Source organism: Tropicimonas sp. S265A, from assembly GCF_049800835.1.
Classification (GTDB): Bacteria; Pseudomonadota; Alphaproteobacteria; order Rhodobacterales; family Rhodobacteraceae; genus Dinoroseobacter.
In genome coordinates, this window is sequence record NZ_JBNAFU010000001.1 from 787,577 (window position 1) to 900,847 (window position 113,271).

Here is a 113,271-nt window from a genome sequence, read left to right on the forward strand (position 1 = left end):
GGTTCGTGCTCCGCGGCGGGCCAGCGGCAATCTCTGGTCGGTTGCGCAATACGTTGAAAGCCGCAAGTTTCGCGCGACTCTCAACAAAATCATCAACGACGCATTCGACGCCGAAACCAAAGCGCCGAACCCGATCCATGACTGGCTAGCGCGCGTGCGACCGCCGATGGTAGTTGACAGCTGGTATGACGACGGCCTCCTGAACGCCTTCGAGGGCACGGACTGGGGGCTGGTTCAGGGCGTCAGCCGCAATGGGGAATGGATCGACATCTTCACCCGCACCTATGACAGCGCGGGGCAAGAGATCGATCAGCCCGATCCTGCCTGGAAAACGCTGCTGTACAAACCCCATGGCTTGGGCAAATCAGGGTCGTCCTTTCTTATGTCCGACAGCGACTATGTGGAGGTGCTCACCGAGATCGACATCCAGCGTCCAATCCCGGAGGAAGTTCAGGAGCGCCGCACAAATCGCCCGTTCCTGTTTCTTGGTTGCCGGTTTGACGACCAGATGCTCCGTACCTTCGCGCGCCAGATCGCCAAACGCTCCGCAGATGGACATATCGCCGTGATGCCGGGGACGCTGACCCGTATGGAGCATCGCTTCCTCGATGAACTGAATATGCAACGCCTCGATTTGCCGCTTTCTGCCGTCGATACCGCGCTTTCGGTACCCGAAGGCTGAGGCGCGCAGGGTTTCACACGTCCATGACTGCCGGCCCCCGTCAAGTGCTGGGGCCGCTTTGCATTTGCCAGCGAACGAAAACGCAACGCAAAGGCGGCAAGGCGGCCCGTGTTCGGGTCAGCCAAGCTCAAGACTGGTGACCGCATAGATCGGATGATGCGCTGCCACCGGTGTTCCGCGGTACATCCGCGCTGTCTTGAACCCTGCGTCCAGACCAAGCTGCGTGCACAGGTCAAACAATGCCGTGGCACTTTCTGGCACGTCCAGTGTGACGGGGCCTTCGAACAAGGTTGCGGCGTGCATGACAAGCCCTTGCGCGGTTGCCTCGTCAGCAGCGACAAGGGGGCCGATTTTTGCGCCAACCCGGCAGGCCCGCACCGTGCAGAAGCCCGTGATCGTGCCCGCGTGCTCGAAGACCACCGTGCGTCTGGTCGCAGCCCCCGCAACCCAGCCAGCAAGGTAGCTGGATTTCGCCACACCCGAAGCCGCGGCCTCCATCCCGATCAGGGTTGGGATATCGTCTGAGTGCAGATCACGAACGCCTTTCGCGCGCCCGCCATTCAACGTACCTGTGAAACGGGTGGTTCCGCCGGCGTAGGTAAATCCGCTGGCGCGGTAATTGTCCTGCTGGGCCTCAACGCCGTCCAATCCGATTGTGCGGTCGCCCGCGTGCCGAAGCGCGTGGGCCCACAGGCCGACCCCGATGCCATGCCCCCGGTAGGCGGCCCGGACGATGTAAAGACCGAGGAAGGCAAAGTCGGGCGTATGGTTGACGACAGAGATTGCCGCAATCGGCTCGCCGCTCTTGTCAACGGCGACAAAGAACCCGTCCGGATCCGTGGCGAAAAACGCCCCGGCATCATCAAGACCGGGGTTCCACCCCTCTTGCGCGGCCCAATCCAAGATCTGCGCCACTTCGGACAGGGTTGCAGTGCGAAATTCGATCATTGACGAAGCGCCTCCCTGAGAGAGGTCATGCCTTCCGCGCGCTCCTTCAGATCAAGCTGTGAAAAGATGTCGAGCAAGTGCCCTTTCATAAGCTCTTGGGCATTGTCGCCGTCTGCGTTGCGCACGGCATCGACCAGGGCGTGGTGCGCGTTGCTTTCGCACAGTGCGTTGCGACGACGCCAGTAAAGGGCGATCACGAGCGATGACCGGGATATCAGCTGTCTCAAGAACTGCTCGATGGTCTGCTGATCGGCCATGCGGGCGAGTTCGAGGTGAAAGTCACCGGACAACTTCAACGCAAGACCAGCCTCGTCACGATCGAGGGCCGCGTGTTCATCCTCGATGTGGCGTTCGAGTCTTTTGATATCGTTTGCGTTTGCGCGCTCCGCAGCCGCCCGGGCCGTACTTGGCTCCAGAAGCGCGCGGGCCTGAAAGACCTCTCTCGCCTCCTTCAGCGTCGGCTTTGACACGAAGGCGCCCCTGTTCTTCTCGATCGTCAGCAGCCCTTCGAACTCCATGACACGCAGCGCCTGACGGACGATGGTCCGGCTGACACCGAAGATCTCGCAGATCTCATCCTCCCGAAGTTTTGCTCCGGGATGCAGACGGTGTTCGTGCACCGCCTCGGTCAGTTGGGAAACGATTCCCTCAACGTTTGCTGGTTTCAGATCAGTCGCTGTTGGCATAATGCAGGTCCTTGCCAAAAGCGTGCACACCGCGCACGGGCCACTCAATCCTTCACACGAAATCAGGGCAGATCGTATACAATCTGTGCTGAAATTTTATACAAATTTCGCCTGAATTGGTCGAATTCGAGCAGTTGTTCATCTCGGCACCCGGCAGGACACGGGTTCTGCTTGGCCAGCGAAAGAAGCATCGCACAGAGTTGGCCCACACACGTGGAGGCGCGATGACCCCGAACCTGGACCTGGAACTGGTCGGCCTGACCAAGCGTTACGGCGCGACCGTTGCTGTCGATGCCATCAGCTATCACTTCAGCGCGGGGACCTATGCCTGTCTTTTGGGACCGTCGGGGTGCGGAAAGTCATCGACGCTGCGGATGATTGCCGGTCATGAATCCGTCTCCGATGGCGCGATCACGCTCGGTGGCCGCGATATTTCGCACTTGCCACCTGCGAAGCGCGGAACGGCAATGATGTTCCAGAACTACGCGCTCTTTCCGCATCTGAGTGTGCGCGAGAATGTTGCATTCAGTTTGAAAATGCAGGGCGTGGACGCTGCAACACGCGCAGCCCGTGCGGACGAGATGCTGGAACTCGTGGCCATGACCGCGCTGGCGGACCGCCTTCCGGCCCAGTTGTCGGGCGGCCAGCAACAACGCGCCGCGCTCGCGCGCGCGCTGATCACGAAACCAGATGTTCTTCTGCTGGATGAACCGCTGTCGGCGCTGGACCCTTTTTTGCGGGTTCGCATGCGTGCAGAGCTGAAAAAACTCCAACGCGAGCTCGGCATCACGTTTGTGCACGTCACCCACGGGCAAGATGAAGCCCTGGCGCTGGCCGATGAGATTGTCGTGATGAACAACGCGATCATCGAACAGGCCGGACAAACCCGCGCCGTCTTCGACGCCCCGAAAACCGCATTCGTCGCGCGCTTCCTTGGCTCCCACAACGTGGTATCGATGCCCGAAGGCACGCTGGCCATTCGCTCGGATGCCATGAAGGTCACGGCGTCGCAAAGCGCCAGACTGCCGGGCACAATCACCAACATCGAATACCAAGGCACGCATGTAACGCTCACCGCCGCCGTTCCCGGCGAGCAGGAAGTCACAGCACTGCTTTCAGATCGGGATTTCTTCGACAATCCGAAGGATTTGGGAGAGGCAATCGGCCTCGACTGGGAGGCAGGGGCAGCACACGCCCTGGCCGGTTAAAGACATGTTCAACAGAAGAGGACGAAACATGACGACCATTTCAAAGATACGCTATTCCCGTAGGTCAATGCTGAAAGCGGGCAGCGCGGCGGTGGCGGCCGCCGCGCTTCCGGCTCCAATGGTGTGGGGGCAAGAGACAAAAGACATCACCTTGCGCCAGTTTGGCACCGGGGTCTCGAACCTCAATGATGTGGCGCAGAAGGTCAAGGAAGACCTCGGCTTCACGTTGGAAATGACGGCTCTGGATTCCGACAGCGTAACCCAGCGCGCCGCTACTCAGCCCGACAGTTTCGACATCGCAGACATCGAATACTGGATCTGCAAGAAAGTCTGGCCGACCGGCAACCTGCAGGCGATGGATACCTCGAAAATCGCCAACTACGACAAGATCGTAGGCATCTTCCGAGACGGCAAACTGACGCCGGAAAGTACGATTGCCCAAGGTACCGCCCCCCATAGCGTGGGCTTTGTCGAAGGCCCGGGAGGCACGTCCTTCGTAGACAACGAATCCGGCTGGATGACCCTGATCCCCACGATCTACAACGCCGACACCCTCGGCATCCGCCCCGACCTGATCGGCCGCCCGATCAACAACTGGTCCGAGTTGCTGAACCCCGAGTTCAAGGGCAAGGCGTCGATCCTCGACATCTCGTCGATTGGAATCATGGACATGGCGATGGTCGTCGAATCGATGGGCGAATACACCTACCCCGACAAGGGCAACATGACCCGCGAAGAGATCGACATGACCATCGGCATCTTCACCGAGGCCAAGAAGAACGGCCAGTTCCGCGCCTTCTGGAAGTCCTTCGATGAAAGCGTGAACCTGATGGCCAGTGGTGAGGTCGTGATCCAGTCCATGTGGTCACCCGCCATCACAGCTGTCAAATCGCGCGGCATTCCGTGTGTCTACCAGCCGCTGGAAGAAGGTTATCGGTCCTGGGGTGGCGGCATAGGGTTGTCGTCGTCCCTGTCCGGCATGGAACTGGACGCAGCCTACGAGTACATCAACTGGTACCTCTCGGGTTGGGTCGGCGGATACCTGATGCGTCAGGGCTACTATTCGGCGGTGCCGGAAACATCGAAGGCGTTCATGACCGAGAACGAGTGGGGCTACTGGTTCGAAGGCAAGGAAGCCACCGACATCATCACCTCACCCACGGGCGATACGCTGGCGCAAGCCGGTGAGGTCCGCGATGGCGGTTCGTTCTTTGACCGCATGGGTGCGGTGGCGTGCTGGAACGCGGTCATGGACGAAAACCAGTACATGGTCCGTAAGTGGAACGAATTCATCGCAGCATAAGCGATGCCCGCCGGAGGGTTTCGGCCCTCCGGCTCTTTCCAGAGACAACAAGAACTTCAGAGGCGGTTTTGCGGAACAATTCGGTCGTTGGCTGGCTCTTGGCAGCCCCACTTTCCCTCGTGCTGCTTGTCTTTCTGGTCGCGCCGATTGCGATGATCATCGTCGTCAGCTTCTGGGGGGCGACGGAGTGGTCAATCTATCCGGCATTCCAGTTCGACAATTACGCGTTCCTGCTCACGTCGGACGTGACCTACAGGGTCTTCATCAACACGTTCAAATATGCCGCGATCACATGGGCTTGCACGCTTCTGATCGGTTTTACCGTCGCCTACTACCTTGCATTTCACATCCGAAGCCTGACCTGGCAAATCGCACTCTTTCTGCTCTGCACGATCCCGTTTCTGACCTCGAACATCATCCGCATGATTTCATGGATCCCGTTTCTCGGGCGCAACGGGATCGCAAACTCGACGCTCATCTCCATGGGGGTCATCGACGAACCATTGGAGTGGCTGTTGTTCAGCGATTTCAGCGTGATCCTCGCATTCGTTCATCTCTACACGCTGTTCATGGTGGTCCCGATCTTCAACACGATGATGCGGATCGACAAATCACTGATAGAGGCTGCTGCGGATGCCGGCGCCACAGGCTGGCAGACGCTTTGGCATGTGATCATTCCGCTGACCAAACCGGGGATCATGATCGGCACCATTTTCGTCGTGGCCCTTGTGATGGGGGATTTCATCACGGTGCGTTTCATGTCCGGATCCCAGTCCGCCAATGTCGGGCGGATGATCCAGAATGATATTGGACTGCTGCAATACCCGTCAGCATCTGCGACCGCAGTCATCCTGCTCGTCACGGTCCTTTTGCTGATCGGAACGCTCCTGCGCTTCGTCGACATCCGAAAGGAGCTCTGAAGATGGAACCGCGTCCCAAATCCTTCTACGCCCTGACTGTGTTTTTCATCCTGTTCATTGCATTCCTGTACGGTCCCACAGTGACCATCGGCATCCTGTCGTTTCAGGGGCCGCAGGGCGGATTGACCTTTCCGATGCGGGGCGTTTCGTTGCACTGGTTCCGCGACCTGTTCGAGCAGCAGGCCGTGGGCGATATCTGGGGCGCCTTTTCCCGGTCGCTTGTTCTGGGCCTGATGGTGATGGTGACGACTGTCATCGTGTCCGTGATGGGCGGCCTTGCGTTCCGCAAACGCTTTGCAGGCTCCTCCCTTGTCTTCTACCTGATCATCACATCGCTGGTCATCCCTTCGATCCTGATCTCACTCGGGGTCGGGCTGATCTGGTCCCAGTCAGGACTGCCGGTGCACTGGTCAAGCTCGGGTTTCGGGGCGCAGCTTACATGGACCTTGCCTTTCGGCCTGCTGATCGTGTTCGCCGTCTTCAACCGGTTCGATCCCTCTTTTGAAGAAGCAGCGCGCGACCTCGGCGCTAGCCCTTGGCAGGTCATTCGCCACGTTGTGCTTCCGATCATCGCGCCGTCATTGATCGGTGTCGCCCTCTTTGGGTTCACGCTCAGCTATGATGAATTTGCGCGCACCCTGCTGACCGCCGGCAGCTACAATACCCTCCCGCTCGAAATTTTCGGCATGACAACAAACGTGACAACGCCCGTTTTGTTCGCCCTGGGCACGTTGACGACCGTCTTTTCACTGTTGGTGATCTGCGTGTTCCTGTTGGTGGTGTGGATCATGAATCGCCACCGCTCACGGCAGGGATCGGATGCAGGCCAAGGCATGATCTGATGACTGTTATCGTCATCAACCCCAACAGCACCGTGTCGATGACACAGGCCATGCTGGAGCAGGCGCGCCGATCGGCTCCCGGATTGCGCTTCGAAGGATGGACATCGCACGATGGGCCGCCCGCGATTCAAGGCGCCGGCGACGGCAAGGCTGCCGCTGCGCCGCTTCTCAAACTTGTATCGAAGGCCTCTGACGCCAACGCGGATGGCATAATCATCGGATGCTTTGATGATACGGCACTTGAAGAGGCTGCCAATCTGGCAGACTGCCCGGTAATCGGGATCGGCCAAGCCGCCTATCACTATGCGGCACTCCGGAATTGGAGGTTCAGCGTTGTAACGACACTGTCAGCGTCGGTGCCTGTGATCGAGGCAAATATCGAACGTCAGGGGATGCTGCCGTTTGCCGCCAAGGTGCGCGCATCCGGGGTGCCGGTTCTGGCTTTGGAACAGGAGCCGACACACGCGGCTCTGGCCATCAAGGAAGAGGCACTTCTTGCCCAGCAAGGTGATGACATCGATGCAGTGATCCTGGGGTGTGCCGGAATGGTGCAAGTCGTCGAGATGGTGCGTGAATCGCTGGCCATCGAAACCATAGACCCGGTCGCCTGCGCCGCAAAATGCCTGAAGTGGATGGTCTGAAGGCCCTTCAAAGACCAAAGATCGAAACCCGCAAGATGATCCGGGCGAGACGCAGGCAAAGAAACGCTTGCAGCGTGTTGCACACGTCCCGGGCGTCCAAGGCCGTCGCACAACGGCGCTGCCTCTTGCCCAAGAGGAAGCCCGACAGCTTTCTAGTCGAGTATCTCCAGAAAACTTCTGGTGATCCTCAAGCCGTATTTGTGTTTCGGGATGACGATGGCGGTCGAGTAGTTCTGCTGCAAGTCCTCGATCTCCACCTCCCGAAGTCGTTCTTCCGCGACGGAGCTGTTCTGCAAGAAAATACCAACCCCAACGCCTTGAAGGATCGCCTCCTTCATGACCGGAAACGTGGTCATGGTGACAATGCGATGCGGGACTAGATTTGCGTTTTCAAGGGCTTGCGTTACAACACGCTGTGTAAGCGACCCCTTTTCGGGAAGAACCAGAGTATGCGCCGCGACGTCTTGGAGCCGCACGCGCTCGCGCGCAGCCAACGGATGATCGATCCGCGCGTAGAGCACGTATTTCGCTTCGACAATCGGGATTACGACCAGATCGGGCTGCGGCGCAGGTGCCGTGATAAGCGCGATATCGACCCGTTTTGACTTCACGCGATCCATGGCGGAGGCCCAGTCAAAAAGTGCGAAGTCCACCGAGATGTTGTCGTACCGCGAGGTGTAGCGCTCGATCAACGACAAGGCGGGTTGTGGCGCATTGGCGATGATCTTCAGATGTCCCCGGTCCAGCTGCGCATGACCGCGCAAGCGTTCGGTGATCTGCTGGTCGAGCGCGGCAAACTCATCGGCCAGTTCAAAGAGCTCCTGACCGGTCGCGGTCAGAGTGATGCCGTCCCTGCCCCGCACCAGAAGCTGCGCGCCAACCTCCGTTTCAAGTTTGGAGATATGCTGGGAGACGGCCGATTGAGACAGCCCCATGCGCCGCGCCGCCGCGGAGAAGCTGCCCTCCCGCACCGCATGCGCGAGGGCTTTGACGCGTTGCGCGTTGGGCATCCGCTTCCACTCTTGATGTTCCTGACGTGCCCACTGTTGCAGGTATTAGTCGCACTAATATGACGTCACGGAATCGAGACCAAGCATTGCCATGCTGACCTTCGTAGCGACCATCGGAGGCGGCCTTGGCGCAAATCTCTTTGCAGAAGATCGAGAAGTCTTTCGGCAGTACATCTGTCCTGAAAGGCGTATCTCTCGATATCGCAGAAGGTGAGTTCGTCACCCTGGTCGGGCCATCGGGCTGTGGAAAATCGACGCTTTTGCGGATTCTGTCGGGCCTTGAACACGCTGACGGTGGACGGGTGGAGATCAACGGGACAGATGTCACCAATATTCGCCCCGCGGACCGCGACCTGGCCATGGTTTTCCAGAGCTACGCGCTTTATCCGCATTTGAGTGTTGCGGACAATATGATGACACCGCTCAGGATGCGGGAACTCGGGGCCGTGGCAAGACTTCCGATCATCGGGCCCCTCGTTGCGCGCAAGACCTACCGGTCGCTCCGCAGCAAGGTCGAAGGCGTCGCGAAAACCCTCGAAATCTCGGCTCTTCTGGACCGAAGACCCGGACAACTCTCAGGCGGACAGCGCCAGCGCGTGGCGCTGGGGCGCGCCATGGTCCGCGAACCTGTGGCATTCCTAATGGACGAGCCGCTATCAAACCTCGACGCGGCCCTGCGGGTCCACATGCGGGCTGAGCTTTCGGAATTGCACCGCAGGCTCAAAACGACATTCGTTTACGTCACCCACGATCAGGCCGAAGCGCTGACCATGTCCGACCGCATGGCCGTCATGATGAAGGGGCGCATCTTGCAGCTTGGGCCCCCGGACAAGATTTACACCGACCCGGAAACCATTGAAGTGGCACGGTTTATCGGATCACCGGCCATCAACATCCTTGCTGGGGATGTGCACGCAGATGGGCGCCTCGACCTCTGGGGAGAGACGCTCGGTGTTCTCCCGAAACAGGTCGCACAACCGGTCAGCTTCGGGCTGCGCCCCGAACATGGGTTCCTGTCTGAAAGCGGAAGGTTTCGCGGGATCGTAAAGCATCGCGAAAACCTTGGTGCAGACATTTTTCTTCATATCGGCGTCCACGGGCAAGACAAGGTCATCGTGCTCAGATCGGAGCCTGCGCGCGCTCAGGACATGGGGATCGGTGCGAATATCCAGTTTGATTTCGACCGCACGCAGATGTTGATTTTTTCGGCTGACGGAAACCGCCTCCGCCCCCCCGTTGCCACCAGGGAAGTGGCTTAGCGCCATGACATCCAGAGCCCATCTTTGGTTTGTTGGTCCGGCGCTTTTTCTGATGGTCGTGATCCTTCTGCTGCCGATCCTGATCGCGGGCGGGCTCAGCCTGACGGACTACTCCCTTGGCAACACCGGCGCGAACTACGTGGGCCTTGAGAACTATGAGCGCATCTTTACCCGCACGACCTACGAGAAGATGTTCGGCGCGACCTTCCGCTACGTGTTTGTCGTTGTGCCGTTGACCGTGGGCCTTGGTCTGGGTGCTGCTTTGCTCATCCACTCGCTCACCCGGTTCGGAGATGTCTACAAGACAATCTACTTTCTGCCCGTCATGGCCGCTCTGATCGCCATGGCAATCGTCTGGGAATTTGCCTTTCACCCCACCATCGGGATCGTAAACGCAACCCTCGAACGTGGGTGCGGCACCTTCCTCGAAACCTGGACCTGGTACGCAAACGGCTGTGCCCGCAGCTTTCCGCTTTGGCTCACGGACCGCGACTACGCTATCTGGACGGTTTGCTTTATCGGGGTCTGGCAGGGTTTCGGCTTTAACATGGTCCTCTACCTTGCCGGTTTGTCGTCGATCCCGCCGTCGCTTTATGACGCGGCGGAGATGGATGGGACGACCTCCGGGTGGGAGCGGTTCCGCCTTGTCACATGGCCGCTTCTTGGGCCGACGACCGTGTTTGTTGTGACAATCAGTTTCATCCGATCCTTTCAGGTCTTCGACATGGTGGAGGCCTTCTACCCGCAGGGCGGAGGACCCTCGAAGTCTGTCTACGTGATGATGTTTGCCATCTACGAGAAGGGCATTCAGCAAAACCTCATGGGGATCGGTGCGGCGATTACGGTCGTATTCCTCGGCTTCGTGATGGCCCTGACCCTGATCCAGCGCTGGCTGGTTGAGCGGAGGACGCATTATGTCTGACATGACAAGCGCCCAGCTGGCCCGCAGCTCAGCGTTCTCGACGAACGAGACGATCAAACATGCGGTTCTGATCCTCGGCGCGCTGATCGTACTGCTGCCATTCTACACGATGGCCAGCCTGTCACTCAAATCGCCTGCCGAGATCATGCAGCAAACCGGTGGGTTCCTTGGCACGCAAGAGCCGTTTCGCGATGATTTCTGCGTCAAGCTCGGCAACGCGGTCGAAGACTGCATGGTCAATCCGATCGTCTACAACTACACAACCGCCTTCGAAAAAGCGCCGCTTCTGCGGTACCTTCTGAACGGCGTGATCGTAACGGTCTCGATCTTTCTTATTCAGGTGATCGTTGCCCTGCCCTGCGCCTATGCGCTGGCCAAGCTACGGTTTTGGGGGCGCGAGGCTGTGTTCGGTCTTGTGCTGTTCTGTCTGCTGATCCCGGTCCACGCCATCGCACTGCCGCTTTACATCATGCTGGCCAAATTGGGCCTGACGAACTCGTACGCTGCGCTGATCATTCCCTGGACGATTTCCGTCTTCGGCATCTTCCTGATGCGGCAATTCTTCATGACCGTGCCGGATGATCTGATCGATGCCGCCCGAATGGACGGGATGAGCGAGTACGGGATTATCTGGCAGGTCATGTTGCCCACGGCGATCCCGGCGCTCATGGCCTTTGGCATCTTCTCGGTCGTGGCCCACTGGAACGACTATTTCTGGCCGCGAATTGTCATCACCGGCAATCGAGAACTGTTCACGCCGCCCCTTGGTCTGCGCGAATTCAAAGGCGACGCGGACGGGGACAATTTCGGACCGATGATGGCCACGGCCTGCATCATCGTGACCCCGCTGATCGTCTGTTTCCTGCTGGCACAGCGCCGCTTCATCGAAGGGATCACGTTATCCGGCATGAAATGAGGCGACGCACGCGCCGCCCCATCAACCATTCCCACGTCAGGGAAGTTCACCCAGGGCTCTGTCAATCGCCAAACCTCCAGAGCCCGAGTTATCAGGAGAAAGTAATGAAAAAACTCAGCACTGCAATGGCGCTTGTCCTGCTCGCAGGCCCGGCGCTGGCGGAAGACAAGATCGTCATCGAGTTCGCCTATCCCTACAGCCACCTGTTCGATGTGACCTACGAGCGGATCCTGCCGAAGTTCTACGAGGCGTATCCGAACATCGAAGTGAAGATGCGCGCGACCTACGAAAGCTACGAGGATGGAACCAATACCATCCTGCGCGAAGCCGTGGCCGGAACACTGCCGGATGTGACCATGCAGGGCCTGAATCGCCAGGCAATTCTTGTTGAGAAGGGCATTGCCAAATCCCTTGAGCCGTTCATCGCGGACGAAGACGATTTCGCGAAGGATGGCTATCACAAGGCCATGCTCGATCTGGGCACCTTTGATGGGGATGTCTACGGTCTGCCGTTCTCCATCTCGCTTCCGGTTGGCTACTACAACATGGAAACGATGGCGAAGGCTGGCTACGACGAGACCAACTTGCCGACAACCTGGGAAGAGGTCGTGCAGGCCTGCGTGCGCCTGCGCGAAGCCGGTGTCGAAAACCCGATGTTCTGGGGATGGAACATCACCGGTAACTGGTTCCTGCAAGCCCTTATGTGGAGCCAGGACAAACCCACGGTTGAGGGCGCGGATTTTCAACTGGATACCCCCGAAGGCCTGACCGCGCTGAACACGATGCGGACGATTTTTCGGGGATGTGAAATGCAGAACCTCGAATGGAAAGCGGCTCTTGCGTCCTTCTCCGCCGGTGATATCGGCATGATGTACTGGTCCACCTCCGCTGTCGGCGCGGTGGAGCGCGCGATGGGCGAGTTCACGCTTGTGACAAGCGAGTTTCCCGGGCTGAGCGCCGATGGCCCCATGGGCCTGCCCGCTGGCGGAAACTCCGCGATGCTGGTGTCGACCTCCGAAGATCCGGCAGAGCTCGACGCAGCATGGAAATGGCTGAAGTTCATCACGTCTGGCGAAGGGGCCGCCGATGTGGCGCGGACGACCGGCTACATGCCACCCAACCAGGCAGCCAACGAGATCATCCTCAAGGATTTCTATGAGGAAAACCCGGCGAAGGCGACAGCCGTGCGCCAACTGCCGCTCTTGCGCGAATGGCAGGCTTATCCGGGTGACAATGGCCTTGCAGCGACCCAAGTCATCTATGACGGGCTCGAAGGCATCGTGACAGGTGAATTCGATGACATGGCGGAGCTGCAGGAAGAGCTGACCGAAGAAGTTCAGGACCTCATCCAGTAAACACTTCGGATGTCGACACCCCGGGCGGTTCACCTGCCCGGGGACAGTTCCAGGAATACGACATGAAACTGCTGCACCTCACCGATATTCATCTGACAAGGCCCGGCAACACGATCGGCGGCCGCGATCCCAACGCCAACTTCGAAAAGGCGCTACAAGATGCCCTGCACAAGCACCGGGATGCAGAAGCGCTCTTTATCACCGGAGATCTCTCCGACTGGGGTGATGCCGAGGACTATGCACGGCTCAGAAAGCGCATTGCGAATACGACGGTTCCGATCCATCTCCTGATCGGAAACCATGACGAAAGACCGACCTTCCTTAAGGAGTTTCCGGAGCTTGCAAATGCGGATGGACATGTTCAATACACGGTCCCCCTCTCGCTCGGGACAGCAATCTGCCTCGACACGTGGGGACCCGAGACCCATGCCGGGCATTTCTGCGAAACGCGCGCACGCTGGCTCACCAAACAGCTCGAACAGGTAGAAGGCCCGGTCTGGATTTTCATGCACCACAACCCGGTGCCTGTCCGCGTCGCGCCCATGGACAAGATCATGCTGCTTGATGCCGATCTGTTCGGCGAGACAATCCGACCTTTCGCCCGGAAAATCCGCCATATCTTCCACGGCCATTGCCATTTGCCATTGTGCGGCTCTCTCCACGGTGTGCCGTTTTCCGCCCCACGCGGTACGAACCATGCGGGCTGGGCTGATTTTGCAGCGACCCGACTGTTGTCCTCGGCGGACCTGCCAGAGGCCTACGCGGTCGCCTTTGCAACGCAAGCCTCGACCCTCCTGCATATGGTCGAGTTCGGCTATGACGGCGACATCAAGGGGGAAGGCTCGCCCGAGTACGCCGACTGGGACAGGATGACAATGGTCCGGTAGCGCTCAGGTAATTGATTTTCCGACCCAAGTCGGCTTGCGGAACGGTCACGAGATATCTGCGCGCAGTGTTGATCGGCATCAGAGGTGGTTTCGGGACCAAAACAAGCGCGCAGCCTCCTGCGGAACGGCGCGATCTGAGGCAGGCGAAGGCATTTGGGGTCTCGCAAAGACGGAACGCACCTTCGGGCATCTCGGTGTCGCGCCAAAAGTAGGTTTCAAAGTTGCAAAGACTTCGGCGCAGGCGTTGCGACCTGACCGTCGTGCCTGTGTTCCGTCGGAGCCTCTGCCGTCCGCCGAAGGACGCACCCCCAAAAAATCCGCCGCGTTCGTTCGCACCGTCGGTCGGAACCGTTGATAAAAATGTGCGTCCGCGTTGGCAAACCGGTCTTCCCCAGACCTCATGTGAACCATAGCGGCCGTGCCCGGTTCCAGCCAAGTCTAGCGGTCACATCAATCTCTGAGATGCGCGCAGGCGGTGCAAGACAGACCGGGTCACGGACAGCGCCACGAATGCGCGGGAACAGATCCCAACCTTCCCGCCATCGCGCGATCGGTCCTTTCCCGGATCGCGAGTGGAACGCTGCGCGAAAAGGCGGCCAGCATCGCGGGGCCCGTTCGGAAAACGTGTAGCAAGGTCATGCCGCGGGTTCGCAGCCCCCGCAAACAGCAGCATGCTCGATGCCCTCCACTTTCGTGGATCTATTCTTCCCGGAACGCGCGGTTGAAGTAGTCCGTGAAGGGCTGGACCAGGTACGCCAGCGGCGTTCGGCTCTCGGTTTGAATGAAGCTTTCAACCGGCATTCCGGGCACAAGGCGGCGCCCGTCGAGGGCTTCGATCTCCGCATCGGAAACACTCAGATACGCCGAATAATACTGTGCGCCGGTGGTGTCATCCACGAGGACGTCCGGAGAGATGCGGTCGAGTGTGCCGGACACTTCCGGCGTGGTGCGGGCCGCGAAAGCCGAGAAGCGCAAGACCGCGTCCTGACCGGGATAGATCGCATCCACATCGGTCGCGTTGATACGCGCGGCGATGACAAGGCGCGTATCTTGCGGAACGACGAACAGGACCGGCTCGTCCGGTCGGATCACCGAGTTCCGGGACGTCACGGCGAGGCTGTGCACGATGCCGGAGATCGGAGAGGTCAGCGCCAGCCGGTCGCGTTGAACCTGCAATGCGCGCTTGCGTTCGTTCAGTTCGGCGAGCGACACCGACAGGTCCCGAAACGCGCTCAGGGTTTCCTCTCGCCGTTCTGCTGTGATGCGCAGCAACTCGGTATCGATCTGGACAATGCGCCCCTTGTTGCGGGCAATGGCGGCGTGCAACTCGCCCTGCGCGCCAACCAGCTGCGCTTGTTCCCGCCGGACCTCGAGGACCTGAGACCGCATGGTCAGGCCGCGCTCAAGCAAATCATCGAGACCGGCCAGTTCCTCCTCCACGAGTGTCAGCTGTTCACGAAACGACGCATCCTGTGCGCGTTGGCCGTCGATCTCGTTGCGGATCTGCGCCTGCTGATCGAGCAGCGACTCCACCGTTCTGTCAAAGGTTTCACTGCGCGCCGCGAACAGGCGCACCTGCCCCTCGAATACCTCGGCAAGATCGGCCTCCTGCCTGAGGCGCGCGGCAAATGCGGGACTGGTGGTGATCCGGTCAGCCCCGTCCAGTTCCGCACGCAGCCTGAGCGCTCTTGCCTCCGCTTCGTTGAGTTGCCCCTGGATGATACCGAGTTCCGCGTTCAGGTCGGACCCATCCAGCTGCAGGACAATGTCGCCCGCCGCCACAAGGTCGCCTTCCTCGACGAGAACATCCCGGACGATGCCACCATCGGGATGCTCGATCACCTGGCTGCGGCCTTCGACCTCGATCAGGCCCGGTGCGATCACGGCGCCGGCCAGTTGCGCCTGGGTACCCCAGGCTCCAAGGCCGCCCACCAACAGCATGATCGTTGTCGCGCCGATGAGATGAAGACCCTTCGAGTTCCATGTTTTCATGACTGAGATGCGCCCCTTCTATTGCCGTGTGGAGCCCTGGAGGGAGTAGACGACTTCCGCGCCACGCGCAGGCGGAGGTGCGGCGGGATCCGGGGCGCTGTCCTGCCTGCGAAGCACTTCCCTCAGCACATCGTCCTTGGGGCCGAATGCGGCGATCTTGCCATCCCTGATCATCATGATCTGCGTACACTCGGCGATGGCGGCCGGGCGGTGCGCCATCACGATCACGATCCGCCCGTTTTCCTTCATCTCTCGAATGGCCCGGTTCACGGCCGCGGAGCCAGCGGCGTCCAGATTGGAATTGGGTTCATCGAGAACGAGGATCACCGGATCACCAAACATCGCCCGGGCCAGACCGATGCGCTGTTTCTGCCCGCCCGACAGCTTGATGCCGCCGTCGCCAACGCGACTGTCATACCCGTCGGGAAGACCGAGAATCATGTCATGTGCCCCCGCACGCTCGGCAGCGGCGATGATGGCCTTGGGGTCCGGGTTTTCAGCAAGGCGCGAGATGTTCTCGGCAACGGTGCCATCGAACAGGACGATCTCCTGCGGAAGATAGCCAACATACTCTGCGAGCCCTGTCCGGCCGAACTGATCTAGACTGGCACCATCCAGACGAATTGAGCCTGTTGCCGGCTGCCAAAGCCCGGTCAGAACCCGCGCGAGGGTCGATTTTCCGGATGCGCTTTCTCCGATGACACCGACAGCGCTGCCGGGTTCGAGCTTGAAGTTGATGTTCGAGAGCAAGGGCTTAGTGCGTCCGGGCGCGTAGACACTGACTGACGCGGCCTCCAGGTTAGCCGCGGGCGGATTGAGTCTGGTGCGCTTTGGCGGCTTCGGAACGGCCTCTGCCAAACGCCGTAAAGAGGCCCAACCCGCGCGTGCACGCGTCACGAGCGCCCACCCCCCGATGATCTGCTCCACGGGGGCGAGGGCCCGTCCGAGCAGAATTGATCCGGCGATCATGGCGCCGGGCGTCAACTGGTCCTGTAAGACCAACCATGCACCGAGCGCCAGCATCGCGGACTGCAAGAACAGGCGGATCGCCTTGGAGATCGACCCGAAGCCGCCATTGAGGTCGGACACGGTCATGTCCGTTTCCAGTGCGGTACTGCGTTTTTCCCTCCATCGGTTCGATGCCGTTTCCGTCATGCCCAGTGCACGCACCGTGTCCGGCTCCATCCGCAGTGTTTCGCCGTATCGGGTTGCAGAAGCGGCGGTTTGCGCCGCACGCTTTGCCGGACTTGCAGAGAGTGCCTGGTTCAACAGCGAAAGCGTGATCATCGTCAGCGCACCGCCAACGGCCAACCAGCCCAGCAAGGGGTGAAACAGGAAGATCGCGGCAATGAAAAGCGGCGTGAACGGGACATCGAACAGGGCCCCGAAAACAGGTGCGGAAAAGAACCGGCGCACGGCCTCCACATCACCCAACGCGGTCATACTCTCCTTGCGCATCTCCGGTGGGGCACTCAGCGACCCGCGAAACGCATCCAGATCGTGGCGCGCCTGAAAATCCGCGCCGATGCGTGCACCGATACGTCCGCGCACAAAGTCGAGGACACCCATCGCGAGATACAGAAACGCGACAAGCACAAACAACGCAACCAGCGTCGCCTCCGACCGGGAGGACAGCACGCGGTCATATACCTGCAGCATGAACAGAGGACCGGTCAGCATCAGGAGGTTGATGAACAGGCTGAATACAGCAATGAAAACCAATCGGGCCCGCACTCAAACCTCCATCAAAACTGGCACCTGAAGGCACCACAAAGCTCTGTTCCTGACGCAACGGATGCCCACAAACGACATCCGCCCCATCCTTCAACCGGTTGGATGTGTCACCCGGATGACGTCACGCCCAAAAAACACGGGCCGGGTTTCAACAGAGTTAAAAGCTCGGAAACCACGCAATGCTTGGGGCCAAGCATCACGCGGCAACGGATTTGTTTGAAACATCATTGGATAAACGGGTGCTTGGGATTGCCCGATAGAAACGGCGAATGTCGTTTTCGATGACATTGAATCAACCACGACAAAAAATGCGGCCCCGTTATGCGATCAATTTTACATACCCGTTATCCAACCAATACAAACCCGTGATGTTGGCGGCCTAGCTCCTGTTTCCGGGGGGCGTCCGCGTGGGCGTTCGGGGCTTGATCGAGGCGCGTCGCTTCTTACCACGTCCCGAGATCTGTTTGATCTGTTCCTCCCGATTTTGATCGTCGAGCTGAACATCAGCGCTCAGGAGTTTGCCGAATGCCTTTCACACTACAGATTTTGCACGCCTCGGATTTGGAAGGCGGACTTGATGCGATTGAAAACGCACCGAATTTCACTGCGATTGTGAACGCACTGGAGACCGACGCATCGAACCAGGGTATCGCGTCGATCCTTCTGTCCGCAGGTGACAACTACATCCCGGGTCCGTTCTTCAATGCCGGTGGCGACTTCTCACTTTCGGCGACATACGAGGGCTTCTACAACGCGTTCTTCGGGCTGATCGACACGTCGGTTCTGAACGCGTCTGCGGACACGAACGGCGATGGTTTCTTCGATAATTCCGAGATCGCAGACCAGATTACCGCCGGGACGGTTACGTTTGACGAGGTTTACACCACGGACATCAACAGTGACGGGTTCAAAGACTATTTCGAGGAGATCGACACCAATAGCGGTCGCCTTGATGTTGCGATCCTGAACGCGCTGGGGGTGGACGCATCCGCCATCGGCAACCACGAGTTCGACGCGGGTACCGATGTTTTCGAGAACATCATCAACTACGACAGCGAAGAGGGGAATTCGCTGTCGTCGGGGCGGTTCGGTACGCCCAACTACCTGCAGGAGGTCGACACCCCGGGTGTTCAGTTCCCGTATCTGAGCGCGAATCTCGACTTTTCTCAGGATTTTGATGTCGGGCCGCTCTTCACAGACGAAATTCTGCCCAACACGGACTTTCAGTCGGACTTGCTAAGCGCGCGCGACGACCCCAATGACCCGGAATTCCGGGGGTCGGACTCCAACGACGACAAGATCGCCCAAGCCACAGTGATTGACGCCGGTGGCGAGCAGGTTGGCGTCGTCGGTGCCACGACGCAGTTGGTCGCGTCCATCTCGTCCCCTGGCACGATAAACGACGTGTCCAGCAATGGTACAAACGATATGGCGGCCCTTGCTGCTACACTACAGCCGGTGATCGACGATCTGATCGACGGGGCGGACGACACGCTTGGCACCGGGGACGATGTCAACAAGGTCGTGCTGGTCAGCCACTTGCAGCAATTCGCGCTCGAGCAGGAACTCGCGTCCCTGCTGCGCGGTGTGGATGTGATCATCGCGGGCGGGTCGGACACCATCAACGCCGACAGTCAGGATCGCTTGCGCCCGGGAGACACCGCTGATCAGCCTTATCCGGCGATCGTTTCGGATGCCGACGGCAACCCGACGGCAGTCGTCTCGACCGATGGGGAGTATTCCTATGTCGGGCGTCTGGTGGTCGAGTTTGACGACAATGGCATCCTGAACCCGGCCTCGATCGATGAAAACATCTCCGGGGCCTTTGCCACCGACGAACAGGGGGTCATCGACGTAACCGGCGCCGCAACGCTCGAGGACGCCATCGCCGCGTCGCAGGCGGCGACGGACGTGCAGAACCTGACGAACACAGTGACCCAGATCGTAACGGCGCTCGACGGGGATATCGCGGGCGAGGTGTCGGTGTTCCTGAACGGGGAACGCGCTTCGGTCAGAACTGAGGAAACCAACTTCGGCAACCTGACTGCGGACGCGAACCTTGTCGCAGCACAGGAAGTCGACGAGGACGTATTGGTCTCGATCAAGAACGGGGGCGGCATCCGCGCCCCCATTGGCCAGTTGGTGGATAACGGCGATGGCACAAGTTCGCTGCTGCCCACCGCCGCCAACCCGCTGTCGGGCAAAGAGGCGGGTGAGGTGTCTGAGCTCGACATCGACAATGCCTTGCGCTTCAACAACGGCCTTGCGACCGTGGAACTGACCCCCGAAGAGCTGAAGATCGTGCTTGAGCACGGCGTCGCGGCAACCGCCGAAGGGGCGACCCCCGGTCAGTTCCCGCAGGTCGGCGGTATCCGATTCTCGTTTGACCCAGACGGCACGGCGCAGGTGCTGGACGATGATGGCAGCGTGCTGACCGAAGGCACACGCATCAAGAACGTCGCTCTGATCGACGAGACGGGTAAGGTCACTGAAATCATCGTCCGCGATGGCGAGGTGACGAACAGTGCGCCTGCGTCGATCAAGGTGGTGACGCTGGACTTCCTTGCCGGCGGCGGTGACGGATACCCGTTCTCGGCCTTCTCGGATGTCACCGACCTCGGCATCGGCGAGCAGGAGGCGCTTTCGGATTTCCTGAAGGCGAACTTCCCCAAGGATGGACCTGAGTCTTTCGACGCCGCCGATACCGATGCGGCCTCTGACACGCGTATTCAGAACCTGTCGGTGCGCACCGATACGGTGGATGTGCCGGTCGCCAGCGAAGAGCTGCGGTTCGAAGTGGTTGCGGAGTTCGAAGGGGACGGCGGCAATGGTGCCTCCGAAGTTGTGGTGCACGAAGACGGCAAGCTCTACGTCACCAACGGCGAACTGGGGCGCATCGATATTTTCGAACTGCCGCAGACCGATACACCAAACAGCTTCATCGACCTGACCACACTGAGTGGCTTCGACGGACTGCAATCCGCCGCCGTGAAAAACGGCGTGGTCGCCGCAGCCATTTCGACCGCAAATGTTGAGCGGTCGATCTTCGGGACAGAGGTGGAATTCTCTCAGCCCGGCTTTGTCGCGCTCTTTGATGCAGATAGCGGCGCTCTTCTGTCGAGGATCGGTGTCGGCAACCTGCCCGACATGCTCACCTTCAACGCCGACGGCACGCAGTTGCTGGTCGCGGGCGAAGGTGAGAAGAACGATGACAGCGACAATGACGACAATCCAATGGGCACGGTCGCAATCATCGACACCACCGATCCCGAGAACCCGGATCTGGACCTGATCAACTTCGGCATGTTCAACGGGCTCGAAGACTTGGCCCGTGATGCCGGGATCCGCGTTCAGGACGGCGTCAGCATCGGCGAGGATCTGGAGCCCGAGTACATCGCGATCAGTCCTGACGGCACGACGGCCTTCGTCTCGCTCCAGGAGAACAACGCCATTGCCAAGATCGACCTCGAGACAGGCGATGTCATTGACATCTTCTCCCTCGGAACGGTCGATTTCAGCAGCGAAAGCAAGCTCGACCCGAACGATGACGGGGTGATCGACATTGCGAACTTCGACAATCTGGTCGGGTTCCGCATGGCAGACTCGATCGTCAGCTTTGAAAGCAACGGCACAACCTACTTTGCGACAGCAAATGAAGGCGACAGCCGCGGTTTCGACGAAGACCGTGTGGGCGATTTGGCAGATGCCGGTCTGATCGATGAAAGCGTCGATATAAACGGGCTTGAGCGTCTGGAAGTGTCCACAATTGACGGCGACACGGATGGCGACGGCGATATCGATGTGCTGCACACGTTTTCTTCGCGGTCCTTTTCGATTTTCGACGAGGACGGAAACCTCGTGTTCGACTCCGGTCCGGAGTTTGAACAGATCATCGCAAACCTCGCGCCTGAACGGTTCAACGATGACGACGGCGACACGGATGGGGACGAGGACCGGTCCGACGCCAAGGGCCCGGAACCCGAGGCTATTGCCGTCGGCGATGTGGATGCCATGACCTATGCCTTCATCGGGCTGGAGCGTGACAGCGGGATCATGATCTACGACATAACGGACCCTGCGAACTCAAGCTTCGTGAACTATATCCCGCCGAAATTCGTGGGCACGACCCCTGATGATGAAGTGGCCCGACACGGCCCCGAGACCATTGCGTTCATCTCGGCCGAAGACAGCACCACCGGCAACGCCCAGATCGCGGTGGCCTATGAGATTTCCGGGTCGACAGTGGTTTACGATCTGACGCCAGCCACGCCGTTCAAGACCATTCCCGAAATTCAGGGGGCCGGTCATGTCTCTGCCTTTGACGGACAGGAAGTCCGCACCAGCGGGATCGTCACAGCCGTCGACCGGATTGGGTTCTACGTGCAGGATCCCGATGGCGATGGCGATGATGCCACGTCGGATGCGATCTTCGTGTTCACTGGAAACGGCGCGCCGGACCTCGTGTCTGTGGGCGATGCGGTCAATCTGCGCGGCGTCGTCAGCGAGTCCATCCCGGGCGGCGCAGACACGGGCAACCTGTCGACCACACAGTTGTCCAACGCCGACATCGAGATCACCAGCAGCGGCAACGCGTTGCCCGAAGCCACGGTCCTTGGTGCCGGGGGCCGCACGCCGCCGACAGAAACGGTAATCTCGGTAGACGAGTTGCCGGTCAACCTTCAGGACGACCCGGGCACGTTCAATCCTGAAACCGATGGCATCGATTTCTACGAAAGCCTAGAAGGAATGCGCGTCACGGTCGACAACCCGGTCGCGATCTCTGCGACCAATCGCTTTGGCGAAACATGGGTTGTTGCGGACGACGGTGCGAATGTGACCTCGCCCACGGGTGGTCTGAATGATCGGGGCGGACTGACGATCAATGCAGACCCTGACGGGTTTGGTGATCTCAACCCCGAGCGCATCCAGATCCAGTACGACAGCGATCTGCTGCCCGACGGGTTCGACCGTCCAGAGATCAACGTCGGTGACGATCTGTCCAATGTGACCGGTGTTGTCGACTACGCTTTCGGGAATTTCGAGATCAAGGTGACGGAGGCTTTCGCGGTCGAGGCGCCGACATCGAATGACAAGGAGGTGACGGAAGTACTTGGCGACGCAGACCGCTTGTCGGTGGCGACGTACAACATCCTCAATGTCACTGCCGCAGAAGCCGATGGCGATGCGGATCAGATCGACCTGCTCGCCAACCAGATCGTCAACAACCTTGGCACCCCGGACATCCTTGCCCTGCAGGAGGTTCAGGATGACAGCGGCGTTGCCAATGATGGTACGCTCAGTGCAGACCAGACCCTTCAGGCGATAGTCGACGCGATCGAGGCGGCCGGAGGTCCGACCTATGCATTCGTCAGCGCCATCGTGGACGAAGATGGCGAAAACGGCGGCGTCCCCGGCGGCAACATCCGGAACGCGTTCCTCTACAACGAGGATCGCGTCGAGGCCAAAGAGTTCGTGACCCTTGAGTCGGATGTGCTTGCAGATCTGGGCGTTGCCAACTCGGATGCCTTCGATGGGACCCGTGATCCGTTGCTCGGCGTGTTCGAGTTCAACGGTCAGGAGGTAACGCTGATCAACAACCACATGTCGTCCCGGTTCGGCTCAACCCCGATCTTTGGCGGGCCACAGCCGTTCGAGCAAGCTGCCGAAGATGCCCGCGAAGCGCAGGCCCTTGCCTTGAACGAGGTGGTCGACATTCTGTTGGCGGATGATCCGGATGCCCGCATTTCCGTTCTGGGTGATCTCAACACCTTCGAATTCACCGACGAACTGGCCGAAGACCTGCCCGGTGTCGGAGAGGAGAAGGTGCTCACAAACTTGATCGAAAAGATGGAGGGTGACGAGGCCTACACGTTCAACTTCCAGGGCAACAGCCAGGCACTTGACCATATCTTCGTCACCGACGAGCTGCTCGAAGGGGTCGAGGTGGACGTTGTGCACCTGAACGTGGACTTCGCCCAGTTCGCATCGGACCACGAGCCTATCGTGGCCAGCTTCCTGATCGAAGATCCCAACGCACCCGGCGAGGTGCTGGTCGGAACGAACGGGCGCAACACCCTCGAAGGCACCGGCAGGAGTGATACGATCCTTGGCCTTGGGGGCCGGGACACGATCTTCGGGAACGCGGGGGATGACCTGATCCTCGGTGATGGTGGTCGTGACACGGTGTTCGGCGGTGACGGGGACGACACCATCTTCGGCGGGCGTGGACGCGACACCTTGAATGGCGACGGTGGCAGTGACTTCATCTTCGGGGACGGTGGCCGCGACCTGATCAATGGCGGAGCAGGCGATGACCTGCTGGTCGGAGGGCTTGGTCGTGACACATTCGAGTTCAACGAGATGTTCGGCAATGACACCATTCAGGACTTCAACGTGAACCAGGATGAACTGGCGTTCCTCGGCACTGTCTCTCTTGAAGTGACCGAGAGCGCACGCGGAACGCTCATCACGGCAGAGGGCGATGCACAGGGCACGGTTACCCTGCTGGGTGTGTTCGATTTCGGCGACGAGCTGCAATTCGTCTGATCTGCCATCGCACCTCGACCAAGACAGGAGCCGGCGCAAGATTGCGTCGGCTCTTTGCGTGTTTCAGACTTTGGTGCCTGATAAGGATATCCCGTTTCATATCGCCGGGACATCTCAGCGGACGTCCCTGCCCCGCGGCATGTATCCGGCATCATAGTGCGATGCTGCGCGAACAGCCCTCAGGGCCGACATGAACAACCGGTGCGACACACGGAAAACGTCGAACGGATTGCCTGCGTGTCGATCGGTCATCCGTTCATGGGGGACAGGACGGCTCTCAGAATACCCCTGCCACCTCATACATGACCGGCTCGAAACGTGTGGCAAGCCCGGCAATCTCGCGGTTGCGCTCTCGCATCTCTTCGCTACGGAGCATCGCCTGAAAGTCCTCACGTTTCGCCCATTGCGAATAGTTTGCTATCCGGGTCTGCGCGTCGTTGACGTGCAACCCCGCGGAGATGAAGCCGGGCTGTTGGGAGATGAAATCGCGATACGCTCCCTGCAGCTTGTCGAGTAGATCAGCGCAGGTGCCGGGAGAGCATTCGAACGTGGTGATGACGGTCTGGCATGCCGCAGTTGTATCAATCTTGAGCATCGGGTCCTCCTCCCTTTTTACTTTAGCAGGTATCGCATCTTCTTGCGCGGGTGCATGTTTGCCAAGGCTCGCCCTGACGGCTTCGAGATAGTGAAAACATACAAAACCTCGATGCAATCGGGTTTCTTTCGAGCCTTCAAGCAAACGAAGCTTCTTGATCGCGCCCTCCCGGTGTCAAAGGCACTCTCGGCCCGTTTCTGCCTTTCGCCGTTGTCGCTCGCGCTGAACGCAGCTTCCGCTTGGCAGGCGTGGATCAGCGGTCCTGTTATGTAGAAGCACGCAAAATCGTACGCGGTCCGTGGCTTTCAAGACGCGCTAGGCGTGCGCTGCGCTGCCACGCCGCGTCAGTTTGATGATCTCCGGCACAACCACGAGCGGGAGCGCGGCAAGTGCGATCCAGCTCCAGTGTTCCAAACTCAATGGCACAGTTCTGAGCAACGTTTGCAATGGAGCCCAATAGACGGCGGCGACCTGAGCCAACAGGCTTGCCGAGAACGCAAGAATCAAGAAGCGGTTTGAGAACCATCCAATAGCTGAGCAAGGCATGTGGAGGGAGCGGAACGCGAAGACGCTGACCTTCTCGAACACAACCATGCCGGTGAAGGCCGCTGTCCGTGCGACATCGACACCGGACGGCAAGAACACGTAGAAGAGGAATAGACTTGCAGCGCCGGTATAGGTGCCGAAGGCAAGCAGTGTGAGCAAACCCGGTCGTCCGAGGATCGCGGCATCGGGGGACCTCGGCGGTCGTTGCATCTGGCTCTTTTCCGAAGGCTCCAAACCCAGCGCAACGGCGGTCAGGCTGTCTGTGATCAGGTTCATCCAAAGGATCTGTGTCGCAAGAAAAACAAGCGGTCCGCCGATTAGCAGATTTACCAGAATGGCAATCACTTCACCGGCGTTGGAGGACAGCAGATAGCGAACAAACTTCCTCAGGTTGTCAAACTGGCGTCGTCCCTCCTGCACTGCGGAAACGATTGACGCAAAGTTGTCGTCCAACAGGATAAGGTCTGCGGCACCTTTCGATACGTCCGTTCCACGTATACCCATCGCAACGCCTATATCAGCGCGCTTTAGCGCGGGCGCGTCATTCACCCCGTCGCCTGTCATGGCAACAATCTGCTGTTCCGCCTGCAAAGCCGCAACGATACGCATTTTATGTTCCGGGCGGGTACGCGCAAAATGGACCGGTTTTTTCAAGCGAAGCTGCAGTTCAGCGTCTGAAAGTGCGTCAATCTCAGGACCTTCGAGGAAATCGCCTGGGTCCAGACCTATGTCTTTGGCAATCGCACTGGCCGTCATTGACGCATCGCCAGTGACCATCAGAATGCGAATACCGGCTGCCTTGGCATGTCTGATGGCAGCAGAGACCTCTTTGCGCGGCGGATCCACCAGCCCGGCCAGGCCGAGGAAAACCAGGTTCTCCTCCTCTGTGTTGTTGAGTGATGCATCGCGAGACGCCAGAGCCAGGACGCGCTGACCGCGCGATGCCATTCGTTCATAGGCCGCATTGATCTTTGTGCGGTGCTCACCCGTAAGTTGCACTGGTCCTGATTTCGTTAGAACCTTTGTGCAGCGCTCCACGATGGCTTCGGGCGCGCCCTTCACATGGAGCTTTTGGGCAGACCCCGCCTGCAGCAGGACACTCATGCGCTTTCGGTCACTCGAGAACGGGTTTTCTGCCAGTCTCGCATCGGGCGGGATATCAGGCGCCCATCCCTTGAACGCGAGGGTAACCAACGCACCTTCGGTCGGCATGCCGATCATGTTCCAGCCGGAGTCCGAATGCTGTAGCGTCGCGTGGTTGCAGGCGAGCGCCGTTTCAAGAAACTGATCGAGTGTCGGATCGTTGTCTGCGCGCACTTTCTGACCATCACAGGAAATGTGGCCGGCCGGGTCGTAGCCTGTTCCGGTGACTTCATAGTTGCGATCTGCTGTCCAGATCTTCGTAACCGTCATCTGGTTTTCGGTGAGCGTTCCGGTTTTGTCAGTGCAGATGACGGATGCCGCGCCAATTGTCTCGATGGCCTGAAGCTGACGAACCAAAGCGTTTCGACGGGCCATCGCTGATGCGCCGAGGGCGAGCGTGACCGTGACAACCGCAGGAAGCCCTTCGGGCACAATCGCGACTGCGAGCGACAAGCCTGTCATGAACATTTCGACCGGTGGGCGCCCCATGAGCACCCCCAAAGCGATAACCAAACCGGCCACCAACAGGGCAGCGGTTCCGATATCGCGAGCCAGTTTTCCGAGACGTTGCTGCAGGTTTGTAGGTTTTTCTTCAATGCGCGCGGTCAGGTCGGCAACTTTTCCAAATCGCGTGGCAGTTCCAGTCGCCGAAACGATCCCTTCTGCCCGGCCCGCGAGTACGGATGTACCGGCGAAGAGCAATCCTGCGTCGCCGTCATCGCCAGTGCATTTCGAGACAGGCACCGACTCGCCGGTGAGCGCGCTTTCATCTATCGAGATCTCCGTGTTGTCTGAAATAGCGATGTCCGCAGGGATTGTGTCTCCAGTTTCAATAAGGACGAGGTCGCCGGGCACAATTTCGCGCGACGGGATCATGATCTCCTGACCGTCTCGCACCACCACGGCACTAGGTTGCAGAATGGCCCGCAATGCTTCGAGTGCGGTTTCCGCGCGCCACTCCTGAACGAAGCCGAGAAGTGCGTTCAGCAGTAGCACCATACCAATTGCAAGCGCGTCGATGTGTTCGCCGAGCACGAGAGCGATCCCGGCAGCGAGAGCAAGGATCAGGATCAACAGCCCTTTGAATTGCCGAATGAAAATTCCTGCGACCGATGGTGGCGCGCCGCGCGGCAATTCGTTCGGTCCATGCTTTTCGAGCAATTGCGCAGCCTGCTCCGTGGTAAGACCGGAGGTCGCTGACATGGGGGGATGGGTCACGGTGCGCCTTGATCTGAACAAATTCTCTCATGCCACTCTAGGGCAGGCCTCCGCCAAGAGATTTGCGCCGGATCAAACTTGTTTGGGCTTTAAATCCGGGGTTCTGGCAGCACGGGCCTTCGCTATGCCCGGAGTGCAAATGCCAGAAGTACGCCCAGCATCACGAAAACCGCAATGACCACCGCTCTGAAAATCCGCGCATCCTGTGGAACCTTGCGAAAACGGCTAATCATATTGAAACCTCTCAACCAGGATGCGCCGAGGCGTGACGCCACAATCGAGTAGCGCAATGTGCAGCGCCGTGAGCATCTTGGGGGGGCCACACAGTACAAACAGCCATGTTTCAAACTGGTCTTTTTTGAAGTGACGCTCCATCAACTCGCGCGTTATCACCCCCGTTTCGCCGGACCAACCGGGTTTTGGCTCTGAGACCACGGTCACGACTTCGGCGATGCCTGTATTTGCCAAATCCTCCAGTTCATCGGCAAACAGGATCTGATCCTCCGTCCTGTTTGCGTAGATGAGCTTTGCCTTGCGAAGATCGTGAGTGACCTGCATCTCGCGAAGAATGCCAAGAATGGGGGCAATCCCTATTCCGCCTGCAAGCAGCGCGATGCCGGGTTCAGCGCGTTTGTCGACCGTCAGCGTTCCATGAGGCCCGTCGATGTGGGCAACAGTCCCTTTCGCGATTTGGCCGACACCTGAGGTGAAATCACCCAGCTCTTTTATCAGGAACTCCAACGCGGGGCCTTTGGAGGGGGCCGAACTGATTGAGAACGGGTTCTCATGAAGCGAAAACGTGCTGTGCCCAATGTTGAGCCAGGCAAACTGCCCCGCCTTGAAGCGGATACCGCGATGCCCGTCTGGCTCAATACATACTCGCCAGACCCTGTTGCAAAGCTGCTCAACCGCGCTAACCCGCCATGGGGACCACAACTGGTTAAGCGGCTTGAGCAGGTACACATATACAAGCGAAAATGCGGCAATCGCTGTCATCACGGTCCAGTACCAGTAAACCACCGGTGCTTCCGCATAGCGCCCGGCTGTGACGGCGTGGTGCCAAAGGAAACCTGCAATGAGCAGTGCACCAACTCCGTGGAAGAAGCGCCAGTTTTCGTACTTGTACCCGAGTTTGTCATGGCGCATCGACGCTGCAACGAAACCGGGCAAAAGAACAAAGGCAGCGATACCCCCAGCCAGTGCATCCAAATCAGAAGTAATGGTCAGTTCCCGTGTTGGATCCCAAGGTCGAGGCGGACCGGGCAGAAACTGATAGAAAAACGGGTGGATCAGAGCAAAGACCAGAGCCACACGCGCGATCAGTTGATGAAACCGAAGCGTGATATCGAGACCGATCCCGCGCGAAATACTACGAAACCTGCCGGACAGCAGGAACTCGGTTAGCAAAATAGCATAGGCGAGCATCCCAAACCCGGAGGCCAGTTCCTGACGGAAAGCGCGTGGCGGCATATTCTGCAACCACGAGAGGCCAAGCGGCAGGAGGAGTATCAGCAAGTACACTCCCAGCAAAACACCAGCTCGTCTCATGAAGGCAGCGCCCGACAAGAGACGGAATACGAAAGGTGGTCAGTAGCAGCTTGGAACTTGTACATGGCACAGCATGCTAAGCACGACCGCGCAGTTTGTTCTTGAGACGGATCAAGTACCACCGAACGGCACCGTAAGCAGCGCTGCCGCTGATGACCTGAGTCAATGCGGTCACGCCGGTTTTCCTCGATACTTGGAGGCATCTGCCGAGCAGGCCTTTTGAGGCGTTTTAGGATGGGTGTTCCAAAGAGATCGAAGGTGTCCGAACAACAGGAAGAACAAGGCGCATCCCCGATTGTCGGAAAGGATACTAACGCCGCCCCGCGATACCAGTTTTTGGACCGTGCAGTGCATGCAAGCCTTGCACGCCTGACAGGTGGCGTTTCACCCTATTCAATTTTCGCGGCATGGAATGATTGGGCCCTGCATTTATCGCGATCACCCGCTCGGCAGCTGGAGCTTCTTGAACGCGCCCAGCAAAATGCGATGCGATTGGTAGACTACGCGACGACCAAGGATCAGCGGCCCCCGTTCGAGGCCAAAGCGCATGATCACCGGTTCGACTACCCTGCTTGGGACCATGCACCCTTCAATCTCTGGAAGCAGTGCTTCCTCGCCATGCATGATTGGTGGGATGTCGCCACGAACCCGATCGCTGGTCTGCGCGCGCGTGACGCCGACCGGATGCGGTTTCAGGTTCGTCAGGTGCTCGACTTGGTCGCCCCTTCCAATTTTCCTTTCTTGAACCCTGAGATCATTCATAAGACTCACGAAGAGAATGGAGCAAACCTGCTTGAAGGAGCGCAGCACTTCTCAGAAGACCTTGTTCAAACGCTGAGTCAAACCCACAAACCCGAGCCAGACGGATGCAGGATTGGAACCGATCTGGCTTGCACGCCAGGTGAGGTAGTCTTCAGAAACGAGTTTTTTGAGCTGCTGCAGTATTCGCCGCAGACCGATCAGGTGCATCCCGAGCCGGTATTGTTCGTGCCAGCTTGGATCATGAAATACTACATCCTCGATCTGTCGCCGCAGAACTCAATGGTAAAGTACCTCGTAGATCAGGGGTTTACCGTATTCATGATATCCTGGCGCAACCCTAGGGAAGAACATGCGAACTGGTCATTGGAAGACTACCGCAAGCATGGCCTGATGACCGCGTTGGACACAGTCAACAAGATCGCTCCGGGCAGAAAGGTGCATGTAAACGGCTACTGCCTTGGTGGAACGCTCTTGGCCATCGCTGCATCCGTGATGGCACGCGACGGCGACGACCGTTTCGCATCGATCACACTGATGGCGGCTCAGGTCGATTTCGCAGAAGCAGGGGAGCTGCTGCTTTTCGTGGATGAAAGCCAGGTTGCCTTTGTGGAAGACCTCATGTGGGCGCAGGGCTATCTTGACCGACCGCAGATGACCCGAACCTTTGCAACCATTCGGGCCGAGGACTTGATTTATACTCGCGCGGTCAACCGCTACTTCCTCGGGCAAGAAGACTTGCCTTCGGACATTCTGGTTTGGAACGGCGACACCACGCGGATGCCTGCACGCATGCATTCGGAATACCTTCGCGGCCTGTTTCTGGAGAACCGCCTCAGCGCTGGCCGATTTGCCGTGGACGGCCGCGTCATAGCATTGAAGGATATCTCAGCACCGATTTTCTTGGTTGGTACCGAAACCGACCACATCGCGCCTTGGCGCTCGGTTTATAAAACGAGGCTCTTTACTGACTGTGATCTCTGCTTCGTGTTGACCAAGGGTGGACATAACGGTGGGATCTTGAGTGAACCCGGTCACCCAAATCGCCATTACCGCGTCGGCTTCAGGCAAGCCGGAGACCTCTACACTGGCCCGGATGATTGGTTGGCACGACACGATCCGATTGCAGGGTCTTGGTGGCCTGAGATGGCGACTTGGCTGAAGGATCATTCATCGACACCCATGTCTTCCAGTGAAGCCCTTGTCCAATACGACACCAACAAAACAAGAGAGCCCGCCCCGGGCAGTTACGTGTTTGAAACATAATTCGACGACCACTTCTGAACCCGTTCTATCCAGGTCGGTGGTTCGTCCCCTGAACGAATGAGGCAAGCTCCGGAACGTCGGAAAAGATGCCCAGCACAGCACTCGTTTCGACACCTGCGTGCCAGAGATTGTTGTCGTCGGCAATGTCAATGGGCTCGTATGATGGAAAAGGTATCGGGTTCATGAGGATGGTAAGCGCAATGCGGAAAAAACTGAGGTGATCTGGGGATGAAAGCGTCTCTTTTCTGGATATCTTCGGCGCTTTTGCTCGCCTGTATGAGCGGCCTTGGAAAAAGCGAGATCCAGTGTCTGCCGGAAGCAACCGGTCCCGCCGGTACGGCATTGCGCGAAATCCAAGCCGAGTTGCAGGCCTGCGCGCTCTGTGCTCCAGCCTACTTTACCAGCATGACGGCGCGTCCTCCGGACTTGTGTATTGACGATAGTGCTCTTGCACCGCGCGGCGCATACGAACCAGAGGCCCATCGCATTGTTTTGAGCCTGCATTTGAGCCGTGGAGAACAGCTATTGGTTGCGCTTCACGAGATCCGACATCTTGATCAGGTGGCGCTGGGGCTCTGTCCGTCACCGCAGATGGCCCAAGAAGCCTATGTTACCGCAAAACTCGCTCTGGAAGCCGATGCTATGGCGAATACCGTGGGGCTGGCATGGAGCATGCGTCACACAAACACCGGCACATGGCGGGCAGCTCAGTCGATAAGTCAGTACGATGACATTACCCGTATTTTTTCTGACAGAATAGACGAGGGCGCAACAATGCCCGAGGCGGTGGGCAGTGCCTTCGCCCAATGGTACAAGTCTGGCTGGCGTGTGGAAAACTACCGTCTGGCCGCCTGTATGTCGCAACTAGACCAGCGGGACGCACAACATCTCCTACCGCTCTACGCACCACTGCCTGAAGCTTTCTTTGAGGTTCTGTGCAAGTTGCCGGACGGACGACCATACCCCTGCGAGGTGCCTGACCAAACCCCGGAGTCCGACTGATTTGGTGTCGCCAAACATCATTGGCGCAACAGCTTTCATGCGTCTTGCCAATTTCGCGCGGCAAAAGATCAATCCAGACCAGTCGCCGATTTTTCATTTTCCGCTCCAAGCGGTCATCTGGCGATTTCCGCCCATGCCTGCCGTTCGCTCATAGGCTGCATCGCTGCGGTGCGGACCGTCGCACCGGCCATTCGCTCCGTCAGCGACATCCTACCGAAGTCGCACTCACATCCTGCGGATATAGCAGTCAGGCGCAGAACAACCGTCCGCGCGAACCAAGTGTCGTCGTGACCAAAAACACCAAAAAGACCTGAAGGCAGGCAAGGACAACGATGCTTGCCATCACAAGTGTAGCTTCATGCGGAAACCGGCCGCAAACCACGTCCGACAAGGCGTGAGTTTACAACGTATCCGAGAAGAACCGAGGGCGTATAACGCGTAACGTGATTGCGCCGATCCCGGTCAGGGCAAGTGCCAGCACGAAAATCCATCCCAAGAACGGGATAAGCCCGATAACCCCCGCCGAGAGTGCGCCGATGCCCGCAGCAAGCGCGCGTTCACCAAGGCTGTCCGGCTCCGGTTTACCGAATGCGAGGCGAAGTCCAACACCAAAGGCGTAGGCGGCTACAACATACCCGGCCAAACCGCCAGCGAGCGCCAGCACTAGCACTGCTGGCGCAAGCAAGAGCCCTATGACGGTGATCGCCAGCAAGAACCCCGTCCCGATAACCGTCGATTGCGTCAGAAAACCCAGCCACAAGGTGTGGAAGGGCCGTGCCAGGATCTGGCGTCGCATTTCGGCAAGGCGATCCGGCACAAGCGCGGCGACAAGCGCTGCAATGCCCGCGACAACAACCACGCCGGCCAGGAAACTGGCTAGGGCCCCGAGTACACTGGGTCGCTCAGGCCCCTCCCACTCCTCCAGTTCGCGCCGTGTGATCCGCTCTGCGGGCGCAAGGGCCTCGGGAACCTCCAAGCTGCCGGGCTCGTCCTCGTAAAGTGTCAGTTGCCCGGAAATCGAAGCTGTATCCCCCCAGACCAATTCCTCAGCCGCGATGCTTACGTCGCCGCTCACCCGGGCATTGAATGTGACCTTTTCGCCGGCGATCAGGGCGTAGCCTCCGACATCTCCGTTCAAGTCGAGCTCAGAGCCAGCGACCCGCAAGTCGCCGCCAATGTTTCCAACCGAGACAGCGCGCCCGACCAGGGTCGCGTCGCCAAGGATATCAGTTTGAAACGTGATCTCTTCGCCAGCCGCGTAGACATCGCCTTGCACGACACCCTCCATAACGATCTCGCGCCCGGCAAAATGCGCGGTCCCCGTTATATCGGAAAGCCCCAAAACGGTTTCACCTGCCATGAAGAGGTCATCGACGCCGCCGTTCTGATGAACAACAGATCGTCCTGCATGAAATGCATCTCCGCCAAAGAATAGGCTGGAGGTGTCGTCCTGTGCCGACACCTGTGTTGCAAAGAAAGTTGTGAAAACAATCAAAAGAATACGCATCATGGCTCGTCCCCCCTGCACCAATGCGCAAGACGGTATCAAGCGGAAGGGAACAATACCTTGCTCCAAGTCAATCTGCTGCACCACCGATCGGCGGAAGAGCACAAGGCTAACGCTCAGAAAGGTGGCGCGGGGCGAGCGTCCGTTGGTGTGCTCGCTGCCAGCTGGGTGGGATCGACCTCGGTCTCTGGGCTGATATCGGCGCTCTGGATCAGGAGCGGATGATCTGCGTCCTCGACACTGTAGACGGTATGCCCGCTGGCCCGCTCATTCCATGAGCCGCCGGGTGCGCGCCGGTGGTCAGAGTGGAGTGGCCGACCATGGTTTCGGTTTTGGCGCACGCGTGGTGGGCGTTGTCGTACTGGACGCCCTGCTCCATCAGCTGGCGGAAACCGCACGGGCCGAATTGATCAGACTGTCGCTGCAGCAGGTCGCCGCGCAGTTTGTCGCCGGTGATCTGGAGGATGCGGCGTGGCCTGTCCTCGGCTATTGCAGCGTTCGCCAAGGCAAACGCCAGAAAGACAGCGCAATTCGCTGTTTGCAAGAATGCTCATACCGGCATCAACGGCTTCTCGATCTCATGGGTCGGCCCGCACGTTGCGCGGGCCGTGGGGCCATCAGTCCACGGGCAAAAGATCCGGAAAGGTCCATGTGCCGTCGAGAATCTCGGCGCGCGGTTCATAAAGCCGGACGGTATAGTTCCAGCCCGGCGTGACGGGGATGCAGTTGATCCGGCCGTCCTCGCAGGCCCCGAAATGGATGGTGTAGGAGCCGTCTTCGTTCGGAGTGGCCGAGGTGTTGTTGTAACTGTTCCGGCCGAGGTCGTTGGGCGCGAGATAGCCTTCGGCGTCGTAGATGGTGATCGACCAGAAAGCGTCCACCGGCACGTCGCGCAGCGTCACGGCATGGGGGGTCTCGCCGTCGTTCATCTCGACGGCGTCGACGAAGGCGGCGGCCGTCGTGGCCGGCTGGCCTGCCCAGCCCGCCATCCCGATCAGGTGGCCGAGCGGGTCAACCTCGTCGCGTCGGCCAAAGGCGATGCCGGCATCGAGGCCGACGGCTGCGGCAAGGTCGCTGACCGCCTGCCGCGCTTCGGCAAGGGCCTCGAGATCCCAGTCCGGCGCCTCGAATGGGCCGCTTTCGCCGCCTTCAAGGACAATCCCGTCCTGCACGGCATGGGCGCGGGCGGCATCGTCGGGATCGCCCGCGTCGATGAAGGTGCGGAACAGGAGCATCGCGAAGCGCGTCCCGACCTCCTCCTCGGTCAGTTCGTAGGATCCGGGCTCTGCGTAAGCGAAGTTGTAGTGGTCCTGGCTGATGATCAGCACGGACTGGAACCGCCCGTCGCCCTCGGGCAGCGTCACCGTCACCGGCTCGGACAGGTCGATGATGGCGGAAGAATACAAGGTGTCCTGATTGGGCCGGATGATCGGCTGCGGCCCGTCGGCGGAGACGACCTGCCGCTCATGGGCGATCTCGCCGATGCCCATGCCGCTGGTCTGCATCGTCATCCGGAACATCGTATCGCTCTCGGCGCGCATGAGATTCTGTATCGTGATATCCTCGGCGAGGGCCGAAACAGGCGCGCAGAGTGCAAGGGCAAGAAGAAGGTGTCGCATGTTCGATGTCCTTTCCGTCAGCTTGTTGGCTGGACCTCGGGGAAGGTCCACGGTCCGTCGGGGACCTCTGGCGCCGCCCCGTAGAGTGTCTCCCGGTTCGCGCTGATGGTCGTCTGATTGTCGACGGGCATCATTTCGCGGAAGTGGTAGAACCTGTTCACTCCTCCGGCGAGGGCAACATATTTGCCGAACTCGATGTTTGTCGCGGCACGGATCAAGTTGTCGACGGTGACCGGTATTTCCCGACTGTCGGCAAGGTGGTCCACCGTGGTGTCGAAGTTCTGGGCGTGAGTGGGACCAGAGGCGATCGCGGCGATGAATGTCAGAAACACGCATGCGGGGTTTGCCAATTGTTTCCCGATCATGAGGCAGCTCCGAAGTTTTCGTCCTAGGCGTTTTATCATAGTCACGCCGGTCATTTTGCGACAAAGGAACGCCATGAGACAAAAGCTGGTCAACATCATGGAACTGGCGCACGTCGTGGACATTCTCGACCGCTTCGCCCGGAAACGCACAGTCGACAGTGCGCTCCGATCGGCTGGTCTCGACCGTAAGATGCTGTCAGAAGGAACCGGGTTTGTTTCGTATGCCGCTGAGGCCGCCATTCTGGAGGCCGTGGCCCGCGCGATAGGCGATCGCCATCTGGGTGCCCGGGTTGGCCAAGCCTTCGACTACTTGGCCTACGGAGCCTATGCGAACTACGTGCTGGGCGCACTCGACCTGAGATCTGCGCTCGATCGCGGCCGCCGCGCGTTGTCGCTGACGCATCCCGGCTCTGAAATCGACATCCGACAGACCGACACGCACGTGGTCGTCGGACGAGACTCAAAGGGCATGTCGGTTGTCGGCCACCGGCATCTCGACGAAGGGGCGCTGTTCGTCATTTCAAAAGTGGTCAGGTATTTCCTGGGGTCAGACTGGCGGCCCGATTGGTTCGAACTTCCCGATGTGCGTTGCGATGACAAATCGAAGCTGGCAGACCTGTTCGGCGCACCTGTGAGGACGGGAGCCCAATCACCGTCCGTCGCGCTTCGGCGTGGCGACCTTGACACGCGAAACCCGCACCCCATGCAGTCTCGGAAGACCATTGCATTGGGGGACCTGGCCGCGCTCATGGGGGTTGAGCCGGTTCAGTCGATCGAAGGCGCGGCTCTGCAAATCATGCGCGCTCATCTTCCGACAGGTGTGCCTTCCGAGAGCAAAGTTGCGGCCCATCTTGCGATCGGCCCAAGGTCACTTCAGAGAGCCCTTAGGGCGGAAGGGACGTCATACAGGACAATCCGCTCCATGCTCATCGAGGAACAGGCGCGCGAAATGCTTCAGCACTCTGATCTTCCGGTCGAACGGATCGCCGAAATGCTGGGATACAAAGAGCCAAAAAGCTTTCGCCGTGCGTTCAGGGCGTGGACCGGCTCTTCGCCAAAGAGCTTCCGGGCCACCCGAGACGCGAATACTTGAGCCGTTGCCGCTGATCACATTGGCAAAACAAGTACATAACCTGGAAACCCAGGGCGTCCCGACATCCACCAAACAAGCTGAACTTCCAAACTTTCTGGACCTCAGCTCCGTCAGCTCTGCCGACCTTTTGCCGCTCTTGAGATCGCGCGACTACCACGACTCGTAGTCCCGGCCATACCGCACGACAGAGCATGCAAACAGGAGAAAAATCCGGAAAGGGCGAGAACCGCGAGTTGCCCGGGTTCGGATAAATGTCTTTTGGGTCCGCACAGCGGTCACTCACGCCTTCGCTCACAAGGGAGTCCAAATTGTTCAAGTGTCCATTTTCCGGGTGTTGGATCTGGATAAATGGACGAAGAGGACACCGGATCGAAAGCGTAAGGCTTATTGGCGATGCCTTCTTCGGCACGTAGATCTTGTTGAGTATGTTTTTGTACAACCCTGCCTCTTGTCGCCTCCGACCGCATTCGGGGCGACTTCACCGCGCTGCGCTGCGCTTAAAGCTCAACAGACATGAACACGCACGGGTTGCAATGAATGAGACGGAACACCATATCCTGACAACACTTGCACCTCAGGCACAAAATATATGGCTTCCTATTCTGGCTTTCTGCGCAAATCGCCAAGCGGACGACTAAAGGCATTCTTCGACAAACACGGGTTGGATTATCCACAGGACTTTGTCTGGAGTAGCGCAGGACGGGGTACGGCATTCGTCGCTGAGATCAACAAACTGATAGACGAGTTGCCCGCACTAAAACAGGATGCCGTAAAGGCCGAACTGGATCACCTTGCCAGCCTTGCCAACAACGCGGTTTTGGTGAGCGCGGAACAGGTGTGCCCAACAATGGGCATTGACCTAGAAGGCCTGGAGGGCGTGCAAGACGTGCTCTTGATGCTTGCGTTGGATTACCCGCAAGCTTTTGAGCGTGTGGCCGTCCAAGCATCTTTGAACAGGCGCACAGGCGGCAAGAATTGGTCGGCCTTCCAGTTCGACGACGATGGCAAGGCATGGGCTTTGGATGATGAGGCAGCGCGGGCGGCGTTTGTGGCTGATGCGATAGAAATTTTGAACCTGCCCGTGCACCGCAAGCGCGAGGCGGATTGGTATCGTGCTGTGCGGGTTCACGCAATTACTGGGGAGGAAACCGAGCTCGTCCAGGCAACAATCTACGTGGAAGACCGCGCGGCAAGCGAGTTGACATTCGGGGCGTCCGAAGGCCTGGAGCGGCAAGTGTTCCAACGTGTCTTGGAGGTCGGCATCGCTTGCAATCCTGCTGAGCGTGTTGTCGAGATTTGCGCTGCCGGTGGAAAGAAAGTTCGTGATGAGTACGCGCAGGCGTTCTCAAAGCATTTCGCACCGGGATCTGAACCGCCGGTGGAAGCTCCGCGCCGTGAGGTTTTATTGAACACATTGCGATCACAACCTGATTTCTCAGTCGAACCGGCAGATGGGGTCGAGCGTGTTGAGGTTTCGTCCCTTGATTTTTTCTCAACAGGTGGCGGCTTCGCACGCTTCGAGAAGCGCGGTGACGGCGAAACGATTTATCAGTTTCTGGACCGACGTTTGGCGCAAGTCTCGCCGATAAAGGCCGGCGGATGGCAGATCGTCTCTGCCACGCTGCGGATTGTTATGGCCCCACAAGATAGCAAGCGCCGCCGCACGTTGACTGTAACCTTGCGCGCGCCCAACACCACAACGATCCCGAACAAGACGGAAGTGGACCGCCAACTGGTGTTGCAGCTGTTAGAGCGATGGAACCTGATTGCGCCCCCCGCGCCCGAACCTGACGTGATCGAGGACGGTTGATTGACTCCGATTTCGTTACTCTGCGAGATCATCGGACAGACCGGGAAGGTGGCGGCTCAGGCTTATCGCGACGACGCGCGATATGGCGCGTTGCTAGATGCAGGCCTGATCCAGCGCAACGGCGTGGTGCAATCGGTACTTTGTGAGAACTGCCATGCTCCGCACGACGCCGAAATTGTCTTCGAGGGCGGTTCATATGGACACTATTGTCCCGAAATTGGCTTTGTTCCTGTCGAGCGCGCGGAAATCGTCGCTGTCCACCCCAACCTTGAAGCGCTAGTGGAACAACTTCATGCAGCATTGGACTGCGGGTCGGGGGGCATATCCCAACTCGGGCCGCAGACATGGCGTGTCGGGCTGGTGGATACACCCGGCGGGCGGGCGGCGGTCTACTTTCACCCTAACCTATCAAGCGGGCACGATTTGGTGGACCTCGAAACCGCCCTGCGTTGTGAAGTCCGGCGCGACTATTGCCTCGTCGTCAGCGCCACTGGAGAGTTGCAGTATCGCGGCGCCGCAACCGTCAATATGACTCAAATGGTAAGTATGGACCTTGGCACAACGCGCCTGAACAGCCTCGTGACAGCAGCTGAAGCGGTAAGAGCGCCACGACGCCAAACAGGCGGGCGACCCAATCTTCATCGTGAGCGCTTGCACGCAATGCTTGCAGAACGTGTAGCGAAGGGATTGGCCGAGAACGGTCGCAACGAAGAGGCCAAGGCGGTTTTGGCGGCCTATGTCGCGAGCTACCCGAGTGTAACCGCGCCCAAACTGTCGACCGTGAAGGCTTATGTCTCGGAGTTTCGGAGTGGATGATAACTGGATGAAAACCCAAGCCCTGTTTTAATCCACCCAGCGTCCGCGACGGTTCACTCACCTTCTCACGGTGGAGTTTGAACCATGACAGACCTGAACGAACCGAACCAAGCACACGCCCCCATTGCGGTTTCCCCAGACGAAGCCGCGCGGCTTGCGGGCATTGGGCGCACGACGCTCTATGCGGCGCTGGCCAAGGGCGATTTGCCGAGCATCAAGATCGGAACACGGCGGTTGATCCGGGTGGATGCTATCCGCGAATGGCTGGCACGGCACGAGGGGTAAGTCCCGATGCCCAAGTCAGCCAAACTCAGCGGGATCAAGTCGCTTTACTGCTACACGATCTCAGAGGCGGCGGGTGTTACCGGCGTCTCTGAGCGCACCGTCCGCGAATGGATCAAGCAAGGCCTGAAAGCCATGACGGATGAGCGACCGACCTTGGTACGCGGCGATGCACTGATCGCCTTTATTCAGGGTCAACGGCAGGTCCGAAAATCCCAGCTATCGCCGGATCAGTTCTATTGCTTGAAATGCCGTGGTGCACGCAAAGCGGCGGGTAGACTTGTCGATTGCGAGACGGATGGCACACGCGCGAAACTCACCGCGATGTGCGAGGCCTGCGACACGATCATGCACAAACCCATCACGCATGAGTGCATCGCCAGCCTTTCTGAGTTCTTCGATGCGACGATGCGCAGTGAGCCGCCCCAACCACCACAGGCCGGTCCCGAAACAAGCGCCCGGAAGCAACATTAAAGAGGCGCACAGACGCCCCCCTGATCTTCCACTTCCAGCCTGCTGCGAGTGGCAGCGTTCCTGACAGACAGAACTTGAACAATTCGGAGGCTTCCATGACCAAGCAACTCAATGAGAAAAACGAGCGGATCAAGCGCGAGTTTCTGATCTTTCGCAAGCACTCCAAGCAGGTCTCAGACAAGACCCTGGATCGAGAGATTGCCCACCTTGAGCGCTTTGATCGCTGGAACAACCGCAAGGACTTCGCCAAGTTCCATATTGATTGGGCCGTTGGGTTCCGCGCGCATTTGGATCATGCCAAGAGCGCGACCGGAAAGCCTCTGGCCAAATCCACCACCCGTGCAATCATGGCGACGCTGCGCGAGTTTACCCTTTGGCTGTCTCAGCAAGAAGGGTTCCGGCGCAGGATCAAGGCCGCCGATGCAAGCTATTTCCAGCTTTCCCGGCGAGATGAAGCCGAAGCGCGCGCCGCACCTGAGCGTCCAGCGCCCAGCCTTCACCAAGCGAAACGCGCTTTGTCGATGATGCTGAGCGAGACGCCGCTTCAGATGCGCAATAAGGCGATCTTCGCCTTGCTATGTCTCACGGGCATCCGCGTCGAAGCACTCACCTCACTCAAGATCAAGCATGTGGACCTGGACGAAAAGTCTGTGAGCCAAAACCCACGCGAGGTAGCCACCAAGTTCGGCAAGCGCATCGATACATTCTTCGCCAAAGACTTCGTCGAGGCCGAAGCCCCGCTGCGCCAATGGATGACTTATCTTGACGAGGTAGCGCTCTACAGCCCCGATGACCCACTGTTTCCCGCTACAGGATTGAAGGCCCGGTCAAACAAGGGGTTCACAGCCTGCGGGTTCACTCGCGCGCATTGGAAAACCACCGAACCTGTGCGCAAGGTCGTCAACACCGCCTTCGAGACGGCTGGTTTGCCTCCCTACGGCCCACACTCCTTCCGGCACATGCTGGCCCGACATGCGGCGAAGAACAGCAAAACAGTAGCCGAGTTCGTCGCTAACGCTCAAAATCTTGGTCATACGGACCCGCTGACTACTCTGCGCAGCTATGGCCAAATCAGCCGAGACGACCAGCGACGCCTGATCACAGGCGAAAAAGAGTAATGTGTTGAGGGGATCGGGCCGATCAAACACCGGCTCAATGTGGGAACAAATGTGGGAACGATCCTAGAGCCATTTAATTTTTTAAATTAAAATCAATGAAATATCGGGTGTAAATGGCGGACAGGAAGGGATTCGAACCCTCGAGACGGTCTCCCGCCTACGCACTTTCCAGGCGCGCGCCTTCGACCACTCGGCCACCTGTCCGCCGACGGGTTTATCCCAAGCGGCGGGCCGGGTGCAAGGGGCCATCGGTGCATAAAGTGAACTGTTCATGCATTATGGCTACGCGTCCAGCAACAGGTTCACGCGTCTGTTCTGGCGGCCTTTTTTCTCGATCTTGCCCAAGGCGATCCGACCGATCTCTGCCGTTCGGGCCACGTGCGTTCCGCCGCAGGGTTGCAGGTCGATCTGCGTATCGCCAGTACCGATCCGGATCAGCCGGACACGGCCTGCGCCCATCGGAGGTTTCACGGACATGGTCTTCACAAGACCCGGGTTCGCCTCGAGCTGCGCCTCGGTGATCCACTCTTCGGTCACGATATGATCTTCCTCGATCAAGGCTGTCAGCTTTTCGTCGAGCGCGTCGCGATCTTCGGGCGCGTCAGGCATGTCGAAGTCCAAGCGCCCCTTTTGTGCTGAGATCGCCCCCCCTGTCACAGGCAAGGGGATCACGACGGACAGAAGGTGTAACGCGGTGTGCACGCGCATATGGCGATATCGCCTGTCCCAGTCGAGGCGCAGTTCGACCTGTGCGCCAACCTTGGGCAGGGGCGCGGGCCCTGCAGGCACATGGGCGATGCGGTTGCCGGGCACCTTGACGGCGGTGGCGATCTCAAGCTGGCCGCCGTCCCAAACCAGCCTGCCGGCGTCCCCGGGCTGCCCGCCGCCGGTGGCATAGAACACCGTCTGATCGACGACCACGCCGCCCTCTGGCGTGATCTCGACCACAGTCGCGGCACAGTCTTTTTGGTACGGGTCGGCGCGGAACAACAGCTCCGTCATAGGTCAATCCTCGAACACCGTGGGCATGATCATACCGCTGTCCTCAAGCCACGCAGGCATCGGCAGGTCCTTGGATCGCAAGAAGTCCGGGTTGAAGAGCTTCGACTGATACCGCGTGCCGTAGTCGCACAAGATCGTCACGACCGTGTGACCCGGGCCGAGGTCGCGCGCCATGTGCATCGCGCCGGCGATATTGATGCCCGAGGAGCCGCCAAGGCACAGCCCTTCCTCTGCCAGAAGATCAAAGACGATCGGCAGCGCCTCGTGGTCCGATATCTGATAGGACATGTCGGGTGCGAACCCTTCGAGGTTCGCGGTGATCCGCCCCTGCCCGATCCCTTCGGAGATGGAGTTGCCATCTAGCTTGTCGGCCTCAGGGTTCAGCAGGCCAAAGATGCCGGACCCCAGCGGATCCGCCAGCCCGACTTTGACGCCCTTTGGCTGCAACGCTTCCGCGACGCCTGCGACGGTCCCGCCAGAGCCGACCGCGCAGATGAACCCGTCGACCTTTCCATCCGTCTGTTTCCAGATCTCGGGGCCTGTCGTTTCGACATGCGCGCGGCGGTTTGCGGTGTTGTCGAACTGATTGGCCCAGATCGCCCCATTTGGTTCGGTTTGTGCAAGGCGCGCGGCCAGACGCCCGGAATACCGCACGTAATTGTTGGGATTTTTATAGGGCACAGCTGGCACCTGAACGAGCTCTGCGCCGGCGAGACGCAGCATGTCCTTCTTTTCCTCGGACTGCGTTTCGGGGATGACGATCACCGTCTTGAACCCCATGGATGCCCCGACCAGCGCAAGGCCGATGCCGGTGTTTCCAGCAGTCCCCTCGACGATCGTGCCTCCGGGTTTCAGATCCCCCCGCGCGACGGCGTCCCGAATGATGTAGAGCGCAGCGCGATCCTTGACCGACTGGCCCGGGTTCATGAACTCCGCCTTGCCGAGGATTTCGCAGCCCGTCGCCTCGCTGGCCTTTCGCAGGCGGATCAGGGGCGTGTTGCCGATGGCGGAGGCAAGGTCGCTGTGGATCTGCATGGGCTGTCCTCTTGGAAGTGCGTTCGTATTGCTAAGCGCCGCGTAGCTTGGGCGCAAGACCTGCTGCAAGCCGCTCAACCCTGTCGCAACCGGGGACGGTTGGCCGCCAGCCAATAGGCGGACAGGAGCAACGGTCCGGTCTGGACGCGCCCGTCGGCGCACATCTCCATCAGGGTGTCGAAGCTGACCAGATACGTGCGAATATCCTCAGCCTCCGACGCCACCCCGAACAGGCCCGCCTGCCCGTCAGGCAAATCGCACAGGCCAACGTATGAAATCAGGTACTCGGTAAGCGCACCGGGTGATGGATAGTACCTTCCGATGAATTCGAGTGCGGTCAGTAAGACCCCCGCCTCCTCCTGCGCTTCGCGATGTGCTGTCTGCTCCCACGTCTCTCCGCCGTCCACCCGTCCGGCGACCGGTTCCAGCATCCATGGCTGTGTGTCACCGCGTGCATAGGCCCCGGTGCGAAACTGGTCGACCAGCAGAACGCGGTCGCGCACAGGATCATAGGGCAGCACCGTGACGGCATCGACCGAGACAAAGGCCACACGGCTGACCGTTTTGCTGACACCTCCGGCAAAGTTCGGGAACCTGATGTGATGGTCCTCGACCCTGAAAAATGCGTCAACCGGAACATCGACCCTTTCCACCTCAAGCTTAGAGAGGTCCGGCAGCCCCTCGCGCCTCGTGGCCGGGCGATGCCTTGCGTTCAGGCGTGTCTGCGCCCGCGCTGCCCAGACCGGCCAGCGGGCCGGGACATCTTCGGGTGGGATCGCCCCGGCAAGCGCCATCGCTTCGCGGGCCACCTCGCGGGTCAGTGCGCCGTGATCGCGTTGCCAGACCGCCAAAGACCAGCCCTCGCCCGAGGAACGCAGGGCAGGACCCAAAGGGACGTAAACCTGTGCGCGGACCGTGGCGCCTGCCACAGAAATGCCATGTTCCGCACGCGTGTACCCGAATCCGCACTCATAGAAATCCAGACGGGAAAACGTGTCTGCATCAAGTCCCCGGATCAAAAGCCCCTCCGCCCGCTTGCCGGGGCTGGGCACGCAGATCGGAAACTCCGCACCTTGCACTCGAAAGACCGCGTGATCTTGCAGATGGGCGCGGTCTGTCTTGACCGAGCGCCCGAGTACCAGCGCCAGCAATTCGGGATCACGCAGCGTGCCGAACACGAACAGAGAGGTCATCGGCACCTTGCCCCCAAGCGTGCGGTTGCCATGCGGAGATTTATTCCCAGACGCGACCAGCCCAGCTGACGAAAACCGCGCCCACGATCACGCCAAGACCCATAACGGTCAACACCGCAGGCTGAACAGCCATTTCTCCGAAGAAAATCATGAGGTTGGCAATATCCGTCACAGCCTCTACCGGACCATCATAGCGCAGTTTGATCGACCTTTGATAGGCCTCTTCCCCGGCGATGAAGAACATGGTCGAGATGAACATCAGCACCATGGTGCGGAACGACAGGACAAGCGACTTGCGCAACGTCGAGGTGTCATGCGCCCCTGCGAGGGTCCACCCGAAGTAAGCCCCGGACAAGGTTGCGATCGGGATGAGCAGACCGGCCTGACGTCCATCCGGCAGACCTGGAATTCCGATCCAGGCGGCCAGAGCGCCGGTCAATGCGAAAAGAATGGCCCCGAGGAGTTTTGCGCCCGTCGGCATAGCGTGTCCTGTTCTACCCTCAACGGGGCAGTGACTACCCCGGTTTCGTTACCGTGATCTGAGTGACATCACAGTTTCCGTAGTGGAAGGTAGCGGCACAAGATGTCAGATAAAAGTTCCACATGCGGCGAAATCTGTCATCGAAACCAAGCGCCGAGACCTCCTCCCAGCGGGCGTTGAACGTGTCGTGCCAGCGACGCAGGGTTTGGCTATAGCTCTCACCGAATTCGACCGAGCGTTTGACTTCAAGCCCGGCGTTTCGAACCTGCTCCCGCAGGATGCTTGGCCCCGGCAACATGCCCCCGGGGAAGATGTACTTCTGGATGAAATCGACACCGTTGCGGTAAATTTCGAAGCGACGATCCTGCACGGTGATGATCTGAAGCGTGGCATTGGCGCCCGGTTTCAGGCGGTCGCGCAGCGTGTCGAAATAGACCGGCCAGTATTTTTCCCCCACCGCTTCGAACATCTCGATCGACGCGATACCATCGTAGAGGCCCCGCTCGTCGCGATAGTCCTGCAGCTTGATCTCGACCTGGTCCGACAAACCTGCCTTCGCGATGCGGCCCACCGCGTAATCATACTGTTCCTTGCTGATCGTCAGGCAGGTCACCTTCAACCCCCTCTGCTGCGCGGCGTACTCGGCAAACCCGCCCCACCCGCAGCCGATCTCCAGCACATGATCGCCGGGCTGCGCACCCATTTCATCCACCATGGAGGCGTATTTCTTCTCCTGCGCTGCCTCCAGGCTTTCCTGACCCGTTTCGAATAGTGCCGACGAATACGTCATCGTCTCGTCCAGCCAGAGCCCATAGAATGCGTTACCCAGATCATAATGGTGCGAGATGTTCTTCTTCGCTTGCCGCTTGGAATTGGACCTGAGCCAATGGCGTGCCTTCTCGAACGCACGCACCAGACCCATGCCGGGAAACCCATCGTAAATCTCGTCATTATCGGCATGCACGAGGTCCATGAACGCCTGAAGGTCCGGTGTGGACCACCATCCCTCCAGATACGCATCGCAAAACCCCAGATCGCCTTCGCGGATCAGCCGGGCAAAGATATCCGGGTTGTGAATGTGCAGTTCCGCAACCGGGCCCGGGGCCGCCCCTTCGGCCCGGAACCGACGACCGTCCGGCAGCACGAAGTCAAGCCGCCCGTGACCCATCTTTTGCGATTGTTCAAGCACCGCTCCGAAGTAGCGTGGCAAATCGCGCTGGCCCTTTACGGTCGTCAGCAGCGGCTCTCCGCTGCCTTTCGTACTTGCAAGCATATGCATCATCGTCCTCGTTTCGTCAGCGGCGCGCGCACCGGTCACACGCGCGGCGGCAATCTTGTAAATGTAGATTTACAGGCGTTTTGTCAAACCTACGCCGCCCTGTGCGCCTGATACGCGGCAAGCGCCTGTTCGCGGCCTTCGCTCAAGCCGACAACGGGGTCGGGATAGGGGTCGTCCGGCGACAGATCCCAAGCGCGCGGGATCGCGTCGAAGTAGCTCAAGGCCGTCTCACTGGGCTCGTCATAGAGTTCCGCCAGCCAGGCTTTCTGATACGCCCCGTCGCGGTCGAACTTGTTCAGTTGGGTATCAGGATTGAAGACCCGGAAATAGGGCGCGGCATCCGGGCCCGATCCCGCTGCCCATTGCCAACCCATGGCGTTGGCCGCCGGGTCCCAGTCGATCAGACAGTCTTCGAACCAGCGCAATCCGATGCGCCAGTCAGTCATCAGGTGCTTTGTCAGATAGGACGCCACGATCATGCGCCCGCGATTGTGCATCCGGCCGGTCACATACATCTCACGCATCGCGGCGTCGACGAACCGGACCCCCGTGCGCCCCTGCCGCCACGCCTCGGCGTCCGCGTTGTCCTTCCGCCACGGAAAGGTATCCCATTCCTCGCGCCAGTTTCCGGTGGCGATCCGCGGCGTGTGGTAGATCAGGTGATAGGAGAACTCGCGCCAGACCAGTTCCTTCAGAAATGTCTCTGCCCCAGCCTTACCATCCGAAAGCGCGCGCTGCCCGGCGGCCCAGACCGTGCGCGGGCCAATCTCGCCGTAGGTCAGGTTCTCGCTCAGGCCGGATGTACCGTCGATTCCGGGAATGTCCCGTGCGCGGTCATATGCATCGACCCGGTGGGCCAGAAACGCGCCGAGCCGGCCGCGCGCCGCCTCCTCGCCCACGGTGACGTGCGGGCGCACAACGGCCGCGCCACGATGCATCCCCGCACCAAGTTCCCAGTCCGCAAGCGCATCGCTCTCGGGCCATGCCGCCGGGCTCCCGAGGGACGGCGTGGCCGAAAGCGGCGCGCCGGGATCACGATCCCGGACCGATTTCCAGAACGGTGTGTAGACCTTGTAGAACCCACCCGTCCCGGTCTCGACCGTCCAGGGCTCAAACAACAGATGCCCGGCGTGACTTTCAACCGACAAGCCTGTCTCGGCGAGCGCTTTCTTGACCTTGCGATCACGGTCGATCTGTTGTGGATCATATTGCCGGGTCCAATGCACCGCGGACGCTCCGGTCTCGGCCACAAGGGCCGAAAGCACGTCGAATGCCTTGCCCTGACGCAGGATCAGTCGACTGCCCGCGGCCTCCAAGGCAGCTGCAAACGCCTCCAGAGCGAGCCCCAGCCGCCACTTCGGCGCAGCCCCGAGCCCGTCGACCAGGTCATCGCAAATGAACACCGGGATCACGGGTGCGCCAGAGGCGACCGCCGCGTGCAGGGCCGGGTTGTCGCTCAACCGCAAATCCCGACGTACCCACCATAAAACCGGAGCCTGCCCCATCGTCGCCCTTTCCTCTGCGCCGCTTGGCCGACACATGGCGCACCGTAGGGATCGGTCAAGACGCTGCTGCCCATTCAAATCGCGAAATACCGGGCTGGAGGCGCAACTGGGGGTGGTTCAACAGCCGCCTTTGAAAAAGATCAAGTGCCTGGCAGTTGGGCGGCGCTCATTCTCCCAGCATCCACGCGCCATCCGGCCAGAACGCGTGAAAGGCAAAGGCAAACATGACATCGTGCGCCACATCGTTCCCCGCCGCATCGCGCACCCTGATGGCCCCCACATCGCGGCCATCCGCGATCCGCGCGGTATCAAGGGCAGAGGCCTTGCCGGACGTCCAAGAAAGGGTCACTCCCGCCTCGGTCAACTGCTCGACCTCCGCCAACCGCGTCAGGGGCCAGGCTTGGTCCCCGACGCGCACCACGCGGGCAAGCGCTGGAATACCGTGCGGTGGCACCTCGCCGGAATACAGAAACGGCATGCGCGAACTGTCGTAGTTCACATAAGGGTTGCGCCCGTAGTCGCGGCGCAAGGGTGGCTGTGCCATCACCAGACCGTCAGGATTGCGCATCCGAAAGGCCGCATGACTTTCCATCCAGGTCGGCAACTGGTCGAGAACCCGGCCAGTATGGACCCCGACAATCGCCTCGCCGATGGCCTGCTGCCACCAGGATTCTGTCTCGCGATCAAACATCACCATGTCGGATTTGCGCAGCTTTCCTGTCACTCCCAGCGTCAGAACCCGCCCGTCCAAGCGGCGGTCGAAGGTAATCGCCGAGTTGCACAGGGGACAGAACGTCACTGCAATGGGTCGTCCCGCGACCGTGTCGTTCACGATCTCATGCCACATCAGATACCGGATCGGGTATGCCCGCGCGCGCGCACCTTCCAACTCCACCGTGATCACCGGCTCGCGGTCTTCGATCCCCACCTTCTCGGTGACGGGGACAAACGCGGGATCCTCCAAAGCCGGAATGCCGTCCCGCCCCGGCCCACCCGAGATGATCTCCTCCAGCGGCACCGCATGGATAGAGAATTCGGTCCGCGGCCATTCATCTTGCCACGCAAGAGGGTCGGCAAAGGCAAGCGGCACGCTTACCGCTATGGTCAAAGCGCCCATAGCCAGGCGAAGATAGTGCTGAAATCGGATCATGCGGGGCCCCTGCGTCTTGTCCACCCACCGCAGAGTGGGCTGGACCATGCCCCAAATCCAGCCCGTCACACACAGGCGTGACGGGCCGTGTACGATAGTGTACCGTCAGGCCGCTTTGCGACGGGCCCGCAAAGACAAGGCGCCGACACCGGCCAGCAACAGCCACCCAGTGGCGGGAAGCGGAACGACGGGTGGCGCACCGAACGCAGCCAATTCGGCCAGGCTGAAGCTCTCATCGGCCTCCCCGCCAGAGAAAACGAATGTCTCGAAACTGCTCAGCGACAGCATCAGGCTATCGGTAGCCGTTCCGAGCGTCAGCGTCACATCCACCCCTGCAACCACTACGTCGAAGATGCTGCCGGACGCGTATGCGTCGAAAACGACCGTGTCGTCATCCGCACCACCGGCATAGGTATTGCCCGCCGCAAGACCGGCATAGGTCATGCCCGTGAATGTCAGCGTATCCAGCCCCGCCCCGAGCAGGATATCTCCGATAACAATCGAACTTTCGGCGAGCTCGACCGCGTCCGCGCCCATGCCAAGGTTCAGCGCGGTGCCCGATGTCCCTTCGAGCGTTCCGCTGTTCTTGACCGTTTGGGCGGCTGTGTCCGCACTGTCGACGGTGACGGCTTCGGTTCCCTTGATGACACCCGCGTTCTCGATCAGCGACCCGTTGGCACCGGGGTCGAAATCAATCGCCGCGTTCGTTGTCGAGATGATCTTTCCCGTGCTCGTGTTTACGACCGTCCCGGAATCGATATCGATCGCGTCCTGAGCCTCGACCGATCCGACGATATCAGCAGCCACTTGGGTGTTCTGGATCGTGCCCGAATTGGTGATCAGCGCGTTCTCACCGACCTGAATGGCATCGTCGAAGGCTGACACCGTGCCGTCATTGGTGATTGTCGCCCCGTCACCCGTCTCGATCCCCTCATTCAGGACGGAGGTGATGCTGGCCCCCAGGCTGTTGATCACCACGACCCCATCCCCGTTGGCGTCGATGGCTTTTTCGACAGCCGTCACGGTGCCGGAGTTCTCCACCCGCAGCCGATCGCCGCCCTGGATGCCCTCATCCCCGGCGTTGATCGTGCCATCGTTGTCGACAATGCTGTCTTCGCTGTTGCCGAGGTTGATCGCGCGGTCGCCGCTCGCTGTTGTGTCGATCTCGGCACCCGAAAGCACGTTGATTGTCAGATTGTCGCTGCCGTCATCGATGCCCCGGGTCTCGGTCGCATCCGGGCCGTCAAGGATCGACACGCCGTCGCAGGTGATTGTGGTGCCGCTGGGAACGCCGCCGACGGCGGTACAGTCCGCATGAGCGACCGTGCCGATCGCACCGGTCGCAAGAACTGCGATCAAGGAAACAAAACGCATAGAATACCCCTCAAAAACGTTAACGCCCCCGACGCTACGGGGGCGGTGTAACGATTTTGTAAGGGATGCGCCTACTCGGTGACGGTAACTGTCACCATTCGGTCGGGTTGACCCAGCACGGCGCCGTTGGGCCCGTCGCCCAGCTTGATCTGGTCGACGACCTCCATGCCCTCGGTCACGCGCCCCACAACAGTGTACTGACCATTCAGAAATGGTCCGGGGGCAAACATGATGAAGAACTGGCTGTTGGCTGAATTCGGGTTCTGGGCGCGTGCCATGCCTACGACGCCGCGATCGTATGGCACGTCGGAAAACTCCGCCGCGAGGTCATCGCGGTCCGAGCCCCCGGTTCCGGCACGGCGCATATCCGCGCCCATCTTGCCGTACTGCACGTCGCCCGTTTGCGCCATGAACCCGGCGATTACGCGATGAAAGACCACGTCATCATACGCACCCTCGGCCGCGAGGCCCGCAATCTGTTTGACATGGGCGGGGGCGACCTCTTCGAGCAGATCGATGACGACGGTGCCGTTGGCGCCCTCGCCTGCGATCTCGATCTCAAGGCCGATGGCGCCGGCCTGCGGTGCCGCAGACCAAGCCAATGCCACGCCGCCAAGTGCTGACAGGGCCCATTTACGCATCGGCAGCCACCTTCACGGAAATCATGCGGTCGGGGTTCATCGGCGGTTCGCCCCGCACGATCTTGTCGACATGCTCCATCCCGTCAATGACGCGACCGTAGACGGTGTATTGCCCGTTCAGGAAGTGGTTGTCGGAAAAGTTGATGAAAAACTGCGAGTTGGCACTGTCAGGGTTCTGGCTGCGGGCCGCGCCCAAGGTGCCGCGATCATGGGGCAGCTTGGAAAACTCGGCCGGCACGTTCGGCAAATCCGACGCGCCGGTGCCCGCCATCCGAATGTTGAAGTTCTTTTCCGCATTGCCGTTGGCCACATCACCGGTCTGGGCCATGAAGCCGTCGATCACGCGGTGAAAGACCACGTTGTCATAGGCGCCTGCGCGCGCCAGTTCCTTCATCCGGGCGCTGTGCTGGGGGGCCACATCGGGCAACAGCTCAATCGTGACCGTGCCATCCTTGAGTTCCACCAGTATCGTGTTTTCGGGATCCTTGATCTCGGCCATCGGGCCCTCCTGTCCGCTAGAATTGGCGCGACCCTATTGTGGTTGACCACGAAGGGAAAGAGGGCGTTGCACGCGTCGGCGGATGCACGGTTGACCTGCGCGCCCGATCTGGCCCAAACCACACGAGACAGACCAAACCCGAGAGCGTTCGCATGAGCTGGAAAACCCTTGATGACGTGGCCCTTGCGGGCAAAACCGTCCTGACCCGCGTCGATATCAACGTGCCCGTCGAAGACGGCAAGGTGACCGATGCCACGCGGATCGAGCGGATCGTGCCGACCGTGCAGGACATCCTGACGGCAGGCGGGCGTGTCGTGTTGCTCGCGCATTTCGGACGGCCCAAGGGCAAGGTCGTGCCGGAGATGTCGCTGCGCGTGGTGCAGCCTGCACTTGAAGCAGCCCTCGGGCGCAATGTCGAATTCATGGAGCGGCCCGACCCAGCGACCATCGCCGCGATGCCTCAGGACGCCGTTGTTTTGGTCGAAAACACGCGCTTTGCGGAAGGCGAGGAAAAGAACGACCCGGCAATGGCGGATTTTCTGGCCAGTCTGGGCGATGTCTATTGCAACGATGCTTTCTCAGCCGCGCACCGCGCGCATGCCTCTACCGAGGGGATCGCGCGCCGCCTTCCCTCCTGTGCCGGTCGGTTGATGCAGGCGGAGTTGCAGGCGCTGGAGGCCGCGCTGAGCACTCCCAAGCGCCCGGTTGTCGCTGTGGTCGGCGGAGCGAAAGTGTCCAGCAAGCTCGAACTCCTTGGGAACCTCGTTCAAAAAGTTGATCATCTGGTGATTGGTGGCGGGATGGCCAACACGTTCCTGATCGCGCAAGGGTTCGAGATCGGCACATCCCTGGCCGAACGGGACATGGCCGAAACGGCCCGAGGCATACTCGAAAAAGCCAAGACCGCCGGGTGCACCATCCACCTGCCGCGGGACATCGTCGTGGCGCGTGAGTTCAAGGAAGGCGCCGCGCACGAGGTTCTGCCCGTGGATGCCTGCCCGGCGGATGCGATGATCCTGGATGCCGGCCCGGAAACGGTGGAGGCTTTGCGCGACGTATTTGCCCAAGCCAGGACGCTGATCTGGAATGGCCCACTCGGCGCGTTCGAGATTTCCCCCTTCGATGCAGCGACCAACGCCGCAGCACGGGCCGCCGCAGACGCGACGAGCGCTGGCACCTTGATCACCGTGGCAGGCGGCGGGGACACGGTCGCCGCGTTGAACCGCGCAGGGGCGGCCGCGGATTTCACCTATATCTCCACCGCCGGAGGTGCGTTTCTGGAGTGGATGGAAGGCAAAACGCTGCCCGGTGTGGCCGCATTGTCCACCTGAGCGCAACTGTTAGCGCGACCACAATTGCGGGCCGCGCGCCCCTTCGCTAAGCCCGTCTCAGAACGCATTTCAGAACGAACGGAGAGACCCCATGTCGATGGCAGACAAGATCCGCGGCGGCCAAGGCTTTATCGCAGCCCTCGACCAATCAGGGGGCTCTACCCCGAAAGCGCTCCGCCTCTATGGCATCGAAGAGGACGCTTACAGTTCGGACGCGGACATGTTCGACCTGATCCACAAGATGCGGGCCCGCATCGTGGCCGCCCCGGCCTTCACCGGGGACAAGGTGATCGGTGCGATCCTGTTCGAAATGACGATGGACCGCGAATTTGCGGGCAAGCCCGCGCCCGCCTACCTTTGGGAGGACAAGGGCGTCGTGCCGTTTCTGAAGATCGACAAGGGTCTTGAGGCTGAAGAGAACGGCGTTCAATTGATGAAGCCAATCCCCGGCCTCGACGATCTGCTCGAACGCGCAAAGGCAAAGGGCATCTTCGGCACGAAGGAGCGGTCCGTGATCTCAGCCGCCAATCCGGCGGGCATCAAGGCCATCGTTGCGCAGCAATTCGAGTTGGGTGCACAGGTGCTGTCGCATGGCCTGGTGCCGATTATCGAGCCCGAAGTGACCATCTCTATCGCCGACAAGGCGGAGGCGGAAGAAATTCTGCTGGCCGAGATCACTGCGCATCTGGACGGGATTCCGGAGGGGCAAGAGGTGATGCTGAAGCTGACGCTGCCCGAGACCGCAAATCTTTATGCGCCGCTGATCGCGCACCCCAAGGTGATGAAGGTCGTGGCGCTGTCCGGAGGGTATTCGCGCGAGGACGCCAATGCCAAACTTGCACAGAACACCGGCATGATCGCCTCCTTCTCGCGCGCGCTGACCGAAGGGCTCTCGGACAAGCAAACCGACGCGGAGTTCAACGCGATGATTGCAGGGTCGATTGACAGCATCCACGCCGCGTCTGTCGCGGGCTGACAGTACCGGCAAACATCTAAGGCGCAGCGCCATTACTGTGCGCCTCCTGATTGAAGTATGTCAGACACCTGCAGGCACGCTTCGGTGTCGGACAGCAGCATCACGTCGATAACTGCGCTGACCATGCCAGCGAGCAACCACAGCACAAAGCCAGAGGCACAAAAAAGCAGGAAAACAGGTGTTCCAACCGGCGCGAGGCGCCGGAGCACCTGCACGAACACGACGCTGTAGAAGATGAACACCCCCGACAGGGCGAAAAACGCGATCGCATACAACGCAAGGGCGGCAATGCCGAGCCAGCCTGCCTCCAATGCGCCTGAGGTCACAGCGCCGAACAGATCCAGGGTCGCTGCGATATCGGCGCATCCGTTCAGGATGTTGGCCGTGATCACAAACGCCTCGGGGCTCAGAAACTGAATCGCTGCAAACATCAGGATGACCAGAACGACCTGGAATGGCATGACAGCGCCGATGCAATAGGCTGCGGCAGTGATGACCTGGGGCAATTGCAATTGCGCTGAGGCCGCGCGCCAGAGCGCCCAAAACGCCAGCGCGGTCAACAGCAGGTGCAAGCCATCCGTCAGGAACGCCGCGGCCACGAAGGCAAAGGGATCGGCCTTGCGCTCGAAAACCAGAAACCGCGTCACGATGAAAAATACGTAGGACGCGGCCCAGAAGGTCGTTGCCTCCCACGCGGAAAACCCGGACCGGGCCCGGGCTTCGACCCATGCGCGTGGCTGGGTCAAAAGCGCCCAAAGCGCGCGCCCGTACTGCGGAAGGAAGCCTGCAAGCTGCTTGCTGATGGCGCTTATCATTCAAAAAATCCTGAAACAGAAACCAGCTATGCCCCCACCCTCCGAAGAAGACGGAAACCGTTCGAAAACTCGCGAAACCAGCGGCACTCTTACCACAACGCCATATCCCGATACCAAACGAACACCGGTGCAAGATTGGGGATTCACATTGGCGAATCACTATGACAGTATGCACCGAGCGCCCGTTAGAGGCGCGTGAGGCAGCACGTGACACACCGCCAGAGATCTTCCGCCCTGCATGGGGCGCTTGTGATGCTCGGAGCGCTCCTTCTCGGGGCGTATTTCGTGATGCATGCTGTGCAGGGGGATTATGGGCTGTTCAATCGTATTCAGATCGAAGCCGAAGAGCGCAAACTGATCAAAGACCTTGACGCGCTCGAGGCCGAACTGGCCGCATTGCAGAACAAGACCCGGCGCATGTCGGACAGTTACCTTGACCTCGACCTTCTGGACCAGCAGGCGCGCGACATCCTGGGTTACGCGCGGTCCGACGAGATTCTCATTCAATAGGCCGTTGCGCCTTGATTGACCCTGCCCCGAGAGTCGCTTAGTTTAACATTAAACTATTACGTCACCAGCGGGAGGAGGACCCATGGCCGCGCGTAGAGCAACCAAGAAACCCAATGTCTCGAAAGACGAGCTGCTCGAATACTATCGGGAGATGCTGCTGATCCGGCGGTTCGAGGAGAAGGCTGGCCAACTCTACGGCATGGGACTGATCGGCGGGTTTTGCCATCTCTATATCGGACAGGAAGCGGTCGTCGTCGGGCTCGAAGCCGCGGCGAGCGAGGGCGACAAGCGCGTCACCTCGTACCGGGATCACGGGCATATGCTGGCCTGCGGCATGGATCCCAAGGGGGTGATGGCAGAACTCACCGGGCGCGAGGGGGGCTACTCCAAGGGCAAGGGTGGCTCCATGCACATGTTTTCGAAAGAGAAGCATTTTTACGGCGGCCACGGGATCGTCGGGGCGCAAGTGCCGATTGGCGCAGGGCTTGCATTTTCCGACAAGTACAAAGGAAACGACCGCGTCACCTTCGCTTATTTCGGCGATGGAGCGGCAAATCAGGGCCAGGTGTACGAGACCTACAACATGGCCGAGCTTTGGGGTCTGCCGGTTATTTTTGTCATTGAAAACAATCAGTACGCGATGGGTACGTCAGTTGCGCGGTCGACGAAATCCCCAAGCATGTGGGAACGTGGTGCGGCCTACGGCATTCCGGGCGAAGAAGTGGACGGTATGGATGTTCTTGCGGTGAAGGCCGCCGGGGAAAAGGCCGTCGCGCACTGTCGCTCCGGCAAGGGACCCTACATCCTTGAAGTCAAAACCTACCGCTACCGGGGTCATTCGATGTCGGATCCCGCAAAGTACCGAACCCGCGAAGAGGTTCAGAAGGTGCGCGAACAACGCGATGCGATCGAGCATGTGCGCGAGATGCTCCTGTCCGGAAAGCACGCTTCCGAAGACGATCTGAAAACCATCGACAAGGAGATCAAGGGCATCGTCAACGACGCGGCCGAGTTCTCCAAGGACAGCCCGGAACCCGCTTTGTCCGAGCTTTACACCGATATCTACGCAGAAGCCTGAGGAGGGAGACGTACCATGGCAACGGAAATTCTCATGCCTGCCCTGTCTCCGACGATGGAGGAAGGCACGCTGGCAAAATGGCTGGTCAAGGAAGGCGACGTGGTCAGCAGCGGCGACATCATCGCTGAAATCGAAACCGACAAGGCGACGATGGAGTTCGAAGCCATCGATGAAGGTATCGTCGGCAAAATCCTGATCGCCGCCGGGACCGACAACGTGAAGGTCAATGCGCCGATAGCAGTCCTTCTGGAGGATGGTGAGGATCTGTCGGACGCCACAGGAGCCGAAACTCCTATCGAAACTCCGACGAATGCGCCCGCGACAACTGCCGTGGCTGTGACACCCGCCAAGATCGTGATCCCGGACGAACCCGACCTGCCCACCGGGACGGAGATGAAGACCCAGACCGTCCGCGAGGCTTTGCGCGATGCAATGGCCGAGGAAATGCGGGCCAACGACAACGTGTTTCTGATGGGCGAGGAAGTTGCCGAGTATCAGGGCGCCTACAAGATCAGTCAGGGCTTGCTGGATGAATTTGGCTCAAAGCGCGTTATCGACACGCCAATCACCGAGCACGGGTTTGCCGGTCTCGCGGTCGGTGCGGCCTTTGGAGGCCTGAACCCGATCGTGGAGTTCATGACCTTCAATTTCGCGATGCAGGCGATTGACCAGATCATCAATTCTGCTGCGAAAACGCTGTACATGTCAGGTGGTCAGATGGGGTGCCCGATCGTGTTCCGTGGCCCGAACGGGGCCGCTGCACGGGTCGCCGCCCAGCACAGTCAGGATTATGCCGCATGGTATGCACACGTCCCTGGGCTAAAGGTCGCGATGCCCTACTCGGCAGCGGATGCAAAGGGCTTGTTGAAATCCGCGATCCGTGACCCGAACCCGGTCATCTTCCTTGAAAACGAGATACTGTACGGGCGCTCCTTCGACGTGCCGGTACTTGATGATTACACGGTGCCGTTCGGCAAGGCCCGTGTCTGGCGCGAAGGCTCAGATGTGACCATCGTCAGCTTCGGGATCGGTATGACGTATGCTCTGGATGCCGCAGACCGTCTGGCCAAGGACGGGATCAGTGCGGAAGTGATCGACCTGCGAACGCTCCGCCCGCTGGACACTGAAACAGTCATCGCATCGGTCCAGAAAACCAATCGCTGCGTGACTGTGGAGGAGGGATTTCCGGTTGCATCCATAGGCAACCACATCTCTGCCGTGTTGATGCAGGAAGCCTTCGACTACCTCGATGCACCCGTGATCAACCTGACCGGCAAGGACGTCCCGATGCCCTATGCGGCCAACCTCGAAAAGCTCGCGCTGGTGACAACCGACGAGGTTATCGAGGCCGTAAAGACCGTGACCTATCGATAAGGAGGAGAGACCATGGCAACCGAAATTCTCATGCCTGCGCTTTCTCCAACGATGGAGGAGGGCACACTGGCGAAATGGTTGGTAAAGGAAGGGGATAGCGTTTCGTCTGGCGATCTTCTGGCCGAAATCGAAACCGACAAAGCGACCATGGAGTTCGAGGCGGTGGATGAAGGCATCGTCGGCAAGATCCTCGTTGCCGAGGGCAGCGAGAATGTGAAGGTCAACGAGCCTATCGCGATCCTTTTGGACGAAGGTGAAAGCCTTGGAGACGTGGCAGCCGATACCACCTCTTCTGCGCCTGTCGCTGAAGCGACCACGCCTCCCACCCCTCCTGCAAGCCCGGCAACGCCCCCTGCACCGCGTGATGGAACGCGTGTGTTTGCGTCCCCCCTCGCGCGTCGCATCGCTGCCGACAAAGGGATCGACCTCTCGCAGATCAAGGGCAGCGGCCCACGTGGGCGAATTGTGAAGGCGGATGTGGAAACCGCAACTCTCGGCCCGCAAGCGGCGGTGGAGTCCTCACCGAGCGACGCAGCCGCCCCAACGCCGGCCGTGGCAACGGGTGCCAGCGCCTCGCAAATCCTCGGAGCATATCAAGATCGGCCCTATTCAGAACATCCGCTTGACGGCATGCGCAAAACCATCGCCGCGCGTCTGACGGAGGCAAAACAGACAATCCCGCATTTCTACCTGCGGCGCTCCGTTTCGCTCGACGCGCTGCTTGCGTTTCGCAGTGAGCTTAACGCGCAACTTGCTGATAGCGGAACCAAGCTCAGCGTGAATGACTTTGTGATCAAAGCCTGCGCGCGCGCACTCCAGAACGTGCCCGACGCAAACGCGATCTGGGCCGGCGACCGTATCGTGAAACTGGAGCGGTCCGACGTAGCCGTTGCCGTCGCTGTTGAGGGAGGTTTGTTTACGCCGGTGCTTACCAACTCCGACCTGAAATCCATTTCCGCGCTTTCGGAGGAGATGAAAGACCTTGCCGCGCGGGCGCGAGATCGCAAGCTCGCCCCGCATGAATACCAAGGCGGCAGTTTTTCGATCTCCAACCTCGGGATGTTCGGCGTCGAGAATTTCGACGCTGTCATCAACCCGCCACACGGCGCCATCCTTGCCGTTGGAGCCGGTGTCAGAAAACCGGTCGTTGGGGAGGACGGCGAACTTAGCACGGCAACCGTGATGTCGATGACGCTGTCTGTGGATCACCGCGTCATAGATGGCGCCCTCGGCGCGCGCCTGCTTGAACAGATTGTTGTTGGCCTCGAAAAACCACTGGTTCTCCTGGCCTGATAGAAAGTGAAACGCGAAAGGCTGCCTTGGCGAGTCACGGGCAGCCTGTGCTGTCACTCAAAAAGCTGGTTCATCATCACGGAAGGTTGGTCGCAGCCAGCCTCGCCCACGATGCGCGCGGGCACGCCGGCAACCGTTTTGCACGGGGGCACGTCTTCCAGAACCACCGATCCCGCCGCGATGCGAGAGCAGTGCCCGATCTGGATATTGCCCAGAACCTTGGCTCCAGCACCTATCAAGACACCGTCGCCGATTTTCGGGTGACGGTCATCATCTTCCTTACCCGTGCCCCCCAACGTGACCGAATGCAGCATCGAGACGTTGTCACCGACAACTGCGGTTTCGCCGATCACGATCGAGTGGGCGTGGTCGATCATGATACCTTTGCCGATCCGGGCCGCGGGATGGATATCAATTCCAAACGTCTCGGAAACGCGCATCTGGATGAAATACGCCAGATCATGACGGCCTTGGGAATATAGCCAATGCCCAACGCGATAGGCCTGCATGGCCTGGAACCCCTTGAAGTACAGCAACGGCTGCAAGAACCTGTGGCATGCGGGATCGCGCTCAAATACGGCAACGACATCCGCGCGTGCCGCAGCGCCAAGCGCCGGATCATCCTTGAAGGCTCCATCCGCGATCTCGCGCAGCAACTGCCCGGACATCTCAGCCGATGAGAGCTTCAGCGCGATACGATAGGCCAAGGCCTTTTCAAACGTCGCATGGTGCAGGAGGCTGGAATGCACCAACCCCCCCAGCAATGGCTCATCGAGGATGGCTTGCTGCGCCTCGGCACGAATGCGGTCCCAGACCGGGTCTACGGCTTTTACGCTCGCGGATAGCTCTGCCATGGTCGGCTCCTTGGGTCTTGCTCGTGCAAGCTAAACGCTTTCGACCACGCAAACAAGGAAACCACGGAAAACGCCGATCAAATTCCAGAGACGCCGAAGCAAACCAGCTTCAAACAGTCTGTGGAAGATCGAGCTGCATCACGTGAATGACCAGAGTGACTTCTCCAGCCGCAAACTCTCCGCCTTCGGCTGTCAGAACAAGTGGCGTATCCGCGTAGTAGGTAAGCGGCGTTCCTGTCAAACCTCGCGCGTAGGAATTCGTAGCACTCCCCAGACCGGTGCCATAGCGATCATCAGACCCGGCAACACCAAGCCGCCAGGACGCAAGCGTGCCAGAAATTTCCGAAATGACACGACCCGTGATCCCGAGCACAACGCTTGAGGCCGGAATATGAACCGCGGTTTCGTTGGTGGATCCCGGCGTGACACTGTGCGTAAATTCGATTGGGGCGAGGTTCGTGGCGGCCCCGGAGGACGACATACCAAAGGCAACAGAACGCCACGAGACACCATCGAACACGACCTCTGCATCTTCCTCAATCAGCCAAGCACGCCAACCGGCTTTCGGAAGAAAATATACCCAACCGCCGTTGGAATACGCCGCGATTTTTCCGTCGAAACCGGACCATGCACCCTGCGCACCGGACGGCACAGCATAGACTGCTCCGTCGACCGGAGTTACTGGCGGTACCACCATGCTGACGGATTGCAGAACCAGTTGGCTAAGCGCGTCGACCCCGACCAGAGCTTCATTGACCGTGACATGCTTTTGAGCCTGCGATGCCTCAAGCAAGGGCAGGCCCAGATTGAACGTGTTAGACATTTACCGTGATCCTCTTCCACGCGCCTGGCCCGAACCGCTCCGACACTTGCGCAACTTCGATGTGAAACGCGACCGGACTGCCGTCAGCCATCCACAACGCGTTTGAATACGTCCATTCCGGGCTCGACAAAGACACCTGCCGCAAGACGGTTTCATCCGTGCGCACAACCTTCAGCAGGTAGTCTTCGCGGGCTTCGCCAAGCGGTACATCGGCCAGGTCCCACCGGTCGCCGTCGATCCGAGTCCGGCGCAGGAAAGCGATCTCAAACCCGTCGGCCACGCGTTCAGCACGAAGTTGTGCAGGCGCATAGGGTCGCAGGCCAAGCCCTTTGAAAGTTGGCGTCGCCAAGACATAACTCGGGTCATCAATCGGCCGCTGCGCAGAGCCAATGCGATAGTATCGCGGTAACAGCAGCGACTGGGAGGGTACTGTCAGCGCCTCGGTCCCGGCAGGCAACAGCACGACAAGGCTGCCAACTGGCCAGACATCCGGCATATCGGCATCCGTGCCGAGTTGGCCACGCAGCCGCATCGACAGGTCGTAGACATCAGGCGCCACGAGTGTTGTGGTTTGAAACTGAAAGAGTTCCCACCCTTGTGGAGAGCCATCTCCAATCGCCGCGAGATTGCCGCCGCGCAGCAGCGCATCCATACCGATGCTACTTGGCATTCCATTCGTGAAATCGACCCTCAACGCCCCACCACGATCAATCAAGCCCGGCTGGGCACGCACCATTTCCGTTTCGGTAATCCCGATTGCAGCACTGGATCCGACCAGCTTTTCAAGCGCGTAGCCTGCATCCTCGGTCGAGCCGTAGACAGCAACGCTGCCGGGCCAGGGCTGTGCAGCAATGGCAATGCGCGGGCTGTGCTCCGGCACGTCATCGCTCAGGAGCGGTATGTCGAGGAAAACGGGAAAAACCGGCAACGGCGGCTGGAACGGCTTGACCGGAGGAAGAGCCTCAACCGCATCGCTTGCCTGATACACGGAGCCGCTTACGCGCACCGCATCAATGGTGCGCAAATTGGCCTCTTCTATGCGGTCGACCCGGTACACCTGCGGCTCTGCCGCATCTCCACCAACCTGAACAAGGTCACCTGCCTGTACCGACCGGCTCGACATCGGCAGCGCAAAGCGCACAGCATCTCGCGCGATACGTGCCTCCGCCAGCCACCTTTCGACGATGCCCTGCGCCTCCGAATAGGTTAAGCTCATCGGAAAGCTGGATTGTGAAACCGCCTGGGTATCGTCGCCGGGCAAAACAGCCTCGGCAGACCGTACCGCGTAGTCGCCCCCTTCTTCGACGTACTGCAACTGAACCCGGCCAGACAATTCCGCCTCCGGAGCGCGCGTGCGCTGCATCCGACCTCCCAGGTCCGGATCCATGGCCAGCGCATCAGGATCAATTTCTATCGGACGCTGGTTGCGACGGCTCTTGAAAAGCAGTGTTCCGTCTTTCTCGATGGCCTCGAATCCATGTGCCAGCATCAGCGGCTGCAATGCGGAACGCGGGCTTTGCAGCTCCGAGATCGTGAAGCCGCGCACCAGCCCCCGCAAATCCGAGACGTCGTATGACTTCAGCCCCGCACGATCGCAGATTTCCGCAACCACCTCCCCAAGGTCCTGTGCCGTGATCCGACCATTGAGCCAATGCCCTCGCGGGTAGTTCACGCCGTCTGCCCAAAGCGCGCTGGAGTTGGGGAAAAACGGATAAGGTCGCGCGTCCCAAGCCCAGCCATGAATGCGCGATGTATCCACCATCTTTCCGCCGTAGACGGTGGAAACCGGATTGTTTTCGGGGGCCGCCCAGTGGTTCAGCGTCGCAGAATAATAGGCGTGCTGCATCAAATCATCGCGGCGGCCTAACGAGTAGTGCGGCAACGCAGATTCCGAGGAATAAAGGTCAATGAACTTGTTGGGTTGATTTGCCCCCTTGTCGATGGCGGCACACCCAATCTCCATGAACCAAACCGGTTTGCTCTGCGGCACCCAACTCGTCGGCCCGGCTTGCCTAACCCCGCCGATGCGGTTGTGGTGCGCATTCCCCCACCAATTCCGAATGTCCTTATAGCGGAACACCCAGTCCTCACCGGCCAGACCATCCTCGATCGGCGTCCGCACCTGAGCGTCCCGATCCTCTTGCGATTTGTAGTACCAGTCGTAGCCTTCGCCGCCTGCAACATTGGACCCGAGGTACTGCAGAGCATGAACGGCCCCGGCGTCGGCATCCAGATGATCCAACCCATCGCGCCAATCCGACAGCGGCATGTAATTGTCGATACCGATGAAATCGATGTCCGGATCCGACCAGAGCGGGTCAAGATGAAAGAATACATCGCCAGACCCGTCTTGCGGATGATACCCGAAGTACTCCGACCAGTCGGCCGCATACCCGATCTTTGTACCGGGCCCGAGGATTGCTCGTACATCGCGCGCAAGCTGGCGCAACGCATCGACGGCCGGGAAGCTGTTATTGGCCCCGCGAATTTGCGTCAGCCCGCGCATTTCCGACCCGATGCAGAACGCGTCTACCCCGCCAGCCGCCTTGCACAAATATGCCTGGTGCAAGATGAAGTGCCGATACCGCCAATCCGGCGTTGCCGTCCAACTCACGGCACCGTTCTGGATCGTGAACCCTGTCGATGCGGTGCCAAAGAAATCCTGAACCTGCGCCGATGCTTGGTCTGTCCCATCGAGCGACGCGACAACGCCGGGTGCCTTGTTGAGCGTGATACGCCCACGCCACGGCATAATCGGTTGGTGCGGTGCTTCCGAGTACGGATCGGCCCGCCCGTTCCCGGACAGCTGGTCCATCAGGACAAAGGGGTAATAGGTGACTTTCTTGCCCGAAGCAGTCAGAGTCCGTATCGCTTCGATTACCGAGGCGTCGTTCGGCGTTCCCCCGTAGATCGGTTTTCCATTGACCCGCGGCATCATTTGCAAGGCAGCACGCGTATAACTACCGATCGCATAAGGCTGCTGTGCGGCTTCGTAGTTTTTCTGTTCGACCTTGGGACGAATGCGGCACGTTCCGCACCTTAAATCATCTCCGAACCAGCTCACGACCAAAGACACCGCGCGACAGGCGGGCATCTCGTTGTTCATGGCGTCAAGCGATATCAACAGGTCAGATTTGCCACCGGGTGTATTGACGTTGATCGACGTGTTCTTTCCGGGTGACCCGCTCCAATGCACAGCGGTCGAGGCCAAGGCATATTCGCCTGTTCCAGGCATCATGGCGACACCCGGGATACGAGAGGCAAGCGGTCCCTTACTATTTCGCGGTTGCGCGGGGCGATACACCTCGAATGTGAACTGCGGAACACGGTTCCCGAATTGCCCCAGTTCGAGGTTCTCGATCACGACATACGCAGTTCCTCGAAACGCCGGAACGTCCCCGCCCTGAACAGCTGCAATCTTGGGATCCGGCATCTGGGTCTGGGAGCCGGGGTAAAACCGCAGGTTCAGACCTGTCTTGGAGATCTCCATACCATCCGCCCAGATGCGACCAATATTGCGCATCGTGCCTTCACCAAGTGCAACGGCCAGTGAAACCGAGTACGAATATGATGTCACGGAAGTCGACGGCGCCGAAGGGCTCCCCTTACCGCCACCGCCACCGGTTTCCGTGGTTTGCGAACGTTCCAGGAAACGGGAGGCCCAGATGATCTGCCCGGCGACCCGCATCTTCCCAAACACCACCGGGATCGGAGCCCCTTCGGCCGCATCCGACAGACGGAACCGCTCGACACGACCCGTTTCAACGGCTTGGGAGCCTGCCCCCATAAGACGTTGGTCGATCGCCTGACCGATTGTGGCACCGATGGCCCGGCCAATAACCGTCGCCGAAATGCCGAACGCGGCACCACCAATTGAGCTGCCGATCGCAGCACCGGCAGCCGAAAGAACAAGAGTTGCCATGGACTAGACCTTTTCGGGAAATTCAAAGCGGGCTGCGACCCGCCGCATCCACGGGTCGGACAGGGGGCTCTCGACCACGCCGTGGCGCGCGTACGCGTGGATGAACATGGGGGCAGGCTCCGTGACGGACTGTATCCCAAGGTGCTTCGCAACCGATCCATCGCGCATCCGGAAGAGCAGAAGATCCCCTATCTCGGGGCGGTCGAGGCTCTTGGGCTGCAAGTGGCGCTCGGCGGCACGCCATAGCACTTCGTCACGCTGTGGCTCCGACCAGTCGGGGGTATATGGCGGCACAGCCTCGGGCTCCGCACCAAAGACTTCGGCCCAAACTCCGCGCACCAACCCGAGGCAATCGCACCCGGCGCCACGCACAGACGCCTGGTGAACGTACGGGGTTCCTAACCAAAGTCGAGCTGCGTCAACAACCGCATGTGCTGCCCGGGTCATACCAGACTCCCGCCATCGTTTCTGGTGTTCGATGTCGGATAGCTGAGCAACCAGTCTTCACCCGGCATGAACGGAAACCCTTGAAAGTTAGCAAAATTCTTGAACTTGGACCGGCAGGTCTCCGCCCGCTTGTCACATCCCGCAACCAATCGAATCCGGTCCCCGACGACGATGGGCAGAGTAAAGCTCTCCCACACCTCTACCTCCCGCCGGCTTTCCATTCGGCGGTCATTCTTGACGGACCGGTTCAACCCTGCGGCCTGCCCGCTCAGAACCTCGACAACCCCGCGCTCAAACCAACGCGCACCGAAATTCCCGAGAGCCGGCAAATGGAACAAAACGCCATCTGTTGGCTCCGCAATCTCGACCTCGACAGAGAAATCCGCAGCGACGATATCCAATTTGCACGAAGCGTCACCCAAGAGCGCCGTGCAGTCTGCTCTGTAGATGCGGCCTTGCGGCTGATTGAGTGTTTCGGCCAGCCCGCGCAGCTCGGCGCGAAACGCCCCATCGGTTTGCTGGACCTCGCCAATCGTGCCACGGAACGAGAGCTTGCGCGCTTCGGTGTCGGCCCAGTTCACCAACCAGATTTCAACCTCTGCATTATCGTAACGACCGCCGTGCAGATCCTGTTCGCTGATCGCAAAGTCCGACAGCGCGCCAACAGCCTCGGTATTGTCTACGGACAGGCCGGTGCTCTGTTGCAAGGCCGCAGCCGAAAGACCGGCATTTGCCGAGAACGCGATGCCATCGAACGACAGCGGTTGGTCGTGATCAGTAAAACCCTGAACAACACCGTCGGCGCGGCGAATGACCCAGCACCGACACACGGTCGTAAGGCCGCTGGCCAGGTGCGCTTCGAGCGCCTCGCTCTGGGCGCTCATAGCCGGATCTCCACAATGGGCACACTCGGGATTTCGCCAGCCTGAAACGAGGCGACCGAAGTCTGAATCCGCTCGGTATCAAACCGCACCGGGACATCGAACTCGAACCCGGCGGAGACAGGTACGCCCTGCGCAGGCGGCGTGACAAAGGTGATCTGCCCGGTGTTGGTCTCGATCGTGAAATCGACAGACTCAGTCATCTCGGTTCCGTTCACACCAACCTTGACCGTTCCGGCCACCGGCTTGGCAATCGGACGGGCGTAGGATTGCGCCCCGGATCTATAGGTTTTCATCAGGCCGAAATCGCTGGCAACACCATCACCTGTTCCGATGATCTGATCATCGAACGCAATATCCTTGGACGGCTCGCAACTCTTGAAGTCCGACCAGTCCTTCCATCGAAAGCCAAAAAGCTGTCCCTGACGTGCCTCAAAGAACCCGATCAGGCGCTCGATATCATCCAGCGACCTCATACCGACACCGGCATCGTAGCGACGCCGGGATTGCGCCCAGGGCGTATTACGCTCCTCGTACCCGTTTGCAAGCGATACGATCTCGGTACGGCGCTCTGGCCCGCCAAGGGAGCCGAAACTCAGGTTTGCGGGGAAGCGCACATCGTGAAACTGCATGTCGGTCTCCTTAGCGGTTGCGCTGCCCAAGGCTCAGCGCACGGCCCATGTCTGCTGCCAGTTGCGAGCGAGATCTCCGGAAGCTGTCCACATCCGGTGTCGACACATTCATCACCACCTGGACCGGGCGGGCGCCCGGGCTCTCGGACATCCGCACGCCAAGGCGTCCATCAGCCCCGCGTGCCAACGGCATGATCGCTTCAGGCCCGGCTTCGCCCATCAGGCCGGCTGCCCCACGCATCGGAAAAGTCGTGGGCGACGACACCACCCCACCCCGGGCAAACGGAATAACCTTGCCTTCGGTAAACGCCCCACCGTGGGAGAAACCGAACACACCCGACAGCAGATTGTTCACACCTGATGTCAGCGTATCGCCCAGCGCCTGCTGGACCGGCTTCATGGCGGAGTTATAGGCAGCGTCTGCCATCGAGCGTGCGACGTTCTTGAGCGAGTCCGACAGCTTGTCGCCTTCGAACGCCACACCATCGAACGCGCGGCGCAATCCATTGCCAACACTATTGCCAAGCGATGCGGCCTCCCGCTCGGTGTAAACCATGCCATCGCGCACCCGACGCAGTTCGCCGTCGAATGTCGCCGTGACAGCTGCGGCTTCACCAAGCGTCTGGTCCAGTTCAGCCATCCGGGCTTCGAACCCGTCCAGTTCTTCGAAGTCACTCATCTGTGTCGTCCTCCGTCCGATCCGGGAATTGCCGGATCAACTCTTCCAACCGGCTGCGCCCAAGCGGCGCATCAGCGTTGCCATCCGCGCCAAGCAGAACCATCAGTTCGACCGGGGTCAGCGCCCAGAACTCGGCCGGGCGCAGCCCAAGGCCCTTGAGCCCGACGCGCATCAAACCCGGCCAATCCAGACCGGTCACGACCGGACCTCCGGCGGCAGTGCAAATGCGCGGGCAAGCAGCACAGCAGCTGCTCGCGCCGCTGCCAGCGGGCCGCCTTCAAAATCAGCCTCGGCCAGACTTGCAAGGCTCATCGGGGTGCCGCCGCCCTGCAAACCTGCCTCGATAAGAAACAGCACATCCCGTGCGCGGTACCCGCCTCCCTCGAACCTCTCAACGAGCGCAATCAGAGAGTCGGTTTCAAGCGTGGCTTCCAGTGTGGCAAGCGCGCCCAGCGTGAGCTTGAGGATGCGCGGCTCCCCATTGATGGTCAGCGCAACCTCTCCGGCGTAGGGGTTCGCCATGGGGATCAAAGCGCTGTGAAGGTCAGCTGCCCGGCAGACGCAATCGTCATCTCGTAAGTCGCCTCACCGTTCTGACTGCCCGAGTATTCAATCGCCGAAATCATGAACGGACCCTGTACGGTTCCGAAATCCGGGATCACCACTTCGAACGCGGGGATTTCACCATCAAAGAAGATCTGACGCGCGCGTTCATCGGTGCTTTCATCCCGGAACACACCGGACCCGGAGATCGAGGCACTCTTGACCCCTGCCCCGCCCAGAAGCTCGCGCCAGCCGCCCGCGCTCTCCAGCGATGTAACATCGACCGTCTCGGTGTTGAAAGTGATCCGAGTGGCCCGCAGACCCGCAATGGTCTCGTAGGACCCGGTCCCGGTCATATCGATCTTGATCAGAAGATCCTTGCCTTTTTGCACAGCCATGGGTCTCTCCAACTTAAGGGTTAATCGAGGTCGACCCGCGCGCGAAACCGCAGGTCGATCTGGCGCAGCGCGCCGTTTCCAATCCGGCGGGCGCGCGCCCGCTGAAACTCAAGCACGCTGACGGCCCCGTTCGGCAAAACCAACGTCGCATCCTGGAGCGCATCCGTAACAACTCCGGCCACATCCTTGATGGACAGAAAGCCGCTCGCATCGGTATTCACGCTGATCGAGAAGTCATGGCGCGTGGAGCGGCCAGTGCGATCGCTTACCTGTGTTGCGGTTTCAGGGCCGAGCGTGATGTACGTGCTGGGCAAGGTGCCGGCGGGCACCTGATCGTAGATCGCGGAGCCGACCATGGCGCTGACGGCCGGATCGGTCGCAAGGGTCTGATAAACCGCGGCCTGCAACAGACTTGCACTCGCATAACTCATCCGGCGACCTCCTCGTCTGAATAGCAGATCAGATACCGGGCCAGCGGGTCGCTGTCGGCAACGGCCAGAATTCGGTAGATGCGAGCACCGTCGCGAAACCGTTGTTCGGGCTTGGGACGGCTCGGATCACCAAAGGGCGCGGCGCGCACAGTAATGCGCAGGTTGGTCAACGACACTGATGCCGCCTGGCGCCGCCCGGTTTCCCGCCCCGACCGGCTGTCCACCTCCGCCCACAGCGTGCCCAGCGGCACCCAAGTCTCGACAAAGCCACCACCGCCATCTGGTGTTTGCTGACGTTCCTCCAGCGTCAAGGGCCGGGTCAGACGCGGCGCCTTCATCGCTTGCGCCCTCCAAACAGACGCAGGTCGCGAAACGCCTCAATCAACACCCGGACCAGCATCGGCAACCCGGTATCGGGTGCGCCACCACGGGTTTCGTAGAAATGCGCGCCAAGAACCATCGTTGCCTGCGCCAAGCTCTCGGGAACATCTTGCCAGTTTGCGCCGTATCCGGCCTGGAATGTGATCTCGATATGCGCGTTGGCCGGCACCGTCGGCAACGTCTGCAGCGCCTCGATCCCCGCACGGAAGTTATCGGGGACAACCTTGTAGGTTGACGCCGCGACCGGGGTTACACTTCCACCCGAGGTCACGATGCGGACCTCGTCGACCTGCACAAGCGGGCCGCGCATGATCGGCTGGAACGTGCCTTTGGCCCACTCTTCCAGCCGCAGAACGAATGTGCGCCGAAACAACGCCTTGCCGGTGCGGTATTCAATCGCCCCGATTGCGGCGCGCAACGTGCTTTCCAGCAGCGCATCCTGCAGGCTGTCGTCGGAAAACCCGCTTCCAAGGCGCAGGTGTTCGCGGAACGCCTGCAGGGGAAGGGCCTCCGCAGGAACCGAGGTCTCTTCAACTATGTTCATAAACGGTCTCCAAATCGGACAGTCCTTGCCGGGGGCAAGGGCGTGCGCGCGGCGCCACTCGGACGGAGGGAACAGCTAGAAACACCGCTCAGGTGCGCACGCCCAGGGCTCCGCCTCGAAGGCGGAACAACGGGGCAATCAGAAGGGCTTGGACGCCTTAGCTGACAGCGAACTTCAGCAGCTTGATCGCCGCGAAATCGGTGACACCGCCGCCTACGCGCTTGGTGGCGTAGAACAGAACGTTCGGCTTGGCCGAGAACGGATCACGCAGGATGCGCAGGTCCGGACGCTCGGCGATGGTGTAGCCTGCGGAGAAGTCGCCAAACGCGATGGCCGTGGCGTCAGACCCGATATCCGGCATGTCTTCGGCGATCAGAACCGGGTACCCGACAAGGCGCGCAGGCTCCCCGGCAGCCAGACCGTCAGACCAGAGGAAACGACCGTCCGCATCCTTGATCTTGCGCACAACACCCGCGGTCTTCGAATTCATCACGAAGGTTGCGTTGGCCCGATAACGTGCACCCAGCGCGTAGACCAGATCGACAAGCGCATCCGCGGGCGAAACCGCCCCGAAGCCACCGTCAACGCCGGTCGCGACGTAGCCCAGATTACCCCAGGCCCAGGCACTGTCGGCCACGTTTGGAGCCGTCAGGAAACCCGCAGGCTTGTCGATGCCGTCACCGTTCACGAACGCCGCCGCCTCGGAGCGCGCGAACTTGTCCGCGATCCGGCCCGCCAGCCAGGCTTCGATGTCAAAGGCTGCATCATCCAGCAGGCGCTGGGATACTTTCGGCAACGCCGACAACTCGTGCAACGCGATCGAGATACGGTCAATCTGCGGCGTGTCGCTCTCACCGGTGGCGGCGGTTTCGGACGCCCAGCCCGCACCGGTTTCGGTGTGGTCGATCAAGACGTCGTAAGCCGTTGCGTCCACGGCAACGACCGAGGCGATTGCGCGCAGCGAGGCCTGGGACTTGAGCACCGATTTCACAGTCTCCGCGGTTTGCGGGTCGACCAGATAGCCGCCATCGGCCGCAACGGCCGAGGACATGGCCTTCTCTTCGATCTGAAGGCCGCGCAGGGCGTCATCGTCGCCGGTGCGCAGATAGGCATCGAACGCCTTCTGGTGGGGGGCCGCTTCGCTCACGGCGCCAGACAGCGCGGGACGCGCGGGGGAGATAGATTTACGATCCAGCATCTGAAGTCGCTCTTCCTGTTGTTGAACTCGGGATTTCATCTCGGCCTCTCGGCCTTTGATCTCGCGGACAAAGGCCGCCAGCTCGGCTGAGACTTCAGCAATCGGAGAGGTCTCCGACGCCGCGGCGTCCCGGGCCGCATACGTGTCCGGCGTCTCAGCGCCTTCTCTATGTTCCATGGCTGAACTCCTTCTCAGCGGCCCAGCGCCGCGCGCGCCTGTCTCAGCGCCTCGGCCAGAGACCGCAGCTCGGCCTCCGGATCACCCGACTTCGCGCCAAGGCGCGCCTCGGGCAGCATCGGAAAAGTCACCAGAGAGACTTCCCAAAGCTCGACTTCCGCCAAACGGCGGCGGCCCTGCCCGTCTCGGGTGGCCTTTTTCGTGCGATATCCGATGGACAGGCCGTCCAGCGCACCCGCCTCGATCAGGCGCGCAGCCTCCCGGCCCTTTTCGATCTCGGACAGCAGACGCCCCTTGACCCACAAACCGGTCTCGTCCTCGCGGATCTCGTCCCACACGCCGATGGGCTGAACCGGGTCGTGCTGCCACAGCATCTTTACGGTCCGTCCCTTGGCTCGAAGCGCCGCGAGCGAGGCCGCATAGGCACCGCGCTCCACGATATCACCGCCTTGATCCTCAACACCGAACAGGCTTGCGTAGCCCTCGATCGCCAGATCCTCGCCGAGGGCGACATCGTCACCGAATTGGCAAAACTTCACCTCCAGCCCGCTGCATGCAACGGGCCCCTGGCCGTGTTCACTCATGTGATGTCTCCTAAATCGGCGCCACCAGCGTCAGCGCCGAGGTGCCCAGCACCACTGCACCGATGCCGAACACCAGCGCCCAGAACCGCTTCTCCAGCCGTTCCAGCGTTTCGTTGATCACCTGTAGGCGGTACTCCAGCGTCGCCCAGCGCTGCAGCGCGACACGTTCGTTGGCGCGCAATTCATAGGCCCGCCCACACTCTCCGGGGCGGCATTCGACTGTCTCGCCCAAGGCCAAACCGCCAAGCCGCCCATCCGCGCTCATTCGGCAGCCTCCTGCGGTGGCAGGCCAAGCAGCGCGCGCTTTTCGGCCGGGCTCAGGAACTCCGCACCGGCCACCCGCGCCCATTGCGCATCGCGCTCCGCCGACAGCGCCGGGATCTTGTCCAGATCGGGGGCAATGGCCACCTGATCCCCGGCGAGCTCTGACAACCAATGACCCAAGGCCGCGGTGACCTTGTGCGCAAGCGGCAGAACCGTCAGGCGATAGAACGCCCGGTTTGCCTCCTGGTAATTGGCGTAGGTGGCATCGCCGGGGATCCCCAGCAGCATCGGTGGGACCCCGAAAGCCAACGCAATCTCGCGCGCCGCAGAATCCTTGGTTTTCTGAAACTCCATGTCCGACGGGCTGAAGGCCATCGGTTTCCAGTCGAGCCCGCCTTCCAGCAACATCGGACGGCCCGCGTTGCGCGCGCCCTGGTGATAGCTTTCCATCTCATCGACGAGCCGGGTGTATTGCTCGGGGCTCAGACTGCCATCGCCCTCCACACCACGATAGACCAGCGCCCCGGACGGGCGCGCGGCATTGTCCAGCAGAGCCTTCGACCAGCGCGTGGCGGATGAATGCACATCGAGCGCCGTGGCGGCTGCTTGCATGGGCGAGAAGCCATAATGATCGTCCTGTGGGTGAAACGCCTTGATGTGGCAAACAGGGGTTCGCCCGGCCTCGACCTGGAACAGGTGCTTGCTGGCTCCAACGCTGTACTCATAGGCCGCAGGCCAACCATCCGCGCCGGGCATGATCCGGACCCGATCAGACCGCAACACATGCAGTTCCGCCGGCAACGCACCGTCTGCGAACACGGCCTCGACATAGCCGTCCCCGGACAGGAGCATCTGCGCATAAAGCGCCTCAAGCAGCTCCGCGCGGGTCTGCCCGATGTTCGGTCGCCCGATCAGGGTGATCCAAGGGTGCGTCTCATACCGGCGCTCCGTGTCCTGAAACGTCAGCGGTAGCGCAGCGGCAGCTTCGGCGATCATCTTGACCACGCGAAACCCGACCGGATTGCCACTGAACCCGTTGCGAGTCAGCGATCCGGTGTCGCGCGGCGTCCATGCCACACGGCCCGACGACGCCACCGCCATGAGCCGCCCCGTGGCAGAGGCCTTTGCCCCCGTCGGCGCAGCGTGTGCAGTGCCTTCAGGCGCCGCGTTTTGTCGAAACAGTTTGAACACCATAAGGATGCCCCCTTCGTGAGACACGCCGCGGCAACCGAAACCAGATCGCGCCCCAAAGGGCGCGAGCCAGCACAGCCGCCGTCAGTCGCGTTGGATCAGAGCGTGCGAACGCGCGGTTTGGCCAAGTGATCGCTCGGCAGGATCATCAGGTCATGCAAGGCCCAGACCAGCGCATCGACGCGGTCGGGGCTGCCCGAGCCGTGAAAGCCCTGGGTCGTCATCTGGCACATTTGGTCTTCCAGGGCCCCAAGGCCGCGCACGTGATGCACACGCCCCTGTTCATAAAGCGCCGCAACGGGTTCCGCGCGGGCCGCCTTGCCGCGCGCCGCCCGCACCGCCTTGTAGGACAAGAGCGGCTCAAGCTGGCGCAGGACCGTTTCCACCAGATCTCCGCCCTGGTTCACTTCCGCGACCAGCCGCTGAGCTGCGTGCCGTTTGCAGGCGTCAATCGCGGCCTGCGCCCATTGCAACGGAGTAGAGGCTTCAACCGTGGCATCTTCCAGAACGTAGGCTTTCCAGTCCTGCTTGGGACCGGTGGACACCACGCCGGCAACGATGATGCCACAGGCGTCCGACCCCTTGTTCCCTGTCACCGGCGGGTCCACGGCGACAACGATGCGATCCAACGTCGGCGGGGTCTCGATCCGTGCCCCCTCCAGAGCCGCAGTCGTCCAGAGCGCACCCTCGACATCTCCCAGCAGAACACCTTCCAGTTCCTGACGCCCCAACCGTGTGCCCGAATACCGTGCGCGCATCTCCTCTATGAAGCTCGCCGCAAGATAGGCGCGATTGGCCTCAGTGGGCGCATGCGTCATCACCGTGGACGGTGCATCCAGCAAGCGTTTCAAGCCGTCCACATTGCGCGGGGTGGTTGTGACCACGGCTTGCGGTGCCTCGCCAAGACGCAACGCGAATTGCAGGTTGTCCCAGGTCTCTTCAGCCTTGCGCCACTTCGCCAATTCATCGGCCCAGGCGGCATCAAACTGAGGGCCGCGCAAACTGTCCGGATCATGGGCCGAAAACACCTGCGCGACCGCCCCGTTCGGCCAGACAAGCTGTCGACGACCTGCCTGCCATTCGGGACGGCGATCCGGCGGTGAACAGGCCATGATCCCGCTGTCGCCGAAGATCATCACTTCCCGGACCTGATCGAGCGTCTCGCCAACCAGCGCGACCCTCCGGGCCTTGCCCGGATCCTCGGCCCGGGGGCCTTCGACCTGCGCGCGCACCCACTCGGCCCCGGCGCGGGTCTTGCCCGCGCCTCGCCCGCCCAGGATCACCCAGGACCGCCACGCGCCCTCGGGGGGCAACTGGTGCGGCAGGGCCCAGAATTCGAACAGGTATGGCAGCGCAGAGCGCGCGTGGGCGCTCAGCCCTTTGAAGAACTCATCCGTCAGTTCGGGCCTTTCTGAGGCGAGCCAATCGGCCCCGAACCTCAAGCTCGGCAGCGGCCGTGTCGTAGTATCCTGGCTGTAACTCACCAGAGAGCTTGCGGCATTCTTCTGCAAAGCGTGTCTCCTCCCGCATTGCCATCGATGTGGCTTCACGTAAGTCCTTGAGTTGGCGCTGTAGGTCCGTCCGACTGATGCGGTCCCCGGCGCCGGTCTTGGCGATGTCTTCAAGCTTCGTGATAGCCGTGTGCAAACGCCTCCGGAGGTAGCTGACCTGGTCGGTCGCCGTTTCCAGAAGGCTCACGGGCTCGCCCGCGCCGATATCCGTGACCATGGATAATTCGCCTCTCATGCTTGCCGCACGAGTAAAAACAGAAAAACGACCGCGAGGGTGCCCCCGGGTCGTTCGCCCACTTCTTCTAGCTTGCCCGAAGGTATACTCTAGGGCGTTCGCAGAGTCAAGACATAAACTACAGGTTGTGCGAATTTTTTTGAACCTGTCAGTTCGCACGCCGCTCCGCTTCGATTTCACGCCACCGCGACACATTGCGATTGTGCTCCGCCAGAGTCTCTGCAAAAGCATGGCCACCCGTGCCATCCGCGACGAAAAAGATGTAGTCCGTATCGTCCGGATTAACCGCGGCAAAGATCGCGTCTCGGCCCGGATTGGCAATCGGCGTGGGGGGAAGCCCGGGAATCACATAGGTGTTCCAAGGGGTCTCGCCTCTCAGTTCACTCTGCCGGATACCCCGACCCAGCGTTCCCACACCGCGCGTCACCCCGTAAATGACGGTCGGATCCGTTTGCAGCCGCATCCCCTCGCGCAATCGGTTTACGAACACCGAAGAGACTACGCCCCGTTCATCAGGGACGGAAGTTTCCTTCTCGATGATCGACGCAAGGATCAGCGCTTCCTCCGGCGTCGTCACCGGCAGGTCGTCCTTTCGTGCAGCCCACGCCTCCGCCAGAATACGCTCTTGCGCCGCACTCATGCGGGCGAGCAAGGCGGCTCGCTCCGTGCCGCGCGTAACATCGTATGTATCCGGGGCCAAACTGCCCTCTGGCGGAAGCGGGCCGATCTCGCCGGTCAGGAACTCGGCCTTCGACAGGGCATCCGTGATCTGCCAGCTGGTCGCCCCTTCTGCGATCGACACGCGATAGGCAACCGGCGTGCCCGCTTGAACCAGATCGGCATAAGCCGCAGGAACCGGATCATCAGGACCAAAAACCGCAATATCCACGACCCGGTCCTGACCCGGAATACGCTCACGCAAGCGTAACTCCGCATCGGCGACACGGATCACATACGTTGCCACGTAGCGATAGGATGAAGCCGCCCCCTGCGTCAGCAGTCCAAGCACCTCCTCCATCGAGATGTTGGCCGGAACCTCGTAATTGCCGAACTTCAGGTCATCATCCAACTCGGAATACTGCGCCCCCAACCTGAAAATCGTCGGCGACGAGATGACACCCGCCTCAGCCAGATCATCCGCAACGCGGGTGAGGCTTGCACCGCGCGGCACCTCGAAGAACGTCGCCTCTGCAAGCGGACCCGGTGCAGTGTATTCTCTCTGACCCCAGGCGATGATCCCGATCAGGGCCAGAAAGGCCACGATCAGGATCGTCAGCACATTGGAGGCAAGCGCTCGCCACATCAGCGGTCCACCCGCGCCACCACAAGCGACGCATTGGTGCCACCGAAACCGAACGAATTCGACAAGGCGTAGGTGATCTCGCGTTCCCGCTTGACCTTGGGCGCAAGGTCCAGCGCGGTATCCACGTCCGGCGTGTCAAGGTTCAGCGTCGGCGGCGCGACCTGATCGCGGATCGCCAGGATCGAGAAAATCCCTTCAATCGCACCTGCGGCCCCCAGCAAATGTCCGGTCGCGGATTTCGTGGAACTCATCGTGGCCTCGCCGACGGCGTTGCCGAGGACCCGCTCAACCGCGCCCAACTCGATCGTATCGGCCATGGTCGATGTTCCATGCGCGTTGATGTAGTCGATATCCGCTCCGGTGATCCCGGCGCGCTTGATGGCAGCGCGCATCGAACGCTCCCCACCCTCTCCGGTCTCCGACGGGGCCGTGATGTGATAGGCATCGCCCGACAGGCCGTAGCCTACGACCTCCGCATAGATCTTGGCACCGCGCGCCTTGGCGTGCTCGTATTCCTCCAGAACAACAACGCCCGCACCCTCGCCCATGACGAAGCCGTCGCGGTCCTTGTCCCAAGGGCGGCTCGCGCTTTTCGGGTCGTCCGCGCGCTTGGTGCTCAGCGCCTTGCAGGCGTTGAACCCGGCAATGCCGATCTCGGAAATCGGGCTCTCCGCGCCCCCGGCAACCATCACGTCCGCATCGTCCAGCGCGATCAGTCGCGCCGCATCGCCGATCGCGTGCGCCCCGGTTGAACATGCGGTCACAACCGCATGGTTTGGCCCCTTGAACCCGTGCTTGATGGACACCTGCCCCGAGGCAAGATTGATCAGCGCACTTGGGATAAAAAACGGAGAGACACGCCGCGGTCCGCGTTCTTTCAGCAGAACCGCTGTGTCCGCGATCGAACTCAACCCGCCAATACCCGACCCGATCATCACGCCCGTGCGCTCCTGCGCCTCCGTGGTCGAGGCCTCCCAGCCACTATCGGCGACGGCCTGATCTGCTGCCGCAATGGCGTAGAGGATGAATTCATCGACCTTGCGCTGCTCTTTCGGCGCCATCCAATCATCGGGGCTGAAGGTCCCGCCGGTCCCGTCGCCGCGCGGAATTTCGCACGCATAGGTTGTACCGAGGTGGGACGCGTCAAAGCGGGTGATCGGACCGGCACCGGACTGACCGTCCAGAAGCCGACCCCATGTTTCCTCCACCCCGTTTGCCAATGGGGTCACCATTCCCAACCCTGTCACGACTACACGACGCATCCTCGCCCCCTCGTCTCACGTTTCTTGTTTCGCGCATTTGATATACGCGCTGCCCGCATGGGAACAAGACACATCCTGGCCGTCGGCAGGGTTTGACTGTGTCCGGCGCGGCGCGAAATCCGCAAAAAGCAAAACGGCGCCCAAAGGCGCCGCTGCGAAATCTCTGTCAGATCCCTCGGATCAGGACGCTTCGGTGATGAACTTCACTGCGTCGCCGAATGTCTGGATGGTCTCCGCCGCGTCATCGGGAATCTCGATGCCGAACTCTTCTTCGAAAGCCATCACAAGTTCGACCGTGTCCAGGCTGTCCGCGCCCAAGTCATCGATGAACGAAGCGTTCTCAGACACTTTGCCTTCTTCGACACCAAGGTGCTCTACAACGATCTTTTTCACGCGGTCTGCGACGTCGCTCATATCAAGTCCTCATCCGTAGTCTCGGGACGGTGCCCGATGTTTTCAATGCCGCCCGGGTTCGGGCAAAGCTTGCTGCGCGGTCGGGATCATTCAGGCCGCCCTGCGTCTAAGCTGGGCGCCCTATATCACACGAGTCTCCAAAGGCAAACGCTTTCCCCGGCCCGAAACGAGACCGGGTCAAACCGCCTCAGATCATGGCCATACCACCGTTTACATGCAGAACCGTGCCGGTCACATAACCCGCCTCGGGGCTGGCCAGATAGACGACAGCACCGGCAATTTCCGCGGGGCTGCCCATGCGGCCAGCCGGGATCTGCGCAAGGATCTTACCCTTCTGATCGTCAGTCAGTTTCTCTGTCATCGCGGTTTCGATGAACCCCGGAGCAACCGCGTTCACGGTGATGCCACGGCTGGCCACTTCGTAGGCCAGGCTCTTGGACATGCCGACCATCCCGGCCTTTGAGGCGGCGTAATTGCCCTGACCGGGGTTGCCCGTGGCGCCGACAACGGAACTGATATTCACGATCCGCCCCCAGCGTGCCTTCATCATGCCGCGCAACACGCCGCGACACAGGCGCATCGTTGCGGTCAGGTTCACGTCCAGAACCGCTTGCCATTCGTCGTCGGACATCCGCATGAACAGGTTATCGCGCGTAATGCCGGCATTGTTGACCAGAATGTCGATCGCGCCCATGGCCGCAACGGCCGCCTTGGGCAGAGCTTCGACCGCCTCGGAATCGCTCAGGTTGCACGGCAGCACATGCGCGCGCGCGCCGAGTTCTGCCGCCAGCGCCTCCAAGGGGGTCTCCCGAGTGCCCGACAGTCCGACCGTTGCCCCGCGTGCATGCAAACCGCGGGCGATCTCGGCCCCGATCCCTCCGGACGCCCCGGTGACCAGCGCGGACTTTCCTTCCAAATCGAACATCAGGCCTGCTCCTTGCCTGCCGCAACCGCGGCGTCTACGTCCGCCGGAGACCCGATCGCACGTGTCGCGATCGACCGGTCAATACGGCGAACCATTCCGATCAACGCCTTGCCTGCGCCGACCTCCCAAATCTCTGTCACACCCTGCGCCGCCATGTATTGCACGCTCTCGCGCCAGCGCACCGCAGCGGTGACCTGCTCGATCAACAACTCGCGGATCAGCGCCGGGTCGCTCACGGCCTCGGCCCGTACGTTCGAGACGACAGGTACTTTCGGCGCAGCGATACTGACCTCTTGCAGGGCATTGGCCATCGCGTCTGCCGCCGGCTGCATCAGGGCACAGTGGAACGGCGCGCTGACCGGCAGCATCACGGCCCGTTTCGCGCCCTTCTCCTTGGCGATCTCGGTCGCGCGCATCACCGCCGCGCGATGGCCCGAGACCACGACCTGCCCCGGATCATTGTCATTCGCCGCAGCGCATACCTGACCTTCGGCTGCCTCCGCCGCGACGGCGCGCACCGCGTCCAGATCCAACCCCAGGATTGCGGCCATCGCCCCCTCTCCCGCGGGGACCGCCTTTTGCATGGCCGTTCCGCGTGCCCGCAGCAACACGGCTGCATCACGGACACTCAAGGCCCCCGCTGCTGCAAGTGCGGAGTATTCGCCAAGCGAGTGGCCCGCGACAAACGCGGCATCTCCGAGCCCGAAGCCTTCTGCTTCCAACGCGCGCATCGCGGCAATGGAGGTTGCCATCAATGCGGGCTGTGCGTTTGCCGTCAGCGTCAGCGTGTCGATATCCCCGTCCCAGATCAGATCGGACAATTTCTCACCGAGCGCCGCGTCCACCTCGTCAAAGACGGCCTGTGCAGCCGGATAGGCCGACGCAAGGTCGCGCCCCATGCCGATGGTCTGTGCCCCCTGTCCCGGAAATACGAATGCGCGGGTCATGCTGACCTCCTCCTTGTCGTTTGGAGGTGCTTACAAGAGCCGCCGGGCACTGGCAATCTGCGCCTTGGTTACCAATCGACGCACAAAAACTGTGCTGCTGGTGCGATTGCACACGCGCCCCATCCGCATACCTTTGTGTCGAAGCAACCCGGAGTGTTCCGATGTCGAGCGCCACCTCCCCCTTACCTGCGACCGCACCCCTGCAAAACAGCGTCCACACCTACGGACGTGTCGCCAAGACGTTCCACTGGCTGACCGCGCTGCTTATCCTGACCGCGATCCCGCTGGGCATTGTCGCCAACAACATGCCGTTCGAGACCGGAGAGGAGCTGGCCCGCAAGGCATTGGTATTCTCGATCCATAAAACGGTGGGTATCACCGCGTTTTTTGTTGCGCTGGGACGGATTGCATGGGCAGTCACACAACCGCGCCCCGCGCCCCTTCACCCTGACCGAAAGGCCGAAACACTGGCCGCCGAAGTCGTCCATTTCACACTCTACGGGGCTATCGTACTGGTGCCCTTGTCGGGCTGGATTCACCACGCCGCCACGACCGGGTTCGCTCCGATCTGGTGGCCGTTCGGGCAGAACCTGCCATTCGTGCCGAAATCCGACGAGCTTGCGGAAACCTTCGCCGCCCTGCACGTGATCTTCGAGCGCGTTCTGATCATATCCTTGGTTCTTCATATTGCAGGGGCGCTCAAGCACCGCTTTGTCGACCGTGACGTGACGCTTGCGCGCATGCTGCCGGGCGCTGTGACTATACCGGCCCTGAAACCGCACCGGACCGGCCTGCTGCCCCCGTTTGGCGCCGTTGCCGCATTCCTTGCCGCTGTCGGTGTCGGGGCGGCGTTGGGTCTCTTTTCCCACTCGGAAACGCGTCCCGGCGCACCTGCACTCGAACAGGTCGCCTCAGACTGGACCGTGCAGGACGGAACGCTCGGGTTCTCGGTCGCCCAGATGGGCCAGCCGATCAGCGGGTCGTTCGAGGATTGGACAGCCGCCATCGCCTATGATGACACCTCCGGCACCGGAACGGTCGAGGTGACGATTGCGATCGGCAGCCTTGCGCTGGGCCAAGTCACCGGGCAGGCGCTGGGAACGGAGTTCTTTGCAGCGGATGCCCACCCAACGGCCATCTTTACCGCAGAGATCACCCCGGATGACACGACAGAGGGCGCGACCCACCTCGCGACGGGAACACTCGCCCTCAAAGGCACGGAGGTGCCCGTGACCCTGCCCTTTACCCTGTCGATCACGGACGGAACAGCGACCATGTCCGGCGAACTCGTCCTGCCCCGTCTCGCATTCGACATCGGGCCGAACTATCCCGACGGCTCGCAAGTCGGCCTGGAAGTCACCGTTTCGGCACAGTTGACCGCGACCAAGGCCCCCTGATGCACCCCAACAGCCCGTCCGCCCGGCGTGGCGCGCGGGCGAGTTAACCTCTGCTTCACCAATTTCTTAACAAAGTCTTAACGTCAGAGAACAAATAGCGTACGGTTCGGGCAGCGAGGACCAGATGCCGTTTGAAGCCGACCTTATCCCCATTCTCTGTACGCTGATGCTCGGCGGCGCTCCGGAACATCCGGTGCCCTACAGCGTGGGCTATGACCTGCACCATATCCGGGTCGATTGCGTCACCGAGGACACGGTGATCGAGGTCGGTCTTGACCGGCGCTCATCGCTGGACAGCGTGCAACAAGCACTTTTTGCGGCGCACCTGACGGGCAAGATCCCGCAAGTCACGCTGATCGACACAGATGGGCGCGAAGGCCCGTTCGAGTACCGTATCCGCTCTGCCGCGAAGGCAGCCAACGTAGATTACGCGGTATACAAGCTCGACTTTCTGACCCGCTGGCAGATGACGCATTACCTGCGCAATCGTCCGCCCCCGCAGCCGCTGACGCGCAAACTGGCGGGCGGATAAACGAAAACGCCCCGACCGAGGTCAGGGCGTTTCGTGAGTGGTGAGGGTTTGACAGCCTTATTCGTCGGCAATCATCGCCTCGATGGAAATCAGCACTTCGACCTCGTCACTGACGAACGGGGCAAAGGCACCGACGTTGTAGTCGGAGCGGATCAGGGTCGTGGTGGCATCGAACCCAGCCCACTCCTTGTTCTCAATCGGGTGCATGCCTTTCGCGTTCAGTTTCGCGTCCAGAACCACGGTGTTGGTGACGCCGTTCAGGGTCAGATCGCCCGTGATCAGGGCGGTGTCCTCACCGGTGACTTCGATGGTGGTGGATGCGAAAGACACCATCTCCGCATCGTCAGCGTCGAAAAAATTGTCGCTCATGAAGTGGGCGAACCGTTGTTCCCACCCCGTGATCATGGAGCGGACGGGCATCGAAACGGTGACACTGGACGCAGCGGGGTTCTCAGCGTCAAACATGATCTCGCCTTCAAACCCCGAAAACATGCCGTAGGTCGTCGAGTAGCCAAGGTGATCGTACGAGAAGACGATCTGGCTGTGGGAGGCGTCGAGAATGTATTTCTGCGCGGTGTGATCGTCAGCAAACGCAGTGGTGCCAAGCGCCATCAGAGCGGCGGCGGAAAGGGGAAGAAGTTTCATGCGTCATGTCCTTTGGAAACAGAAGATGACGTGAAAATGGCGTCTTCAGAAAAATCAGCAATTGGCGAAAGAAGAACAGACTTTGTGCGCATTTCCGCACGTGCCAAAGCCTTTGCAACGCCGTTATGCCTGTGCCCCCAGCGCGGAGGGTTTTCACTTCTTCGACTTGGCGCGCGTGTTCTTTTTCTTATTATTGTTCTTGTTTTTGTTGTTCTGCTTCGTCGCAGAGGTAGACGACTTGGTCTTGGTGCCGCTCTGGGACGCGCTTGCAGGATCCGGCAAGGAGTAGGCCGATCCGCCCGAATTCTTGGCCAGCGCTGCGGACGGGTTCGCCGGGTCCGTCGGGACCACCCCGTTGGTAGCAGGGTCCGGGGTTTTGCCATCGCTCTTGCCCTGCGCGCCGCCGCCCCAGGTACCGGATCCGTCGGGATTCTCACCCGCCTTGCCAACATCCTTGTTGTTACCGGGGTTTCCGACGCCGAGGCTGCCGCTGCCGCCCGATCCTCCGCCCGATCCGCCCTTGCTTTTGCCGCCGCCGGATTTGCTGGCCGATTTGCCACTTCCGCCACTCGAGGCCGCGCCTGCCGGGCCGCCATTGCCCGGTTTCGAGGCCGTTGTGCCCCCGCCAGAGCCTGCGTTTCCGCCGCTACCACCGGTCGAAGCCGGAATCGGCGAGGTCGGTGGAGTATTTGCCGCGCTGCCGCCACCAGCAGCCCCGCCCCCCGACTTGCCGCCTGACCGCGCCAAGGGCGGTGGGGTTGGTGCGCCGCTTGGCCCTGTTGCGCTGGCGACTTGCGTACCACCCGCGTCGGAGCGACCGCGCTTTTCGATGTCCCTTGCTTCCTGCATCGTGTTGGACAGCGCCTGCGAGGTGCCGGAGCTTGGCGTCTGCGTGCTGCTGCGCACCACCTCGACAGCGCCGACCATCAGCACGATCGTCAAGAAGGTCAGCGGCACCATGTCCACGGTAACTGCGCCGCTTTCGCCACGCATGAACCACGCCGCCCGGCTTGCGTGCCGTGACTTGAACGACCCGCGTTCATTCCATTTGGGCATAAGGGCTTTCACGACACTCGGTACGGGCATGACGACAACTCTGTAAAATTCGAACTAAAGTTGTTCTGTCAGCACAAATGGCCGATGCGTTGACTGAAATTGGCCCATCTTGAGGTTTCTGTCGGGCAGGACTGCCCACCCCTCAGGCAGTCAGGAGGTCAGCTGCGCGCGCCCACGTTCAGGGTCGCCGGTTGTTCGGCGACCGTATTTGCACCGCCCGAGGCCCCACCGGTCCCGCCGCCCGTCTCTGTATCCTCTGCATCCGGGGTCAGCCCGTCTCCGGCCCCGAAAACCGACCCGTCGCCCGGTTCAGACCCATCACCCGTGCCGCCAGAGCCAGTGCCACCACCGCCTGATCCGGAAACGAGCCCGACGCCGACGACCGTGGTACCCCCACCGCCGCTGCTTCCACCGCTTCCACTGCTGGGCGCAGACGAGGCCGGGGGGGTGGTGTTGGATGGTGTCTGGTCCGATGGCTCGGGCGTCGCTGCGCCCGACGGCCCGGTAGACGGCGCACTGCCCTGGGCCGGTTGGTCCACCTGCGGCACGGCGGCCATGCTTGGTTTGGTCTTGGACGGCGCAGGCTTCAGCGTCGTCTCGATCGCCACGTTATCCAACGCGTCGACGACCTGCATTGATGGCGCCTCCAGTGACACACTGAGAAACGAGAACACCGCAACGCACAGGCCTATGACCGCGCAGGTCAGCGGCAGGAAATCCACCGCCACGGCTCCTGACTGGCACTTGGCAAAGCCGCCAAAACAGCGCGGACAGTCGCACATTTCCTGGCCCCGCGCAGATCGGGTGGGACGCATTGGATACTTCATGAACTCACACTCTTACTAAGTGGAGGGACTTTACCGGCGACGGACCAATTCTCGCATAATTTTCGGCAAATATGGCTAAACTGGCCAAGGCCCATGCTCAGTTCCCCCGAAGCCGACTTCACCCTTGCGCTTTCGGCAACAATCGGTACACAGCGCTGGTCCCGAACCGATTGACCCCGCGTGGCCTCTCGTGTGCGGCCCGGGACCTGCGATCGCCGCACTATGAAACACGCGCTATAGAACTGGAGAACGCATGCCCCTTTATGAGCATGTCTTTATCTCGCGTCAGGACCTGTCCAACGCGCAGGCCGAAGGCCTGGTGGAACACTTCGGCACCGTCCTTTCGGACAACGGCGGCAAGCTGGTCGATAGTGAGTACTGGGGCCTCAAGACGATGGCCTACAAGATCAACAAGAACCGCAAGGGCCACTACGCCTATCTGCGCACCGACGCCCCGGCGCCGGCCGTGCAGGAGATGGAGCGTCTGATGCGTCTGCACGACGACGTAATGCGTGTTCTGACCATCAAGGTCGACGATCACGCCGAGGGCCCGTCGGTCCAGATGCAGAAGCGCGAAGAACGTGGCGAACGCCGCGAACGCCGCTGATCCAACGCTTGAGATAAGGACCCTAAACCATGGCTGCAAAACCATTTTTCCGCCGTCGCAAGGTCTGCCCCTTCTCGGGCGACAATGCACCCAAGATCGACTACAAGGACACGCGCCTCCTGCAACGCTATATCTCTGAGCGCGGCAAGATCGTCCCGTCCCGCATCACCGCCGTTTCCGCCAAGAAACAGCGCGAACTGGCCCGTGCGATCAAGCGCGCCCGGTTTCTGGCACTCCTGCCTTACGCCGTGAAATAAGGATCTGAGCACATGCAAGTCATCCTTCTGGAACGCGTCGCAAAGCTTGGCCAAATGGGCGAAGTGGTTGATGTAAAGCCGGGCTATGCGCGCAACTTCCTTTTGCCGCAAGGCAAGGCGCTGAACGCGACAGACACCAACATTCAGCAGTTCGAAGCGCAGAAAGCCCAGCTTGAAGCGCGCAACCTCGAAACCCGCAAAGAGGCCGAGTCGCTGGGTGAAAAGCTCGATGGACAGCAGTTCATCGTGATTCGCTCTGCGTCCGACTCCGGCGCGCTTTACGGTTCGGTCACGACCCGTGACGCCGCGGAAGCCGCTACCGAGGACGGGTTTTCGGTCGATCGCAAGCAAGTTTCCCTTTCGCGCCCGATCAAGGAGCTTGGGCTGCATACGGTCCACGTGACCCTGCACCCGGAGGTCGTGGTCGATATCGTGTTGAACGTGGCCCGTTCGGCGGAAGAGGCCGAGCTGCAGGCGTCCGGCAAATCGATCCAGGAACTGGCCGCCGAGGAAGAGGCCGCTGCGGAATTCGAAATCGCGGAACTGTTCGACGATATCGGAGCCGCAACCGAAGAGGACGAGGAACTCGGCGAACGGAGCAGCGAAGCTGCCGCACCGTCCGACGACGATACGGACGACCAGCCCTCCTGATCGGACGCACGCACGCAAGATCGAAACTGGCCGCCGCACTGGCGGCCTTTTTCATGCCGGTGCGGCAAGCAGATACAACCTAGGGTTTAAATTTAACTTTTGCATCCAGTCGAAGTTTCGTACACTCGCGGAAAAGATCTTGCAGACCGCGACACCTAAGGACGACCATTCATGGGAAGCGATGCAACAGACGCAGGGGGGGAAGACAGCCCTCACACGTCCGCACGCCTACACCTTCGTCTTCTTGGGACGACGGATCTGCACGCGCACATCCTTCCGCATAATTACTTCACTGATCAGCGCAACGAGGCTGTTGGCCTGTCGCGGACTGCCTCGCTGATCCGGGCGGCCAGGGCCGAAGTCGAAAACTCCCTCGTTCTGGACAATGGCGATTTCCTGCAAGGCACTCCGCTGGGGGATTACGCCGCAGAATATCGCGCATCGAACGGCGCCATGCCGCACCCGATGATCGCCGCGATGAATGCGGCCGGGATCGAGGTCGCCACCTTGGGCAATCACGAGTTCAATTACGGACTCGAATTCTTGCAAGACGCGGTGGCCGACGCGGCGTTTCCGATCGTCTCGGCCAATGTCGTACGCAAGCTTGGCAGTCAGGCAGAGCAGGACGAAACCCTCGTCCCCGCGTATGCCGTACTGGAGCGCGACTTCGTGGATGCGGCGGGCGAGACGCATCGATTCAAGATCGGCGTGATCGGCTTTGCGCCGCCGCAGGTGATGGAATGGGACCGCCGACACGTCACGGGCCGGATATCGATGCGCGACATCCGCGAGGCTGCAAAAGCACATCTGCCCGCGCTCAGGGCGGCAGGCGCCGATATCGTTGTCGCGCTGTGCCATTCAGGTTTCGGCCCGTCCAACCCGCCGTATGGTGCGGAAAACGCAGCACTCGGCCTCGCGGAAGACGGCGGGATCGATGCCCTCTTTGCCGGGCACACACATCTCGTCTTCCCCTCCAGCGATTTTGACGCGCGTCGCGGGCTCGACCTTGCGCGCAGCACGGCTGCGGGGATTCCAGCGGTCATGGCGGGCGCAAATGGAAGCCAGTTGGGGGTAATCGACCTGTGGCTGGAGAAGACCGCACAAGGATGGCAAGTGGCCGACAGCCGCGCGGGTGTGCGCGCCATTGCGCGCATCAACGGATCATCGCAGGCGCGTGGCACGGTTCCGTGTGATGCACGCGTCAAGACCATCGCCCTCGGTGCGCACCAGGCAACCCTCGCCCATATGCGGCGGCCGATCGGGCATCTGACGAAGGCAATCTCATCCTGTTTCGCGATGGTCTCGCCCTGCCCCTGCGCGACGCTTGTTGCGACGGCGCAGGCCGCTTACCTGCGCGACCGGATCAAGGACACCCCGTATGCGGCCTTGCCCCTGCTTTCCGCGGCGGCCAGCTTCAAGACCGGCGGACGCGGTGGTCCGCTGAACTTCTGCGAGATCCCCCAAGGACCGCTCACGTTGCGCCACGCGGCGGACCTTTACCCTTTCCCGAACCGCCTGTGTGCGTTGAAAATCACCGGTGCGCAGCTGCGGGACTGGCTGGAGCGCGCCGCGGGCGTCTTTAGACAGGTTGTCCCGGGCCAGCAGGCCCGCCCACTGCTCGACCCGCGACTGCCGCCTTACAACTTCGACCTCGTCGTTGGTGTCACCTACGCCATCGACCTCACCGCGCCGGCGCGGTTTCACCCGGATGGCACACGCGCCAAGGGCGACCACAGCCGCATCCGCGATCTGCGCTGGAACGGCGCACCGGTTCTAGAGGACCAGAGCTTTCTGTTGGCGACGAACGAGTACCGAGCGGGTGGTGGCGGTCAGTTCGCGGGCGCGCATCCCGAGAACGTGGTGTTCGAGGCCGAAGACCTGAACCGGGATGTGCTGATCGATCATTTCAAGGCTAACGATCCGCTGTCACCCGCCATCGTCGATACCTGGTCCTTTGCACCTATTGGCAACGCGTCCGCGATTTTTGACAGCAGCCTGAATGCAGCGACGTTCGCAAGCGACCTCGCGCGCGTGACGTTGACCCGTCTGGGACAGACCGCGTCAGGGTTCGTACGCTACGAGATCGCGCTCTAGGGAAAAGCCGGCAAGAAAAAGGGCCGCGTCTGACTGAGCGGCCCTTTAAAACTTTGATACTTCGCAGGCAGATCAGATGTCGTCTTCCAGCGCCTCGACAGCGGCCTGAAGCTCGTCCTTGCTCACGTCCTTGTCAGTCACTTCCGCCAACTCGAAGATATAGTCGATGACCTTGTCTTCGAAGATCGGCGCGCGCAGTTGTTGCTGCATCTGCGCGTTCTTCTGGATGAACTCGAAGAACTCGCGCTCCTGACCTGGATACTGACGTGCCTGGTTCATGATCGCCTGCGACATCTCTGCATCGGTCACGGTTATTTCGTTCTTCTGGCCCAACTCGGCCAGCAGCAACCCGAGACGCACCCGGCGTTCGGCCAGGGCGGTGTGCTCTTCGGTTGCCTCGATCTCGGGGTGATCATGCCCCTCGACATCGGGATTTTCCTCGTGCCACAGCTGATGCGCAATCTGCTTGGCCTCAACCTCCACCAGTGACGGGGGCAGGTCGAACTTGACCAGCGTGTCCAACTCGTCAAGCAACTTGCGCTTCATCACGGCGCGGGCGGCACCTGCATATTCCGCCTCCAGCCGCTCGGTGATCTGCTCCTTCAGCGCATCGAGGCTCTCGGCCCCGAACTGCTTGGCCATCTCATCGTCGATCACGGCGGCAACTGCGCCTTTGACTTCCTTGATCTTGCATTCGAACACGGCGGCTTTGCCCGCCAGATGTGCGGCCTGATACGCTTCGGGGAAGCTCACTTCGACATTTTTTTCGTCACCGGCCTTGGTTCCCACAAGCTGTTCTTCGAAGCCCGGAATGAAGGAGTTCGACCCCAGAACCAGCGGATAGTCTTCGGCGGCGCCCCCTTCGAACGCCTCCCCATCGACCTTGCCGAGGAAGTCGATCACGACCTGATCGCCGTCTTCCGCCGCACCATCCTTGGTCTCGTAGTTCTTGGCGTTCTCGGCGAGGTTCCCAAGCGCCTCGTCGATCGCGGCATCGTCGGCTTTGACGACCAGCTTCTCCAGCTTCACGCCCGAAAAGTCAGCATCCGGGACGTCTGGCAGCGCCTCGTAGCTGAGCGAAACCTCGATATCGTCGCCCTCTTTCCAGTCTTCGTTCGTCATCTTGACGTCAGGCTGCATCGCGGGGCGGTCGCCGCTGTCCTCGAAATGCTTTGACATCGCGCCATCGACCGTTTCCTGCATCGCCTCGCCCAGAAGACGCGGACCGAACTGCTTTTTCAGCAGGGCCATCGGGACCTTGCCTTTGCGGAAGCCCTTCATCTCGATCTCGGGCTGGGCTTCGGTCAGCTTCTCGTTGACCTTTTCGTCCAGTTCCGCCGCGGTGACAGTGATCGAATAGCCGCGCTTGAGGCCTTCGTTGAGGGTTTCGGTGACCTGCATTGCATTCCCCATGAGTTCAGGGCGCGCCCGTCCGGCGCGCAAAAGAATTTGGGGCGTTCTATGAGGCTGTGCGCAGCGGCGCAAGGGCCGTTTGCCCTATATGCCCCGCGAGCGGCACGTTCGGCGCGCGGAACGCTTCGCAACCGGCGCGGCGTTCCTGCCTGCGCTGCCGCCCACAGGCAAAGCCGCGCGATTTCGGGTATCCGGGATACACATGGAATGGACTGGTGCGGGTGAAGGGACTCGAACCCCCACGCCTCGCGGCGCCAGAACCTAAATCTGGTGCGTCTACCAATTCCGCCACACCCGCAGTCCGGCGGCACATAGCAAAGAGTTGCTGCCTTTCAAAGGGGCAATTGCGACCATGATATTTTCATGACAGTAACACTTTGCTCCGTATAACCCGAAGCAGTTTCGTCGGCGATCAAGGGAACAGGATCGCCACCAAAGTGTGAGTGACATGGCAACATACCAGATCTGGGCGCTTGGCGCTTCAGAGGTCACGGTAGAGAGCGATACCAACGGCGACGGCACTCCGGACGCCGTGCCCTCGCTTGAGCCAAACACCACCAACCTGTTGTCGGGAGGCTCGCAAGGCGCCGGGACACATCTGGGCAGCCCGTCAGACGGGTTCGATCGCTACATCACCCTGAACAGCAACGCTTGGCAGCCTATCGGAATCAACGATGACGACGTGGGTTTCGCCGACAATGACAGCGGCCAGACGCTGGATGTTGCAACGACATTTGACGGGACAGTGTATGCCAGCGGTTCTCGGATCGAGTCCGAGTACACGCTTGTGCTGACCGACGGCACGACCGACTACACGGTCGTGGGTTTCAACATCCGTGAACCGAACCCGACCAGCGGCAACACCTACGGCACGACCGAGGGACTGGCATTTCTGGGCAATTTTCCCCCGGTCGGCGTGCCCCTGCGGGTGAAGTCTGCTTCCGAAGGCCCCTCCAACGCGCAGACCCCCGCGGCAGACTATGCCGTGCCCCCCTGTTATACGCCGGGCACCATGATCGAAACGCCCGACGGGCCCCGCCCGGTCGAGGATATTCGGCCCGGCGATCTTGTCCTGACGCGGGATGATGGCGCGCAGGAGGTCACATGGGCCGGGTCGGTTGCGCTGGACAGTGCGCGTCTGGCCGGAAACCCCCGCTTCCGTCCGATCCTGATCAAGGCCGGTGCGCTGGGGCCAGACCAGCCTGCCTGCGACATGCTGGTGTCACGCCAGCATCGGATCCTTTTGCGTGACTGGCGCGCGGAGTTGATGTTCGGGTCCAGCGAGGTGCTGGTGGCGGCGGTCGATCTGGTCAACGATCGCGACATTCTGCAGGTCTACGATCTGGAACCGGTGACCTATATCCACTTCATGTTCGACCGCCATCAGGTGGTCAGGGCCGACGGGCTCTGGGCCGAAAGCCTGCGCCCGGGTCCTGCCGTACTGGCCACCCTGGGCCGCGCCGCCCAGGAGGAATTGTTCGCGCTTTTCCCGGAACTGCGCAATGCCGATCGCGCCCCGTTTGACGCCGCGCGGCCCCTTTTGCGGACATGGGAAGCGCGGGTTTTGACGGAGCCCTCCTGATCGGCGTTCGAGCCTTCAGGCCGAACCAAGCGCGCTGAGCACCGCAGGCACAGCCTCGGGCAAATCCTCCGCGATCAGTCCCGGCCCGAACCCCCTCGCAGCCTCGCTGTGCACCCAAGCGGCGGTTTGCGCAGCCTCGAACGGCGAAAGCCCCCGCGCGAGCAACCCGCAGATCAGTCCCGACAGGACATCGCCCGCCCCAGCGGTTGCAAGCCAAGGCGCCGCACGCTCGTACACGGCTGCGTTGACCACCGCCTTGCCGCTTGGGGCTGCAATCACGGTATCCGGGCCCTTCAACAGGACGACGCATCCGGCGCGCGTAGCCGCAGCCCGGGCCGCATCGACCTTTGAATAGGCGGGCCCTTGCGTGGCCGCCGCTTTCAACTGCGCGGCAATGTCGGGAAAGAGCCGCGCAAATTCACCGGCATGCGGGGTCAGAACGCACGCGGAATGCAATATCGCGAACAAGTCGTCAGGCGCGTCCGCAAAAGCGGTCAGGGCATCCGCATCCAGCACCAGCTGCCGCGCCGTGGCGGCCTTGCACGCTGCCGCAACCAGATCCCGTGCGCGCGAGACCCCCAGGCCAGGCCCTAGGCAAAGCGCGTTCAGACGTTCATCCGACAACAGCGCGCCCAGATCGGCCGCATCGTTCAGCCGCTTGATCATCACCGCATCCAGCCGCGCGGCATGTTCGGCAACGGCGGCCGCCTCGCAGGCGACAGACACCAGCCCGGCTCCGATCCGCAACGCAGCGCGCGCAGCCAGTCGGGCCGCGCCGCCCGCGCCAGGCGGCCCGGACAGGATCACGGCGTGACCGTTGTCATACTTGTGCTGGTCGGACCGCTTGTGCAGCAGTGCCGGTGCAGGCGGCTGTACAAGCCGCGCCGCAGCCGGGATCTTTCGCGCCTCTCGTGGCGCATCGCGATCAAGGCCGATATCGGCGACAACGGTCTTGCTGCACAGACTGGGCCCGCGGCTCAGAACATGCCCGAGCTTTCGGGAATGGAAAGACACGGTCAGGTTGGCCGCAGCCGCCCCAAGGCCGCCATGCGACGGTTCAAGCACCTTGCCGCTGTCGGCATCCAGACCGCTTGGGATATCGATCGCGACCACACGCGGGGATGCGGCCGCCGACGACAGGCGCGCCGCAGGGCGGTCAAACCTTTCTGCGGCATCTGCGAGGATGGTGAGAACCTCAGTCAGATCTTCCAGTGGCCGTGTCAGCCCTGTACCGAACAGGGCATCCACCGCAAGATCGGCATCCTGCCAGGGGGTCGGCCCTTTCAGATCGGCAAGGACATCGCCGACGGGGCCGAGTTGGGACCAGAGGTCGTGGTTTCGTTTCGCATCGGGGGGCAGGTTCGCGGGATTTCCATACAGGAGCACATCCACCCACCAGCCCCACTCCTTGAGAAGCCGTGCAACGACAAACCCGTCACCGCCGTTGTTTCCGGGTCCGCACAGCACCACTGCCTTATGCGGTGCGGCTTGCAGGTCTGGCCATTCGCTCAGGATGGCGGCAAGCACGCCGCGCCCCGCGCGCTCCATCAGCTCCAGACCGGTCACCTGCCCACTCTCCATTGCGGATGTTTCAAGGGCGCGCATCTGCGCGGCGGTCAGCAGATCGGTCATGACAGGCCTCCGGTCGTCTCGCCGGAAGCCTATCCCCTTAGCAAGGGCTTACCAAGTCGCCGGAACCTTGCCGGGTGCAAGGAAAGCTTCGACCGCTGCGGCCTGCTCCTCACTCATGGCCCCGACCAGCGCACGGACGGAGTAAAACCCGTAGCCGACACCCTGCTCGACAAACGCCCAGTCCACGATCTGGTCATACCTGAACTGCACCTCGCTGCCGGCTTTGAGGTCACCGAGGTAGACCGGATCATTGTCGAGCTGTCCGATAAAGGAGCCGTCCTCGAGGGGTTTGAAGCTGCCGACCCAGATGTTTTCGACGGGACCATCCGCTTGAAGCGCAACCTTGATCGCCACGTTTTCCCATCCCGCCGGCTCGGTGGAGGCGTGTTCCAGAAACAGGGGCAAGGTGGCGCGCGCCTCTTCGACGGCACTGTTCACTGCCGCATCATCGAGGGCGACTTCGACAACGTTGTTGTTGTCGTTGAACGCCGCCGAAACCTTGTTGCTGCTTCCCAAGAGCCCGAGGGACTGCGCGATATACACCACCGCCGCCAATCCGCCCCAGAATGCCACACGGCGCCATGCTACAAATTTCATTTTGGTCCCTTTCGAAGAAATTTCATCGACTGGCTAGCTGACGAACTCTGCTGGAACCGGGTACAAACTGTGGTTTTTACGAGGAAATGCACGATTGCGGGCAGGTAACCAACCTCCGGATCACCACCGCGATTTGGCCTTTGGCGACTGCATTGTTCGCGAACAGCACACTCTGCGATCATGTTGCCTATTTTTTAGGCTTCACTTATGCATTTCGAAAAGGACGGGAGTTGGGCCGCCCCCGAGTCAATTGCGGCTCCTGTGTGAAAGTGTTCTGCACAACACCATCGAGAAGAAGGGAGTCGGGGGATGAAGAAGATTGAGGCGATCATCAAGCCGTTCAAGCTTGATGAAGTCAAAGAAGCCCTGCAGGAAATCGGTGTCCAAGGCCTCTCTGTCGTGGAAGTCAAAGGCTTCGGTCGGCAAAAGGGCCATACAGAGCTGTATCGCGGTGCCGAGTACGTCGTCGACTTCCTGCCAAAGGTAAAAATCGAGGTCGTTCTGCCGGACGATCAGGCGGATCAGGCCATCGAAGCCATCGTCGAAGCCGCCAAGACCGACAAGATCGGCGACGGCAAAATCTTCGTTTCCAATGTCGATCAAGCCATTCGGATCCGGACCGGCGAGATTGGCGAAGAAGCCCTCTGACGGGAAACACCGCTGGCGTGTCCTGCGCCAGCTACAACAACCAGTACAAATCGACTGAAAGGGATAAGGTCAATGAGCAAAGACGCTGTTCTCAAGACCATCAAGGATGAGGAGATCGAGTACGTCGATATCCGCTTTACGGACCCGCGCGGCAAGCTGCAGCACGTGACGGTGATGTCCGACCAGGTGGACGCGGACTTCCTCGAAGAAGGCTTCATGTTTGACGGCTCCTCCATCGCGGGATGGAAATCCATCGACGAGTCCGACATGAAACTGATGCCGGACACCGAGAGCGCCTATCTTGATCCGTTCTACGCCGAAAAGACGCTGTGCCTGCACTGCTCCATCGTGGAGCCCGACACAGGCGAAGCCTATGCGCGCGACCCGCGCGGCACCGCTGAGAAGGCCGAGGCGTACCTCAAGTCTTCCGGCATCGGCGACGTGTCCTACTTCGGCCCCGAGGCCGAGTTCTTCCTGTTCGACGATGTCCGTTTCTCCTGCGAAATGAACAAGGTATCGTTCGAAGTGGATGCACAAGATGCATCGTGGAACTCCGACACAGAATACGAAATGGGCAACATGGGCCATCGTCCGGGCATCAAGGGCGGCTACTTCCCCGTGAACCCGACCGACGCGGCGCAGGATCTGCGCGGCGAGATGCTGTCCACCATGAAGCGCATGGGCATGAAGGTCGACAAGCACCACCACGAAGTGGCCTCGTGCCAGCATGAGCTGGGCCTCATCTTCGGCTCGCTCACCCATCAGGCGGACGAGCTTCAGAAGTACAAGTACGTGATCCACAACGTCGCGCACGCCTATGGCAAGTCGGCAACTTTCATGCCGAAGCCGATTTCCGGCGACAATGGCACCGGCATGCACGTGAACATGTCGATCTTCAAGGACGGCAAGCCGCTGTTTGCGGGCGACAAGTACGCAGATCTGTCGCAAGAGGCGCTGTACTACATTGGCGGCATCCTCAAGCACGCCAAGGCGCTGAACGCCTTCACCAACCCGTCGACGAACTCCTACAAGCGGTTGATTCCGGGCTTTGAAGCTCCGGTTCTGCGGGCCTATTCCGCACGTAACCGTTCGGGATGCGTGCGTATCCCGTGGGCCGAGAACCCCAAGGCCAAGCGCGTCGAGGCACGCTTCCCTGACCCGGCCTCGAACCCGTACCTGTGTTTTGCCGCGCTGCTGATGGCGGGCCTTGACGGGATCAAGAACAAGATCGATCCGGGCGAAGCCTCTGACAAGGATCTTTACGATCTGCCGCCGGAAGAACTGGCCGGCATCCCGACGGTCTGCGCGTCCCTGCGGGAAGCGTTGGATGCGCTGGAAGCCGATCATGAGTTCCTGCTGGCTGGCGATGTGTTCACCAAGGACCAGATCGAAGGCTATGCAGAACTGAAGTGGGAAGAAGTGTATGCCTACGAGCACACACCGCACCCCATGGAATACAAGATGTACTACAGCTGCTGATCCGAACTCCGGATCAACGCAAAGGGCGCCCTCGACGGGCGCCCTTTTTGTTAGGCCCTGTCTTTGCGCAACAATTCCCCAGGAAGCGCCCGGATGTGCCGCATTTTTTCCATGTTGAGACGTCAGGGTTAACGCGTCTGTAACCAGTACCCGGTCAATGTTTGGCCAGAACGCGACCGCACCAGAAGGGTGTCGGTGAACTGGGAAGGACGTAGAAATGTCTGATGCAACCGCAACTACAGCGTTCCGAACGACTTACCTGGGGCGCGGCACCGCGCTCAGGTTCACGTGGCAGTCGACCGGGCAAGGAAAATCCGCACGCCGGTATGGCCCCCCAACCGACTATACCGTGCACAAGATGCGCGCGGCCCTGCGGCCGGAAATGGCACTGGCAGAGCCCGAGTTGCGCTTGATCAGGATGATCGAGGTGTTTCTGCTGATCACCTTCTTTCCTCTCGGCTTTGCATTGACCCGCTACAACAAGCTGTTTGGTCCCTGCGTCGGCATGTCCAGCCTCGTGTTCTTCGCCTGGTGGGGCCTCGTCGCGGGCCTGCTTTATGCGTTCCTCTAAAACGGGGGACTTGGCCATTTCAAAACGAAATGGCTTCGGTTTGAAAAACGAACCGGCAAAGGGGTGCAAAACGCACCCCTTTTTCTTTGCCCCAGGGCATGCAGGGATCTGCGCCCTGACACAGGCTCTCACCCTTGCGTGACAGCAGTGACACATGGCTTGCCGCAACGTCCGCCGCACCCCATCCTTGTAGGCCAATGGAAAGGCCCCTCGATGCCCACAGAGAAATTCACATTCACAGGTCATGGCGGTGACACGCTGGCGGCCCGCCTCGATCTGCCCGACGGCGCACACTTGGCGACGGCGCTCTTTGCCCATTGCTTCACCTGCTCCAAGGACATCCCTGCCGCCCGTCGGATCGCGGCACGCCTGTCGGCGATGGGCATTGCGGTTTTGCGATTTGATTTCACTGGCCTCGGGCATTCCGAAGGGGAATTTCGCAACACGACGTTTTCATCCAATGTCGCGGACCTCGCGCGCGCGGCAGATGCCCTGCGCGCCCGCAATCTCGCGCCGTCCCTCCTGATCGGCCATTCGCTCGGCGGGGCCGCCGTGCTCAAGGCAGCGCGCCAGATCCCCGGCATCAAGGCGGTGGCAACGATAGGCGCACCTTTCGACCCGGAACACGTGACCCATAATTTCGGCGACAAGATCGCAGCAATCAGAGAGACCGGCGAGGCAGAGGTGTCACTGGGCGGTCGCCGCTTCCGGATCCGCAAGGCGTTTCTCGACGATGTCGCGGCAGAAGAACTCGCACCTGAGATCGCGTCTCTGAACGCGGCGCTGCTGGTCCTGCACGCACCGCGCGACGATACCGTCGGCATCGAGAACGCAACCCAGATCTTCCTCGCCGCCAAACACCCCAAGAGCTTTGTGACACTCGACACGGCAGATCACCTGATCTCGCGCGCCGAAGATGCGGAATATGCCGCCGAGGTGATCGCGGCCTGGGTTGCCCGGTATCTGGATTTGCGCCCCCCGGCCCCGCCCCCCGGAGCGCCCGAAGGCATCACGCGCGTGGCCGAAGCCGACAAGAACGGATTCTTGCAGGACATTCATGCCGGCCCCCATCACCACATCAACGCCGATGAACCGCTGGCCTATGGCGGCACGAACCGCGGCATGAGCCCGTACCAGTTGGTCGCCGCCGGGCTGGGCGCGTGCACCTCGATGACCCTGCGCATGTACGCACGCCAGAAAGGCTGGCCGCTGGCCCATGTGTCCGTGGATGTGGTCCACGACAAGGTCCACGCCCAGGATGCCAAGACCTCGCTGGACCGGATTGACCGCTTCGTACGCCGGATCCGGCTGGAGGGGCCGCTTGATGACGGACAGCGGGCGCGACTTCTGGAAATCGCGGATAAGTGCCCGGTGCACCGAACCCTTGAAACCGGCGCCCATATTGAAACCGAACTTCTGGTCGAAGAACCTGCCTGAGCTTCTTTTGTGCTGAAATACCTTGGGGGAGACGCGCGGAGCGCGGCGGGGGCAAAGCCCCTCAACCCCGGGTGTATTCCGTCACCATCCTGTAATCCTTGCGCGGCCCCCGCACACGCCAGTCCGATGTCCAGACCGGCCAGGCGTCAAACACATACCGAACGTCATACTGGTCCGGCGCACAGTGATGACTGGACACAGCCGAAAGACCGAGGGTGAAACTGTGAAAGAACCGCGCCTCGTCAAACCACACGCTGATCCCCGCGCCTGTCGCGCGCCAGATATACCCTCGTGTTGCGGAAAACGCCTGCGAGCCCACGTGCATCCGGCCCGTCTCGGAATAGGCTAGACCCTCCGGGATAGGGGTAAAGTGCGCCTCGCCCTCGAACCGCGCAGGAGTGCCTAGGCGATCTTCGATACGCCTTTGCACGCGCCACATCCCTTCGAAACTCGCAAGGGAGACCGGGCCGGTATGACTGTCTTGCATGCGACCCCTCCTTCCCTTGCCGCGCGGTGTGCCCTGTCCTACAAGCCGCGCAAATCGCTCACAAGCCAAAGGCCCGCACGAATGATCCCTCGCTATTCCCGCCCCGAGATGGTGGCCATCTGGTCGCCCGAGACGAAGTTCCGCATCTGGTACGAGATCGAGGCGCATGCCTGCGACGCACAGGCCGATCTCGGCGTGATCCCGCGCGAAAACGCCGAAGCTGTCTGGAAAGCCCGGGATGTGGAGTTCGACGTTGCCCGCATCGATGAGATCGAGGCCGTGACCAAGCACGACGTGATCGCTTTTCTGACCCATCTGGCCGAGATCATCGGCAATGACGAGGCGCGGTTCGTGCACCAGGGCATGACCTCCTCCGATGTGCTGGACACCACGTTCAACATCCAGCTGGTGCGCGCGGCGGACATCCTGATCGCAGATATGGAGGGGTTGCTTGCCGCCCTGAAACGTCGCGCCTACGAGCACAAGGACACGGTTCGGATCGGCCGGTCCCATGGCATCCACGCCGAGCCGACGACCATGGGTCTGACCTTTGCCCGCTTCTACGCGGAGATGGACCGTAACCTCAGCCGTCTGCGTGATGCGCGCGCCGAAATTGCCACCGGCGCGATTTCCGGGGCGGTGGGCACCTTCGCCAACATCGATCCCGCGGTGGAGGAACACGTGTGCGACAAGCTCGGCCTTGTGCCGGAACCGATCAGCACACAGGTGATCCCGCGCGACCGCCATGCGATGTTCTTTGCCATTCTGGGCGTGATCGCCTCATCCATCGAAAACATCGCGATCGAGATCCGCCACATGCAGCGCACCGAGGTGCTGGAGGCCGAGGAGTTCTTCTCGAAGGGGCAGAAAGGATCGTCGGCCATGCCGCACAAGCGCAACCCGGTCCTGACCGAGAACCTGACGGGCCTGGCGCGTCTGGTCCGGTCGGCCGTGGTGCCGGCAATGGAAAACGTGGCGCTTTGGCATGAGCGTGATATCTCGCATTCGTCCGTGGAGCGCATGATCGGCCCGGACGCGACCGTCACGCTGGACTTCGCGCTTGCCCGCCTGACGGGCGTGGTCGACAAGCTGGTGGTCTACCCTGAAAACATGCTGGCGAACATGAACAAGTTCCGCGGCCTCGTGATGTCGCAGCGGGTTCTTCTGGCGCTGACGCAAGCGGGTGTCAGCCGGGAGGACAGCTACAAACTGGTCCAGCGCAATGCGATGAAGGTTTGGGAAGAAGGCAAGGATTTCAAGACCGAGTTGCTTGGTGATCCGGATGTGACCGCAGCGCTGACCCCAGCGGAGATCGACGAAAAATTCGATCTGGGGTACCATACCAAGCATGTGGACACCATTTTTGCCCGCGTTTTCGGCACGGACTGACCGAAAAATGGATCATCCAAAGCCTAATATCGGAAAAAGCTTTGACTGAAGGCGAGTCGTGCTACTCTTTTGATTGTAATCAACAGGGAGATGAAGATGCGCCTTTCCGCGATCGCGACTGTACTGACGCTGACCCTCATGCCGGGTCTGGCCCTTGCTGAATGCAACTGGGGCAAAATGGACCAGCATGCCGCCGTGACCTGTGCCGACGGCAAGACATGGGATGCAACGGCGGGAGCCTGCGTCGATACCATGAGCTAAGCGCCGTCGCGCGCCGTACGACAACCCACCACCCATCACACGGACAACGAATGGCCCGCTTCAAGCGGGCCATTTCCTTTTGAAGCCGCGCCTCTAGGTTACCACCACCGGCCCCTTTCTGGAGTGATCCCATGCGCGTGCTGATCTGCCTTTTGCTGCTTGGTTCGCCCTCGCTCGGGCTTGCCGCGGGGGATGACGGGTTCACAGCCCCTACACCGACGGAGACAACGACCACCTGCTCCGGCGCGAAGATCTGGGACGAGAGAACGCGCAAATGCGTGGACGCGCGCGACAGCAGCCTGTCGGATCAGGACCGGTTTCAAGCGGTGCGCGAGCTTGCCTATGCCGGGGCCTATGACCGGGCCAAATCGGTTCTGGCGACATTTGCATCCCCCGCAGCCAGCGGCGCACAGACCTATGCGGGTTTTCTCGCCCGCAAGACCGGCGATATGGACGCCGCATTCGTCCATTACAGGCGCGCGCTCGAGACCAACCCCGATAACCTGCTGGTGCGCTCGTACATGGGGCAGGCCTTTGTCGAGATCGGCGATACAGAGGCGGCACGCGCGCAGCTCCGGGAAATCCGCGCACGCGGTGGTCGCCAGACATGGCCGGAGTTTGCGCTGGCCAGCGCGATCCGATCCGGACAGGGCTATGCCTACTAGGCGAAACGCGCGGCGGGTAACGGGTCTTTAAACTGGCTCTGTCAGACAGGTGCGTACCTGATGGTGGAAGAAAGCCAAGTGTCGTGAGTGCCGCTGCCAAAACATCCGGAGCCGAACCGGTTATTCAGAAATTGTCGCCGCGCCAGAAAGCGGCCGTGATCCTGCGCCTGCTGGTCGAAGATGGCGAGACGCCGAACCTGACGGCGATGACGCCCGGCCAACAGGCCCTCCTGACAGAGGAGATGGCGCGCCTGAAACCCATTTCGCGCGCCACCCTCGAATCTGTCATTACCGAGTTTTTGAACGCGATGGACGAAGCCGGGCTGTCGGTGTCCCATGGACTCGCATCCGCATTGAACCAGCTTTCCGGACACATTTCAGCGGAGGTCGAAGAAGAATTGCGCCTGCGCGCTGGCCTTGGAGAGGTACTGGGCGTCTGGGATCGGCTTGCAGCCCTTCCCGCCGACACCATGCTGAAGCTCATCGATGGGGAAAGCCCCGAAGTGGCGGCCGTTGTCTTGTCGAAAATCAAGGTGGCCGTGGCGGCGGAAATCCTGGGGCTCATGCCCGGGCCGCGTGCCCGCAGAATCACCTTTGCCGTGTCTCAGACAGAACAGATCGCGCCGCCTATCGTCGAACGGATCGGCGAGATGCTGGTGGACCGGCTTGAGGCGATCCCGCCGCGGGCCTTCAACAGAAGCCCCGATGCCCGGCTGGGCGAAATCCTGAATTCCTCTGCCCCCGACACGCGGGAAGAGGTCTTGAACGGTCTTCAGGAAAGCGACGAGGGGTTTGCTAAGGCCGTGCGCAAGGCGATTTTTACCTTTGCGCATATCTCCACCCGCGTGGTGCCACGCGATGTCCCCGCTCTGCTGAAGGAGGTTGACGGCGATGTCCTCGTCAAGGCGCTCAAATCGGCAGAGACGCAGGAACCCGATACCGCAGCCTTCCTGCTTGAAAACATGTCCAAACGCATGGCGGAGCAGCTCCGCGAGGCGATGAAGGAATTGGGTGACGTACCCGAGAAAGATGGCAATGCCGCCATGACCGAAGTCGTCCGCGCGGTGCGCAAGCTGGAGGCTGACGGCACATTGATGCTGATCCCGGCAGAAGATTAACGCCCGACCGAGGTTGCGTCACCCCGGCAGGTCTGTAGGCTCAGGCCATGACTACCGACGACGCACACCCCGTACCCGCCCGCCCAGCCAAGTCCTGGTACGACATGGGCGGCGACCCGGCGGGCCCCGTTCTACCAGAAGAGCATGATTACGCACTATGGGAAAAGCGCGTCGATGCTCTTGTGGTGCTGTGCCAGAAGAAGGGGCTTTTTACAGTCGACGGGTTGCGCCGCGCGCTCGAAGACATGGGGCCAGAAGCCTTTGAAACGCTCACCTATTACGAACGCTGGGTCGGTGCCCTGCGCCGAAACCTAGTGGAGGTAGGTGCGATTACCCCCGCCGAACTCGAAGCTGCGATGGAGGCGGTGCGGACACGCGGCGACACCTACGGCACGGCAAGCGAGCCGCCAGCGCATGAGTGACCGCGTCCGTGTCAAAACCTGGATGCCGCCGGGCCATATCCGCACACCTGCATACCTGCGCGGCAAGACGGGCTGGATTGAACGGCGACTTCCGGCGTTTCCCAACCCCGAACTGCTGGCCTACCACCGTCCGGCGCCGGAGATCCCGCTGCTCAGGGTGCGCTTCACGATGGCAGAGGTCTGGGGGCCTGGTGCGGAGAACCCGGACGACGTGCTGGAGGCAGAGATCTTTGCGCATTGGCTCGACCCTGTATCGGAGGGCTTACACGATGCCCCATGACCACGCCCCCCATCCCCATCGCCCGGATCAAGACGGCCCGCTGACAGACGCGCAGATCACCGAGATCGCGATCCGGGAGTTGCTGATCGCCAAGGGTGTCACGACCGCCGCCGAAGTCACCGCAGAGGTCGCGACAATGGACGCGCGCAACCCGGCACAGGGTGCACGCGTGGTGGCGCGCGCCTGGACCGACCCGGCCTTCAAGAACCGGCTTCTGGCCAACGGTTCCGCCGCGTGCGAGGAACTGGGAATAGAGATGGGGCCGCTCAAGCTGATTGCGCTTGAGAACACCGAGAGCACCCACAATGTCGTGGTGTGTACCTTGTGCTCCTGTTATCCGCGCAACCTGCTCGGCCTGCCGCCAGACTGGTACAAGTCGCGGGTCTACAGATCGCGCACGGTGCGCGAGCCTCGGGCCGTCTTGCGGGAGTTCGGCACAGATCTGCCTGCTGGCATGCAGGTCAAGGTACACGATTCGACGGCGGATATGCGCTATCTCGTGATCCCAGCGCGCCCCGAGGACACGGAAGATCTCAGCGAGGACGCATTGGCCGGGTTGATCACACGGGACGGCATGATCGGCGTAACACGCCTCTGACTAGCGCGCCCGGGCCGCTCCGACGACCGGGCCCATGCCGGCCTCCTGCACGAGGACAGCGGCCTTATCCCCCTCCGGCCAGCGGTGGCGGATGGATTTCGCAGAGGCTCCGTTCCACTTCCCGAGGTCGGTCATCTCGCGCACCGTGTTGGCATAAGTGATTGTCTTGCCCGCGTTCTCGCCGCGCTTGATTGCAACGGTTTCGGCTGCCGTGTACCCGATCAGCAAGACGCGGTACTCCCCCTCGCTGCCCTTTGGCACGAGGGTTATCACCACATCCTGCCCCGCGCGGCGCGCCGAAATCTGGACCTTGTCCTGCACGGCGCGGTGCGCCTGAATGACATTCGCCACGTCCATCGGTTTCAGGCCGACCACATGGTCCAGTCCCCCGATCACCATCTGCGGCGTGAACACACTCCGATGACCCGCAGCGCGCCCGTAGTCCTTCTGCCGCTTGGAAAAGGCTGGATCGGCAAAGACGTCCTTCCAGCCGATGTAATCCCAGTAGTCGACATGAAACGCCAGCGCGATCACGTCCTCATACTCTGCATCGATCTTGTGCAGAAGTGCATCCGCCGGCGGGCAGGACGAGCACCCTTGTGACGTGTAGAGCTCCAGCACCACGAGCTTGTCCGCCGCTGTGGCGGTTGCCGTGCTGCCGAACGTGCTGGCAAGAACGAGGGCGAGGGAAACGAAAAACTTGCGCATGGCCAACCTTTTTCTTCTTGCCCCTTACCTAAGCGGACAATGCCGACATAACCAATCAAGGAATTGCGAGATTTCAGCAGGACACGCAGGCGTGAGCAAGCGCGAGGCGCTTCGCAGCGGGGGCGCGACAATATGCTGTGCACAATCGTATACAGTTTTGCTTGATCGTGCCGCCCACCGGGGATTATAGCCCGGGTAGCATTACCCTTTAACCGCATAGGGAGCCACCTCATGCCCATTACTGTCGGCCAGGATTCGGCCAAGACCCGCAAAACGCTCAGCGTTGGCGATCAATCGGTCAGCTACTATTCCATTCCGGCGGCTGAAGCCGCAGGTCTGGGCGATTTCTCCAAACTGCCGGCCGCGCTCAAGGTCGTGCTCGAGAACATGCTCCGGTTCGAGGATGGCGGGCGGACCGTGTCGGTGGACGACATCAAGGCGTTTTCCGAATGGGCGGATAAAGGTGGCCAGAACCCGCGCGAGATTGCGTATCGCCCGGCGCGCGTGCTGCTCCAGGACTTCACCGGCGTTCCGGCAGTGGTCGATCTGGCCGCGATGCGCGACGCAATTGTCGGCCTTGGCGGTGACGCGGTGAAAATCAACCCGCTCAACCCGGTCGATCTGGTCATTGACCACTCGGTCATGATCGACGAATTCGGCAACCCGCGCGCGTTCCAGATGAATGTGGACCGCGAGTACGAGCGCAACATGGAGCGGTACACGTTCCTGAAATGGGGCCAGTCCGCATTCAACAATTTCCGCGTTGTCCCGCCCGGCACCGGCATCTGTCACCAGGTGAACCTGGAATACCTGGCACAGACTGTCTGGACCGATACCGACCAGACCGGGGCCGAGGTTGCCTATCCTGACACGCTTGTCGGCACAGACAGCCACACCACGATGGTGAACGGTATGGCCGTTCTCGGCTGGGGCGTTGGCGGGATCGAGGCCGAGGCCGCGATGCTGGGCCAGCCGATCTCCATGCTGATCCCCGAAGTGATCGGTTTCGAGCTGACAGGCGAGATGATGGAAGGCACGACCGGTACCGACCTCGTGCTGAAAGTGGTCGAGATGCTGCGCGAAAAAGGCGTTGTGGGCAAGTTCGTGGAATTCTACGGCGCCGGCCTCGACAAGCTGCCACTGGCGGACCGCGCCACCATCGCGAACATGGCGCCGGAATATGGCGCAACCTGCGGCTTCTTCCCGATCGACGGCGAAACGCTGCGTTACCTGCGCAACACCGGTCGGGACGAGGCGCGCGTCGCGCTGGTCGAAGCCTACGCCAAGGAGAACGGGTTCTGGCGCGGTGACGACTATGCGCCGGTCTATACCGACACGCTGAGCCTCGACATGGGCACCATCGTTCCGGCGATCTCGGGTCCCAAGCGCCCGCAGGATTACGTGGCGCTGACCGACGCAAAGGCTGCATTCGCCAAGGAAATGGCGGAAACGTTCAAGCGCCCGATGGGCGAACAGGTCGCGGTCAAGGGCGAAGACTACACAATGGAATCGGGCAAGGTGGTGATTGCCTCAATCACGTCCTGCACCAACACCTCCAACCCTTACGTAATGATCGGCGCGGGCCTCGTGGCACGCAAGGCCGCGGCACTCGGCATGGATCGCAAGCCTTGGGTCAAAACCTCCCTCGCGCCGGGATCGCAGGTCGTGTCGGAGTACCTTGAGGCCGCGGGTCTGCAGGATGATCTAGACAAGATCGGCTTCAACCTCGTGGGCTACGGCTGCACCACCTGCATCGGGAACTCCGGCCCGCTTCAGGCAGAAATCTCCGAGGCCATCGCCGAGGGCGACCTGGTTGCAACGGCCGTTCTGTCCGGCAACCGAAACTTTGAGGGCCGGATCAGTCCGGACGTGCGCGCGAACTACCTCGCCTCGCCCCCGTTGGTCGTGGCCTATGCGTTGGCGGGCACGATGGACATCAACCTCGCGTCCGACCCGATCGGTCAGGACCGCGACGGCAACGATGTCTACCTCAAGGATATCTGGCCCACCACGCAGGAGGTCGCTGAACTGGTTGAGCAGACCGTGACCCGCGAGGCTTTCCTGAAAAAGTACGCCGACGTGTTCAAGGGTGACGAGAAGTGGCAGAGCGTCGAGACGACCGACAGCCTGACCTACGACTGGCCGCCGACCTCCACCTACGTTCAGAACCCCCCCTACTTCCAGGGCATGGGCGACGAAGCCGGCACGATCAGCGACGTCAAGGACGCCAAGGTTCTGGCGATCCTGGGCGATATGATCACCACCGACCACATCTCCCCCGCCGGGTCCTTCAAGGAAAGCACCCCCGCAGGCAAGTACCTGACCGAACGTCAGGTGGCCCCGCGCGAGTTCAACTCCTATGGCTCGCGGCGCGGCAACCATGAGGTCATGATGCGCGGCACCTTCGCCAACATCCGCATCAAGAACGAGATGCTGGACGGCGTCGAAGGCGGCTACACCAAGGGCCCCGATGGCGAGCAGACCTCGATCTTCGAAGCGGCGATGGACTACAAGGCGTCGGGCACCCCGCTCGTGATCTTCGGCGGGGAACAGTATGGCGCAGGCTCCAGCCGTGACTGGGCGGCCAAGGGCACCAGCCTGCTGGGCGTGAAGGCCGTGATCGCCGAAAGCTTCGAGCGGATCCACCGATCCAACCTCGTGGGCATGGGCGTCATCCCGTTCGAGTTCACTGGCGGCGATACCCGCAAGAGCCTCGGATTGAAGGGCGACGAGACCGTCTCCATCACCGGACTTGAGGGCGACCTGACCCCGCTGAGCAACGTGCCCTGCACGATCACCTATGCCGACGGCACGGTGAAGGAGATCCAGCTGAAGTGCCGGATCGATACCGAGGTGGAGATCGAGTACATCGAGAACGGCGGCGTGCTGCACTACGTGTTGCGCAACCTCGCCAAAGCACCACTGGCAGCCGAGTAAACCCGAGCAACCAGTACTGACATCAGAGGCGCCGCAGGGCGCCTTTTTTTTGTCCGGCAATGGGTGGCTAGCGCTTCTGTCCGCAGATGCGTGGTCTACTCGGCCGCGTCTCTGGAGGCTGAAGCTTCCGACTTGGCCTCCTCGGCCTTTCGCCGGGCTTCGTAGTCCCGCAGCGCCTGACGTGCGCGTGACCCTTGCAGCAGTGTCCAGCCGATCAGCAGCCCCAGCAGCGTGAGCGACACGGCGTAGGCGGTCAGCACCTCGAACGCGTATTTTCCAAGATCAGGCATCAGCCCATCCGCTCACGCAGGCGCAGCGCCTTGAGGCGGCGCGACCGGATCTCCGTCCGCGTGCGCACCAGCAACAGGGCCACGAACAGCAGGACAAACCCGCCCAGACAGAAGAGCAGTGGTTGATAGAACACGTCCGCGACGTTCTCTTCCTTGTCCAGCGACAGGGATGCGCCCTGGTGCAGGCCCTGGCTCCAGAATTGTGCCGCATACCGGCTCAGCACGGCAAAGACCGATCCGACAAGGCATAGGATCGCGGTCAGGTCGGCGGCGGTGTCGGAGTCCTCTACCGCGGACCAAAGCGCAATGTAGCCCAGATAGAACAGGAAAAGGATCAGGAATGAGGTCAGGCGCGGATCCCATTCCCACCACGTGCCCCACATCGGCTGCCCCCAGATCGCCCCGGTAAAGAGCGCCATCACCGTCATCGTCGCCCCGATGGGCGCTGCGGCCTTGGCCGCGAGCGCACTGACATGGTGGCGGCGGATCAGCCAGATCAGCGAGGTGATCAGCATCATCACCCAGATGTTGATCGCCATCATCGCGGAAGGCACATGCAGATAGATGATCTTGACGGTGGAGCCTTGCCGAAAATCGTCTGGCGTCCAGAAGAAGCCCCAGATAAGACCGACCACCAGACACACCGCCGCAAGGCCCGTGACCCACGGCAGAACCGCTGCAGAAGTCTGCATGAACTTCTTCGGATTGGCGTATTCCCACAAAGACATGTGCAAAGCGTAATTCCTCGGGTGCCGAGGGACAACGGGACATCCGCGCGCGGGGCTAGCGCAGGTTGATACGGATTGCCGCAGCCGCTGCGAACGGCAGGACCGCGACCGTGCCAAGGGTGATCCCGGCCAGCATGAAAAGCGGCGTGGTATTGTCGAACCCGTCGACCGCCCGGCGCACGGTCTCCGCGCCAAAGATCAGCGATGGCACATAGAGCGGCAGAACGAGGAGCGACAGCAAGAGACCTCCGCGTTTCAGCCCCACGGTCAGGGCCGCGCCGAACGTCCCGATCATGCTGAGCGCGGGCGTTCCGAGCGCCAGTGAAACCACGATCCAGAGATACCCTGCCGGATCAAGATTCAGCAGAACACCGAGCACAGGGGCCAGCAGGGTCAGCGGCAAGCCCGTCGTCAGCCAATGCGCGAGCGCCTTGACGATCACCAACCCCTCCAGCGGCAGGGGGGAGGTCACCAGCAAATCGAGCGAACCATCCTCGAAATCCAGTTGAAAGATCCGGTCGAGCGACAACAAGCAGGCCAGCAACGCCCCGACCCACAGGATGCCTGTTGCGACCTCCCGCAGGATACCCGTGTCGGGCCCGACCCCGAACGGAACCAGCACCGTGACGATCAGGAAAAACGCAAGGCTCAGCCCGAAACCACCGCCCGCCTTGACCGCGAGGGCGAGGTCGCGCAGCAAAAGCGCCCTCACAGAAACGCCTCGTCCAGAAACGGTTCCGGCGCATCGTCGCGGGCTTTGTATGGGGTCAGATCGAACACCTGCGCCTCAAGCCCCAGATCGATATGCGTGGCCATCAGCGCGATGCCACCGGCATCCAGATGCCGCGCGACCATGGCGGCGAACAGCGCCGTATTCGCCGCATCGAGCGAGACAGTTGGTTCGTCGAATATCCAGATCGGGCGGCCCGTCACCTCCATCCGGGCAAGGCCCAGTCGGCGTTTCTGTCCGGCGGACAAATCCTGCGCCTGCCGGTCGAGCAGGCTGGTCATGTCGAACGCCTCCAGCGCGCGGGAGATGTCTTTTGTGCCGTAAATCTGCGCCCAGAAATTCAGGTTCTGCGCGACCGTCAGCGGCCCCTTCAACCCGTCCGCATGGCCCGCATAGGCCACCGCGTCTTCCGGCATCGTGATCCGGCCCTCCAACGCGGGTTGCAGCCCGGCGATTGTGCGCAAAAGCGTGGTCTTGCCGATTCCGTTGGGGCCGCGCAGGATCAGCCCCTGCCCCGGCGAAAGCGTGAAGCTGACGCCTTCAATCACGCGCAGGCTGCCGCGCGCACAGGCGACATTCTCGACCACAAGTTCCATGCTACCGGCTTAGCGGATCGCCAAAAGCCGCGAAAGTCGATTAATCGTCCTGCGACAATCGCTTATTCCGCTTGGGCTATGACTGGCAGAAGCGCCAGACCCACCCGGCGCCCTTCGGAAAGCAGGACGTTATAGGTCCGGCACGCCGCGGGGGAGGACATGACCTCCACCCCGATCCCGCGCGCCTCGAGTGCCTGCCGAAAGTCTTGCGGGGCATGGGCAATCTCGGCCCCCATGCCGACGAAAAGCACGTCTATCTCCTGATCCTCGAACGGCGACAGGTCCTGCAATCCGCCCCAGCTTGCGACGCCGGTGGGTAGCACCGTGATTGCGCCGTCGAACACGTTGCCGCCAACGCGAAAGAAGCCGGGGCCGTACCCCTCCACCGGGACAGCGTCGGTATAGGTTACTTCGTTCAGCCGCATGGCTCCCCTCCGTCAGGTCCAGATTGGCAGGCCCAGTATAGCCGCCGCGCCGATCACGATATAGGCGATGCTGCGGTATAGCCCAGCATGCTCAGGGTTGAACAGGGCACGCCCAAGCCGGGTGCCGATGGCATAGGGCAACAAAAGGACCAATCCGAGCGGGATCGCGTTGGCGGGCAAAGCGCCCATCACCGCCATGACGGGCAGAAAGATAAACGAACTGCAGGTCAGTACCACGATCGTGTTCGCGCGCGACCGCTCCGGTGCATCCTGTCCGCCCAATTGGAACAGGACCACCATCGGGCCGTTCAACCCCGTGGACCCACCAAGGAAACCGACGCCAGCACCGACCCCGAGCCAGCTGAGCCGACCGGGGCGCGAGGTGTAGCGCAGACCCGCGATCAACGCAAAAAGCGTGGCGAGCACGACACCTGAGACCGCCCAGTTCAACGCATCCGTCGCAGCCTCCCGCAGAATGAACACACCGGGAAAGGCGGCAATCGTGGCGGCGGCAAGGATGGTCAGAACGGCTGGCCGCTCGGCCTTGCGCCACGCCTCTGGCAGGATGGTCACGGCCGAGGCCAGCGCCGACAAGGCAAACGCCCCGACCGCCAGAGGCGGGGCGACAAAGACGGTCGCGAGGGGCATGAAGATCAGTGCCGATCCAAATCCGGCATAGCCGTAGATGATCCCGGCCAGGCCCGAGATGGCGATCAATGCCAGCAGGCCGGGCAGGTCCAGCCCGGCCAACAGAACATCAGGCATCGATGTTGGCGAACTGGTTGCCCTTGTCGCGGTCTTTCGGTTCGCGGCTGACACCGAGCATCAGAACCACGTTCTTGGCCACGAAAACCGACGAATATGTCCCGACGATCACACCCCAGAAAATAGCAAAGACGAATCCACGGATCACATCCCCGCCCAGCACCAGCAAGGCGATGAGGGCAAGCAGTGTGGTACCCGAAGTCATGACCGTCCGGCTGAGGGTTTCATTCACCGACAGGTTCATCACATCCCGAAGCGGCTTTTTCTTGTACTTGATCAGGTTCTCGCGCAGGCGGTCGAAAATGACCACCGTGTCATTGATGGAATACCCGATGATCGTCAGGATGGCCGCGATGGTTGCCAGATCGAACCTGATTTGCAGCAGCGAGAATATCCCGATGGTCAGGACCACATCGTGGATCAGCGCCGCGATCGCGCCGACCGAGAACTGCCATTCGAACCTGAGCCAGATGTAGATGAGGATCGCCACCATTGACGCGCTGACGGCAAGGATGGCTGTCAGGATCAATTCGCCCGACACTTTGGGGCCGACGGATTCCACCGACGGGAACTGCATGTCGGGATCCACTGTGCGCAATGCGTCCTCGATGGCCAGAACGGTTTCCGGCGGAACGCTTTCCTGTCCCTCCTGCGCCTGAATGCGGATCATGGCGACATTTTCATCCGGGCCGAAGTTCGGATCGAACACCTCGGTGATGGACACGTCCCCGAGAGCGAGCGGTTCGATCGCCTGCCGGTACTGACCCACGTCAACCGCTTGCGCAGATTCCGTCCGGATCGTTGTGCCGCCGAGAAAGTCGATACCGAAGTTCAGGCCGACCGACAGCCACAGGATGATTGAGGCAATCATCGCAAGGATCGACGCGCCCATGGTGATCTTGGCGTACCTGAAGAAGTCCCAGCTGGTCTCGGAGGGTACGAGTTTCAGGCGCATCTCAGACCTCGATCGTTTTGGGGCGGCGGCGTTCGAACCATGTCACGATCAGAAGTCGTGTCACGAAGATCGCCGTGAAGACGGATGTCATGATGCCGATCCCCAGCGTCACGGCGAACCCCCGGACGGGGCCTGCGCCAAGCGTGAACAGGATGGTCGCCACGATGAAGGTGGTGATGTTGGCGTCGATGATGGCGCTTAGCGCGCGGGCATAGCCCTGCTCGATCGCGCGGGCGGGCCCCCGAGCGGTTTTAAGTTCCTCGCGGATACGTTCGAAAACAAGAACGTTGGCGTCCACCGCCATACCGATGGTCAGCACGATCCCGGCAATGCCCGGCAGGGTCAGCGTGCCGCCGATCAACGACAGGATGCCAAAGATCATCGCCACGTTCAGCAACAGGGCGATGTTGGCGAACATGCCGAACGTGCCGTAGCTGAGCGCCATGAACAAAAGTACCGCGCCGAGGGCCACGATACAGGCGATCCGGCCAGCATCGATGCTGTCCTGCCCCAGTTCGGGACCAATGGTCCGCTCCTCAAGGAAGGTCATTTCCGCAGGCAGGGCCCCTGCGCGCAGCAAGACTGCAAGCTGGGTGGACTCCTCGACCGAGAAATTGCCGGTGATGATGCCGGAGCCGCCAGGAATATGGGACTGGATCACCGGGGCGGAAATCACCTCATTGTCCAGCACGATGGCAAACGGAGAGCCGATGTTCTCCGCCGTGTAGTCGCCGAACAACCGCGCGCCGGATGGGTTGAACCGGAAGTTCACAGCCGGAATGCCGTTCTGGTCAAAGGTCGGCTGCGCGTCGGTCAACTGCTCGCCACTGACCACCGGCGTGCGCTCCAGCACGTAGAACTCACCTGGCTCGTCAACCGACGGCAGGATGATGTTGCGCGGTCCGGGGTCTGCATCGGGGTCGCCGGTGCGGTTCACGACCGGGTTGAAGGTCAGTTTCGCCGTGGTCCCGATCAGCGCCTTCAACTCGGCGGCGGAGCCAATGCCCGGCACCTGGATGAGGATCCGATCCTCGCCCTGCCGCTGGATCGTCGGTTCCCGCGTGCCGACTTCGTCGACGCGGCGGCGGATGATCTCAAGGCTCTGTTGGATCGTGCGGTCATCGGTGGCGCGTTTCTCGGCATCCGACAGGCGCACGATCAGGTCGGGGCCATCGGTGGTGACTTCAATATCCGACGAGCCGACGCCGGTCAGAGTGACAATCGGCTGAGCCAGATCCCGGACCAGTTCTGCGGCCCGGTTGATCTGCGCGGGCTCCGAAATCCGTACCCGCAGTTCATCGGGCGGACTGTCTTGCCGCCGGATCGTGCCAATCGTCGCGCGTTCGGCCCGCAGCACATCGCGCACCTCCGGCCAGAGGCCATCCATCCGCTCCGCGTAGACGTCCTCGACATGGACCTCCGCCAGCAGATGCGCGCCGCCCCGCAGGTCGAGGCCAAGGTTCACCAGCCCCGATGGCAAGGCGCCCGGCCACTGTGCCAGCGCGTCCGCAATCTCCCCAGTGGGTTCGGCCCCGCGTTCGATCAACGCGGCGGCGTCATTGTGGCCCTCGACCTTGCCATAGAACAGGTTCGGCGCGGCCAGCAGCAACCCGAGGGCAACGACCCCCCAGATAACCACCCGTTTCCAAAGGGGAATATCGAGCATCTGCGGTTAGCTCGCCGGTTCGGTCTTGGTAATGACCTGCTGGATCGTGTGACGCACGACGCGCACCTCGGTGCCCGAGGCGATCTCCACCTTCACTTCGTTGTCGTCGACAACCTTGGTGACTTTGCCGATCACGCCGCCTTGCGTGACGATCTGGTCGCCCCGGCGCAGCGCCTCGACCATCGCCTTGTGTTCCTTGACCTTCTTCTGCTGCGGACGGATCAGCAGGAAATACATGATCCCGAAGATCAGGATCAGCGGCACGAAAGAGGCAAACGCCCCCCCACCGCCGGCGGCCTGTGCATAGGCAGGAGTTGCGAACATGAGGTCTTCCCTTTTGTCATTGGAGCGGCCCGCATCCGCCCCGCGAACGCACCACCCGGCACCGGTATCAATCGGCGCGCACCCTACTCGGGGCCAGCGCGCGCTTCAAGGCAGATAAGGGCGTCGGAGGGCCACGGCAACCGGTGGGGTTTGTGGCGGACGCGCAAGCGAGCGGCTGGTCCCCAGCTAGGAGTTGAAATGCACGGTCGTTTCGGCTTGGGTGGTCGGGTTGATTGAGGCGATTTGAGCATGAGTGAGCAAACAGACAAGCTCAAAGCTTTTGTCGAATGGTTGGGCTTTTCCATCACGCCCGACTTCAGCAGGCTACTCTGGCTCGGCAGGCTGTTTGGCTGGGGCGCAGCAGCTCTTTACGCCGTTATCATCTTGACCCTCGCGGTCGGTCTGATTGCGGTGCTGTCATTCACTATTGGCCGTTTCGTAGACGCGCAAACATCGACGGGCTGGGAAGGGTACCGCTGGTTTCTCCTGACGATTGCGACACTGACCGCCACTTTGGCGGCCGCGATCGCTCTGCCTTTCACTGTATTGCGCACCCGCTACGCGCAGCGCCATACCGTTGCAGCCGAACAGAACCTCATCACGGACCGCATAAACAAAGCTGTCGAAGGGCTTGGCGCAGAAAAGCTTGTGAAAGTTCTACAAACGGCGTCAGATGGATCGACACAAGTTGTCGAACGCTCTGCACCCAACATCGAAGTGCGGGTCGGCGCAATCCTGTCACTGGAAAGGATTTCCGAGAACAGCCCTGAGGATCATATCCGCATCATGGAAATTCTCTGCGCCTATGTGCGGGAGAATGCCTGCATCGTGCCGGTCAACGAAAACCCACAGCAAGCCGACGACTGGAAACAGCGCACCGATACGCAGATGGCATTGACGGTGATCGGGCGGCGGGCGGAGCATCAAGTTTTACAAGAAGAAACGCTTGGCTTCCGTGTCGACTTTCGCAGAGCAAACTTGCAACTGAGCGACATGTCCCAAGGTACTTGGCAGAAAGCTATGCTTTCGCAAGCTGCTATGGTCGGCGCTGCCCTTGGTAAAGCTAATCTAAGTGAAGCTGACCTCACGCGTGCGAAACTTCACGATGCAGACCTTTCCAATGCGAAGTTACAGGATGCCTGCCTTTGGGGGGCCGGATTGCAACGGGCACGCCTTTGGTACACGAAGATGCAGAAAGCAAATCTCACGCTGTCTCAGCTACAGAATGCCGACATGATAGGAGCGAACTTGGGAGGCGCCCACCTCGGATATGCGGACTTAAGTAAGGCCAAACTTTGGGACGCAAAGCTCGACATGGCGCATCTTGGAGGCGCAATTTTGCGGGAAATCGACTTTGAAAACGCAAGCTTCGTAGGCGCTAACCTTTGTTCAACTGGGATATACGGAT

Annotated in this window: 110 protein-coding genes and 2 tRNA genes (2 of these 112 only partly in view); 46 read left to right on the plus strand and 66 right to left on the minus strand. The window is 60.8% G+C overall.

Annotated features, from left to right (window positions below):
• On the plus strand, window positions 1-682 hold the 3' portion of the coding sequence (locus tag ACP15N_RS03900) for an SIR2 family NAD-dependent protein deacylase (RefSeq protein ID WP_425090905.1). The gene continues 146 nt to the left of window position 1, outside the view; the window shows 682 of its 828 coding nt (coding positions 147-828); the start codon falls outside the window, past its left edge; its stop codon occupies window positions 680-682.
• 117 nt (window positions 683-799) lie between these two features.
• On the opposite strand, the gene ACP15N_RS03905 is transcribed toward ACP15N_RS03900, so the two are convergent.
• Together ACP15N_RS03905 and ACP15N_RS03910 are read right to left on the minus strand one after the other, a co-directional pair.
• Entirely contained in the window at window positions 800-1,630 is an 831-nt protein-coding gene (locus tag ACP15N_RS03905) for a GNAT family N-acetyltransferase (RefSeq protein ID WP_425090906.1), read from the minus strand.
• Entirely contained in the window at window positions 1,627-2,316 is a 690-nt protein-coding gene (locus ACP15N_RS03910; RefSeq protein WP_425090907.1) for a GntR family transcriptional regulator, read from the minus strand. The genes ACP15N_RS03905 and ACP15N_RS03910 overlap by 4 nt, the downstream gene beginning before the upstream one ends.
• 224 nt (window positions 2,317-2,540) lie before the next feature.
• On the opposite strand from ACP15N_RS03910, the gene ACP15N_RS03915 reads away from it, so the two are divergent.
• The 5 genes from ACP15N_RS03915 to ACP15N_RS03935 all read left to right on the plus strand — a co-directional run bounded on the left by ACP15N_RS03915 (window position 2,541) and on the right by ACP15N_RS03935 (window position 7,230).
• Entirely contained in the window at window positions 2,541-3,524 is a 984-nt protein-coding gene (locus ACP15N_RS03915) for an ABC transporter ATP-binding protein (RefSeq protein WP_425090908.1), read from the plus strand.
• 37 nt (window positions 3,525-3,561) lie between these two features.
• Entirely contained in the window at window positions 3,562-4,827 is a 1,266-nt protein-coding gene (locus ACP15N_RS03920; protein ID WP_425091599.1) for an ABC transporter substrate-binding protein, read from the plus strand.
• A gap of 98 nt (window positions 4,828-4,925) precedes the next feature.
• A complete protein-coding gene (locus ACP15N_RS03925; protein ID WP_425090909.1) occupies window positions 4,926-5,747 on the plus strand; it encodes an ABC transporter permease in 822 nt (273 codons plus the stop codon).
• 2 nt (window positions 5,748-5,749) lie between these two features.
• Window positions 5,750-6,589 (plus strand): ABC transporter permease, encoded by an 840-nt coding sequence (locus tag ACP15N_RS03930; protein WP_425090910.1) that lies wholly within the window; start codon window positions 5,750-5,752, stop codon window positions 6,587-6,589.
• Window positions 6,589-7,230 (plus strand): aspartate/glutamate racemase family protein, encoded by a 642-nt coding sequence (locus ACP15N_RS03935; protein WP_425090911.1) that lies wholly within the window; start codon window positions 6,589-6,591, stop codon window positions 7,228-7,230. Before ACP15N_RS03930 ends, ACP15N_RS03935 begins: the two co-directional genes overlap by 1 nt.
• 152 nt (window positions 7,231-7,382) lie before the next feature.
• On the opposite strand, the gene ACP15N_RS03940 is transcribed toward ACP15N_RS03935, so the two are convergent.
• Entirely contained in the window at window positions 7,383-8,240 is an 858-nt protein-coding gene (locus tag ACP15N_RS03940; RefSeq protein WP_425090912.1) for a LysR family transcriptional regulator, read from the minus strand.
• Window positions 8,241-8,365: 125 nt separating this feature from the next.
• Between ACP15N_RS03940 and ACP15N_RS03945 the strand changes: the two genes are divergently transcribed.
• The 5 genes from ACP15N_RS03945 (at window position 8,366) to ACP15N_RS03965 (ending at window position 13,579) form a co-directional block, all read left to right on the plus strand.
• The gene (locus ACP15N_RS03945) at window positions 8,366-9,499 is read left to right on the plus strand and encodes an ABC transporter ATP-binding protein (RefSeq protein WP_425090913.1); all 1,134 of its coding nucleotides are present in this window, start codon (window positions 8,366-8,368) and stop codon (window positions 9,497-9,499) included.
• 4 nt (window positions 9,500-9,503) lie between these two features.
• A complete protein-coding gene (locus ACP15N_RS03950) occupies window positions 9,504-10,421 on the plus strand; it encodes a carbohydrate ABC transporter permease (RefSeq protein WP_425090914.1) in 918 nt (305 codons plus the stop codon).
• Window positions 10,414-11,337, plus strand: coding sequence for a carbohydrate ABC transporter permease (locus tag ACP15N_RS03955; RefSeq protein ID WP_425090915.1), 924 nt, complete (start codon window positions 10,414-10,416; stop codon window positions 11,335-11,337). The genes ACP15N_RS03950 and ACP15N_RS03955 overlap by 8 nt, the downstream gene beginning before the upstream one ends.
• Window positions 11,338-11,441: 104 nt before the next feature.
• A complete protein-coding gene (locus ACP15N_RS03960) occupies window positions 11,442-12,692 on the plus strand; it encodes an extracellular solute-binding protein (protein WP_425090916.1) in 1,251 nt (416 codons plus the stop codon).
• Window positions 12,693-12,754: 62 nt separating this feature from the next.
• Window positions 12,755-13,579: a metallophosphoesterase gene (locus ACP15N_RS03965; RefSeq protein ID WP_425090917.1), complete on the plus strand. Its 825-nt coding sequence runs from the start codon at window positions 12,755-12,757 to the stop codon at window positions 13,577-13,579.
• Window positions 13,580-14,278: 699 nt separating this feature from the next.
• On the opposite strand, the gene ACP15N_RS03970 is transcribed toward ACP15N_RS03965, so the two are convergent.
• Window positions 14,279-15,571, minus strand: coding sequence for an HlyD family type I secretion periplasmic adaptor subunit (locus tag ACP15N_RS03970; protein ID WP_425090918.1), 1,293 nt, complete (start codon window positions 15,569-15,571; stop codon window positions 14,279-14,281).
• An 18-nt stretch (window positions 15,572-15,589) separates the two neighbouring features.
• On the minus strand, window positions 15,590-17,305 hold the full coding sequence (locus ACP15N_RS03975) for a type I secretion system permease/ATPase (RefSeq protein WP_425090919.1): 1,716 nt from the start codon (window positions 17,303-17,305) through the stop codon (window positions 15,590-15,592).
• Window positions 17,306-17,830: 525 nt separating this feature from the next.
• Between ACP15N_RS03975 and ACP15N_RS03980 the strand changes: the two genes are divergently transcribed.
• The gene (locus ACP15N_RS03980; RefSeq protein ID WP_425090920.1) at window positions 17,831-23,851 is read left to right on the plus strand and encodes a choice-of-anchor I family protein; all 6,021 of its coding nucleotides are present in this window, start codon (window positions 17,831-17,833) and stop codon (window positions 23,849-23,851) included.
• Between the two features lie 277 nt (window positions 23,852-24,128).
• Here ACP15N_RS03980 and ACP15N_RS03985 read toward each other — a convergent pair whose 3' ends face one another.
• The 3 genes from ACP15N_RS03985 to ACP15N_RS03995 form a co-directional block, all read right to left on the minus strand.
• Complete coding sequence (locus tag ACP15N_RS03985; RefSeq protein ID WP_425091600.1) at window positions 24,129-24,446, minus strand: antibiotic biosynthesis monooxygenase family protein; 318 nt, start codon at window positions 24,444-24,446, stop codon at window positions 24,129-24,131.
• Window positions 24,447-24,761: 315 nt separating this feature from the next.
• Complete coding sequence (locus ACP15N_RS03990) at window positions 24,762-27,338, minus strand: cation-translocating P-type ATPase (RefSeq protein ID WP_425090921.1); 2,577 nt, start codon at window positions 27,336-27,338, stop codon at window positions 24,762-24,764.
• A gap of 240 nt (window positions 27,339-27,578) precedes the next feature.
• The gene (locus ACP15N_RS03995) at window positions 27,579-28,868 is read right to left on the minus strand and encodes a ferredoxin reductase family protein (RefSeq protein ID WP_425090922.1); all 1,290 of its coding nucleotides are present in this window, start codon (window positions 28,866-28,868) and stop codon (window positions 27,579-27,581) included.
• Window positions 28,869-29,159: 291 nt separating this feature from the next.
• On the opposite strand from ACP15N_RS03995, the gene ACP15N_RS04000 reads away from it, so the two are divergent.
• Complete coding sequence (locus ACP15N_RS04000) at window positions 29,160-30,926, plus strand: PHA/PHB synthase family protein (protein ID WP_425090923.1); 1,767 nt, start codon at window positions 29,160-29,162, stop codon at window positions 30,924-30,926.
• 228 nt (window positions 30,927-31,154) lie between these two features.
• Complete coding sequence (locus ACP15N_RS04005; RefSeq protein ID WP_425090924.1) at window positions 31,155-31,928, plus strand: DUF6782 family putative metallopeptidase; 774 nt, start codon at window positions 31,155-31,157, stop codon at window positions 31,926-31,928.
• A 400-nt stretch (window positions 31,929-32,328) separates the two neighbouring features.
• On the opposite strand, the gene ACP15N_RS04010 is transcribed toward ACP15N_RS04005, so the two are convergent.
• The 4 genes from ACP15N_RS04010 to ACP15N_RS04025 all read right to left on the minus strand — a co-directional run bounded on the left by ACP15N_RS04010 (window position 32,329) and on the right by ACP15N_RS04025 (window position 35,419).
• Window positions 32,329-33,438: a hypothetical protein gene (locus ACP15N_RS04010; protein ID WP_425090925.1), complete on the minus strand. Its 1,110-nt coding sequence runs from the start codon at window positions 33,436-33,438 to the stop codon at window positions 32,329-32,331.
• A 208-nt stretch (window positions 33,439-33,646) separates the two neighbouring features.
• Window positions 33,647-33,940, minus strand: a complete 294-nt coding sequence (locus ACP15N_RS04015) for an alkaline phosphatase family protein (protein ID WP_425090926.1) — start codon at window positions 33,938-33,940, stop codon at window positions 33,647-33,649.
• Between the two features lie 112 nt (window positions 33,941-34,052).
• Window positions 34,053-35,054, minus strand: coding sequence for a DUF1214 domain-containing protein (locus tag ACP15N_RS04020; RefSeq protein WP_425090927.1), 1,002 nt, complete (start codon window positions 35,052-35,054; stop codon window positions 34,053-34,055).
• Between the two features lie 17 nt (window positions 35,055-35,071).
• Window positions 35,072-35,419 (minus strand): hypothetical protein, encoded by a 348-nt coding sequence (locus ACP15N_RS04025; RefSeq protein ID WP_425090928.1) that lies wholly within the window; start codon window positions 35,417-35,419, stop codon window positions 35,072-35,074.
• Window positions 35,420-35,492: 73 nt separating this feature from the next.
• Between ACP15N_RS04025 and ACP15N_RS04030 the strand changes: the two genes are divergently transcribed.
• The 6 genes from ACP15N_RS04030 (at window position 35,493) to ACP15N_RS04055 (ending at window position 41,012) form a co-directional block, all read left to right on the plus strand.
• Window positions 35,493-36,512 (plus strand): AraC family transcriptional regulator ligand-binding domain-containing protein, encoded by a 1,020-nt coding sequence (locus tag ACP15N_RS04030; RefSeq protein ID WP_425090929.1) that lies wholly within the window; start codon window positions 35,493-35,495, stop codon window positions 36,510-36,512.
• Between the two features lie 661 nt (window positions 36,513-37,173).
• Window positions 37,174-38,322 (plus strand): hypothetical protein, encoded by a 1,149-nt coding sequence (locus tag ACP15N_RS04035; RefSeq protein ID WP_425090930.1) that lies wholly within the window; start codon window positions 37,174-37,176, stop codon window positions 38,320-38,322.
• Between the two features lie 48 nt (window positions 38,323-38,370).
• Window positions 38,371-39,138 carry a hypothetical protein gene (locus ACP15N_RS04040; protein WP_425090931.1) on the plus strand — a complete coding sequence of 256 codons (768 nt, stop codon included), beginning with the start codon at window positions 38,371-38,373 and terminating at the stop codon, window positions 39,136-39,138.
• Between the two features lie 84 nt (window positions 39,139-39,222).
• Window positions 39,223-39,423, plus strand: a complete 201-nt coding sequence (locus ACP15N_RS04045; RefSeq protein WP_425090932.1) for a helix-turn-helix domain-containing protein — start codon at window positions 39,223-39,225, stop codon at window positions 39,421-39,423.
• Window positions 39,424-39,429: 6 nt separating this feature from the next.
• The gene (locus ACP15N_RS04050) at window positions 39,430-39,894 is read left to right on the plus strand and encodes a helix-turn-helix domain-containing protein (protein WP_425090933.1); all 465 of its coding nucleotides are present in this window, start codon (window positions 39,430-39,432) and stop codon (window positions 39,892-39,894) included.
• A 95-nt stretch (window positions 39,895-39,989) separates the two neighbouring features.
• Window positions 39,990-41,012 (plus strand): tyrosine-type recombinase/integrase, encoded by a 1,023-nt coding sequence (locus tag ACP15N_RS04055; RefSeq protein WP_425090934.1) that lies wholly within the window; start codon window positions 39,990-39,992, stop codon window positions 41,010-41,012.
• 114 nt (window positions 41,013-41,126) lie between these two features.
• Here the strand turns inward: ACP15N_RS04055 and ACP15N_RS04060 are convergent.
• The 11 genes from ACP15N_RS04060 to ACP15N_RS04110 form a co-directional block, all read right to left on the minus strand.
• Window positions 41,127-41,216, minus strand: a tRNA-Ser gene (locus tag ACP15N_RS04060).
• Window positions 41,217-41,294: 78 nt separating this feature from the next.
• A complete protein-coding gene (locus ACP15N_RS04065; RefSeq protein ID WP_425090935.1) occupies window positions 41,295-42,014 on the minus strand; it encodes an alanyl-tRNA editing protein in 720 nt (239 codons plus the stop codon).
• Between the two features lie 3 nt (window positions 42,015-42,017).
• The gene (locus tag ACP15N_RS04070; protein WP_425090936.1) at window positions 42,018-43,049 is read right to left on the minus strand and encodes a cysteine synthase A; all 1,032 of its coding nucleotides are present in this window, start codon (window positions 43,047-43,049) and stop codon (window positions 42,018-42,020) included.
• 74 nt (window positions 43,050-43,123) lie between these two features.
• Window positions 43,124-44,242: a gamma-glutamylcyclotransferase gene (locus tag ACP15N_RS04075; RefSeq protein WP_425090937.1), complete on the minus strand. Its 1,119-nt coding sequence runs from the start codon at window positions 44,240-44,242 to the stop codon at window positions 43,124-43,126.
• A gap of 40 nt (window positions 44,243-44,282) precedes the next feature.
• Complete coding sequence (locus tag ACP15N_RS04080) at window positions 44,283-44,723, minus strand: TrgA family protein (protein ID WP_425090938.1); 441 nt, start codon at window positions 44,721-44,723, stop codon at window positions 44,283-44,285.
• Window positions 44,724-44,757: 34 nt separating this feature from the next.
• A complete protein-coding gene (locus ACP15N_RS04085) occupies window positions 44,758-46,002 on the minus strand; it encodes a class I SAM-dependent methyltransferase (RefSeq protein WP_425090939.1) in 1,245 nt (414 codons plus the stop codon).
• 89 nt (window positions 46,003-46,091) lie between these two features.
• Window positions 46,092-47,507 (minus strand): cryptochrome/photolyase family protein, encoded by a 1,416-nt coding sequence (locus tag ACP15N_RS04090; protein WP_425090940.1) that lies wholly within the window; start codon window positions 47,505-47,507, stop codon window positions 46,092-46,094.
• Window positions 47,508-47,673: 166 nt separating this feature from the next.
• The gene (locus tag ACP15N_RS04095) at window positions 47,674-48,657 is read right to left on the minus strand and encodes a DUF3179 domain-containing protein (RefSeq protein ID WP_425090941.1); all 984 of its coding nucleotides are present in this window, start codon (window positions 48,655-48,657) and stop codon (window positions 47,674-47,676) included.
• 105 nt (window positions 48,658-48,762) lie between these two features.
• Window positions 48,763-50,031, minus strand: coding sequence for a VPLPA-CTERM sorting domain-containing protein (locus tag ACP15N_RS04100; protein WP_425090942.1), 1,269 nt, complete (start codon window positions 50,029-50,031; stop codon window positions 48,763-48,765).
• A 71-nt stretch (window positions 50,032-50,102) separates the two neighbouring features.
• Window positions 50,103-50,672 (minus strand): peptidylprolyl isomerase, encoded by a 570-nt coding sequence (locus ACP15N_RS04105; protein ID WP_425090943.1) that lies wholly within the window; start codon window positions 50,670-50,672, stop codon window positions 50,103-50,105.
• Window positions 50,665-51,171 carry a peptidylprolyl isomerase gene (locus tag ACP15N_RS04110; protein ID WP_425090944.1) on the minus strand — a complete coding sequence of 169 codons (507 nt, stop codon included), beginning with the start codon at window positions 51,169-51,171 and terminating at the stop codon, window positions 50,665-50,667. The genes ACP15N_RS04105 and ACP15N_RS04110 overlap by 8 nt, the downstream gene beginning before the upstream one ends.
• Window positions 51,172-51,323: 152 nt before the next feature.
• On the opposite strand from ACP15N_RS04110, the gene ACP15N_RS04115 reads away from it, so the two are divergent.
• Together ACP15N_RS04115 and ACP15N_RS04120 are read left to right on the plus strand one after the other, a co-directional pair.
• Window positions 51,324-52,502, plus strand: coding sequence for a phosphoglycerate kinase (locus ACP15N_RS04115; protein ID WP_425090945.1), 1,179 nt, complete (start codon window positions 51,324-51,326; stop codon window positions 52,500-52,502).
• A 91-nt stretch (window positions 52,503-52,593) separates the two neighbouring features.
• On the plus strand, window positions 52,594-53,478 hold the full coding sequence (locus ACP15N_RS04120; protein ID WP_425090946.1) for a fructose bisphosphate aldolase: 885 nt from the start codon (window positions 52,594-52,596) through the stop codon (window positions 53,476-53,478).
• Window positions 53,479-53,510: 32 nt separating this feature from the next.
• Here ACP15N_RS04120 and ACP15N_RS04125 read toward each other — a convergent pair whose 3' ends face one another.
• Entirely contained in the window at window positions 53,511-54,293 is a 783-nt protein-coding gene (locus ACP15N_RS04125) for a hypothetical protein (RefSeq protein WP_425090947.1), read from the minus strand.
• 252 nt (window positions 54,294-54,545) lie between these two features.
• Here ACP15N_RS04125 and ACP15N_RS04130 point away from each other — a divergent pair, with 252 nt between their 5' ends.
• From ACP15N_RS04130 to ACP15N_RS04145, 4 genes are all read left to right on the plus strand, one after another.
• Window positions 54,546-54,803 carry an FtsB family cell division protein gene (locus tag ACP15N_RS04130; RefSeq protein WP_425090948.1) on the plus strand — a complete coding sequence of 86 codons (258 nt, stop codon included), beginning with the start codon at window positions 54,546-54,548 and terminating at the stop codon, window positions 54,801-54,803.
• 82 nt (window positions 54,804-54,885) lie between these two features.
• Window positions 54,886-55,881: a pyruvate dehydrogenase (acetyl-transferring) E1 component subunit alpha gene (gene pdhA / locus ACP15N_RS04135; protein WP_425090949.1), complete on the plus strand. Its 996-nt coding sequence runs from the start codon at window positions 54,886-54,888 to the stop codon at window positions 55,879-55,881.
• A 15-nt stretch (window positions 55,882-55,896) separates the two neighbouring features.
• On the plus strand, window positions 55,897-57,255 hold the full coding sequence (locus tag ACP15N_RS04140; RefSeq protein ID WP_425090950.1) for a pyruvate dehydrogenase complex E1 component subunit beta: 1,359 nt from the start codon (window positions 55,897-55,899) through the stop codon (window positions 57,253-57,255).
• A 12-nt stretch (window positions 57,256-57,267) separates the two neighbouring features.
• A complete protein-coding gene (locus tag ACP15N_RS04145; protein ID WP_425090951.1) occupies window positions 57,268-58,548 on the plus strand; it encodes a pyruvate dehydrogenase complex dihydrolipoamide acetyltransferase in 1,281 nt (426 codons plus the stop codon).
• 53 nt (window positions 58,549-58,601) lie between these two features.
• On the opposite strand, the gene cysE is transcribed toward ACP15N_RS04145, so the two are convergent.
• The 24 genes from cysE to fabD all read right to left on the minus strand — a co-directional run bounded on the left by cysE (window position 58,602) and on the right by fabD (window position 79,094).
• On the minus strand, window positions 58,602-59,402 hold the full coding sequence (gene cysE / locus ACP15N_RS04150) for a serine O-acetyltransferase (RefSeq protein WP_425090952.1): 801 nt from the start codon (window positions 59,400-59,402) through the stop codon (window positions 58,602-58,604).
• Between the two features lie 109 nt (window positions 59,403-59,511).
• Window positions 59,512-60,225, minus strand: a complete 714-nt coding sequence (locus ACP15N_RS04155) for a DUF2793 domain-containing protein (RefSeq protein ID WP_425090953.1) — start codon at window positions 60,223-60,225, stop codon at window positions 59,512-59,514.
• Entirely contained in the window at window positions 60,218-64,147 is a 3,930-nt protein-coding gene (locus ACP15N_RS04160; RefSeq protein WP_425090954.1) for a baseplate multidomain protein megatron, read from the minus strand. Before ACP15N_RS04160 ends, ACP15N_RS04155 begins: the two co-directional genes overlap by 8 nt.
• Before the next feature lie 3 nt (window positions 64,148-64,150).
• The gene (locus tag ACP15N_RS04165; protein ID WP_425090955.1) at window positions 64,151-64,594 is read right to left on the minus strand and encodes an NlpC/P60 family protein; all 444 of its coding nucleotides are present in this window, start codon (window positions 64,592-64,594) and stop codon (window positions 64,151-64,153) included.
• Window positions 64,591-65,478 (minus strand): DUF2163 domain-containing protein, encoded by an 888-nt coding sequence (locus tag ACP15N_RS04170; RefSeq protein WP_425090956.1) that lies wholly within the window; start codon window positions 65,476-65,478, stop codon window positions 64,591-64,593. Before ACP15N_RS04170 ends, ACP15N_RS04165 begins: the two co-directional genes overlap by 4 nt.
• Window positions 65,475-66,107 (minus strand): phage distal tail protein, Rcc01695 family, encoded by a 633-nt coding sequence (locus ACP15N_RS04175; protein WP_425090957.1) that lies wholly within the window; start codon window positions 66,105-66,107, stop codon window positions 65,475-65,477. Before ACP15N_RS04175 ends, ACP15N_RS04170 begins: the two co-directional genes overlap by 4 nt.
• A gap of 10 nt (window positions 66,108-66,117) precedes the next feature.
• The gene (locus tag ACP15N_RS04180; protein ID WP_425090958.1) at window positions 66,118-66,786 is read right to left on the minus strand and encodes a phage tail tape measure protein; all 669 of its coding nucleotides are present in this window, start codon (window positions 66,784-66,786) and stop codon (window positions 66,118-66,120) included.
• Entirely contained in the window at window positions 66,779-66,985 is a 207-nt protein-coding gene (locus ACP15N_RS04185; protein WP_425090959.1) for a rcc01693 family protein, read from the minus strand. The genes ACP15N_RS04180 and ACP15N_RS04185 overlap by 8 nt, the downstream gene beginning before the upstream one ends.
• Window positions 66,982-67,308: a gene transfer agent family protein gene (locus ACP15N_RS04190; RefSeq protein ID WP_425090960.1), complete on the minus strand. Its 327-nt coding sequence runs from the start codon at window positions 67,306-67,308 to the stop codon at window positions 66,982-66,984. The genes ACP15N_RS04185 and ACP15N_RS04190 overlap by 4 nt, the downstream gene beginning before the upstream one ends.
• 5 nt (window positions 67,309-67,313) lie before the next feature.
• Window positions 67,314-67,727 carry a phage major tail protein, TP901-1 family gene (locus ACP15N_RS04195; RefSeq protein ID WP_425090961.1) on the minus strand — a complete coding sequence of 138 codons (414 nt, stop codon included), beginning with the start codon at window positions 67,725-67,727 and terminating at the stop codon, window positions 67,314-67,316.
• Window positions 67,728-67,747: 20 nt separating this feature from the next.
• Complete coding sequence (locus ACP15N_RS04200; RefSeq protein ID WP_425090962.1) at window positions 67,748-68,158, minus strand: DUF3168 domain-containing protein; 411 nt, start codon at window positions 68,156-68,158, stop codon at window positions 67,748-67,750.
• Entirely contained in the window at window positions 68,155-68,496 is a 342-nt protein-coding gene (locus tag ACP15N_RS04205) for a head-tail adaptor protein (protein ID WP_425090963.1), read from the minus strand. The genes ACP15N_RS04200 and ACP15N_RS04205 overlap by 4 nt, the downstream gene beginning before the upstream one ends.
• Entirely contained in the window at window positions 68,493-69,083 is a 591-nt protein-coding gene (locus tag ACP15N_RS04210; RefSeq protein WP_425090964.1) for a head-tail connector protein, read from the minus strand. The genes ACP15N_RS04205 and ACP15N_RS04210 overlap by 4 nt, the downstream gene beginning before the upstream one ends.
• A gap of 157 nt (window positions 69,084-69,240) precedes the next feature.
• Window positions 69,241-70,458 carry a phage major capsid protein gene (locus tag ACP15N_RS04215; protein ID WP_425090965.1) on the minus strand — a complete coding sequence of 406 codons (1,218 nt, stop codon included), beginning with the start codon at window positions 70,456-70,458 and terminating at the stop codon, window positions 69,241-69,243.
• Between the two features lie 14 nt (window positions 70,459-70,472).
• Window positions 70,473-71,042 (minus strand): HK97 family phage prohead protease, encoded by a 570-nt coding sequence (locus tag ACP15N_RS04220; RefSeq protein WP_425090966.1) that lies wholly within the window; start codon window positions 71,040-71,042, stop codon window positions 70,473-70,475.
• 10 nt (window positions 71,043-71,052) lie between these two features.
• Complete coding sequence (locus ACP15N_RS04225; protein ID WP_425090967.1) at window positions 71,053-71,307, minus strand: GTA head formation protein, RCAP_rcc01685 family; 255 nt, start codon at window positions 71,305-71,307, stop codon at window positions 71,053-71,055.
• Window positions 71,304-72,500: a phage portal protein gene (locus tag ACP15N_RS04230; RefSeq protein ID WP_425090968.1), complete on the minus strand. Its 1,197-nt coding sequence runs from the start codon at window positions 72,498-72,500 to the stop codon at window positions 71,304-71,306. Before ACP15N_RS04230 ends, ACP15N_RS04225 begins: the two co-directional genes overlap by 4 nt.
• A 95-nt stretch (window positions 72,501-72,595) precedes the next feature.
• The gene (locus tag ACP15N_RS04235; protein ID WP_425090969.1) at window positions 72,596-73,939 is read right to left on the minus strand and encodes a DNA-packaging protein; all 1,344 of its coding nucleotides are present in this window, start codon (window positions 73,937-73,939) and stop codon (window positions 72,596-72,598) included.
• On the minus strand, window positions 73,887-74,225 hold the full coding sequence (locus tag ACP15N_RS04240) for a hypothetical protein (RefSeq protein ID WP_425090970.1): 339 nt from the start codon (window positions 74,223-74,225) through the stop codon (window positions 73,887-73,889). The genes ACP15N_RS04235 and ACP15N_RS04240 overlap by 53 nt, the downstream gene beginning before the upstream one ends.
• A 166-nt stretch (window positions 74,226-74,391) precedes the next feature.
• Complete coding sequence (gene mltG, locus ACP15N_RS04245; protein ID WP_425090971.1) at window positions 74,392-75,546, minus strand: endolytic transglycosylase MltG; 1,155 nt, start codon at window positions 75,544-75,546, stop codon at window positions 74,392-74,394.
• A complete protein-coding gene (gene fabF, locus ACP15N_RS04250; protein ID WP_425090972.1) occupies window positions 75,546-76,808 on the minus strand; it encodes a beta-ketoacyl-ACP synthase II in 1,263 nt (420 codons plus the stop codon). Before fabF ends, mltG begins: the two co-directional genes overlap by 1 nt.
• A gap of 180 nt (window positions 76,809-76,988) precedes the next feature.
• Window positions 76,989-77,222: an acyl carrier protein gene (locus ACP15N_RS04255; protein ID WP_425090973.1), complete on the minus strand. Its 234-nt coding sequence runs from the start codon at window positions 77,220-77,222 to the stop codon at window positions 76,989-76,991.
• Between the two features lie 187 nt (window positions 77,223-77,409).
• Window positions 77,410-78,147 carry a 3-oxoacyl-ACP reductase FabG gene (fabG, locus tag ACP15N_RS04260; RefSeq protein WP_425090974.1) on the minus strand — a complete coding sequence of 246 codons (738 nt, stop codon included), beginning with the start codon at window positions 78,145-78,147 and terminating at the stop codon, window positions 77,410-77,412.
• Window positions 78,147-79,094 carry an ACP S-malonyltransferase gene (gene fabD / locus ACP15N_RS04265; RefSeq protein ID WP_425090975.1) on the minus strand — a complete coding sequence of 316 codons (948 nt, stop codon included), beginning with the start codon at window positions 79,092-79,094 and terminating at the stop codon, window positions 78,147-78,149. Before fabD ends, fabG begins: the two co-directional genes overlap by 1 nt.
• A 161-nt stretch (window positions 79,095-79,255) precedes the next feature.
• On the opposite strand from fabD, the gene ACP15N_RS04270 reads away from it, so the two are divergent.
• Both ACP15N_RS04270 and ACP15N_RS04275 read left to right on the plus strand, forming a co-directional pair.
• The gene (locus tag ACP15N_RS04270) at window positions 79,256-80,491 is read left to right on the plus strand and encodes a cytochrome b/b6 domain-containing protein (protein ID WP_425090976.1); all 1,236 of its coding nucleotides are present in this window, start codon (window positions 79,256-79,258) and stop codon (window positions 80,489-80,491) included.
• Window positions 80,492-80,615: 124 nt separating this feature from the next.
• Window positions 80,616-81,023, plus strand: a complete 408-nt coding sequence (locus ACP15N_RS04275) for a hypothetical protein (RefSeq protein WP_425090977.1) — start codon at window positions 80,616-80,618, stop codon at window positions 81,021-81,023.
• Window positions 81,024-81,080: 57 nt separating this feature from the next.
• On the opposite strand, the gene ACP15N_RS04280 is transcribed toward ACP15N_RS04275, so the two are convergent.
• The 3 genes from ACP15N_RS04280 to ACP15N_RS04290 form a co-directional block, all read right to left on the minus strand.
• A complete protein-coding gene (locus ACP15N_RS04280) occupies window positions 81,081-81,668 on the minus strand; it encodes a YceI family protein (protein WP_425090978.1) in 588 nt (195 codons plus the stop codon).
• A gap of 153 nt (window positions 81,669-81,821) precedes the next feature.
• Complete coding sequence (locus ACP15N_RS04285; protein ID WP_425090979.1) at window positions 81,822-82,754, minus strand: hypothetical protein; 933 nt, start codon at window positions 82,752-82,754, stop codon at window positions 81,822-81,824.
• A gap of 128 nt (window positions 82,755-82,882) precedes the next feature.
• Window positions 82,883-83,551: a hypothetical protein gene (locus ACP15N_RS04290; protein ID WP_425090980.1), complete on the minus strand. Its 669-nt coding sequence runs from the start codon at window positions 83,549-83,551 to the stop codon at window positions 82,883-82,885.
• A gap of 253 nt (window positions 83,552-83,804) precedes the next feature.
• Here ACP15N_RS04290 and rpsF point away from each other — a divergent pair, with 253 nt between their 5' ends.
• The 4 genes from rpsF to ACP15N_RS04310 all read left to right on the plus strand — a co-directional run bounded on the left by rpsF (window position 83,805) and on the right by ACP15N_RS04310 (window position 87,160).
• Complete coding sequence (gene rpsF / locus ACP15N_RS04295) at window positions 83,805-84,158, plus strand: 30S ribosomal protein S6 (protein WP_425090981.1); 354 nt, start codon at window positions 83,805-83,807, stop codon at window positions 84,156-84,158.
• A 29-nt stretch (window positions 84,159-84,187) separates the two neighbouring features.
• On the plus strand, window positions 84,188-84,415 hold the full coding sequence (gene rpsR / locus ACP15N_RS04300; RefSeq protein WP_005982441.1) for a 30S ribosomal protein S18: 228 nt from the start codon (window positions 84,188-84,190) through the stop codon (window positions 84,413-84,415).
• Between the two features lie 12 nt (window positions 84,416-84,427).
• A complete protein-coding gene (gene rplI, locus ACP15N_RS04305; protein ID WP_425090982.1) occupies window positions 84,428-85,066 on the plus strand; it encodes a 50S ribosomal protein L9 in 639 nt (212 codons plus the stop codon).
• A 171-nt stretch (window positions 85,067-85,237) separates the two neighbouring features.
• Window positions 85,238-87,160 carry a bifunctional 2',3'-cyclic-nucleotide 2'-phosphodiesterase/3'-nucleotidase gene (locus tag ACP15N_RS04310; protein ID WP_425090983.1) on the plus strand — a complete coding sequence of 641 codons (1,923 nt, stop codon included), beginning with the start codon at window positions 85,238-85,240 and terminating at the stop codon, window positions 87,158-87,160.
• A gap of 72 nt (window positions 87,161-87,232) precedes the next feature.
• Here the strand turns inward: ACP15N_RS04310 and tig are convergent, their stop codons facing one another.
• Complete coding sequence (gene tig, locus ACP15N_RS04315) at window positions 87,233-88,561, minus strand: trigger factor (RefSeq protein WP_425090984.1); 1,329 nt, start codon at window positions 88,559-88,561, stop codon at window positions 87,233-87,235.
• Between the two features lie 225 nt (window positions 88,562-88,786).
• Window positions 88,787-88,871: transfer RNA gene (locus ACP15N_RS04320), tRNA-Leu, on the minus strand.
• A 150-nt stretch (window positions 88,872-89,021) separates the two neighbouring features.
• Between ACP15N_RS04320 and ACP15N_RS04325 the strand changes: the two genes are divergently transcribed.
• Window positions 89,022-90,155, plus strand: coding sequence for a Hint domain-containing protein (locus ACP15N_RS04325; protein WP_425090985.1), 1,134 nt, complete (start codon window positions 89,022-89,024; stop codon window positions 90,153-90,155).
• Window positions 90,156-90,170: 15 nt separating this feature from the next.
• On the opposite strand, the gene ACP15N_RS04330 is transcribed toward ACP15N_RS04325, so the two are convergent.
• Together ACP15N_RS04330 and ACP15N_RS04335 are read right to left on the minus strand one after the other, a co-directional pair.
• Window positions 90,171-91,787 carry an NAD(P)H-hydrate dehydratase gene (locus ACP15N_RS04330; protein WP_425090986.1) on the minus strand — a complete coding sequence of 539 codons (1,617 nt, stop codon included), beginning with the start codon at window positions 91,785-91,787 and terminating at the stop codon, window positions 90,171-90,173.
• A gap of 48 nt (window positions 91,788-91,835) precedes the next feature.
• The gene (locus ACP15N_RS04335; RefSeq protein ID WP_425090987.1) at window positions 91,836-92,384 is read right to left on the minus strand and encodes a DUF2314 domain-containing protein; all 549 of its coding nucleotides are present in this window, start codon (window positions 92,382-92,384) and stop codon (window positions 91,836-91,838) included.
• A 309-nt stretch (window positions 92,385-92,693) separates the two neighbouring features.
• Here ACP15N_RS04335 and ACP15N_RS04340 point away from each other — a divergent pair, with 309 nt between their 5' ends.
• From ACP15N_RS04340 to ACP15N_RS04355, 4 genes are all read left to right on the plus strand, one after another.
• Complete coding sequence (locus ACP15N_RS04340; RefSeq protein ID WP_425090988.1) at window positions 92,694-93,032, plus strand: P-II family nitrogen regulator; 339 nt, start codon at window positions 92,694-92,696, stop codon at window positions 93,030-93,032.
• A gap of 72 nt (window positions 93,033-93,104) precedes the next feature.
• Window positions 93,105-94,511, plus strand: coding sequence for a type I glutamate--ammonia ligase (gene glnA, locus ACP15N_RS04345; protein WP_425090989.1), 1,407 nt, complete (start codon window positions 93,105-93,107; stop codon window positions 94,509-94,511).
• A 217-nt stretch (window positions 94,512-94,728) separates the two neighbouring features.
• On the plus strand, window positions 94,729-95,082 hold the full coding sequence (locus ACP15N_RS04350; RefSeq protein ID WP_425090990.1) for a hypothetical protein: 354 nt from the start codon (window positions 94,729-94,731) through the stop codon (window positions 95,080-95,082).
• A gap of 213 nt (window positions 95,083-95,295) precedes the next feature.
• On the plus strand, window positions 95,296-96,519 hold the full coding sequence (locus tag ACP15N_RS04355) for an alpha/beta fold hydrolase (protein WP_425091601.1): 1,224 nt from the start codon (window positions 95,296-95,298) through the stop codon (window positions 96,517-96,519).
• A 61-nt stretch (window positions 96,520-96,580) separates the two neighbouring features.
• Here the strand turns inward: ACP15N_RS04355 and ACP15N_RS04360 are convergent, their stop codons facing one another.
• On the minus strand, window positions 96,581-97,006 hold the full coding sequence (locus tag ACP15N_RS04360) for a DUF6314 family protein (protein ID WP_425090991.1): 426 nt from the start codon (window positions 97,004-97,006) through the stop codon (window positions 96,581-96,583).
• A gap of 81 nt (window positions 97,007-97,087) precedes the next feature.
• On the opposite strand from ACP15N_RS04360, the gene purB reads away from it, so the two are divergent.
• The 7 genes from purB to ACP15N_RS04395 all read left to right on the plus strand — a co-directional run bounded on the left by purB (window position 97,088) and on the right by ACP15N_RS04395 (window position 101,739).
• Window positions 97,088-98,395: an adenylosuccinate lyase gene (gene purB / locus ACP15N_RS04365; protein WP_425090992.1), complete on the plus strand. Its 1,308-nt coding sequence runs from the start codon at window positions 97,088-97,090 to the stop codon at window positions 98,393-98,395.
• Window positions 98,396-98,491: 96 nt separating this feature from the next.
• Window positions 98,492-98,656, plus strand: a complete 165-nt coding sequence (locus tag ACP15N_RS04370) for a hypothetical protein (RefSeq protein ID WP_425090993.1) — start codon at window positions 98,492-98,494, stop codon at window positions 98,654-98,656.
• Window positions 98,657-98,787: 131 nt separating this feature from the next.
• A complete protein-coding gene (locus ACP15N_RS04375; RefSeq protein WP_425090994.1) occupies window positions 98,788-99,321 on the plus strand; it encodes a tetratricopeptide repeat protein in 534 nt (177 codons plus the stop codon).
• 83 nt (window positions 99,322-99,404) lie between these two features.
• On the plus strand, window positions 99,405-100,439 hold the full coding sequence (locus ACP15N_RS04380; RefSeq protein ID WP_425090995.1) for a flagellar motor switch protein FliG: 1,035 nt from the start codon (window positions 99,405-99,407) through the stop codon (window positions 100,437-100,439).
• A 47-nt stretch (window positions 100,440-100,486) separates the two neighbouring features.
• Window positions 100,487-100,861: a ScnB-like protein gene (locus ACP15N_RS04385; RefSeq protein ID WP_425090996.1), complete on the plus strand. Its 375-nt coding sequence runs from the start codon at window positions 100,487-100,489 to the stop codon at window positions 100,859-100,861.
• Window positions 100,854-101,141, plus strand: coding sequence for an SH3-like domain-containing protein (locus ACP15N_RS04390; protein ID WP_425090997.1), 288 nt, complete (start codon window positions 100,854-100,856; stop codon window positions 101,139-101,141). Before ACP15N_RS04385 ends, ACP15N_RS04390 begins: the two co-directional genes overlap by 8 nt.
• On the plus strand, window positions 101,131-101,739 hold the full coding sequence (locus ACP15N_RS04395; RefSeq protein ID WP_425090998.1) for a nitrile hydratase subunit alpha: 609 nt from the start codon (window positions 101,131-101,133) through the stop codon (window positions 101,737-101,739). Before ACP15N_RS04390 ends, ACP15N_RS04395 begins: the two co-directional genes overlap by 11 nt.
• Here the strand turns inward: ACP15N_RS04395 and ACP15N_RS04400 are convergent, their stop codons facing one another.
• Complete coding sequence (locus ACP15N_RS04400; protein WP_425090999.1) at window positions 101,740-102,447, minus strand: DUF1223 domain-containing protein; 708 nt, start codon at window positions 102,445-102,447, stop codon at window positions 101,740-101,742.
• Between the two features lie 231 nt (window positions 102,448-102,678).
• Between ACP15N_RS04400 and acnA the strand changes: the two genes are divergently transcribed.
• Complete coding sequence (gene acnA, locus ACP15N_RS04405) at window positions 102,679-105,384, plus strand: aconitate hydratase AcnA (RefSeq protein WP_425091000.1); 2,706 nt, start codon at window positions 102,679-102,681, stop codon at window positions 105,382-105,384.
• Window positions 105,385-105,479: 95 nt separating this feature from the next.
• Here acnA and ccmD read toward each other — a convergent pair whose 3' ends face one another.
• The 9 genes from ccmD to yajC form a co-directional block, all read right to left on the minus strand.
• Window positions 105,480-105,674: a heme exporter protein CcmD gene (ccmD, locus tag ACP15N_RS04410; RefSeq protein WP_425091001.1), complete on the minus strand. Its 195-nt coding sequence runs from the start codon at window positions 105,672-105,674 to the stop codon at window positions 105,480-105,482.
• On the minus strand, window positions 105,674-106,402 hold the full coding sequence (locus ACP15N_RS04415; protein WP_425091002.1) for a heme ABC transporter permease: 729 nt from the start codon (window positions 106,400-106,402) through the stop codon (window positions 105,674-105,676). The genes ccmD and ACP15N_RS04415 overlap by 1 nt, the downstream gene beginning before the upstream one ends.
• A 55-nt stretch (window positions 106,403-106,457) precedes the next feature.
• The gene (gene ccmB / locus ACP15N_RS04420; RefSeq protein WP_425091003.1) at window positions 106,458-107,114 is read right to left on the minus strand and encodes a heme exporter protein CcmB; all 657 of its coding nucleotides are present in this window, start codon (window positions 107,112-107,114) and stop codon (window positions 106,458-106,460) included.
• Entirely contained in the window at window positions 107,111-107,728 is a 618-nt protein-coding gene (ccmA, locus tag ACP15N_RS04425) for a heme ABC exporter ATP-binding protein CcmA (protein ID WP_425091004.1), read from the minus strand. Before ccmA ends, ccmB begins: the two co-directional genes overlap by 4 nt.
• A 62-nt stretch (window positions 107,729-107,790) precedes the next feature.
• Window positions 107,791-108,153 carry an Mth938-like domain-containing protein gene (locus tag ACP15N_RS04430; RefSeq protein WP_425091005.1) on the minus strand — a complete coding sequence of 121 codons (363 nt, stop codon included), beginning with the start codon at window positions 108,151-108,153 and terminating at the stop codon, window positions 107,791-107,793.
• 12 nt (window positions 108,154-108,165) lie between these two features.
• Window positions 108,166-108,918 carry a sulfite exporter TauE/SafE family protein gene (locus ACP15N_RS04435; protein ID WP_425091006.1) on the minus strand — a complete coding sequence of 251 codons (753 nt, stop codon included), beginning with the start codon at window positions 108,916-108,918 and terminating at the stop codon, window positions 108,166-108,168.
• Window positions 108,911-109,873, minus strand: coding sequence for a protein translocase subunit SecF (secF, locus tag ACP15N_RS04440; RefSeq protein WP_425091007.1), 963 nt, complete (start codon window positions 109,871-109,873; stop codon window positions 108,911-108,913). The genes ACP15N_RS04435 and secF overlap by 8 nt, the downstream gene beginning before the upstream one ends.
• Window position 109,874: 1 nt before the next feature.
• Complete coding sequence (gene secD / locus ACP15N_RS04445; protein ID WP_425091008.1) at window positions 109,875-111,539, minus strand: protein translocase subunit SecD; 1,665 nt, start codon at window positions 111,537-111,539, stop codon at window positions 109,875-109,877.
• Window positions 111,540-111,545: 6 nt separating this feature from the next.
• Window positions 111,546-111,863, minus strand: a complete 318-nt coding sequence (yajC, locus tag ACP15N_RS04450; protein ID WP_425091009.1) for a preprotein translocase subunit YajC — start codon at window positions 111,861-111,863, stop codon at window positions 111,546-111,548.
• A gap of 249 nt (window positions 111,864-112,112) precedes the next feature.
• On the opposite strand from yajC, the gene ACP15N_RS04455 reads away from it, so the two are divergent.
• Window positions 112,113-113,271, plus strand: partial view of a pentapeptide repeat-containing protein gene (locus ACP15N_RS04455; RefSeq protein WP_425091010.1) — the 5' portion only. Its footprint extends 236 nt past the window's final position; only the first 1,159 of its 1,395 coding nucleotides appear in the window; it begins with the start codon at window positions 112,113-112,115; its stop codon lies beyond the right edge, outside the window.

Excerpts from the sequence above, each read along its gene's own strand:
- ACP15N_RS04360 (WP_425090991.1), bottom strand. The coding sequence starts at position 97,006 with ATGCAAGACAGTCATACCGGCCCGGTCTCCCTTGCGAGTTTCGAAGGG.
- fabD (WP_425090975.1), bottom strand. The coding sequence starts at position 79,094 with ATGACCCGCGCATTCGTATTTCCGGGACAGGGGGCACAGACCATCGGC.
- ACP15N_RS04275 (WP_425090977.1), top strand. The coding sequence starts at position 80,616 with ATGCCGTTTGAAGCCGACCTTATCCCCATTCTCTGTACGCTGATGCTC.
- secF (WP_425091007.1), bottom strand. The coding sequence starts at position 109,873 with ATGCGCCTGAAACTCGTACCCTCCGAGACCAGCTGGGACTTCTTCAGG.
- ACP15N_RS04030 (WP_425090929.1), top strand. The coding sequence starts at position 35,493 with ATGAGACAAAAGCTGGTCAACATCATGGAACTGGCGCACGTCGTGGAC.
- ACP15N_RS04130 (WP_425090948.1), top strand. The coding sequence starts at position 54,546 with ATGCTCGGAGCGCTCCTTCTCGGGGCGTATTTCGTGATGCATGCTGTG.
- ACP15N_RS04090 (WP_425090940.1), bottom strand. The coding sequence starts at position 47,507 with ATGGGGCAGGCTCCGGTTTTATGGTGGGTACGTCGGGATTTGCGGTTG.
- ACP15N_RS04325 (WP_425090985.1), top strand. The coding sequence starts at position 89,022 with ATGGCAACATACCAGATCTGGGCGCTTGGCGCTTCAGAGGTCACGGTA.
- ACP15N_RS03910 (WP_425090907.1), bottom strand. The coding sequence starts at position 2,316 with ATGCCAACAGCGACTGATCTGAAACCAGCAAACGTTGAGGGAATCGTT.
- ACP15N_RS04070 (WP_425090936.1), bottom strand. The coding sequence starts at position 43,049 with ATGCAGATCCACAGCGACCTTGCCTCCGCCATCGGCAACACGCCCCTG.
- ACP15N_RS04115 (WP_425090945.1), top strand. The coding sequence starts at position 51,324 with ATGAGCTGGAAAACCCTTGATGACGTGGCCCTTGCGGGCAAAACCGTC.
- ACP15N_RS04100 (WP_425090942.1), bottom strand. The coding sequence starts at position 50,031 with ATGCGTTTTGTTTCCTTGATCGCAGTTCTTGCGACCGGTGCGATCGGC.
- ACP15N_RS04025 (WP_425090928.1), bottom strand. The coding sequence starts at position 35,419 with ATGATCGGGAAACAATTGGCAAACCCCGCATGCGTGTTTCTGACATTC.
- tig (WP_425090984.1), bottom strand. The coding sequence starts at position 88,561 with ATGCAGGTCACCGAAACCCTCAACGAAGGCCTCAAGCGCGGCTATTCG.
- ACP15N_RS04180 (WP_425090958.1), bottom strand. The coding sequence starts at position 66,786 with ATGAGTGACTTCGAAGAACTGGACGGGTTCGAAGCCCGGATGGCTGAA.
- ACP15N_RS04160 (WP_425090954.1), bottom strand. The coding sequence starts at position 64,147 with ATGGCAACTCTTGTTCTTTCGGCTGCCGGTGCTGCGATCGGCAGCTCA.
- ACP15N_RS03965 (WP_425090917.1), top strand. The coding sequence starts at position 12,755 with ATGAAACTGCTGCACCTCACCGATATTCATCTGACAAGGCCCGGCAAC.
- ACP15N_RS03960 (WP_425090916.1), top strand. The coding sequence starts at position 11,442 with ATGAAAAAACTCAGCACTGCAATGGCGCTTGTCCTGCTCGCAGGCCCG.
- yajC (WP_425091009.1), bottom strand. The coding sequence starts at position 111,863 with ATGTTCGCAACTCCTGCCTATGCACAGGCCGCCGGCGGTGGGGGGGCG.
- ACP15N_RS04270 (WP_425090976.1), top strand. The coding sequence starts at position 79,256 with ATGTCGAGCGCCACCTCCCCCTTACCTGCGACCGCACCCCTGCAAAAC.
- cysE (WP_425090952.1), bottom strand. The coding sequence starts at position 59,402 with ATGGCAGAGCTATCCGCGAGCGTAAAAGCCGTAGACCCGGTCTGGGAC.
- ACP15N_RS04165 (WP_425090955.1), bottom strand. The coding sequence starts at position 64,594 with ATGACCCGGGCAGCACATGCGGTTGTTGACGCAGCTCGACTTTGGTTA.
- ACP15N_RS04290 (WP_425090980.1), bottom strand. The coding sequence starts at position 83,551 with ATGAAGTATCCAATGCGTCCCACCCGATCTGCGCGGGGCCAGGAAATG.
- ACP15N_RS04155 (WP_425090953.1), bottom strand. The coding sequence starts at position 60,225 with ATGTCTAACACGTTCAATCTGGGCCTGCCCTTGCTTGAGGCATCGCAG.
- ACP15N_RS04010 (WP_425090925.1), bottom strand. The coding sequence starts at position 33,438 with ATGATGCGTATTCTTTTGATTGTTTTCACAACTTTCTTTGCAACACAG.
- ACP15N_RS04120 (WP_425090946.1), top strand. The coding sequence starts at position 52,594 with ATGTCGATGGCAGACAAGATCCGCGGCGGCCAAGGCTTTATCGCAGCC.
- mltG (WP_425090971.1), bottom strand. The coding sequence starts at position 75,546 with ATGTGGCGAGCGCTTGCCTCCAATGTGCTGACGATCCTGATCGTGGCC.
- ACP15N_RS04415 (WP_425091002.1), bottom strand. The coding sequence starts at position 106,402 with ATGTCTTTGTGGGAATACGCCAATCCGAAGAAGTTCATGCAGACTTCT.
- rpsF (WP_425090981.1), top strand. The coding sequence starts at position 83,805 with ATGCCCCTTTATGAGCATGTCTTTATCTCGCGTCAGGACCTGTCCAAC.
- pdhA (WP_425090949.1), top strand. The coding sequence starts at position 54,886 with ATGGCCGCGCGTAGAGCAACCAAGAAACCCAATGTCTCGAAAGACGAG.
- ACP15N_RS04075 (WP_425090937.1), bottom strand. The coding sequence starts at position 44,242 with ATGACCTCTCTGTTCGTGTTCGGCACGCTGCGTGATCCCGAATTGCTG.
- ACP15N_RS03930 (WP_425090910.1), top strand. The coding sequence starts at position 5,750 with ATGGAACCGCGTCCCAAATCCTTCTACGCCCTGACTGTGTTTTTCATC.
- ACP15N_RS04200 (WP_425090962.1), bottom strand. The coding sequence starts at position 68,158 with ATGAGTTATGCGAGTGCAAGTCTGTTGCAGGCCGCGGTTTATCAGACC.
- ACP15N_RS04220 (WP_425090966.1), bottom strand. The coding sequence starts at position 71,042 with ATGAGTGAACACGGCCAGGGGCCCGTTGCATGCAGCGGGCTGGAGGTG.
- ACP15N_RS03955 (WP_425090915.1), top strand. The coding sequence starts at position 10,414 with ATGTCTGACATGACAAGCGCCCAGCTGGCCCGCAGCTCAGCGTTCTCG.
- ACP15N_RS03940 (WP_425090912.1), bottom strand. The coding sequence starts at position 8,240 with ATGCCCAACGCGCAACGCGTCAAAGCCCTCGCGCATGCGGTGCGGGAG.
- ACP15N_RS04045 (WP_425090932.1), top strand. The coding sequence starts at position 39,223 with ATGACAGACCTGAACGAACCGAACCAAGCACACGCCCCCATTGCGGTT.
- ACP15N_RS04355 (WP_425091601.1), top strand. The coding sequence starts at position 95,296 with ATGCCCACAGAGAAATTCACATTCACAGGTCATGGCGGTGACACGCTG.
- acnA (WP_425091000.1), top strand. The coding sequence starts at position 102,679 with ATGCCCATTACTGTCGGCCAGGATTCGGCCAAGACCCGCAAAACGCTC.
- ACP15N_RS04215 (WP_425090965.1), bottom strand. The coding sequence starts at position 70,458 with ATGGAACATAGAGAAGGCGCTGAGACGCCGGACACGTATGCGGCCCGG.
- ACP15N_RS04175 (WP_425090957.1), bottom strand. The coding sequence starts at position 66,107 with ATGCAGTTTCACGATGTGCGCTTCCCCGCAAACCTGAGTTTCGGCTCC.
- fabG (WP_425090974.1), bottom strand. The coding sequence starts at position 78,147 with ATGTTCGATTTGGAAGGAAAGTCCGCGCTGGTCACCGGGGCGTCCGGA.
- ACP15N_RS04055 (WP_425090934.1), top strand. The coding sequence starts at position 39,990 with ATGACCAAGCAACTCAATGAGAAAAACGAGCGGATCAAGCGCGAGTTT.
- ACP15N_RS04095 (WP_425090941.1), bottom strand. The coding sequence starts at position 48,657 with ATGATCCGATTTCAGCACTATCTTCGCCTGGCTATGGGCGCTTTGACC.
- ACP15N_RS04280 (WP_425090978.1), bottom strand. The coding sequence starts at position 81,668 with ATGAAACTTCTTCCCCTTTCCGCCGCCGCTCTGATGGCGCTTGGCACC.
- ccmD (WP_425091001.1), bottom strand. The coding sequence starts at position 105,674 with ATGCCTGATCTTGGAAAATACGCGTTCGAGGTGCTGACCGCCTACGCC.
- ACP15N_RS04105 (WP_425090943.1), bottom strand. The coding sequence starts at position 50,672 with ATGCGTAAATGGGCCCTGTCAGCACTTGGCGGCGTGGCATTGGCTTGG.
- ACP15N_RS04225 (WP_425090967.1), bottom strand. The coding sequence starts at position 71,307 with ATGAGCGCGGATGGGCGGCTTGGCGGTTTGGCCTTGGGCGAGACAGTC.
- ACP15N_RS04205 (WP_425090963.1), bottom strand. The coding sequence starts at position 68,496 with ATGAAGGCGCCGCGTCTGACCCGGCCCTTGACGCTGGAGGAACGTCAG.
- ACP15N_RS04145 (WP_425090951.1), top strand. The coding sequence starts at position 57,268 with ATGGCAACCGAAATTCTCATGCCTGCGCTTTCTCCAACGATGGAGGAG.
- ACP15N_RS04080 (WP_425090938.1), bottom strand. The coding sequence starts at position 44,723 with ATGCCGACGGGCGCAAAACTCCTCGGGGCCATTCTTTTCGCATTGACC.
- ACP15N_RS03990 (WP_425090921.1), bottom strand. The coding sequence starts at position 27,338 with ATGTCAGCGACCTCCGGTCTTACCACGGAGCAGGCTGCGCAATTGCTC.
- rpsR (WP_005982441.1), top strand. The coding sequence starts at position 84,188 with ATGGCTGCAAAACCATTTTTCCGCCGTCGCAAGGTCTGCCCCTTCTCG.
- ACP15N_RS04240 (WP_425090970.1), bottom strand. The coding sequence starts at position 74,225 with ATGGTCACGGATATCGGCGCGGGCGAGCCCGTGAGCCTTCTGGAAACG.
- ACP15N_RS04065 (WP_425090935.1), bottom strand. The coding sequence starts at position 42,014 with ATGACGGAGCTGTTGTTCCGCGCCGACCCGTACCAAAAAGACTGTGCC.
- ACP15N_RS04395 (WP_425090998.1), top strand. The coding sequence starts at position 101,131 with ATGCCCCATGACCACGCCCCCCATCCCCATCGCCCGGATCAAGACGGC.
- ACP15N_RS04435 (WP_425091006.1), bottom strand. The coding sequence starts at position 108,918 with ATGCCTGATGTTCTGTTGGCCGGGCTGGACCTGCCCGGCCTGCTGGCA.
- ACP15N_RS04005 (WP_425090924.1), top strand. The coding sequence starts at position 31,155 with ATGAAAGCGTCTCTTTTCTGGATATCTTCGGCGCTTTTGCTCGCCTGT.
- ACP15N_RS04310 (WP_425090983.1), top strand. The coding sequence starts at position 85,238 with ATGGGAAGCGATGCAACAGACGCAGGGGGGGAAGACAGCCCTCACACG.
- purB (WP_425090992.1), top strand. The coding sequence starts at position 97,088 with ATGATCCCTCGCTATTCCCGCCCCGAGATGGTGGCCATCTGGTCGCCC.
- ACP15N_RS03985 (WP_425091600.1), bottom strand. The coding sequence starts at position 24,446 with ATGCTCAAGATTGATACAACTGCGGCATGCCAGACCGTCATCACCACG.
- ACP15N_RS04170 (WP_425090956.1), bottom strand. The coding sequence starts at position 65,478 with ATGAGCGCCCAGAGCGAGGCGCTCGAAGCGCACCTGGCCAGCGGCCTT.
- ACP15N_RS03935 (WP_425090911.1), top strand. The coding sequence starts at position 6,589 with ATGACTGTTATCGTCATCAACCCCAACAGCACCGTGTCGATGACACAG.
- ACP15N_RS04285 (WP_425090979.1), bottom strand. The coding sequence starts at position 82,754 with ATGCCCGTACCGAGTGTCGTGAAAGCCCTTATGCCCAAATGGAATGAA.
- ACP15N_RS04195 (WP_425090961.1), bottom strand. The coding sequence starts at position 67,727 with ATGGCTGTGCAAAAAGGCAAGGATCTTCTGATCAAGATCGATATGACC.
- ACP15N_RS04375 (WP_425090994.1), top strand. The coding sequence starts at position 98,788 with ATGCGCGTGCTGATCTGCCTTTTGCTGCTTGGTTCGCCCTCGCTCGGG.
- ACP15N_RS04335 (WP_425090987.1), bottom strand. The coding sequence starts at position 92,384 with ATGAAATTTGTAGCATGGCGCCGTGTGGCATTCTGGGGCGGATTGGCG.
- fabF (WP_425090972.1), bottom strand. The coding sequence starts at position 76,808 with ATGCGTCGTGTAGTCGTGACAGGGTTGGGAATGGTGACCCCATTGGCA.
- ACP15N_RS03905 (WP_425090906.1), bottom strand. The coding sequence starts at position 1,630 with ATGATCGAATTTCGCACTGCAACCCTGTCCGAAGTGGCGCAGATCTTG.
- ACP15N_RS04050 (WP_425090933.1), top strand. The coding sequence starts at position 39,430 with ATGCCCAAGTCAGCCAAACTCAGCGGGATCAAGTCGCTTTACTGCTAC.
- ACP15N_RS03980 (WP_425090920.1), top strand. The coding sequence starts at position 17,831 with ATGCCTTTCACACTACAGATTTTGCACGCCTCGGATTTGGAAGGCGGA.
- ACP15N_RS04330 (WP_425090986.1), bottom strand. The coding sequence starts at position 91,787 with ATGACCGATCTGCTGACCGCCGCGCAGATGCGCGCCCTTGAAACATCC.
- ACP15N_RS04190 (WP_425090960.1), bottom strand. The coding sequence starts at position 67,308 with ATGGCGAACCCCTACGCCGGAGAGGTTGCGCTGACCATCAATGGGGAG.
- ACP15N_RS03915 (WP_425090908.1), top strand. The coding sequence starts at position 2,541 with ATGACCCCGAACCTGGACCTGGAACTGGTCGGCCTGACCAAGCGTTAC.
- ACP15N_RS04110 (WP_425090944.1), bottom strand. The coding sequence starts at position 51,171 with ATGGCCGAGATCAAGGATCCCGAAAACACGATACTGGTGGAACTCAAG.
- rplI (WP_425090982.1), top strand. The coding sequence starts at position 84,428 with ATGCAAGTCATCCTTCTGGAACGCGTCGCAAAGCTTGGCCAAATGGGC.
- ACP15N_RS04020 (WP_425090927.1), bottom strand. The coding sequence starts at position 35,054 with ATGCGACACCTTCTTCTTGCCCTTGCACTCTGCGCGCCTGTTTCGGCC.
- secD (WP_425091008.1), bottom strand. The coding sequence starts at position 111,539 with ATGCTCGATATTCCCCTTTGGAAACGGGTGGTTATCTGGGGGGTCGTT.
- ACP15N_RS04350 (WP_425090990.1), top strand. The coding sequence starts at position 94,729 with ATGTCTGATGCAACCGCAACTACAGCGTTCCGAACGACTTACCTGGGG.
- ACP15N_RS04340 (WP_425090988.1), top strand. The coding sequence starts at position 92,694 with ATGAAGAAGATTGAGGCGATCATCAAGCCGTTCAAGCTTGATGAAGTC.
- ACP15N_RS04255 (WP_425090973.1), bottom strand. The coding sequence starts at position 77,222 with ATGAGCGACGTCGCAGACCGCGTGAAAAAGATCGTTGTAGAGCACCTT.
- ACP15N_RS04230 (WP_425090968.1), bottom strand. The coding sequence starts at position 72,500 with ATGGTGTTCAAACTGTTTCGACAAAACGCGGCGCCTGAAGGCACTGCA.
- ACP15N_RS04385 (WP_425090996.1), top strand. The coding sequence starts at position 100,487 with ATGACTACCGACGACGCACACCCCGTACCCGCCCGCCCAGCCAAGTCC.
- ACP15N_RS04390 (WP_425090997.1), top strand. The coding sequence starts at position 100,854 with ATGAGTGACCGCGTCCGTGTCAAAACCTGGATGCCGCCGGGCCATATC.
- ACP15N_RS03970 (WP_425090918.1), bottom strand. The coding sequence starts at position 15,571 with ATGAAAACATGGAACTCGAAGGGTCTTCATCTCATCGGCGCGACAACG.
- ACP15N_RS04140 (WP_425090950.1), top strand. The coding sequence starts at position 55,897 with ATGGCAACGGAAATTCTCATGCCTGCCCTGTCTCCGACGATGGAGGAA.
- ACP15N_RS04125 (WP_425090947.1), bottom strand. The coding sequence starts at position 54,293 with ATGATAAGCGCCATCAGCAAGCAGCTTGCAGGCTTCCTTCCGCAGTAC.
- ACP15N_RS04430 (WP_425091005.1), bottom strand. The coding sequence starts at position 108,153 with ATGCGGCTGAACGAAGTAACCTATACCGACGCTGTCCCGGTGGAGGGG.
- ACP15N_RS03950 (WP_425090914.1), top strand. The coding sequence starts at position 9,504 with ATGACATCCAGAGCCCATCTTTGGTTTGTTGGTCCGGCGCTTTTTCTG.
- ACP15N_RS04085 (WP_425090939.1), bottom strand. The coding sequence starts at position 46,002 with ATGCATATGCTTGCAAGTACGAAAGGCAGCGGAGAGCCGCTGCTGACG.
- ACP15N_RS04400 (WP_425090999.1), bottom strand. The coding sequence starts at position 102,447 with ATGCGCAAGTTTTTCGTTTCCCTCGCCCTCGTTCTTGCCAGCACGTTC.
- ACP15N_RS04210 (WP_425090964.1), bottom strand. The coding sequence starts at position 69,083 with ATGAACATAGTTGAAGAGACCTCGGTTCCTGCGGAGGCCCTTCCCCTG.
- glnA (WP_425090989.1), top strand. The coding sequence starts at position 93,105 with ATGAGCAAAGACGCTGTTCTCAAGACCATCAAGGATGAGGAGATCGAG.
- ACP15N_RS04370 (WP_425090993.1), top strand. The coding sequence starts at position 98,492 with ATGCGCCTTTCCGCGATCGCGACTGTACTGACGCTGACCCTCATGCCG.
- ccmA (WP_425091004.1), bottom strand. The coding sequence starts at position 107,728 with ATGGAACTTGTGGTCGAGAATGTCGCCTGTGCGCGCGGCAGCCTGCGC.